The organism is Croceimicrobium hydrocarbonivorans (assembly GCF_014524565.1).
GTDB lineage: Bacteria > Bacteroidota > Bacteroidia > Flavobacteriales > Schleiferiaceae > Croceimicrobium > Croceimicrobium hydrocarbonivorans.
In genome coordinates this window covers 937,501-1,051,532 of sequence record NZ_CP060139.1, presented here as the reverse complement: position 1 = coordinate 1,051,532, position 114,032 = coordinate 937,501, and the positions used below count along the sequence as shown (strand labels likewise).

At 39.9% G+C, this 114,032-nt stretch carries 127 protein-coding genes (1 of these 127 running past the window's edge); 10 read left to right on the top strand and 117 right to left on the bottom strand.

Going from position 1 to position 114,032, the window contains the following annotated elements:
- The 14 genes from H4K34_RS04990 to H4K34_RS04925 all read right to left on the bottom strand — a co-directional run.
- A protein-coding gene (locus H4K34_RS04990) for a sensor histidine kinase (RefSeq protein ID WP_210759725.1) crosses the window boundary here: on the bottom strand, window positions 1-462 show its 5' end (the start). 2,535 nt of this gene lie to the left of the window's left edge; 462 of the gene's 2,997 nt are visible here — the first part of the coding sequence; it begins with the start codon at window positions 460-462; the stop codon falls past the left edge of the window.
- A 90-nt stretch (window positions 463-552) separates the two neighbouring features.
- Window positions 553-1,287: an SDR family oxidoreductase gene (locus H4K34_RS04985; protein WP_210759724.1), complete on the bottom strand. Its 735-nt coding sequence runs from the start codon at window positions 1,285-1,287 to the stop codon at window positions 553-555.
- On the bottom strand, window positions 1,284-1,709 hold the full coding sequence (locus H4K34_RS04980; RefSeq protein WP_210759723.1) for a darcynin family protein: 426 nt from the start codon (window positions 1,707-1,709) through the stop codon (window positions 1,284-1,286). The genes H4K34_RS04985 and H4K34_RS04980 overlap by 4 nt, the downstream gene beginning before the upstream one ends.
- A gap of 68 nt (window positions 1,710-1,777) precedes the next feature.
- Window positions 1,778-2,353 (bottom strand): Crp/Fnr family transcriptional regulator, encoded by a 576-nt coding sequence (locus H4K34_RS04975; RefSeq protein WP_210759722.1) that lies wholly within the window; start codon window positions 2,351-2,353, stop codon window positions 1,778-1,780.
- Between the two features lie 93 nt (window positions 2,354-2,446).
- Entirely contained in the window at window positions 2,447-2,968 is a 522-nt protein-coding gene (locus H4K34_RS04970) for a hypothetical protein (RefSeq protein WP_210759721.1), read from the bottom strand.
- Window positions 2,955-3,503: a hypothetical protein gene (locus H4K34_RS04965; RefSeq protein WP_210759720.1), complete on the bottom strand. Its 549-nt coding sequence runs from the start codon at window positions 3,501-3,503 to the stop codon at window positions 2,955-2,957. Before H4K34_RS04965 ends, H4K34_RS04970 begins: the two co-directional genes overlap by 14 nt.
- 130 nt (window positions 3,504-3,633) lie before the next feature.
- Window positions 3,634-3,966 carry a hypothetical protein gene (locus H4K34_RS04960; RefSeq protein ID WP_210759719.1) on the bottom strand — a complete coding sequence of 111 codons (333 nt, stop codon included), beginning with the start codon at window positions 3,964-3,966 and terminating at the stop codon, window positions 3,634-3,636.
- Window positions 3,967-4,119: 153 nt separating this feature from the next.
- Window positions 4,120-4,521, bottom strand: coding sequence for a hypothetical protein (locus tag H4K34_RS04955; protein WP_210759718.1), 402 nt, complete (start codon window positions 4,519-4,521; stop codon window positions 4,120-4,122).
- Window positions 4,518-5,285 carry a hypothetical protein gene (locus H4K34_RS04950; RefSeq protein WP_210759717.1) on the bottom strand — a complete coding sequence of 256 codons (768 nt, stop codon included), beginning with the start codon at window positions 5,283-5,285 and terminating at the stop codon, window positions 4,518-4,520. The genes H4K34_RS04955 and H4K34_RS04950 overlap by 4 nt, the downstream gene beginning before the upstream one ends.
- Window positions 5,286-5,297: 12 nt before the next feature.
- Entirely contained in the window at window positions 5,298-5,966 is a 669-nt protein-coding gene (locus tag H4K34_RS04945) for a hypothetical protein (RefSeq protein ID WP_210759716.1), read from the bottom strand.
- Window positions 5,967-6,123: 157 nt separating this feature from the next.
- A complete protein-coding gene (locus H4K34_RS04940; RefSeq protein ID WP_210759715.1) occupies window positions 6,124-7,110 on the bottom strand; it encodes a LamG-like jellyroll fold domain-containing protein in 987 nt (328 codons plus the stop codon).
- 103 nt (window positions 7,111-7,213) lie between these two features.
- Window positions 7,214-7,921, bottom strand: coding sequence for a sulfotransferase family 2 domain-containing protein (locus H4K34_RS04935; protein ID WP_210759714.1), 708 nt, complete (start codon window positions 7,919-7,921; stop codon window positions 7,214-7,216).
- Between the two features lie 286 nt (window positions 7,922-8,207).
- Window positions 8,208-8,927, bottom strand: a complete 720-nt coding sequence (locus tag H4K34_RS04930) for an SIMPL domain-containing protein (RefSeq protein WP_210759713.1) — start codon at window positions 8,925-8,927, stop codon at window positions 8,208-8,210.
- A gap of 4 nt (window positions 8,928-8,931) precedes the next feature.
- Window positions 8,932-9,639, bottom strand: coding sequence for a hypothetical protein (locus H4K34_RS04925; RefSeq protein WP_210759712.1), 708 nt, complete (start codon window positions 9,637-9,639; stop codon window positions 8,932-8,934).
- 193 nt (window positions 9,640-9,832) lie between these two features.
- Between H4K34_RS04925 and H4K34_RS04920 the strand changes: the two genes are divergently transcribed.
- Window positions 9,833-10,765, top strand: a complete 933-nt coding sequence (locus tag H4K34_RS04920) for an NAD(P)-dependent alcohol dehydrogenase (protein ID WP_210759711.1) — start codon at window positions 9,833-9,835, stop codon at window positions 10,763-10,765.
- Between the two features lie 26 nt (window positions 10,766-10,791).
- Window positions 10,792-11,466, top strand: coding sequence for a DUF4386 domain-containing protein (locus H4K34_RS04915; protein WP_210759710.1), 675 nt, complete (start codon window positions 10,792-10,794; stop codon window positions 11,464-11,466).
- On the opposite strand, the gene H4K34_RS04910 is transcribed toward H4K34_RS04915, so the two are convergent.
- The 99 genes from H4K34_RS04910 to H4K34_RS04420 form a co-directional block, all read right to left on the bottom strand.
- A complete protein-coding gene (locus H4K34_RS04910) occupies window positions 11,463-12,044 on the bottom strand; it encodes a Crp/Fnr family transcriptional regulator (protein WP_210759709.1) in 582 nt (193 codons plus the stop codon). The two genes, H4K34_RS04915 and H4K34_RS04910, sit on opposite strands and share 4 nt — an antisense overlap.
- A gap of 38 nt (window positions 12,045-12,082) precedes the next feature.
- Window positions 12,083-12,727 (bottom strand): hypothetical protein, encoded by a 645-nt coding sequence (locus tag H4K34_RS04905; protein ID WP_210759708.1) that lies wholly within the window; start codon window positions 12,725-12,727, stop codon window positions 12,083-12,085.
- Between the two features lie 115 nt (window positions 12,728-12,842).
- Window positions 12,843-13,328 carry a hypothetical protein gene (locus H4K34_RS04900; RefSeq protein ID WP_210759707.1) on the bottom strand — a complete coding sequence of 162 codons (486 nt, stop codon included), beginning with the start codon at window positions 13,326-13,328 and terminating at the stop codon, window positions 12,843-12,845.
- Window positions 13,329-13,350: 22 nt separating this feature from the next.
- Window positions 13,351-13,995 (bottom strand): hypothetical protein, encoded by a 645-nt coding sequence (locus H4K34_RS04895; RefSeq protein WP_210759706.1) that lies wholly within the window; start codon window positions 13,993-13,995, stop codon window positions 13,351-13,353.
- Between the two features lie 72 nt (window positions 13,996-14,067).
- Window positions 14,068-14,541 carry a hypothetical protein gene (locus tag H4K34_RS04890; RefSeq protein WP_210759705.1) on the bottom strand — a complete coding sequence of 158 codons (474 nt, stop codon included), beginning with the start codon at window positions 14,539-14,541 and terminating at the stop codon, window positions 14,068-14,070.
- A gap of 11 nt (window positions 14,542-14,552) precedes the next feature.
- Window positions 14,553-15,608, bottom strand: coding sequence for an alginate O-acetyltransferase AlgX-related protein (locus tag H4K34_RS04885; RefSeq protein WP_210759704.1), 1,056 nt, complete (start codon window positions 15,606-15,608; stop codon window positions 14,553-14,555).
- Window positions 15,609-15,610: 2 nt separating this feature from the next.
- Window positions 15,611-17,047: an MBOAT family O-acyltransferase gene (locus H4K34_RS04880; protein ID WP_210759703.1), complete on the bottom strand. Its 1,437-nt coding sequence runs from the start codon at window positions 17,045-17,047 to the stop codon at window positions 15,611-15,613.
- A 2,475-nt stretch (window positions 17,048-19,522) separates the two neighbouring features.
- Complete coding sequence (locus H4K34_RS04875) at window positions 19,523-20,509, bottom strand: hypothetical protein (RefSeq protein WP_210759702.1); 987 nt, start codon at window positions 20,507-20,509, stop codon at window positions 19,523-19,525.
- 327 nt (window positions 20,510-20,836) lie between these two features.
- A complete protein-coding gene (locus H4K34_RS04870; RefSeq protein ID WP_210759701.1) occupies window positions 20,837-21,472 on the bottom strand; it encodes a hypothetical protein in 636 nt (211 codons plus the stop codon).
- 33 nt (window positions 21,473-21,505) lie between these two features.
- Window positions 21,506-21,889, bottom strand: a complete 384-nt coding sequence (locus H4K34_RS04865) for a hypothetical protein (protein ID WP_210759700.1) — start codon at window positions 21,887-21,889, stop codon at window positions 21,506-21,508.
- A gap of 159 nt (window positions 21,890-22,048) precedes the next feature.
- On the bottom strand, window positions 22,049-22,900 hold the full coding sequence (locus H4K34_RS04860; protein ID WP_210759699.1) for a hypothetical protein: 852 nt from the start codon (window positions 22,898-22,900) through the stop codon (window positions 22,049-22,051).
- 415 nt (window positions 22,901-23,315) lie between these two features.
- Window positions 23,316-23,813 (bottom strand): hypothetical protein, encoded by a 498-nt coding sequence (locus H4K34_RS04855; protein ID WP_210759698.1) that lies wholly within the window; start codon window positions 23,811-23,813, stop codon window positions 23,316-23,318.
- 31 nt (window positions 23,814-23,844) lie between these two features.
- Window positions 23,845-24,363 (bottom strand): hypothetical protein, encoded by a 519-nt coding sequence (locus H4K34_RS04850; protein ID WP_210759697.1) that lies wholly within the window; start codon window positions 24,361-24,363, stop codon window positions 23,845-23,847.
- A gap of 1,145 nt (window positions 24,364-25,508) precedes the next feature.
- On the bottom strand, window positions 25,509-26,303 hold the full coding sequence (locus H4K34_RS04845) for a hypothetical protein (protein ID WP_210759696.1): 795 nt from the start codon (window positions 26,301-26,303) through the stop codon (window positions 25,509-25,511).
- A gap of 75 nt (window positions 26,304-26,378) precedes the next feature.
- Window positions 26,379-27,920, bottom strand: coding sequence for a HEAT repeat domain-containing protein (locus tag H4K34_RS04840; RefSeq protein ID WP_210759695.1), 1,542 nt, complete (start codon window positions 27,918-27,920; stop codon window positions 26,379-26,381).
- A gap of 67 nt (window positions 27,921-27,987) precedes the next feature.
- Entirely contained in the window at window positions 27,988-28,728 is a 741-nt protein-coding gene (locus tag H4K34_RS04835; RefSeq protein ID WP_210759694.1) for a leucine-rich repeat domain-containing protein, read from the bottom strand.
- A 23-nt stretch (window positions 28,729-28,751) separates the two neighbouring features.
- Entirely contained in the window at window positions 28,752-29,279 is a 528-nt protein-coding gene (locus tag H4K34_RS04830; protein ID WP_210759693.1) for a YcxB family protein, read from the bottom strand.
- 35 nt (window positions 29,280-29,314) lie between these two features.
- Complete coding sequence (locus tag H4K34_RS04825; RefSeq protein WP_210759692.1) at window positions 29,315-30,184, bottom strand: hypothetical protein; 870 nt, start codon at window positions 30,182-30,184, stop codon at window positions 29,315-29,317.
- A gap of 82 nt (window positions 30,185-30,266) precedes the next feature.
- Window positions 30,267-30,956 (bottom strand): DUF1963 domain-containing protein, encoded by a 690-nt coding sequence (locus H4K34_RS04820; RefSeq protein WP_210759691.1) that lies wholly within the window; start codon window positions 30,954-30,956, stop codon window positions 30,267-30,269.
- Between the two features lie 90 nt (window positions 30,957-31,046).
- Window positions 31,047-31,538 (bottom strand): hypothetical protein, encoded by a 492-nt coding sequence (locus H4K34_RS04815; protein ID WP_210759690.1) that lies wholly within the window; start codon window positions 31,536-31,538, stop codon window positions 31,047-31,049.
- 85 nt (window positions 31,539-31,623) lie between these two features.
- Window positions 31,624-32,220 carry an MCP four helix bundle domain-containing protein gene (locus H4K34_RS04810; protein WP_210759689.1) on the bottom strand — a complete coding sequence of 199 codons (597 nt, stop codon included), beginning with the start codon at window positions 32,218-32,220 and terminating at the stop codon, window positions 31,624-31,626.
- 1,705 nt (window positions 32,221-33,925) lie between these two features.
- Window positions 33,926-34,645, bottom strand: coding sequence for an SIMPL domain-containing protein (locus H4K34_RS04805; RefSeq protein ID WP_210759688.1), 720 nt, complete (start codon window positions 34,643-34,645; stop codon window positions 33,926-33,928).
- Between the two features lie 163 nt (window positions 34,646-34,808).
- On the bottom strand, window positions 34,809-35,291 hold the full coding sequence (locus H4K34_RS04800) for an ankyrin repeat domain-containing protein (protein ID WP_210759687.1): 483 nt from the start codon (window positions 35,289-35,291) through the stop codon (window positions 34,809-34,811).
- A complete protein-coding gene (locus tag H4K34_RS04795; protein ID WP_210759686.1) occupies window positions 35,281-36,162 on the bottom strand; it encodes a hypothetical protein in 882 nt (293 codons plus the stop codon). The genes H4K34_RS04800 and H4K34_RS04795 overlap by 11 nt, the downstream gene beginning before the upstream one ends.
- Before the next feature lie 1,907 nt (window positions 36,163-38,069).
- Complete coding sequence (locus tag H4K34_RS04790; RefSeq protein ID WP_210759685.1) at window positions 38,070-38,981, bottom strand: alpha/beta fold hydrolase; 912 nt, start codon at window positions 38,979-38,981, stop codon at window positions 38,070-38,072.
- Window positions 38,982-39,046: 65 nt separating this feature from the next.
- Complete coding sequence (locus H4K34_RS04785; RefSeq protein ID WP_210759684.1) at window positions 39,047-39,607, bottom strand: Crp/Fnr family transcriptional regulator; 561 nt, start codon at window positions 39,605-39,607, stop codon at window positions 39,047-39,049.
- Window positions 39,608-40,962: 1,355 nt separating this feature from the next.
- Window positions 40,963-41,340, bottom strand: a complete 378-nt coding sequence (locus tag H4K34_RS04780; protein WP_210759683.1) for a hypothetical protein — start codon at window positions 41,338-41,340, stop codon at window positions 40,963-40,965.
- Window positions 41,341-41,405: 65 nt separating this feature from the next.
- Complete coding sequence (locus H4K34_RS04775) at window positions 41,406-42,152, bottom strand: hypothetical protein (protein WP_210759682.1); 747 nt, start codon at window positions 42,150-42,152, stop codon at window positions 41,406-41,408.
- 16 nt (window positions 42,153-42,168) lie between these two features.
- Window positions 42,169-42,597 carry a hypothetical protein gene (locus tag H4K34_RS04770; protein WP_210759681.1) on the bottom strand — a complete coding sequence of 143 codons (429 nt, stop codon included), beginning with the start codon at window positions 42,595-42,597 and terminating at the stop codon, window positions 42,169-42,171.
- A 7-nt stretch (window positions 42,598-42,604) separates the two neighbouring features.
- A complete protein-coding gene (locus H4K34_RS04765; protein WP_210759680.1) occupies window positions 42,605-43,321 on the bottom strand; it encodes a MafI family immunity protein in 717 nt (238 codons plus the stop codon).
- A 28-nt stretch (window positions 43,322-43,349) separates the two neighbouring features.
- Complete coding sequence (locus tag H4K34_RS04760; protein WP_210759679.1) at window positions 43,350-43,916, bottom strand: LURP-one-related/scramblase family protein; 567 nt, start codon at window positions 43,914-43,916, stop codon at window positions 43,350-43,352.
- 58 nt (window positions 43,917-43,974) lie between these two features.
- A complete protein-coding gene (locus H4K34_RS04755; RefSeq protein ID WP_210759678.1) occupies window positions 43,975-44,868 on the bottom strand; it encodes a hypothetical protein in 894 nt (297 codons plus the stop codon).
- 121 nt (window positions 44,869-44,989) lie between these two features.
- Window positions 44,990-45,652 (bottom strand): hypothetical protein, encoded by a 663-nt coding sequence (locus tag H4K34_RS04750; RefSeq protein ID WP_210759677.1) that lies wholly within the window; start codon window positions 45,650-45,652, stop codon window positions 44,990-44,992.
- Window positions 45,653-45,725: 73 nt separating this feature from the next.
- Window positions 45,726-46,040: a hypothetical protein gene (locus H4K34_RS04745; RefSeq protein WP_210759676.1), complete on the bottom strand. Its 315-nt coding sequence runs from the start codon at window positions 46,038-46,040 to the stop codon at window positions 45,726-45,728.
- A 113-nt stretch (window positions 46,041-46,153) separates the two neighbouring features.
- Window positions 46,154-46,636 (bottom strand): hypothetical protein, encoded by a 483-nt coding sequence (locus H4K34_RS04740; RefSeq protein ID WP_210759675.1) that lies wholly within the window; start codon window positions 46,634-46,636, stop codon window positions 46,154-46,156.
- 47 nt (window positions 46,637-46,683) lie between these two features.
- Complete coding sequence (locus H4K34_RS04735; protein WP_210759674.1) at window positions 46,684-47,154, bottom strand: hypothetical protein; 471 nt, start codon at window positions 47,152-47,154, stop codon at window positions 46,684-46,686.
- A gap of 85 nt (window positions 47,155-47,239) precedes the next feature.
- Window positions 47,240-47,785 (bottom strand): GNAT family N-acetyltransferase, encoded by a 546-nt coding sequence (locus H4K34_RS04730; protein ID WP_210759673.1) that lies wholly within the window; start codon window positions 47,783-47,785, stop codon window positions 47,240-47,242.
- 234 nt (window positions 47,786-48,019) lie between these two features.
- Window positions 48,020-48,349 (bottom strand): HNH endonuclease, encoded by a 330-nt coding sequence (locus H4K34_RS04725; protein WP_210759672.1) that lies wholly within the window; start codon window positions 48,347-48,349, stop codon window positions 48,020-48,022.
- 131 nt (window positions 48,350-48,480) lie between these two features.
- Window positions 48,481-49,461 (bottom strand): hypothetical protein, encoded by a 981-nt coding sequence (locus tag H4K34_RS04720; protein WP_210759671.1) that lies wholly within the window; start codon window positions 49,459-49,461, stop codon window positions 48,481-48,483.
- Between the two features lie 370 nt (window positions 49,462-49,831).
- On the bottom strand, window positions 49,832-50,368 hold the full coding sequence (locus H4K34_RS04715) for a hypothetical protein (protein WP_210759670.1): 537 nt from the start codon (window positions 50,366-50,368) through the stop codon (window positions 49,832-49,834).
- Between the two features lie 159 nt (window positions 50,369-50,527).
- A complete protein-coding gene (locus H4K34_RS04710) occupies window positions 50,528-50,938 on the bottom strand; it encodes a hypothetical protein (protein ID WP_210759669.1) in 411 nt (136 codons plus the stop codon).
- A gap of 91 nt (window positions 50,939-51,029) precedes the next feature.
- Window positions 51,030-51,893 carry a hypothetical protein gene (locus H4K34_RS04705; protein WP_210759668.1) on the bottom strand — a complete coding sequence of 288 codons (864 nt, stop codon included), beginning with the start codon at window positions 51,891-51,893 and terminating at the stop codon, window positions 51,030-51,032.
- Between the two features lie 31 nt (window positions 51,894-51,924).
- Window positions 51,925-52,620, bottom strand: coding sequence for a hypothetical protein (locus H4K34_RS04700; RefSeq protein ID WP_210759667.1), 696 nt, complete (start codon window positions 52,618-52,620; stop codon window positions 51,925-51,927).
- Window positions 52,621-52,707: 87 nt separating this feature from the next.
- On the bottom strand, window positions 52,708-52,881 hold the full coding sequence (locus tag H4K34_RS04695) for a hypothetical protein (RefSeq protein ID WP_210759666.1): 174 nt from the start codon (window positions 52,879-52,881) through the stop codon (window positions 52,708-52,710).
- A gap of 60 nt (window positions 52,882-52,941) precedes the next feature.
- On the bottom strand, window positions 52,942-53,550 hold the full coding sequence (locus H4K34_RS04690) for a hypothetical protein (RefSeq protein WP_210759665.1): 609 nt from the start codon (window positions 53,548-53,550) through the stop codon (window positions 52,942-52,944).
- A gap of 3 nt (window positions 53,551-53,553) precedes the next feature.
- Window positions 53,554-54,120 (bottom strand): hypothetical protein, encoded by a 567-nt coding sequence (locus H4K34_RS04685; protein ID WP_210759664.1) that lies wholly within the window; start codon window positions 54,118-54,120, stop codon window positions 53,554-53,556.
- 147 nt (window positions 54,121-54,267) lie between these two features.
- The gene (locus H4K34_RS04680; RefSeq protein WP_210759663.1) at window positions 54,268-54,993 is read right to left on the bottom strand and encodes a hypothetical protein; all 726 of its coding nucleotides are present in this window, start codon (window positions 54,991-54,993) and stop codon (window positions 54,268-54,270) included.
- Window positions 54,994-55,035: 42 nt separating this feature from the next.
- Entirely contained in the window at window positions 55,036-55,506 is a 471-nt protein-coding gene (locus H4K34_RS04675) for a hypothetical protein (RefSeq protein WP_210759662.1), read from the bottom strand.
- Between the two features lie 194 nt (window positions 55,507-55,700).
- A complete protein-coding gene (locus H4K34_RS04670; RefSeq protein WP_210759661.1) occupies window positions 55,701-56,213 on the bottom strand; it encodes a hypothetical protein in 513 nt (170 codons plus the stop codon).
- A 74-nt stretch (window positions 56,214-56,287) separates the two neighbouring features.
- Window positions 56,288-56,947, bottom strand: coding sequence for a DMP19 family protein (locus tag H4K34_RS04665; protein WP_210759660.1), 660 nt, complete (start codon window positions 56,945-56,947; stop codon window positions 56,288-56,290).
- A gap of 538 nt (window positions 56,948-57,485) precedes the next feature.
- Window positions 57,486-57,899 carry a hypothetical protein gene (locus tag H4K34_RS04660; RefSeq protein ID WP_210759659.1) on the bottom strand — a complete coding sequence of 138 codons (414 nt, stop codon included), beginning with the start codon at window positions 57,897-57,899 and terminating at the stop codon, window positions 57,486-57,488.
- A gap of 36 nt (window positions 57,900-57,935) precedes the next feature.
- Entirely contained in the window at window positions 57,936-58,520 is a 585-nt protein-coding gene (locus tag H4K34_RS04655) for a hypothetical protein (protein ID WP_210759658.1), read from the bottom strand.
- Window positions 58,521-58,661: 141 nt separating this feature from the next.
- Entirely contained in the window at window positions 58,662-59,642 is a 981-nt protein-coding gene (locus H4K34_RS04650; protein WP_210759657.1) for a hypothetical protein, read from the bottom strand.
- Window positions 59,643-59,796: 154 nt separating this feature from the next.
- Window positions 59,797-60,570 (bottom strand): YARHG domain-containing protein, encoded by a 774-nt coding sequence (locus tag H4K34_RS04645; protein ID WP_210759656.1) that lies wholly within the window; start codon window positions 60,568-60,570, stop codon window positions 59,797-59,799.
- A 117-nt stretch (window positions 60,571-60,687) separates the two neighbouring features.
- On the bottom strand, window positions 60,688-61,185 hold the full coding sequence (locus tag H4K34_RS04640) for a hypothetical protein (protein ID WP_210759655.1): 498 nt from the start codon (window positions 61,183-61,185) through the stop codon (window positions 60,688-60,690).
- Between the two features lie 114 nt (window positions 61,186-61,299).
- Complete coding sequence (locus tag H4K34_RS04635) at window positions 61,300-61,719, bottom strand: hypothetical protein (RefSeq protein WP_210759654.1); 420 nt, start codon at window positions 61,717-61,719, stop codon at window positions 61,300-61,302.
- A 42-nt stretch (window positions 61,720-61,761) separates the two neighbouring features.
- Window positions 61,762-62,394 carry a hypothetical protein gene (locus H4K34_RS04630; protein ID WP_210759653.1) on the bottom strand — a complete coding sequence of 211 codons (633 nt, stop codon included), beginning with the start codon at window positions 62,392-62,394 and terminating at the stop codon, window positions 61,762-61,764.
- A gap of 142 nt (window positions 62,395-62,536) precedes the next feature.
- Window positions 62,537-63,097: a hypothetical protein gene (locus H4K34_RS04625; RefSeq protein WP_210759652.1), complete on the bottom strand. Its 561-nt coding sequence runs from the start codon at window positions 63,095-63,097 to the stop codon at window positions 62,537-62,539.
- 15 nt (window positions 63,098-63,112) lie between these two features.
- Entirely contained in the window at window positions 63,113-63,724 is a 612-nt protein-coding gene (locus tag H4K34_RS04620) for a hypothetical protein (protein ID WP_210759651.1), read from the bottom strand.
- Window positions 63,725-63,869: 145 nt separating this feature from the next.
- Window positions 63,870-64,685, bottom strand: coding sequence for a tetratricopeptide repeat protein (locus H4K34_RS04615; RefSeq protein WP_210759650.1), 816 nt, complete (start codon window positions 64,683-64,685; stop codon window positions 63,870-63,872).
- 95 nt (window positions 64,686-64,780) lie between these two features.
- Window positions 64,781-65,419, bottom strand: a complete 639-nt coding sequence (locus tag H4K34_RS04610; RefSeq protein WP_210759649.1) for a HEAT repeat domain-containing protein — start codon at window positions 65,417-65,419, stop codon at window positions 64,781-64,783.
- Window positions 65,420-65,502: 83 nt separating this feature from the next.
- On the bottom strand, window positions 65,503-66,021 hold the full coding sequence (locus H4K34_RS04605) for a DUF4279 domain-containing protein (protein WP_210759648.1): 519 nt from the start codon (window positions 66,019-66,021) through the stop codon (window positions 65,503-65,505).
- Between the two features lie 70 nt (window positions 66,022-66,091).
- Window positions 66,092-66,763 carry a DUF1990 family protein gene (locus H4K34_RS04600; RefSeq protein WP_246452201.1) on the bottom strand — a complete coding sequence of 224 codons (672 nt, stop codon included), beginning with the start codon at window positions 66,761-66,763 and terminating at the stop codon, window positions 66,092-66,094.
- 114 nt (window positions 66,764-66,877) lie between these two features.
- Complete coding sequence (locus tag H4K34_RS04595; protein ID WP_210759647.1) at window positions 66,878-67,402, bottom strand: DUF7738 domain-containing protein; 525 nt, start codon at window positions 67,400-67,402, stop codon at window positions 66,878-66,880.
- Between the two features lie 154 nt (window positions 67,403-67,556).
- Window positions 67,557-68,078: a PsbP-related protein gene (locus H4K34_RS04590; RefSeq protein WP_210759646.1), complete on the bottom strand. Its 522-nt coding sequence runs from the start codon at window positions 68,076-68,078 to the stop codon at window positions 67,557-67,559.
- A gap of 164 nt (window positions 68,079-68,242) precedes the next feature.
- Entirely contained in the window at window positions 68,243-68,701 is a 459-nt protein-coding gene (locus H4K34_RS04585) for a hypothetical protein (RefSeq protein ID WP_210759645.1), read from the bottom strand.
- Window positions 68,702-68,774: 73 nt separating this feature from the next.
- Window positions 68,775-69,851, bottom strand: coding sequence for a YARHG domain-containing protein (locus H4K34_RS04580; RefSeq protein WP_210759644.1), 1,077 nt, complete (start codon window positions 69,849-69,851; stop codon window positions 68,775-68,777).
- Between the two features lie 83 nt (window positions 69,852-69,934).
- Entirely contained in the window at window positions 69,935-70,657 is a 723-nt protein-coding gene (locus H4K34_RS04575) for a signal peptidase II (protein ID WP_210759643.1), read from the bottom strand.
- Window positions 70,658-70,799: 142 nt separating this feature from the next.
- Window positions 70,800-71,174 (bottom strand): hypothetical protein, encoded by a 375-nt coding sequence (locus H4K34_RS04570; protein WP_210759642.1) that lies wholly within the window; start codon window positions 71,172-71,174, stop codon window positions 70,800-70,802.
- 322 nt (window positions 71,175-71,496) lie between these two features.
- Complete coding sequence (locus tag H4K34_RS04565) at window positions 71,497-71,952, bottom strand: hypothetical protein (RefSeq protein ID WP_210759641.1); 456 nt, start codon at window positions 71,950-71,952, stop codon at window positions 71,497-71,499.
- 676 nt (window positions 71,953-72,628) lie between these two features.
- Entirely contained in the window at window positions 72,629-73,489 is an 861-nt protein-coding gene (locus tag H4K34_RS04560; protein WP_210759640.1) for a hypothetical protein, read from the bottom strand.
- Window positions 73,490-73,518: 29 nt separating this feature from the next.
- A complete protein-coding gene (locus H4K34_RS04555; protein WP_210759639.1) occupies window positions 73,519-73,974 on the bottom strand; it encodes a hypothetical protein in 456 nt (151 codons plus the stop codon).
- Between the two features lie 181 nt (window positions 73,975-74,155).
- Window positions 74,156-74,857, bottom strand: coding sequence for a hypothetical protein (locus H4K34_RS04550; protein WP_210759638.1), 702 nt, complete (start codon window positions 74,855-74,857; stop codon window positions 74,156-74,158).
- A 36-nt stretch (window positions 74,858-74,893) separates the two neighbouring features.
- On the bottom strand, window positions 74,894-75,391 hold the full coding sequence (locus tag H4K34_RS04545; protein ID WP_210759637.1) for a DKNYY domain-containing protein: 498 nt from the start codon (window positions 75,389-75,391) through the stop codon (window positions 74,894-74,896).
- A 137-nt stretch (window positions 75,392-75,528) separates the two neighbouring features.
- Window positions 75,529-75,999, bottom strand: a complete 471-nt coding sequence (locus H4K34_RS04540) for a hypothetical protein (protein WP_210759636.1) — start codon at window positions 75,997-75,999, stop codon at window positions 75,529-75,531.
- 49 nt (window positions 76,000-76,048) lie between these two features.
- Window positions 76,049-76,498, bottom strand: a complete 450-nt coding sequence (locus tag H4K34_RS04535; RefSeq protein WP_281384744.1) for an RCC1 domain-containing protein — start codon at window positions 76,496-76,498, stop codon at window positions 76,049-76,051.
- Between the two features lie 32 nt (window positions 76,499-76,530).
- A complete protein-coding gene (locus H4K34_RS04530; protein WP_210759634.1) occupies window positions 76,531-77,322 on the bottom strand; it encodes an RCC1 domain-containing protein in 792 nt (263 codons plus the stop codon).
- Between the two features lie 226 nt (window positions 77,323-77,548).
- A complete protein-coding gene (locus tag H4K34_RS04525; RefSeq protein ID WP_210759633.1) occupies window positions 77,549-78,166 on the bottom strand; it encodes a hypothetical protein in 618 nt (205 codons plus the stop codon).
- Window positions 78,147-78,758, bottom strand: coding sequence for a hypothetical protein (locus H4K34_RS04520; protein WP_210759632.1), 612 nt, complete (start codon window positions 78,756-78,758; stop codon window positions 78,147-78,149). The genes H4K34_RS04525 and H4K34_RS04520 overlap by 20 nt, the downstream gene beginning before the upstream one ends.
- Before the next feature lie 205 nt (window positions 78,759-78,963).
- Window positions 78,964-79,497 carry a hypothetical protein gene (locus tag H4K34_RS04515; protein ID WP_210759631.1) on the bottom strand — a complete coding sequence of 178 codons (534 nt, stop codon included), beginning with the start codon at window positions 79,495-79,497 and terminating at the stop codon, window positions 78,964-78,966.
- A 148-nt stretch (window positions 79,498-79,645) separates the two neighbouring features.
- Complete coding sequence (locus H4K34_RS04510) at window positions 79,646-80,368, bottom strand: SMI1/KNR4 family protein (RefSeq protein WP_210759630.1); 723 nt, start codon at window positions 80,366-80,368, stop codon at window positions 79,646-79,648.
- A gap of 169 nt (window positions 80,369-80,537) precedes the next feature.
- Window positions 80,538-81,125 carry a hypothetical protein gene (locus tag H4K34_RS04505; RefSeq protein ID WP_210759629.1) on the bottom strand — a complete coding sequence of 196 codons (588 nt, stop codon included), beginning with the start codon at window positions 81,123-81,125 and terminating at the stop codon, window positions 80,538-80,540.
- Window positions 81,126-81,349: 224 nt separating this feature from the next.
- Entirely contained in the window at window positions 81,350-81,979 is a 630-nt protein-coding gene (locus tag H4K34_RS04500; RefSeq protein ID WP_210759628.1) for a hypothetical protein, read from the bottom strand.
- 470 nt (window positions 81,980-82,449) lie between these two features.
- Window positions 82,450-82,902 (bottom strand): hypothetical protein, encoded by a 453-nt coding sequence (locus tag H4K34_RS04495; protein WP_210759627.1) that lies wholly within the window; start codon window positions 82,900-82,902, stop codon window positions 82,450-82,452.
- A 78-nt stretch (window positions 82,903-82,980) separates the two neighbouring features.
- Window positions 82,981-83,907 (bottom strand): tetratricopeptide repeat protein, encoded by a 927-nt coding sequence (locus H4K34_RS04490; protein WP_210759626.1) that lies wholly within the window; start codon window positions 83,905-83,907, stop codon window positions 82,981-82,983.
- 491 nt (window positions 83,908-84,398) lie between these two features.
- Window positions 84,399-85,067, bottom strand: a complete 669-nt coding sequence (locus H4K34_RS04485; protein WP_210759625.1) for a hypothetical protein — start codon at window positions 85,065-85,067, stop codon at window positions 84,399-84,401.
- A 51-nt stretch (window positions 85,068-85,118) separates the two neighbouring features.
- Window positions 85,119-85,682 (bottom strand): hypothetical protein, encoded by a 564-nt coding sequence (locus H4K34_RS04480; RefSeq protein WP_210759624.1) that lies wholly within the window; start codon window positions 85,680-85,682, stop codon window positions 85,119-85,121.
- Between the two features lie 173 nt (window positions 85,683-85,855).
- Window positions 85,856-86,278: a hypothetical protein gene (locus tag H4K34_RS04475; protein ID WP_210759623.1), complete on the bottom strand. Its 423-nt coding sequence runs from the start codon at window positions 86,276-86,278 to the stop codon at window positions 85,856-85,858.
- A 69-nt stretch (window positions 86,279-86,347) separates the two neighbouring features.
- Window positions 86,348-86,806: a hypothetical protein gene (locus H4K34_RS04470; RefSeq protein WP_210759622.1), complete on the bottom strand. Its 459-nt coding sequence runs from the start codon at window positions 86,804-86,806 to the stop codon at window positions 86,348-86,350.
- Window positions 86,807-86,956: 150 nt separating this feature from the next.
- Window positions 86,957-88,120, bottom strand: coding sequence for an AAA family ATPase (locus H4K34_RS04465; RefSeq protein ID WP_210759621.1), 1,164 nt, complete (start codon window positions 88,118-88,120; stop codon window positions 86,957-86,959).
- On the bottom strand, window positions 88,113-88,979 hold the full coding sequence (locus H4K34_RS04460) for a hypothetical protein (protein WP_246452199.1): 867 nt from the start codon (window positions 88,977-88,979) through the stop codon (window positions 88,113-88,115). The genes H4K34_RS04465 and H4K34_RS04460 overlap by 8 nt, the downstream gene beginning before the upstream one ends.
- Window positions 88,980-89,954: 975 nt before the next feature.
- Window positions 89,955-90,353 (bottom strand): HU family DNA-binding protein, encoded by a 399-nt coding sequence (locus H4K34_RS04455; RefSeq protein WP_210759620.1) that lies wholly within the window; start codon window positions 90,351-90,353, stop codon window positions 89,955-89,957.
- A gap of 233 nt (window positions 90,354-90,586) precedes the next feature.
- Window positions 90,587-91,825: a bifunctional folylpolyglutamate synthase/dihydrofolate synthase gene (locus tag H4K34_RS04450; RefSeq protein ID WP_246452198.1), complete on the bottom strand. Its 1,239-nt coding sequence runs from the start codon at window positions 91,823-91,825 to the stop codon at window positions 90,587-90,589.
- Window positions 91,822-92,643 (bottom strand): energy transducer TonB, encoded by an 822-nt coding sequence (locus H4K34_RS04445; protein ID WP_210759619.1) that lies wholly within the window; start codon window positions 92,641-92,643, stop codon window positions 91,822-91,824. The genes H4K34_RS04450 and H4K34_RS04445 overlap by 4 nt, the downstream gene beginning before the upstream one ends.
- Window positions 92,644-93,036, bottom strand: a complete 393-nt coding sequence (locus tag H4K34_RS04440) for an ExbD/TolR family protein (RefSeq protein WP_210759618.1) — start codon at window positions 93,034-93,036, stop codon at window positions 92,644-92,646. It abuts the gene before it with no gap.
- Window position 93,037: 1 nt separating this feature from the next.
- Entirely contained in the window at window positions 93,038-93,736 is a 699-nt protein-coding gene (locus H4K34_RS04435) for a MotA/TolQ/ExbB proton channel family protein (protein ID WP_210759617.1), read from the bottom strand.
- Between the two features lie 153 nt (window positions 93,737-93,889).
- Window positions 93,890-95,299 (bottom strand): sodium:proton antiporter NhaD, encoded by a 1,410-nt coding sequence (nhaD, locus tag H4K34_RS04430; protein WP_246452196.1) that lies wholly within the window; start codon window positions 95,297-95,299, stop codon window positions 93,890-93,892.
- 6 nt (window positions 95,300-95,305) lie between these two features.
- The gene (locus H4K34_RS04425; RefSeq protein ID WP_210759616.1) at window positions 95,306-96,532 is read right to left on the bottom strand and encodes a Glu/Leu/Phe/Val dehydrogenase; all 1,227 of its coding nucleotides are present in this window, start codon (window positions 96,530-96,532) and stop codon (window positions 95,306-95,308) included.
- Between the two features lie 68 nt (window positions 96,533-96,600).
- On the bottom strand, window positions 96,601-97,683 hold the full coding sequence (locus H4K34_RS04420; RefSeq protein WP_210759615.1) for an anhydro-N-acetylmuramic acid kinase: 1,083 nt from the start codon (window positions 97,681-97,683) through the stop codon (window positions 96,601-96,603).
- 55 nt (window positions 97,684-97,738) lie between these two features.
- Here H4K34_RS04420 and H4K34_RS04415 point away from each other — a divergent pair, with 55 nt between their 5' ends.
- The gene (locus H4K34_RS04415) at window positions 97,739-98,881 is read left to right on the top strand and encodes an acyl-CoA dehydrogenase (RefSeq protein ID WP_210759614.1); all 1,143 of its coding nucleotides are present in this window, start codon (window positions 97,739-97,741) and stop codon (window positions 98,879-98,881) included.
- 284 nt (window positions 98,882-99,165) lie between these two features.
- Window positions 99,166-99,696, top strand: coding sequence for a hypothetical protein (locus H4K34_RS04410; protein ID WP_210759613.1), 531 nt, complete (start codon window positions 99,166-99,168; stop codon window positions 99,694-99,696).
- 168 nt (window positions 99,697-99,864) lie between these two features.
- On the opposite strand, the gene H4K34_RS04405 is transcribed toward H4K34_RS04410, so the two are convergent.
- From H4K34_RS04405 to H4K34_RS04390, 4 genes are all read right to left on the bottom strand, one after another.
- Complete coding sequence (locus H4K34_RS04405) at window positions 99,865-100,983, bottom strand: hypothetical protein (protein ID WP_210759612.1); 1,119 nt, start codon at window positions 100,981-100,983, stop codon at window positions 99,865-99,867.
- 153 nt (window positions 100,984-101,136) lie between these two features.
- Window positions 101,137-102,417, bottom strand: coding sequence for a UDP-N-acetylmuramoyl-tripeptide--D-alanyl-D-alanine ligase (locus H4K34_RS04400; protein WP_210759611.1), 1,281 nt, complete (start codon window positions 102,415-102,417; stop codon window positions 101,137-101,139).
- A 33-nt stretch (window positions 102,418-102,450) separates the two neighbouring features.
- On the bottom strand, window positions 102,451-104,037 hold the full coding sequence (locus H4K34_RS04395; protein WP_210759610.1) for an SUMF1/EgtB/PvdO family nonheme iron enzyme: 1,587 nt from the start codon (window positions 104,035-104,037) through the stop codon (window positions 102,451-102,453).
- Between the two features lie 30 nt (window positions 104,038-104,067).
- Window positions 104,068-105,051, bottom strand: coding sequence for a PorP/SprF family type IX secretion system membrane protein (locus H4K34_RS04390; RefSeq protein ID WP_210759609.1), 984 nt, complete (start codon window positions 105,049-105,051; stop codon window positions 104,068-104,070).
- Window positions 105,052-105,259: 208 nt separating this feature from the next.
- Here H4K34_RS04390 and porU point away from each other — a divergent pair, with 208 nt between their 5' ends.
- From porU to H4K34_RS04360, 6 genes are all read left to right on the top strand, one after another.
- Window positions 105,260-109,105: a type IX secretion system sortase PorU gene (porU, locus tag H4K34_RS04385; RefSeq protein ID WP_210759608.1), complete on the top strand. Its 3,846-nt coding sequence runs from the start codon at window positions 105,260-105,262 to the stop codon at window positions 109,103-109,105.
- 49 nt (window positions 109,106-109,154) lie between these two features.
- Window positions 109,155-110,336: a type IX secretion system outer membrane channel protein PorV gene (gene porV, locus H4K34_RS04380; RefSeq protein ID WP_210759607.1), complete on the top strand. Its 1,182-nt coding sequence runs from the start codon at window positions 109,155-109,157 to the stop codon at window positions 110,334-110,336.
- 4 nt (window positions 110,337-110,340) lie between these two features.
- Complete coding sequence (locus H4K34_RS04375) at window positions 110,341-110,829, top strand: cytidine deaminase (protein WP_210759606.1); 489 nt, start codon at window positions 110,341-110,343, stop codon at window positions 110,827-110,829.
- 51 nt (window positions 110,830-110,880) lie between these two features.
- Complete coding sequence (pdhA, locus tag H4K34_RS04370) at window positions 110,881-111,879, top strand: pyruvate dehydrogenase (acetyl-transferring) E1 component subunit alpha (RefSeq protein ID WP_210759605.1); 999 nt, start codon at window positions 110,881-110,883, stop codon at window positions 111,877-111,879.
- A gap of 11 nt (window positions 111,880-111,890) precedes the next feature.
- A complete protein-coding gene (locus H4K34_RS04365; protein WP_210759604.1) occupies window positions 111,891-113,132 on the top strand; it encodes a pyruvate dehydrogenase complex dihydrolipoamide acetyltransferase in 1,242 nt (413 codons plus the stop codon).
- 64 nt (window positions 113,133-113,196) lie between these two features.
- Entirely contained in the window at window positions 113,197-113,871 is a 675-nt protein-coding gene (locus tag H4K34_RS04360; RefSeq protein ID WP_210759603.1) for an SDR family NAD(P)-dependent oxidoreductase, read from the top strand.
- Window positions 113,872-114,032 lie beyond the last annotated feature (161 nt).

Here is a 114,032-nt window from a genome sequence, read left to right as displayed (position 1 = left end):
ATAATGCTCCAGAATGGGCTTACGAAAATCAAGAAAGGCCATTCCGAAATGATGGGTTTGTGCCCAGATCCCCGTATCATTAACTTCGTATATCATCCCAACTCGCTGGTCTGGAAGGGGAGGGTAGCCTTTATCTTCACTAAAGGGAAAGCTTAAACTCTTTTCCTTAAAATGATAGAAACCCAAGCCATGAGTATAAAAGCCTATCCATAAGCCGGAGTCTACCGAGCTTAAGGACATCACTTCGTAATTACTTAAAAGACTATCCGGCTCTAAAGGGGAAAAGTCGAAACCATTGTGCAGGTAGATTTGCCCATCGGCGATAAGCCACAGGCTATCCCCATGAGCCGAAATATGGCTGATAGATCCAATGGACTTATCGGGTTTCGGAAAGCTAATTAGTTCAGGAACTAATTGTCCGCTGAGGCTAAAGCTGCATAAAAGTAAAAGCCATTTTAGCATTAGGCTAAATTAATCAGCCAGTTCATTGCTCTATCAGCTTCTTACTGTTTGGTAGCCTTTATCGAGTAAATCGTAATCTGATACCTGGAATTAAGCCTCCTTAAGCAGAGACTGAGCTTTGCGTGGTGCTATTCGCTTCAGGATTCGCAATAATTTGGTTTTACCGATATAACTTTCCTTTCGGCCTGCCTTAAAATTGTCTAAGAACTCATCCACCAATTGATCCGGGCTCAATTTGGATTTTCCACGTCCGGCCGTCATGGCTGTGTCAATTAAAGCTGGTATGATTTCATAAACTTCAATTTTGCTTTCTTCCAATTGATAGCGCAGGCTTTGGGTAAAGTTGTGCAGGGCAGCCTTACTGGCACAATAGACCGGTGCCGATTTTTTAGGGGCCATAAACAAGGCACTACTCACATTTACAATGGCGCTAAGGTCTTGTTTTTCAAGGGTAGGAAGTAGTAAGGCGGTGAGCTTAATAGGCGCATTTAAGTTGCAAGCCAGTTCATAGTCAATTTTGCTCAGTACATCAGATTCTGCGCTTAAGTGGTAATTGTATTGAATGCCGGCATTGTTGATCAGCATATTCAATTGAGGGAACTCCTCATGAATGAATTTTTGTAATTGAAGCAGGTTCTCCTGTTCACTTAAATCTCCACAGAAAGTGGAAATTCCCGGGAGTTCATTTTTAATTTGATTCAGTTTTTCTTCCGAACGACCGCTTATGATTACCTGATTTCCCAAATCTATAAAGCGCTTTGCCAGGGCTAATCCGATACCCGATGAGCCGCCGGTAATGAGAATGGTATTGCCACTTAAATTCATTGCTTTTCCTTTTTAAAATGGGCATTGAATTCCTCAAAGAGTTCTTCCTGACCAACAATAATATCCTTCACTTCAAAATAGGGTACTCCATAAACCTTGCTGTCGCGCAGCATTTCGATCAGGACTTTATATTGATCTAGATCCTGGCTGGTGATAATCATGAAGTCTGAAACTTCAGCATGGAAATATTCGCTGTCGAATAGGCGAATTTCTACCGCTGGACTTACTTTCTTAAAGATGGGCTGCAGTTCTTCTTCAACAAATTGACTGCGTTCATCACGATTGAGGCTTAACCATTGAGGACTGGCATTAAGTAATACCAAAATGGTATAGGGCTTTTTACTATGCATGGCATTCGGATTGGAGGAGCTAAAGGCAGAAAGCAGGAAGAGTGCTGCTAAAAGGAGACTTAGCTTTTTCATTTTTGATTTCATTTGAAAATCAAAAGTCAGCCAGTCCGAAGGGATTTCCATTTACATAGGTAAAGAAATCATTTGCCAGCCAATTTGCGACGAATCCGACTTAATTGGGTGGGGCTAATTCCTAAATAGGAAGCAATATGATATTGGGCAATTTGTTGTTCTAATTGCGGAAATTCCTTTTGAAATTTCAGGTAGCGTTCTTCCGCATCTAAAAGCACAATCTCTACTTCGCGCTGTTCTTTCTGAACGAAGAATTGCTCCGCTAAAATTCGAGCGCCTCTTTCAATGTCTGGTGCTTTTTCGTAGAGTTCAAGAATCTCAATATAATTAGCAACCAAAAGCCGGCAATCGCTTAATGCTTCCTGATTAATGTAGTTTGTCTGTTTGGTGATAAGAGAGGTGTAGCCTCCAATAAAGCAGGGGTTTAAGAAGAAATGTTTGTTGTATTCCTGAGCTTTTTCATTGCGGTAGAAAGCCCGAATAATACCCTCTTCCAAAAAAGCAATATCCCTAGCTTGCTCTCCAGCCTCAATAAAGTATTCGCCCTTTTTAAGTTGCTTGGGTTTAAAGAGCTTTTCGAAAGCTCTCCAATTATCCTCTTCGATTGGGCATAATTGGGTGAAGAAACTTTTGAAGTCGGTCATTAGAAATGCAGACAAGTAAATGGATGGCTAAAAATATCAATTTACCTCTTTTGAAGGAATGAGCTGAAAGTTGGTAGCGCAATAGTGAAGGGCTTAATTGCGGGTTTCGATATGCCAGATTTCTTCCAAAATTCGTTTAGCTTTTGATACTTCGTACTGAAATGCAATCGTACTAAGCAAATAGGCAAAAATGAGCATTGCTATAGGACCAAGTTGTAAAATGATTAGCTGTTCGGTTTCGGGTGGTGAAACCAGGTTTGGGATTAAAAAGAAAAGGATCATGGCGAACCAAACTCCAAGGAAAAGCAATCGGCCTTTGGGGAGGCGCATTTTAAGATGTATTTCGGTATTAGGACCGCTTGAGCGGATCGTCCCAATAATTTTTGGAAGAAAGGAATTTTGATAGTTTATCGTTCTTCGAATTTCAAAGTTCTTCCCTTTGAGCTCACCTTCAAAGGCCCTTCGATACGTGCCTTTTGAGTTAAATCGCAAGGCTTTTTTAGCTTCCAGGTTTTCTTCAAGATACTGGCAAACCTCACTTTCAGAAAGAGGGCTTTTTAATTGAAGATCAGAATGAGGTAAGAGTTTATTGCTTAGGTTTTTATTCAATATCATTGTAGCATCTTGAGTTGTACAGGGCCTGACTAATACATCTGGAAATGGTTCTTTCATCCGATTCAAGCTGCTCAAGGAACCGTCCGGACTTATCATAGACTTTATGGGTGGTTTTTTCCCGAAATTGACTTTCTGAAAAAACTTCAAAGCCCGAATCTAGTAGCTGGATTGCTTTAAGTTGCAGGATCATTGTAGCATCGCCTTTGCATCGAAATAAGCTGGTTTTTCGGCAGAGCAGTTTGCCATTGGAATCGTAAACTTCAAATATAGTTTTAGACCAATAAGCTTCATAATTTTTAGCTGCTAATAAGCTAGCAGGTGTACTGTGAGTAATAAGCTTCAGGCTTCGATCAGAGTTCCAATGAAAGCAGAAAATTTCATTTTCCAATATAAAACATGATTCGCATGAGGAGGAGGGAAGACTGTGCAGGGAGTCAATTTGAGCCTTGGCATTAATGCTTGTTATTCCAAGCATAACTGAAAGTACCAGCCATCTAGATAGGACTTGAGCTAGCTTTCGACTGAACTGAGTCATTTCAAAATTTTGCAGTTGTAGAAATTATTGATCTTAAATCATAGGATCTACTTCCCTTTTAGCAATTATAGGGCCTAAAAAAATCCCCACACATGGCGGGGATTTACTTCTATACTATGAATCTAAAAAACTAGCTCAAAGGGCTAATCGTTAGATTGTCATTTACATAGCCAGTGTCGGTAGGGGTCATGGGGCTTGCATTTCCAAAGGCCGACATTCCCTTGCCACCGGCCATGGTCATTTCGATACCCCAAATGTGGATACAATCGCGTTGCATGGATTCTTGGAATAAAACCCAGAGTGCACAGGTATCACCATTCCAGGCTTCGCCCCATACAATATTCTTGATAGCACCGCCATTGGCTTTGTATGTGCCAGTGGTATTGTCACTTAAACTTAGGGTTCCATTCGAACCAGTGTTGGCATGGTTAATATTCCATGAGCTGTTTTTCAATGTTGACATAAGAGGGTTTTTAAATGTTCAATACTCTAAAGTAGAATTATTTTACATTGCTAAGATGTTGATTTAAAGCCGGCTAGCTATTTTGGCCGAAATAGGGGGAATACCCTTTTATTCAAGAAAGGTTTTTCCCTTTAAATTTTTTAAGAGGCTTTGCTATTGGTTTTGACCTTGGCAGGCCTTTCCTTGAATGTCAATTCTCCTGAGCCATGCCGTCTCTTTAGAGTCTAATTGAATGATCTCAACCAAATCTTTATCCATGTCATTTTTAAGGAGGCCTACTTTGCTGCCAATTGAAATTAGAATGCCTTCAAATCTGGCTCGATCTGATACGCCAGACATAAGTCTTTGAAAGTCATAAAGTGCGACACTATCTTCTGGGTTTGTTATCGCGGGTACAACATTTTTGAAATCTGGGTTTTGCGGGCATAGGTAGCCATAGTCTTTAATGACAGGCTCCTCTTCGAATGCTGTAATTAATAAGGAGGCAATCGCGCCTAGAATAGAAAATATAAGAATGGTGATCCAAAAGCCTTTGGATAGAAATAGGTCTTTCATTTGATCTCTTCCATCTTGGAATTTAATACAAGCTCATCATTTCGGTATAGCCTTAAAAATAGTCCCAGGTTTTCAATGGACTCTGCCACCTGAACCTGGTCCAGGCTATAGGTCCATTCCCCATTGCTGAAAACATAGTTTACGCCTCCCATGGTACCCTGAAAATCTTCCTCGCCTTGGAAGAGAATTAAGTCCGGCGGATCAGATATAGTCTTGCTTTTGGACCAGGAGCAATAACGAAGTTCATTGTTTTCCAAGCGATCGATTCGAATTAGGAACTTCTTATTTTGGCAAACTAAAATGTTCTCTTTCCAAGTGGAAACCGAGGAATGAATCTTGGCTTTGATGGCCTTGTTGAGTTTTATCTGTAAGGCCAGTTCTTGGGGAGAATGGTGATTAAAACTGATGATCCAACCTTCCTCATCTAGCCAAATCTCCCCATTGAGCAGTCCAATGGAAACATATCTTTCAATGGTGTTTTCCTGGGTATAGGTCTGCTTAATTAGGCTGCTTCGAAAGTTAGAATCCATTAAAGTAGGATAATAGCGAATGAATTCTGAAGCATTTTGGATATCAGGTACCGGGTTGGGACGCTTTAGCGGATAGCGCACCCTTTGGGCCAGTTCAGCGATCTGATTGTTTTGGATGAAGCTAATCAGGCTGTCGATCTGACCTTGTCTTGTTACACTAAGTTCCGTTGAACTTTGGGCTTGGTTTTTTCCACTTAAAAGGAGTAGGAGTATTAAAGCAAAGGATTTGGTCATGGTACATTAGTTTTAGAGATATAAAGGTCCTATGAGCAATTTGTAAAGCGTAACGATACTAAGCATGGCTAAACCAAGCCAAAACATTTTTCGTCCCTGTTTACGATCGTATTCCCTGTAGGTATATACCTTTTGGCCATTAGGCAAGGTTTTTTGCTGATGCCAAATAAGGTAACCGATAAATACCCCTAATAAGCCGCCGAGAAAGCACATAAGGTAGCCGATCACTATCCACATAAAGGGGATTTTCTCGGGCTTAGCCAATTCTTCTAATCTCTGCATTTTCCATTCCTCCATCCGTGCATCGCTGGTATCTTCACCTTTGGATGCAAGGATTTTACGAGCAAGTAGTACATCGTACTCTCCCCATTCATCACATTTAAGTAAGAGGTCCCTTAATTCTTCAGTGGAAAAATCCAGAAGATAATAGTCGGGATCAATTTCTTCAATTTTGATATCCAGTTCGGAGAATAGCAGGTCCTTGGCTTTTCTGAAATCTTCGGCCGGAATCTTCAGCTCAATTTGATTGTCGAGGGTATTCCCGCTAAAGGTGATATCCAGGGCCGGCGAGTTATCAGCCAATTGAACCTCGATGCCCTTTTCAGCTAAAATGAAAGCTACTTCCTTGGCTTCATTCAAATCGGCAAATTTCTTAAAGACAGATAACTTTGTTTCGGCCATAAAATCTAGTCTCTCGAAATTAGGTGTAAATGTCCTGATCTTTTTTAGAGCCCTAAACTTCGTATAAAAAAAGCAGCTATTCATTTGGTTGTGTAATGAATAGCTGCTTCGGTAAATTTGATCTATTGGATAGAATCTATCGGCTTTGGTTTATAGCCTATTGTACCAAGATTCTTTCGGTTTTAAGAAGGCTTTGATCCGGATTATGGATACTTAAGATGTAAACTCCTTTTAATCCTAATTCTTGAATCGACAAAACTGGCCTCGATGATTCGATGGTATTTTTGTAAATAATGCGACCTAAGGCGTCTGTTAGTCTTAAACTGCAATTTGTGTAATCAGTGCCTCCCATATCAATATTCAGGACGCTTTCGGTGGGATTAGGGTAAATTCTAATTCCTTGACTTAGATATTCTTGTGCTGAAACATAGGGATCTTCGGTGCACAATGCATTGAGGTCTGATGAATCTAATGCAATATTATACAGTCGAATATCATCAATTAGGCCATCGTGGTAGGAAGTGACGGTGGAATGGCCAATAGATCGGCCAATGGCACTGTTGTAATTTCCGCTAGTCATAGTGTCTGCCCCTCCATTATATGTGCCATTGTCGAGCTGACAATCGATATAGACATCAATATCATTTAGGTTATTAAAAACTGCAACTACATGATGCCAAGAAGTGTCAATTATAGTGGAGGAAACCTTTGTTAAGCGATTACCGGGATTGTTATTCAGTCCATCACCATAGGCCGCAGTAACGGCGCCGCTAGAATGATAACCTACCCAAAATCCGCTGTAAGTACCTGGTTTTTCGTCGCTGGCATATAGTACAACCGAAGGAGCAGAAAAGGAGTTTACTTTAAACCAAAGGGATAAGCTAAATGGAAAGTTTGGTTTCAGGGCACTGTCGTAAGGAATGGTGATATGATTATTGATACCATTAAAGCTATAGGCGCGATTGGGTCGTGAATACCGATCTGAGCTCAGGCTCGCACCGAATACATTACCATCATGGTTATTGCCACTTTGGTCCAAGGCATTGGTGGTGAAGGGGTAGTAAGAAACCAATCCGGCGCTTGGCATCTGGCTGAATGCGCTAAGCCCAATTAAGCAGAGTAATAAAGTAAGGTTCTTTTTCATAAGGGAAATTTTTAGCCTCTCTAATTAATATAGAGGCAGATTTTGCGAAGAATTGAATTGTGTATAAATGTCAAAGGTCTAAAAAGCCTAAGTTTTAGACCAGCTAATGGCTAATAAGTTGCTCAGCGCGATGTTTTTGGACTTGCTCATTTTTAGGTTTTAATCCCAGGCTATTTTTGTGATTGGGATAAAACAATTGGAAGTCTTTATAGTATATTTTATAGATCCGACGGCGCTGTTCCTCAGTAGGGGTGAAGCTTACCTTAAGGCCTTTGTTTCGATGCTCAATATCGCTGTCTAATTTGATATTGAGCTTATTCATTACAAATGCAAAATCTTCTGAGAAGTTCTCAAAGCGGCCCAAGAAATCGATATTGTTTAAGTCAATCAAGGAATTTTGACTTTTTAAATGTTCATCGCAATTGTCGATGTCCATTTTCTCCACCCAAGATAAAAAGTAGTTTAGATCCTTCATTTTTTCATGTTCCGCAGCATCAAACTTGAAATAGTTCTGCTTGAGAACTTTATCCTTCCAAGCGCTGATAAAACGACCCTCCGGATTACGAACAAAGGAAAACTTGAAGAAGTCTTTAAACATACCCGGACTGTAACTCATCAATGAGCCGTAGATGTATTTGGGATTATTGCTTTTAAGCTTATTGTCGATTGTTCGGGATCCAACCTTATAGGTTCTGTACCAAAGAGCCTTATGCTTGTAGTCATAAGACATGTAATATTTCTTTTCCTTGAATAAAGAAAGGAGGTATTTATTAAGGTAGAAATGCCTTAATTTAAGTCGATTGAACTTCATTTTTAATGAATTCGGCTTAAGCTAACTGCTGCAAAATATGAGAACTGCTTAGCTTGCCTACTAAGTTTTAGGGTAGTCAAAGGGGCTCAATATCGGTAAGAATGAGAAGAGAATCAAACTAATAATCCTTAATTGCTGTTAATCAAGGCTTTTGGTTTTATCGCCCGAAGATGATTTGAGCATTTAGGGTGAAATTTGATGAGTGTCGTCAGATCTCAGCTTATCATAGAGATCATACTATTTTCGAAATTGTTCAGGCTCAGCTTATGGCTTTCTTTTAAGCTGCTTATTCGATAGCAAACTTCACCTTAATGCTAGCTTCAATTTCAATTTTCTGAATCTCGATATAAGGGTCTCTATCTAGAACCGATCCTGTTTTAGCACTCCTCGTTTTGACATAAGCTCTTTGGCTGGTGAGACCTGGAAGGGTAGAAATTGTACCTTCAATGTCTGAGTACTCACTTATGATTAAGGGCTCGCCTAATTTTCCGCCAAGGGCTTCAATTAGTTTTTGGGCTTTTGACTTAGCTTTTAATATGGCGTCGATTTCATTGCTTTCCATGAGGGAGTCTAGTTCAGTGTGACTAGTGCGAACAATGCTTGCAAATTCCGCTTTAAGTTGAAATAATAGTCCAAAGACTTTTGAAACCTCCTCTGGACTTTTTAGTTCAAGAATATAATTGGCTCTCTCAATTTGCTCATCAATAAGCCAGTTTACCTTCACAAAGCCTGAATTGAAGTCTTCTTTTGATAGCCTATCAGCGGGGATCTCAATTTCTTTTAAGCCTGCCAGCAGGTTTTTCTCTTGGACTGCAATGCTCTCCTCCACTTTACCTCTGCCATCTTGAGCGAGGGTGATTTCTATAAAAATTTGATTGGGTACTATACTTTTGGTTGCGGTGCCCTCTACCAAGATATAGGCTTGATTCTGGATGTCTGTTGATTGAGCATTTAGACTAAAAAAGCTGCAAAAGAAGAGGATACTCAGGCTGAGGATTTTATTCATGGCTTTAGCGTTTAAGGATTTCTCCCACTTCGTTTATGTAGTAATGGGTGGTTTCAGTGGATTTAAAAAACAGTAAATCTTCTTCCTTATTGTAGTCGATCTTTTTAGTGATTACTTCAATGTCTTCTAGCGACTCTATTTTACCAAATAGCGATTCATAATCACCGGCCTCACTTCCCAGCCTAAGCTTGTCAATCATTTCACCGGATTCAGAAATGGTCACTAAGATGTAGTCCTTTCCAATACTGAAGGATTCCAAAACTATTAGCGCTGTATAAGCCGCTGGACTGGGAATCTTGACCCCTAAAAAATAGCTGTACTGGCGTTCTTCCTCCACAAAGTAATTGGTGTCTTGCAAGGCTTCTGAAATAAAAAGACTGTCTTCTAGAGGTACTAAGGAGTAGTAATCAAAATAAGGAATGGGGCCAAAGTGCATAGGCAAAGGCCTGCTTGGTATTTGGGAGAGGATACAATTAATAGGATCAGACAGAGAATCTTTCGGGCATTCCCTAAGGGTGAAATTAATATCGACCAATGGGTTAAGGTTGGTGTCGATACTGCTTACGGTAGCATTTAGATCATCCGGATACTTTGTTTCCGGTTCCTTAATTTCTGGGCTTTCGGTTTGGCTGGCTTCGACTTTGGCTTCGGGCCTATTGGTGCAGGCTTGGGCCATAAATAGAAAGGCTAGAATCAGGAAGTAGTTTTTCATGGGAGGGCTTAGGTATAAAGAGAACCAGGGTTCATATTCGCGGTATAGTCAAGGATAGGTGGAAGGTCGAAATTTTAGACTTCTGCGCCAAATAATTCTAAATCTAAGCTTTGTTCTTTCTTAACCCAGGTCAATGGATTTGATTTTGGGCTGCTGCAGTTTTGCCTTGTTGAATTTTTAAATCAAAAAAGCAATGAGAGCAATAGAATGTACGCAGTACGGCGCAGCTGAGCATTTGGTTTTAAGTGAGGTAGCTAAGCCAGAGCCGAAGGCCAATGAAGTGTTGATTAAAATCCGTGCTACCTCAGTTACCACTAGCGATGTTTTAATAAGGGGCTTAAAAGCTTCGCCCCTTGCGAAGTTTATGGTTCAACTAATCTTTGGATTTGGCAAACCTCGCAATCCCATTTTAGGAATGGTAAGCGCCGGGGTGGTGGAAGCCAAAGGGGCAAAGGTGACTCAGTTTAAGGTGGGGGATGAGGTATTTGCCTACGGATCCATGTCGCCCACCAAAAGACATTTTGGTTCTTATGCGGATTATATCTGCTTGCCGGAGGATTGGAATATAGCTCTGAAACCTAAGAATAGAAGCTTTGAGGAAGCGGCAGCCATTCCCTATGGAGGTTTATTGGCGTCTCATTTATTAACCAAAGCCTCTATCAAGAAAGGAAATAAGGTTTTGATTTATGGGGCTTCGGGAAGTATCGGTACCATGGCCATTCAATTGGCGAAGTATGCTGGAGCCGAAGTAACCAGTGTTTGCAGCAGCGGAAACTTCGAGCTGGTGAAATCCTTGGGTAGTGATAAGCATATTGACTATAAGAAGGAGGATGCGGAGCTTGATTTGGAGCGCTATCATTATGTTTTTGATGCTGTCGGGAATAGCAAAACATCCAAGCTTAAGGAGCTGAGCAAAAAGGCCTTGTTGCCTGGTGGAAAGTATATTTCCATCGATCATGGAACTCCCTTAAGTCCGAAAGTCGCTTTCCTCAAATTAAAATCTCTCACCGAGCAAAATTGGATTAAGCCGGTAATTGACCGGGTTTATCCCTTGGAGCAAATGGTTGAGGCGCATCAATACGTTGAAGCCGGCCATAAAAGAGGCAATGTGATCATCAGTCTTTAAAAATCTACAACCCTAAAATTTACAGTATGAAGTCACCAAAAACAGTGGCCCGAATCTTCGGACTCTTTTTTATCCTAGCCTTTTTATCCTATGGTATGGGCAATGGGATTATAGCGGATTTGTTAAGTAAAGACCAAGCTTTGATGCTTATTCGGGAAAATGAAGCCCTTTACGTGCTCTGCTATATTCTGATGGCATTAGTCCACAGCCTAGTGAATATTGGATTGCCGGTACTGATGTTGCCGATCTTAAAACCATTTGGGAAAACCTTGACCTATGGCTATCTAAGTGCAGGCATTGTAGCCACTGTGATCCTAATTTTTGGGGCTATTTTCCTTTTACTGAATATTCCCTTAAGCTCTATGGCCCTTGCTGCGGAGACAGGAATGCAAGGCAATTTTGAACTAGTAAGTCAATTGCTGGTCAAAGGAAACTTTTATGCCTATCAAACAGGCATGACCATTTGGGGAATTGGCGGTATCCTCTTTTGCAGCTTGCTATATCGTTCCCAAATTGTGCCAAGATTCTTTGCTATTTGGGGGCTGATGGGCTATTTGATATTCGGTATCGGAACCCTTGCAGAGCTTTTCGGATATGAGATTGGACTTCTTTTATCCTTGCCCGGTGGCTTGTTTGAAATTACACTAAGTATTTGGTTAATTCTTAAAGGATTCAAGCCTCAAGCACTGCAGCTTTCTTAGTCCAGGCCTTTAGCGATACGTTTACGGATTCTACTTAAGGATTCGGGTTTAACCCCGATATAACTGGCAATTTGGTATTGGGGAATCCTTTGTAAAAGGCTGGGCCTCGATTTAAGCAATTTGAGATAACGTTCTTCCGGACTGTCGGTATAATAGGAATTTAGGGCTTCTCTCTGTTCTGCGAAGGCCGCTTCCATAATGGTTCTTGAAAGGGTTTCGAAGCGCGGGAATTTTTTAAAAATAGCTTGAGCCTGCTCTTCGTCTCCTTGAACCACCTCGCAATCTTCAGCGCATATCCAATTATGCTTGGCGGGTATTTGTTGATCAAAACTATTGAGAGAAATAGCCCACTGCTCCTCGGTATAAAAGTTGGTGGTTTTCTCTTCTCCATCAGTAAGGATATACTCGCGGATGCATCCTTCAAGAATAAAATAGGTGCTACCCGAAATTTGACCCTCTTTCAATAGAAAATCGCCCTTTTTAAAACTGCGGGTTTGCATGCTCCCGGCGATAGCTTGGGCCTCGTCAGGAGATAGAGGAGATATACTGCTGAAATAGGATACAAATTTATTTTCCATCTTATTGATAAGTGATTGGCTGCTTGACTTCTAATGACTTAAAAGTGCAGATCGTCATTTATTTGAGCCCATTTCCTGTTGAGGTGAAATCTAAAGGAAATTTGACCTGAGGATGGGGTGAGCTCAAAATTACCCATGAAATCCCCGTCCTTTATTCTGCAATTACTGAATTCTCCACGATAAGAATGGGTTTGCCCCTGGAAGATTCGAGCCCTAATTCTATTAATACGCGAGGTATAAACCTTTTCAAGCATTTGAGATCTGCCAATAATCTTCTGGTTTTCTTTTTCGAATCGAACTTTATAAGTCGCAATAAAGGGAGGTTCACCCTTAAGTTTTTTGGATTTGTCCCAGAATCCTCGTTTATCGTATACACTATGGCACATTATGCCATGCCATATTTCTTTGTTTCTTTCTCGATAATGGATGGCCAATCCTCCTGAAATCATTTTGCCTTTTACAGAAGTGCTTTTTGGTGGAATTTCCCAATGAGCTAAATCCCAATAACCGACTAATGGGTCATTTACCTCTTCAAGACTAGCTAATAGAATACGCAATTGAGATGCTCCTTCTTTAAAAGGTGCCATTCTCCTTTGCTTAGGTGATTGTTTTATAACATCCTTTAGAGTGAAGCCGCTGATACCGGCCATAGATGCTGTGAGGCTTAAAATATCAAAGGGCATAGGGTTTATAGGCTTTTATTCTTAAATAAAATAGGATGCAGTGAATCTTCAATAGACGAAGTCTCTAAATTTCAAAAGAATAAAAGGAAAAGCAAATTATATTTTAGTCCTATTCCTAGTTTTTTAGAATAAGCTCCTGATAAACTTTTAGTTGGAAAAGCTTCTCTTCCGATGGCTGCTCCTCATTTTGATCCTTCAAGTCCGACCAAGGAATGCCATCTAAGTACGGAGATTGAAGGAAGTCACTTAGAATTGAGCTCATATCGTCCGTATAAAGTACTTGAGCTTTAAAGGGTAATTGCGGATGATTGGCATTGATGAAATTGAAACAGAGCTTCGCTGCTTGTTCATCAAACCATAAATAAAAAAGCAGGTTCATATTTTTATCCGACTGTTGGACTTGCTGACTTCTAGCCGCTATGACTTTCTTAAGGAAAACTGCCAGATCCTCCCATTGAATCTGACGGGCAGTTTCAAAGTCAATTCCAATGCCCCAAAGGTTGTTGCGGATTTCAAGATCCAAAGCATCCAACTTTTCAGTTAGAAAGGCTTCATCATCGATGATTTCCTCCAAATCAGCTAAGAATTCTGCTTTAGTCATAAATAGGATGTCAACTAGCTTTTTATTCTCCGAATTCGGAATTAATCATAGTGAAAGAAGTTACCTCTTCTTGATCACGAAGTAAATCGAAATCGGACTCATCTATAAATTGGTACCAAACAGAAATTTGAATTTGACCTTCTTTTTGCTTGATCTGTAGAACTGGGCAGAGGTACTGACTTTCGTCCTTAAAGTCAAATCTGCTTATGTAGGCATAGGAAGGCGAGTAGAAGGTGCTGTCATTATGGTAGCGCCAGGAGTAGCTATTGTTTTTAAACAGAATAAAGTCATTGATAAATTCCAGATTGCAAGCATTGCCTTTCATTTTAATACTCACACTATCGCACCAATCTTCGGTCATTAGGAAAGGGTCATTTAGAATCCCGAAGTAGTATTCAAAACTGAAGAAATCTTCATGCCAGGTTCTCCACATGGCGATGCTATCATTGTGCGATTTAGCATATAAGGTAATGCCCAGGAATTCTAGAACAGTAGTGGAAGGGATTACATCAATAATAGAATCTTTGGCAGACCAAGAATAGGAATTGTCTCGGAAGTCCTGGAATTTTTCCTTGACCTTATCTCTATCTTTATGCAAGTAAATTTGGGCTGAAAGCGGAGCACTGCCAAGTAAAACAAGAACTAAGACTACTTTTTTAAGGTTCATTCCAATTAAAATCTATTGCAGGTGATCAAAGGAACGTTTTTTTGCCGTTAAATATTGGGTTGGGGGAGCTTATCAATTAGCCTCATCATCTAAATGAAATCGCTCAGTTAAGGCATTTTCAATTGCTCCTAATCGAGAGGCACTGGAAGCCTTGAAAAGTCCCCAGGACAGCAAGCCAACCATACAAAATGGAATGAGAAGGGGCTCCAATTGTTTCACTTTAACCATGAGCTCGCTTTCGCTATCCTGAATCCAAATCAAAATCGAAAAAAGAAAAAGAAATAAAAAAAGAAGCATTGGAATCAATTGGTTTGAAATTTCCATCCTAATTGAAAAGTGATCGCCTTTATTCTGGACTTGGATGGTCCCTTCAGCACCTTGATTCACACCAAAATGAAAAATGGGAATGCTAAAATGGATCCCTCTGCGATTTATCTGATGATGTGCATAGCTGTGCTTTACCTCCTTAATGAGGAAAGCTCGGATTTCCCGGATATCTAGTTCAGGCTTTTTGGGGATTTCCAATAGTCGATAGTATCGGTACATAATTGGGCTCCCTAATGATTAGCTTTAGAAATGATGCTCAAAATCTCATCCGCTACCAACTGAGCACCTTTGGGAGACCAATGCGTATCATCATAATAGTAGATATCCTTTTCACTTGCAATCTGCTTTTGGAGAATCTCAAATGCTTTAACACTGGTGAAAGGCTTAGGGTAGGCATTATAGTGACTGAAAAATAAAGGCATTTCCAATTGCTCCTTTCCGCTTAGATAAGGATAGTATAGGTCGTATTTATCGGGGCTTATGAGTGAGAGCAATTTGATTCCTTGCTGCTTCAACAGCTTGTCTATTTTTCCTAGAGCTTCGATGCTGTATTTGGTTTGATCGGCATTGTTTTTTGTATCCAACTTTTGGATGTCCTCCTCATAGATTAGGATATTCTTCGGTTCATGGGAAAAAAGCTCCGGACGGCTGGAAGGGAAGATATAGGTTTGGGAGTAAGGTGGCTTGGCACTATACAGGTACTGCAGATTGTTAAGCGGTATTTTAAAAAGGGCATCGGAGAAGAATTCTACTTCCAGTTTGGGAGGAATATTTTGATATTCTTCGATTCGTTTTTGGAGACTGTCTAGATTCAGGCTGGCATTAAAATCTAAATCTTGAGTGATTTGATTAAAACTTCGCTCCACCGATTGCAATACCACATAATCTACTTTTACCCGCTCAAAAAATCGAGAATTACTTAATTCAATCAGGCTTTGAATAGGGTTGATCCCTGAAATATAGCGATCCACATGCAGCACGCTCAAACCTTGATGGGCAAGGAAGTTTTTGTAGCCCAATTTCCCCTGTTCTGAAAAGGAATCACCAATAATGAGAACATCAAAATGAGTGTCCTCTTCCAGATTAATTTCCGAAAGCAAATGGTATTTCTTTTCTAGTTGAAATTGATTCCGAATTTCAGTTCGTGGACAGGGATTATTATAGAGATAGGCCAGGCGCGCTAAGTCTCCTTCTGTCGGATCGTACATCAAACGGTTAATGAGGTACAGACCAATGAAGGGGAGGCAGAAGGCAGCTATTTTAAGGACAAACTTCTTCATCATCATCTTTAAAATTGAAAATAGATGAATTGTTGTTCCTTTCCTCCAAACCAAAAGAGCGCTGCAATCAGGCTTAGGTATAGTGCATAACGGAGGGATTTATTCCACTTCAATCCGAATTGTTGTAAAGCGAATTGATCTTCTCTGCCTAGCCATTCAATTACTAAAAAGAGGGCTAGCAAAAGCAAGATTGTTTTAGGTAAGATTTCCGGTAAGGAGAATAGAGAAGCTGAAAATATTCCCAAGATATAGTGGAAGGCATGCTCTAGATTTTCGGCTCTGAAAAATACCCAGGCCAAGACCGTTAAGCCAAAGGTTAAAAGGATTTTAAATAGTTCCTTAAGCTTGATGGGATTTCCATTAGAACCTACAATGTCCAGGTGCTTGCGATTCCTTTGACCTAGTAATAAAGGGAGGAAATACAAGGCGTTTAAGGCTCCCCAAATAATGAAAGTCCAATTGGCACCATGCCAAAACCCACTCACGAGGAAAATTAAAAAGGTATTGCGCAGCTTTAGGGCAATACTGCCACGACTGCCACCTAAAGGGATATAGAGGTAATCTCTAAACCAGGTGGAAAGAGAGATGTGCCAACGCCGCCAAAACTCGGCGATATCGCGAGAGAAATAGGGGAAGGCAAAGTTTCGACTCAAATTGAACCCGAAGAGGCGCGCTGTACCAATGGCGATATCCGAATAACCGGAGAAGTCGCCATAGATCTGAAAGCTAAAAAATAGTGCTCCCAGCACTAAGGTGCTACCCGAATAATGATCGGAATTGTTGAAAATCAAGTTGGCGTATTCCGCGCAATTATCGGCAATCACAATCTTCTTAAACAAGCCCCAGAGGATTTGGCGCAGTCCATCCACCGCTTTTGAATAATCGAAGCTACGGCTTTGGTAAAATTGCGGTAATAGCTGAGTGGCTCTTTCAATCGGGCCTGCAACCAACTGGGGGAAAAAGCTCACAAAGGCACTAAAAGCTATAAAATCACGGGTGGGATCTAGCTTTCCTTTGTAAACATCGATCGTATAACTTAGGGTTTGAAAGGTGTAAAAGCTAATCCCTACCGGAAGTATCAGGTTCAGGGAGCTAGCATTCAATTCGGCGCCGAAGAAGGAAAATGAGGCTATGAAATTCTCCAGAAAGAAATTATAATACTTAAAGAAGCCCAAAAGTCCGAGATTCACCAGCAGGCTAACCCAAAGCAATGCTTTTCGCGAAGAGCGGGACTTTGTACTTGCTAGTCTGACTCCTACAGCATAATCAACGAAAGTGCTCAGTAGAATGAGTCCTAAATAGCGCCAATCCCACCAAGCATAAAAGAAATAGCTGGCTCCTACAATCAGGAGGTTTTGAAGCTTGATTTTTTCTTTCGGGATTAGCCAATAGAGAATAAAAACTATTGGCAGGAAAACCACAAAGTCGATGGAGTTGAAAAGCATTTAGTTTAAATCTCTAGAGCGGTTATTTCCAAAAGGCTGCTTTTCCTGAGCATTGCTTAGTGCTTTGGGCTAAAATAAGGATTTGCGCTTCGAAAATAACTAGACCTTCGGTCGCTTGTGTTTTTCATTTTGGTTTTTCTTAGACCAAAGAGAAGCTGTTGCTCTCAAGATTCTTTTTGTCGATACTTTTTTCTTTTTACAACCGAAGGCTTTTAGCCTGAGCTCTTAAATCCCTTTGTGAATAAAGAGATGTTTGAAGGGGTTCTTCAATACTTTTTTCTTGATAAAAAAGTATCCAAAAAATCAAGGCCCCTGAAAGGCGATACCCTTGGACCGCCGCTTCTTGGGTTGGGCCAGCCTGATTGATGATTTCCCTAATAGTAGTCATTCTCTTTAAAGCGAATTTGAGTCCTAAGTACTACCCTGCGAACGGCTATCGCTGCTCAGGTGCCACTAGCTCCGAAACAATGATTTAAGTAGAGGTAGTGTTTGGTGCAGGATTCGACTGAACTCTATCTGAAGCAACTACCAATAATTGGAAGATCCGGCCTTTCCTCAGTGATAGTTCTGTGCTTCGCGGAATTGCGTCCGCCGCTGGCGGAAAGAGCATGGAGCGAAAAGCGAAGAACGGTTTTGATGACTAAAAGGAATCAAAATTCACCTAGGGAAAGGCCTAGGGTTTTTGGATACTTTTTGGCCAATGCAAAAAGTATCAAAGAGCATTTTTTTGGAAATGAAGTATTGCTTTTTAGTTTGGAGATACTTTTTTCTTGATACAACCGTAAGCTAAGCTGTAGCTCTCAAATTCCATCGGAAGTTTAAGAGGCATTTGAAAAAGTATCCAAAAGATCAAGCAAGCTTGAAGGCGCTTCGAAATTACCTGGACCTTCGGTCGGTTCTTTCGATCACAGAGGCTTAGGTTGTATGTGGTTCTAACCTTTAGTGGATGTGTATTGCGCTTCATTTTTTCTTGATAAAAAACGAAGCAAAAAATCAAGGCCCCTGAAAGGCGATTCCTTTGGACCGCCGCTTCTTGGGTCGGGCCAGCCTGATTGATGTTTTTCTGTAGGATAGCAATTCTCCTTCAAGCGAATTTGAGTTCTGAGTACTACCCTGCGAACGGCTATCGCTGCTCAGGTGCCACTAGCTCCGAAACAATGATTTAAGTAGAGGTAGTGTTTGGTGCAGGATTCGACTGAACTCCTTCTGAAGCAACTACCAATAATTGGAAGATCCGGCCTTTCCTCAGTGATAGTTCTGTGCTTCGCGGAATTGCGTCTGCCGCAGGCGGAAGGAGCATGAAGCGAAAAGCGAAGAACGGTTTTGATGACTGGAAGGAATCAAAAATCACCTAGGGAAAGGCCTAGGGTTTTTGGATACTTTTTGGCCAATGCAAAAAGTATTACCCAAAACAATAAAAGGTCAAGGCTTTTGAATGGCGATTCCTTTGGACTGCCGCTTCTTGGGTCGGGCCAGCTTTTTAATGCCATAGCTTATAATTGAAAGTTCTGAGTAGGCAGTTTTCTTTGATACTTTTCTCTTGATACAACCGAAGGCTTTTAGCCTGAGCTCTCAAATTCCATCGGAAGTTTAAGAGGCATTTGAAAAAGTATCCAAAAGATCAAGGAAGCTTGAAGGCGCTTCGAAATTACCTAGACCTTCGGTCGGTTCTTTCGATCACAGAGGCTTAGGTTGTATGTGGTTCTAACCTTTAGTGGATGTGTATTGCGCTTCATTTTTTCTTGATAAAAAACGAAGCAAAAAATCAAGGCCCCTGAAAGGCGATTCCTTCGGACCGCCGCTTCTTGGGTTGGGCCAGCCTGATTGATGTTTTTCTTTTGGTCGTGAATTCTCTTTCAAGCGAATTTGAGTCCTAAGTACTACCCTTCGAAGGGCTATAGCTGCTCAGGTGCCACATGCTCCGAAAAATGTTTTGGAATAGAGGCAATGTTTTGTGCAGGATTCGACTGAACTCTATCTGAAGCAACTACCAATAATTGGAAGATCCGGCCTTTCCTCAGTGATAGTTCGGCGCTTCGCGGAATTGCGTGCGCCGCAGGCGGAAGGAGCATGAAGCGAAAAGCGAAGAACGGTTTTGATGACTGGAAGGAATCAAAAATCACCTAGGGAAAGGCCTAGGGTTTTTGGATACTTTTTGGCCAATGCAAAAAGTATTAACCAAAACAAAAAAAGGTCAAGGCTTTTGAATGGCGATTCCTTTGGACTGTCGTTTCTTGGGTTGGGCCAGCCTGATTGATGTTTCTCTGTAGGATAGCAATTCTCCTTCAAGCGAATTTGAGTTCTGAGTACTACCCTGCGAACGGCTATCGCTGGTTAGGTGCCAAAGGCTCCGAAATTATATTTTTGGAAGGGGATGATGGTTAGTGAAGGTTACGACTGTCACATGATGCCTACACTAGCGACTTTATTGCGAAATTCATCATGAGAATGTCTATAAGCCGCTTCTCGTCAACGTCAGCCCGATATCGCAATGCCATTTTGGGAAAGACTCTTTTTTAATTCATGCCATTTCTCCTCATTTAGTAGGCTTGCAATAAATCGACCTTCGCGATTATCCTTTGTGATAACTCTAATAAGTTTGTTTTCGGGGTACAAGGTTGGAATTCTTACTATTTCAAGGATAACTAGCTTAATGTCATTTTTGCGATAAATATGAAACCTCCAAGGGTAATTGTGATTTTTAATAATTAAAAAATTTTCAGAAATACCGACATAGTGTAGGGGAATGGAAAAAAGAAAATACCAAATCGCTTTTAGCAGGAAGAAAAACGAAGCTTGTTGAAAGTTTCCATCCATAAGCGAAAAACAAAATATAAGAGTGAAGGTGGAAATTGGAATCCAAAAAAATAGGCCGAAAAAATTTAACATCGGGATTCCTTTGAAATAGGTAAACACTTCTGTTTCAATCATTGCCTTGGTAGTTCTGTCGATATGGATGGGTCTTGGGATTTTGCCTTTTTTTCTTGCAATGAGATGCGTTTTTAGTTCCCAAGGCTTGTGGTAGTGGCTTGGGTAAATGATTTTTTCGCTGCCATCTCTTAATAGAATCGTTATGCCATCAACATATTGATTGAAGATATACCTGAAAGGTACCTTATAGTCTACGTAGATTTTTTTAATATCACGATATTTTAGAACATCCTTACCTATAATTATACTCTCAGCGCTGATAGATATTTCGGGGGATTTTTTTTTGAAAAAAAGAAAATGGTAAAGTAAACTAGCGATGAAAAGGACTAAAGAAGTGCTGAGTGTTAGTGGGTACACGCTTGAGGACTTAAACACATCATCTTCCTCTGAGAGGTAACTGAAAAGTACAAAGCAAATTAGTGAACCAAGAGCTGTGGAAAGGATGCCTAGTGCTAAAATACCTAGGCTTATAGCGAGATATTTTATTTTGACATCGAGGGGCTTGTCAATGTCCTCTTGTAATTCTTTCATTGAGCTATTTGGCTTTCAAGGTGATTAAACCAATTTCTACAACTTTCAGATATTCTTTCAAATAGGTTTCCGTCTAAAAGATTATCAGGTAATCTGGAAAGTATATAGTATTCCGGATTAATGGTGTCCTCAATCTTGGGCTTATAAACAATTAGGGTGTCCCATTTAGTTTCACTTAGCCTTATCGTATCATGAATGACTTTTAGTGTTACTTCAGTCTCTGGTTTCTCATTTGATGTACAAGAGCCAAGGAAGCATAAGGATAGCAAGGGGAGAAACAATCTGTTCATGGCAAGATCAAATTCTAAATAAGGGGTGCTTTGTGTTTTATAAGTTGTAAAGCAAGCCTGTATTGAATTGAAATACACTATGACTAAGGTAATCCAGGTCTTCTCGAATTTGATAGCTGTATTCGGGGGCGAAGATGCAACTGAAGCTTTCGTTTATATGATATTCAAAACGAAGGGCTAACTCTGGAGCTAAGTAAAAGTTATAGTTTAAATAATCTCCAGGATCCCAGATGCTACTCACATTGCGAGGGTTCCCTCCATCTAATCTGAAGCGACGCCAGCTATCGGCATAGGCGTGCCCTAAGTTTAAACCCAAACCGGCATGAATCTCAAACTTTGCACTAGCAAAGAGCTTTCGAAGCGCATTTAATGAAGAGTTTATATGGTAATAGGTGCTTTCAGTAACGAAAAACTTAGGGACAGAACTTCCAAGCGTATAGCCTATGCTCCAGGTCTTTGCTCCGAGTTGCAAGTGTTCAAGACTCAGTGAATAGAGCCAATGCTCTGTTTTAAAGTCATAGCGAATGCCAAGATTATGATAATAAACAGGCTCATGGATATCAAAGGATCTGAATTGCGCTCGATTAGATACAGTGCCCTGATAGTAAAGACCGATCTGCGATTGGGCGCCTAATTGCATTCCAATTAGAAGGAAAATAATCGTTAATCTCATGCTGGAAATTGCTTGGATATTTGGTTAAGGAACTTAAAACTTTCTCGAGAATTTGGTGGTCTCACCTGGAAATATCTGGAAGCTATGACTCAAGGGTCCGATGCTAGTAGTGCTGCCATCATTATCCTTGTATTGCAGGTAATATTCGAAGCTGTAGCTGCCATAAAGTAACTTATTGCTAGTCCATCTTTTTACTCCAATGTCAGAATCAACCGATTCCCAGCGAAAATCAAGATCAGGACTGTTTCCTTCAAGGATTACAATATCACAGGATGGGATGCTAAGGCGATTGGGGTTATTGCTGGTTCTAACTTCAAATTCGAAATAGCCTCCAAGTTCAACCGCATTATCCTTTTCACAGGAAGGATTTAAGAGGACTACTGAAAGTAGGAGCAAATAAAAGCGTAATGGTCTCATGATGTGCGAAGTGATTTTACAGTACAGCGGTGGTCAAGAATTAAAGCAAAATTCTGTTATTCTTTGTTTTAGCCAAGCTATGAAAATTTGAGACTTTGATTTTAATTCCTTGCGGAGGTATTCTCTTAAACCATTAAGTGTCGCATGCAAAGCATTGAATTAATTTTTTTCTTGTTTCCGATTAGCTTCATAAAGCTCCTTCCCGAAACCAAATTGCCTCAGAATCTTTTTCCGAAATGGATACAGTGTAATCACCTTGTCATTTTTAATAAATCCTTGGATGGGAATCTTTTCTGTATTGCTGTTTTGATCCAGGAGTATTTCGAATACTTCTTTTAGATCATCTCGGTCGTAGCTGCTAAAGCTATGGTCTCCTGAAGCTAGGTAAATGAAAGTATTGCTATTGCTTTTCTTCTGGGCGCAATAGGCATCAATTAGAAATTCATAGGGAATTACCTTGTCTTTGTAGGTGCTGAAGAACAGGATCTTTTTGTTCTCAATGGATTGATAGTTAACCGTTTTATTAAAGTTCTTATGCTGCGGATAGCCATTAAAAACAATTAGTCCCGCAAAATAATCTGGATCACTATAAAACATTTTGAAACTACCCGTGCCGCCATCTGAAAATCCGGCGATATATATTTCGCGATTCTCTTTTCCAGATTGATTTAGGATCTCTTTCAGGATTTTCAAGCTGGTCTTTGGATTTTGGAGCCAGTTTAAGCTGTCCTTTGAAATCGCTACAATTAAGTCGAATCCATTTATTACCGATTGATTTACAAACTCAGTATTAGCTTCAATTAGATAATCGAAATCAATGCTGTCAGCACTTCGCCTGAAGTAAGGATTGTTTAGGCCTCCATGAAGGAAAACTAGCAACTTGCTATTGCTGTCATTCGAGATTTCGAAGAATGAATTATTGCCAATCGTCTTTAATTCGGGCTTAAGCTGATTTTGCCCGAATGAATTATAAGATAAAAGGAAGGATAGGATTAATAGGCTAGTTCTCATCTCAATTTTTAAGCTTGATTGAAATGTTTTAAAGGCTTAATATAGTATAATTGGCTCAGCCCTCGATTTGATACCTATTTAGATTAACCGCTTATTATCCTTACTATTTACCAAAAGAGGTCTTTTTCTTAATTGGATTGCCGTAGTTTTTTTAAACTAAAACGGATACCTCGAATTAGAATCAAGCCCATAAGGATGAAGCCGAGATAAGTCGCCAAATTTCCTTTGAAAGGCGAGGATTGATTGGGATCGACATCCAGGTATCCTAATACTAAACTTATCATCGTGACTGAGAGGATTAATAGAAGAATTGAGCAAATGAGTATAAGAATCCAAAGTGAGATTTTAAGCATGCTTTATTGAGTTTAGGAATTATGGTGTCTTCTTGCAGTTTTATATTTGATCGAGAAGCTAATTAAATGAGTTGCTTGCTAATCCTTCCTATAGCCAGTTTAAGCCCCATTCCATTGGTTTGGTAAATCCTATAAGTTTTCATTCCTCTAAACTCGGCCTCTTTCTGACTCAAAGGTATATCCAATTGATAAGCTCTTAACTGATTGGCTGGGATGTAAAAACTAATGAGTTCTAAATTTCCGGCTTGTTCGGTGATTTTTAGGTCAAAGCTGATGTCTATGTAAATTTCATAGCGACCGAATTCCCATTTTGCCACCGAATCAGTTAGTGCTATGGCTCCGAAGAGACGAACAATTTTCCGCATCAATTTTTTCCTGCGATAGGGGATGTATTTCAATTCTAAGAATGAAAACAAGAGCGCCAGGAGGCTAGATCCACCGAGAATAATGAGAAAGGTTTCTAGGGGTCCTGATTTTAAATCCCCACTGAGGAAAACCACCAGAATTATGCTTACTAAGAGGAGGCCTGCTTTGATCAGCCATCTAAAGAATGTTTTCACTTCTTAATTTGGTTTTTTAATGGTAGGCTCTCTATAGATATTCGTCTATTCCTTCCTCAATTTGACTCAGGAAGAATTCTCCTCGTATTTGGATGCTTTTGTCGGCGTTTTGAAGCTTTAGTTCAAACCATTTTCTAAAATCATCCATTTCCTTTTGTACATCTGTGCTCATTCCAATTTCAAACTGAACATGCTCAGAAATATTAATTAACTCTGTGCAGTTCAAACTCTCTGTGCAGTGGGGATATCTTCCCAGAAATTCAAGGGGATATTTTTTAATGTATTGCAGAGAGTAAAGACCTATTACTTCTCCTAATGCCCCATCTGAATTCTGAACTATCCGCTGGAAAACCGGGAAGTAAAAATCCCGGACCGGAGCTTGCTCATGGGTTATGCTGTCTAGAATGGCAAAGGTGAATTGGTCGTCAGCGGCTTGGATGGAATCCGAAAGGATGCCCTGCGCATAGGCTCTTATATTTTGTTTTGTGATTGAGAGGCTTGCGGCAGGTTCCTTGATGGCTTCCTTAGCATCTGATTTTGCTTCTTCCACTACTGAAGGCAATTGCTTTTCGCTGGCCGACTTCTTAACGGGTTCTGAGCAAGAAAGTATTAGGCTTGAAGCTGATAGCGTAAGGCTTATCCATACTCTTGATTTCAGCTTAGCTTCTTTTTTTAGCATCATTGATCTAGCTATAATTCACAATTCTCGATTAAGGCGTTACAGGTCCAAAGTGTCACTGTAAAGGGAAGGGTATAGGAAAGCATTGCTATCTGTTCTCTTATAGTTGAGCTTCTCCTAGGCTATCTTATGAGATAATCGGTGTCCACAGTTTGTTGATGAATATATATAAAACCAATGGTGCATTTATAGCGCTGTTTTTTATTATAAATAAAGGCGTTTTTGATCTTATTCCAAAGATCAAGGCCCCTGAAAGGCGATTCCCTTGGACCGCCGCTTCTTGGGTTGGGCCAGCCTGATTGATGTTTTTCCTTGGATTGGAAATTCTCCCACTATCGATTTTGAGTCTTAAGTACTACCCATCGAACGACTATCGCTGCTCAGGTGCCACTAGCTCCGAAACAATGATTTAAGTAGGGGTAGTATTTGGTGCAGGATTCGACTGAACTCTATCTGAAGCAACTACCAATAATTGGTAGATCCGGCCTTTTCTCAGTGATAGTTCGGCGCTTCGCGGAATTGCGTGCGCCGCAGGCGGAAGGAGCATGAAGCGAAAAGCGTAGAACGGTTTTGATGACTAAAAGGAATCAAAAATCACCTAGGGAAAGGCCTAGGGTTTCCCGCCTACCGGAGCTGGAACAGCGGCGGGCAGGTTTGATACTTTTTGGCCAATGCAAAAAGTATCAAAGAGCATTTTTTTGGAAATGAAGTATTGCTTTTTGGTTTGGGAGATACTTTTTTCTTGATACAACCAAAGACTTTTAGACTGAGTTCTCAAATTCCATTGAAAATTAAAAAGGCATTTGAAAAAGTATCCAAAAAATCAAGGCCCCTGAGAGGCGATTCCCTTGGACCGCCGCTTCTTGGGTCGGGCCAGCCTGATTAATGATTTACCTAGGAGTAGCAATTCTCTTTAAATCGAATTTGAGTCTTAAGTACTACCCTGCGAAGGGCTATCGCTGCTCAGGTGCCACAAGCTCCGAAAATTGTTTTTGAGAAGGGATAATGCTTGGGGTCTAATCCTCGTATTCCTTCAAATGTGCTCCGTAGAAATACCAATTAGATGGGTCTTTATTCCAGTGCTCACGCGTTCTCAGTAGATAGGAACTATCCGGTAATGAAAACTGACTTTTGAATATTGATCCCTCATAAGGTTTGCTAACAAATATGTTTTCGCCGATTTTAAACCTTGATCGTATTTCGGTCTCATAATCGCCTTGGTATTTTTGCATGAGAACAACTACAAATTCCTGTGGATGTATGATCATCGCCCAACGTCCATTTCCGCAGAAATCATATCCTTTAACTTCAATGGGGTGCCATTGATTTCGTTTTTCTTTTGCTTCTTGGATTCCAAACACATGACCATCTTTTCCATAGAAGACCTTGTCTTTGTTTGTTGAGTTTACGAAGTAGACCGGAAAGTAGTCTCGAGGAGATCCGCCAAAATTGTAGGATTTACTAAAGGGGACACTTGTATTAGGGTCTATTAATAATTCAAGTCCATTTATATCCAGACTGTCGAGCCAGTCATTTTGTAAATCGTTCTGGATGAAGTTGTTAATTTGTGTTGAGTCGATATTGAGGGGGTTGACGTCAATGCTGTCCTGATATTTGAACTTGCCAATAAATATTGGGAAAACCTCAGATATACGCTTAGCCTCAAATGGAGTAGATTGAATGGAATCCAGGATTTGAGAATTGAAAAGTTTTGGATATTTAAACTCTTTAGGAGGAAATGTACTCTGATTTCTTTGGCAGCTGGTTAATACTAATATTGAGAGTAGTAGAATGGTTTTATTAGATTTCATAGGTGGTCAAACGCAAAAAGCTTCAGTATTATGATTTCTTTGTTTTTCAAGCCTATTCCAAAAGCTGAACTCCACTTATCTCCTTTTAAAAATAAAGGGGATTTCCTGAACAATTCGCTGTATGTGCATGGGGAGCTTCTTTTGCTCAATTTCTAAGCCATTTAAAATGTTCAGTACATAGTCAATGTCCGATTCCTTTTGCCTGCTTCCCAGCTGAAGGGAATAGCGATGCCAGGCCTGCAATAATGAAAAAGCTGTTTGTTGCAATTTTTGATCTTTTTCACTGATCCCTTTTAGGAAGTCCCCTGCAACTTCCCAAGTGCCAATATCGAACAAAGCCTTGAGTGCGAATCTTTTGGTCTCTGTGTTTCCCTGGTCATAGATTGCTCTTAGCTTGGGGATATCGCTATAAGATTTGTCTTGGATAATCAGGTTAAGAGCGGTCTTTTTAACCTTATTTGAAGGATCATTTAAGCGGTCAAAGGCAATTGTTTTAGCCTCCTCTCGATTCAGTTTGGAGCTAGCATATAAGGATGCCGCCCTTAGTTGAGCAGACGGTGAACTTAGGAAGCTCTGAATTAGGGGCAGGTCTGTAATGGTGCCAAGCTCGCTGAGTCCAATGATGGCACTAGGACTAGGCTCATGCTTTAATTTGCTGCGATACAAGTCTGCGAAATCAGGATTTGTATGCTTGGAAATGAGCCTCCTCGCCAGATCTCGGGTATCAGCAGAATGATCGAAAAGCAAATGTTTAATCTCCTCTTGAAAGTCGGCTATTTGGTTTTCGGTGATTTTGTGCAGGCTGTGATTTCGGATCTTTTGACTAGGGTCATTCAAAAGCTTTTGCAAGTAGTGGGGATTTTTAATTAGTTCCAGCTTGCGCACGGCCATCAGCCGAATTACATAATCTTTATCAGAGAGAATTTTGTCAATAAATTCCAGGTCTTGGCTATTTCGAGCCAATAGGTTTTTAATGATGAAATAGCGGTTTTGTCCTTGATATTGATCTAAGTTTTGAAGGATTAGCGTCCTATTGGTCTCGGAGAAAATAAAATCTATAAGTTCTTGATGGAGGCTCTTGAGGTCTGCTCTTTTAATATTCAAGAGCCAATTAATAAGGTAATGATGTTGAATGAAATACTGGAAATCAACTTCTTTACTTGCTTGCAGGAAAGCCTTTTGTGCCTTAAGTCGAATATCTGGTACCCAGTCTGCTAAACGGAAAAAGATAAAGGGAAGGGTCTTTTGGCTTGGGCTTTTAATTAGAAAGTTCAGCGCCTCTTCACGGACATATCCACTTCTGTTCATTGAAGCGACGCAGTATAAGCTGATTTGTACTTCGGGTTCAAATTTCTCGAAGTAGGTTAAGTCCTTGGAACGCAAATTACTTTCCTTTAGGGCTTGATACATGGCCCTGTTTTGGAAATTCGAGGTGGACTCAATAATGCGGTGAATTGCTTGGGCGGCAACTAAGGCAATTTCGGGATGTGGATTGAAGGTGTATCTAAGCAAACGTGGAATCTGATTCAATTCAGATAAAGAATCAAAGTCGGGGATTTGGGGTTTAATGATGGGGGAGGCATCTGCTTTGCCAAATAGTTTTTTGAAGAATCCCATTTCGATTAATCGGATGAAGGTTATGATTTCTGGTATTGCCCGTTACAAGGGCATTTATTTCAATTCATTAAGACCAAATTTCTTTCCCGGAGGTCTGGATATTTCCGTACCGGAGATTTGCCATTGTTTTGAGTTTGTCAAATTCTGATTCTGGATAATTCCAGGAACTATCGAATCGCACTAATTGCTGCAGACCTAATATAGGATCAAAAGATTTGTCTTTGATTTGGGAGTTCCTTAGGCTGAGGTATTTCAGCTCTTTTAAATTTCTAATCGGCTCTAGGCTGTCTATTTTTTGAGCGGTCCACATACTGCCATTTATGCCTAAACCTTGTAGTTGCTGCAGTTTAGCTATGGCTGAGAAGTCGGAAATTAATTTGAGATTCTCCGTTTCCAAGCTTTCCAAATTCGAAAGTTCGGTAAAAACTTCAATGCTTTGAACTTGAGATGAACTGCCCAGGTAAAAGTGTTTAAGCTTCTTCAGGTTTACCAGTGAATCGAGCTTTTTAATCCCGCTCCATTTAATGTGAAGACCTTCCAAATTGGGCATTTGACAGACTGCATCAAATATTTTTTGATTCACTTTTGAGGGTAAATACAGTGTTTTTACCTCACTTAAGCTGGGCAGAATTTCACACCAATGCTCATAATTCTTTTTTTGTTGATAGGGGCTAAGATGAGTTTGAGTGATAAGCAGTCTTAGCCTTTCGGCAGGAAGGTAGTCGTCAACTAGGCTAATGACTTGATTAGGCAGCTTGGATTCTTTGTCTACATGCCAATAGCCCTTTTTAAGCTGTTGTTCCGTCATCCTTTTCGATCTTAACATGGCTATCAGGCCCAATCTAAATCCGTTTCGATTTTTAAGCCCACTGCCTTCAGTTTCTCGCGCAGCGCATCGATATTAGTCAATTCACTTTTAGGGATGATAATGGCAGTGGCCTTTGATATTTTTAAGAAGAAGTGCCGGGCCGTTTCGTCCACTTTCTCAAATTCGCTTAGCTTCAAGGTGCTTTCTGTGCTGCCGTCCATTATGGAGATACGGTCTTCTTGGATCTCCAGCTCAAGAACTCGCCCCAAGTATTTTGAATAATTATCACGGATATGCGATAAATAGTGTTTTTTATACCTCCATTTGAAAAAGCTGGGATAAAACAGTCCGGAGGCAAGGCTCAGCAGGCCGAAAGAGAAGGCCAAACTCATTTCTTCATGATTATAGAAAACTAGGGCCAGTAGCAGGAAAGATAGCGTCACCAATATCCAATCCTTTCGTTTCCGCTTTTTAGTCTTTTCTGATTTGGAAGCGGCAAACACATGATAGTTGAGATAGTCTTCTTCGCTTAAGCTGTATTCGATGGTCATGCTTAAAGGTGGGTGGTTTTTTTTTGTCTAAGATATTAAGCTTCGAACCAATCGATACTTTCAATTTGGAGATACTCTTCGGGAATTTCCTTTAAAATTTCACCTTCGCTTGCTGTGGGTTTATATTTTGCTTTGCTGGTCTTGATAAATTGATCTTTACGAGATGTATTTCGATAGATGAATTCAAGGCTGTCCACGGCAAGTCCATTCCATTTAAATTTATAAAGTCCTGCTTCCCCTGGATGTCCATAGCTTATTCCTCGAATAATATGCTCCTCCGGCGAAAAGGTGGGATTAATAAACCGATAGGCGGAGCTAAAGCTGCGATCCTCTTTTTTGAGGTAGACCGAATAGATGTTCCTACGGCAACATCCGGAAACAGGATGCCAATGCACCACAAAGTCATTTATTTGATCTCCATTCACATCAAAAATAGTATCGCTCCGATAGCTCATTTCACTCTGCTTTCGCTCTAATATTTTAAAAGCCTTTCCGTTTCTGATTTGATATAAATTGAGATACGTTGCCCAAGGAACATGCCTTCTCAGAAGAAAGTACTTTTCCGAATCCGTAAATAAATTCCCGATCAGAATTTCAATTTTAATGGCATAGGAGCTGTCATCGGGATAGAAGTAATATTCCTTAGAAAAGTGTGGTGAATCAAAGTTGAGCTCGGCTTTTTTCCAGGCATCTTGGAAAGCTCTATTAAAGCGCAAAGTATCCTTACTGATCCTTTCTTCAGTTTGTTTTGAACTATTATCCTCGGTTGAATTGATTTTCGCGGGTTCAGCTTCTTCTGCGCTCGGCTTGGAAGGAGAGTCAGAATCGGGCGTATTTATTTCGCAACTGGAGAGAATGCAAATGCCTAGGGCGAATAAGATGACTTTAAATCCTCTATTATCCATAAGTAGAAGGTAATTTCTTTGCTTTATCTAAACAGGATTTTGCCTGAGATCTTGTTTTTATAGCAGGACTAATCTTTATAAATTACATGCCCTGCCAGGAGAAGGTCCATACATCTTTATACCCGGGTTTCGTGCCACGACCGATATAGGCTACTCCGCTGTCTCCCCATCCTAGGTGGGCTTTTTCACTAGAGTCAATTTGAAATACATATTCTGGTTCTGCGGGGTGTTCATTAAATGGGCCCCAGCTGATTTCCGATTGAATTAAGGTGGGCCATCCGCCAATTTTAAAACCTTCTTGATTGGGGAAGTGCTGGTAATACTCGTCTTTGTATTCTTCGGGGATTTCCGTTGGACAGTCTTCCCAGCAGGGAAAGTCATTTTCAACTTCCGTGACTTTTAATGGGAAAGCTTTAATAGGGAACTCATGCTCTGGACTGTCGATTTCAACAAGGTCTTCAATATTTGCATAGCTTCGGATTAACCACAGATCACCATTTGCCTGATCATTCGGCAGTTCTTCCGAGTCAATAAACAGGCTTATGAATTCAATGTCTTTTAAATTATCTGGCCTGCTCGGAAGTTCTTTTAAATTGAGTTGGCAAATGGGAATCATCGGCTTTCCATTCGATTCAGGCCAGGATTCTCCTGCTTCGCCGACCATTACTTTACCAATCCACGAGGCAGTTTTGGAATCGGTAGGTCTAAAGCCTCCCACTTGAAATAGAATTGCGGGCTTTTTGATTTTAGTTTCGAATTCTTCTCGGGTCATTTTAGGTTTTTTAAGGTATGTAGCTGTTTCCTTGCTTAGCAGATAGGATTTAAAAATAATCCTTTGATTGATCCTTCATGCCGCATAATCCTAAAAACTATAACCTGCAGCTACTCCCGCCCAGGGGAGGAATAACATGCCTAAGGAATTACTACCTGGGAAATAAATAGGTGTAAAGGCCGCTTTGAAAAAGAATCCTCCTTCGCTTTTTTGAAAACGGTAGCCTATCCTCAGTGGGAAAACGATATCATTTGGGCCAAATGGAAGGGCAGCGCCAATTCCAATCTCTAAATTATGCTTCTTGCCATAGAGCAAATTAACTTGAGGACTGATGGAGAAGTCAGACTTAAGGGCACCATCAATCTCAGTGTCAAAGATGTATTGCAGTCCGATTGCAGTCGAAAACCTCAATTTACCTTCGCTGGTCCACAGTCGGTCATAGCTTAAATTATAAAGGAGGGGAGCACTTCCTAAAAACTCCAGATAAATGGAGTTCTTTTTTAGCTTTTCACGGGGTGCTGTCTGAGCAGGTAGCAATTGGGATAGAAAAAAGAAGAGGATTAAGGAGCAGTATTTTATCATGCTTTGATTTAGGGACGGAGGCAGCTTACTCGCTAAGGTTTTTTTTACTGATATTGAGTTTTAATGCTGTAGGCTTTTGGTTTGATTAATTCTCTTTCGCTCTGCTGGGTTTATAGAGGATGATAACCTGCACTAATATTGCCATAAGTACCAGGAAAATAATTTCCCCTTGGGTAAAAAGATTAATGCTGTTTTTTACTTTTTCACTGGCAAAGACCTGGCGTTTACCTTCTTGCAATTGAATTTTAGATAATTCAACTAAATGATGGTCGACAGTTTCAATACTCTTTAAGGTTTTTTCCTTAGTTGATTTGGAAGCCTTGCTCTCCAGTTTTTGCAATGTTTTAAGCTCTTCTTCAACTTGTTGGAAAATGAAATTCTCCTTTGGCGTCAATTTGGTTTGTCTGTATTTATCAAGAAGAACATCGATTTGGTCATCCAGCTTTGCTTTATGCTCCATGGGATAGAGGCTGTCCGAAGTGTAAATGGCAATTTCTTTCTCCTGAATTATTCGGGATAGTTCGAATAGAACATCGCTAGCAACAATTCTGTCTTCGTACATGGTGGTAACAGAATAGCTGAGTCGATTGAAGTTTTCGCGGTCAATTAAGTTGGTTAGAAGTACAACGATGAATACGAGTAGAATACTTGCTATCCAGCGGATTTTAGTGAGAATTTTCATGCGCCCCAATTTTTAATTACGAAACAGAATGGACTTCTAGATTTTCTTTGATCTGGGATTTATCAGGTTTGAATTTCGGATAATTTTAGCACCACCGCAAACTTTTCTGAATTGGCGGGAAGGCATAAATTCTTTATCCTTTTTTATGGTCTTGGTTGTTTTAGACCAGAGCAAGTAGTTTCCACAAGACTAAAGTCCCTGAATGGCGATTCCTTCGATATTTTCTTTTAGATACAATCGGAAGCGAATCTGTAGCTCTTAAATTCCATTGAAAATTAAAAAGGCATTTGAAAAAGTATCCAAAAAAATCAAGGAAGCTTGAAGGCGATTCGAAATTACTTGGACCTTCGGTCGGTTCTTTCGATCACAGAAGCTAGGGTTGCGTGTGGTTTAAACTTTGGTGGATGCGCATTGTGCTTCATTTTTTCTTGATAAAAAACGAAGCAAAAAATCAAGGCCCCTGAAAGGCGATTCCCTTGGACCGCCGCTTCTTGGGTTGGGCCAGCCTGATTGATGTTTTTCCTTGGATTGGAAATTCTCCCACTATCGATTTTGAGTCTTAAGTACTACCCATCGAACGACTATCGCTGCTCAGGTGCCACTAGCTCCGAAACAATGATTTAAGTAGGGGTAGTATTTGGTGCAGGATTCGACTGAACTCTATCTGAAGCAACTACCAATAATTGGAAGATCCGGCCTTTTCTCAGTGATAGTTCGGCGCTTCGCGGAATTGCGTGCGCCGCAGGCGGAAGGAGCATGAAGCGAAAAGCGAAGAACGGTTTTGATGACTAAAAGGAATCAAAAATCACCTAGGGAAAGGCCTAGGGTTTTTCGATACTTTTTGGCCGATGCAAAAAGTATCACCCAAATCAAAAGGTCAAGGCCGCTGGGAGACGATTCCTTTGGACCACCGCTTCTTGGGTCGGGCCAGCTTTATGATGTCATAGCCTGTAATTGAAAGTTTTGATAGGGAGATTTCTTTAATACTTTTCTCTTGATAGAAAAGTATCCAAAAGATCAAGGAAGCTTGAAGGCGATTCGAAATTACCTAGACCTTCGGTCGGTTCTTTCGATCACAGAAGCTAGGGTTGGGCCAGGCATTTAGACTGTTTTTAGCTGAAAAGGAAGTGAATCTATAACATTCATTTTTTTCTTGGAAACTACCCTTCGCTCTGTTATCGCTGCCAAGCTTCCGAAGGCTCCGAAATTAAAATTTGCACTTTGGTATATTGTTAGGTGCTGGAGTCCTCCAAACACTATCTGAAGCAACTACCAATATTTGGAAGTTCCGGCCTTTCCTCAGTGATAGTTCAGAGCTTCGCGGAATTGCGTCTGCCGCAGGCGGAGAGAGCATGAAGCGAAAAGCGAAGAACGGTTTTGATGACTAAAAGGAATCAAAAATCACCTAGGGAAAGGCCTAGGGTTTTTGGGTACTTTTTGGCCAATGCAAAAAGTATCAAAGAGCATTTTTTTGGAAATGAAGTATTGCTTTTTGGGTCGGGATTTTTCTTTTAAGCGAATTTGCATCCTAAGTACTACCCTACGAACGACTATCGCTGCTCAGGTGCCATATGCTCCGAAAAATGTTTTAGAGTAGAGGCAATGTTTAGTGAAGGATTCGACTGAACTCTATCTGTAGCGACTATAATCATTTGGAAGATCTGGTCTTTCCTCAGTGATAGTTTAGCGCATCGCAAGCCATACCTCACTTTATCTCAAATCGAACCAAAATGGAAGCTTCAATTTTTAGTTTCTGAATTTCGATATACGGTTCTTGCTCGATGAAAGGGGCATCATAGGCAATATTGGGGATTTGAACCGAGCCTCGCACTTTTATCCCATCAATAAAGTAGACTCCATTTCCTCTGGGTTCATTTTGCGTGATTAGGATTGGTTCCCCTAGGTCTGAGCCCAGAGCTTGGACCAATCTTTTTGCCTTATTCTTTGCTGCGATAATAGCCTTTACTTCCACTTCTTCCTGTATGGAGTCGAGCTGAGTATGGGTGCTTTCATATAGAATGGCATGTTCCACTTTTAGTTTTTGGAACAAAGTGAAAGCAGTGGAAATTTCTTGGGAGTTTTTTAGTTCCAGGATATACACTGCTTGACTAATCTGTTTCTCATTGAACCAATTTATCTTGACAAAGTTGGTTCTCGCTCCTTCCTTCGATAATCTGCTAGAGGGGATGTTTAAGCTATCCAGACCTTTGATTAATTGTTTTTCTTGGCTTGAAATAGGCTCCTTGGCACCGCTTTTTCCATTTTCCTTTAAGGTAACTTCGATAAGTATTTTATCTGGAAGAACAGTTTCTGTCGCAGTAGCCACTACTTCTATATAGGAGCCTGTTGCTTTTGCCTGTTCAGTAATTTGTCCTAATGCCCCATTTGCAATCAGGGCTAACACTACTAATAGTACCTTCTTCATAATTGTATTTGCTTGTATTGATTTGACGCCAATCCTGTTCTCCCGTTGTATTGACGGAGAAATTTGGGGTCTAAAGAGAATTTCATTAAAGGGTGCAGTCGGACTATTCTTTAATTGGAAAGATGTGAAGAGAGTTGGGCCCTGCACTTTTCCTTGGCTTTAATCACTGTTCTTTTAAGAGCTCATCAATATTTGGAATTAAGGCTCTGAAAATCGACTTGAGCTTGTTTAGGTTTTCGGGGCTTCCGGCATAGACAGGAATAATATCGATGGGTCTTTCTCCATTTTCATCTTTTATTTCTGGATCGGCGCCATTAGCTAGCAATATTTCTAGCATTTCCAAGGACTCGGGATAAGGTACATTTCTATTTTTCTGAATCATTCCGTCTATGCAGTTGTCAAAGCTTTCACGTAGGGGGGCTCCAAAGTCAATGTTAATATCGGCCCCCTGTTCAATAAGGGATTTCAAGTTTTTAGGATTATCCGAATTGAGGGCCGAATATATGGGCCTTATTCCACGGTCATTCTTTCCATTGATATCTGCGCCAGCCTGGATCAAAATCAAGGCACCGCTCAAGTCTGATCTAAAAATACAGGAATTGAGATCTTTCCTGTTTTCCTGTGAAGTGAAGAGTTTAAATTTCAAGATTAAGTTTTTCGAAATCGAGGTCCATCAACAATTGAGTGAATTCATCACGGTTCAGGCTTTTGCTTGGCCTGTAATGCCAATGATGGTAGCCGTATTCTATATTGTACAAGTCCCTGGTTTGTTTAAATCCTAAGTTAATTACTGCTCGGATGAAACTATTAAAGACCTCCAGCGATTCGGTGTGTAATTGAATTTTTTTGTGTTCACATAACCTTAAGTTGGTTAATCCAATTGGGGAGTGAACTATTAATTCAACAAATCCATTTTCAAGGGTGTCGGATTGATGTTCTTTTAGGAAATCTAGGACCTCTTTCTTAGAGCAGAGAGCTTTGCCAGCCCATAATTCTGGAGTTCTCATTTCCCAATGCTCCATCATCTCAATCAATAATGAATCTACCGGTTCAATAAAATTGGCACATTTAAAAAATACTTCGATCAATCGACTATTGTCGACCACCATTTGGAATTCATAGACCCCATTTTCATCTTTAGTATAGGCCACAAATCCTTCCTTTATAAGCTCCGATTCAAAATCACCTTCCTCAGTACTAAAAGCAATGCCCTTTGGCGGGGTGAAGACTTGGGAGGGTGAATTCAAGCTGAAGGTATCGGTCCCTGGAAGTCTGAAGCTGTTTTCGGAAACTTTTATCGCTGCTTCTGGAATTTTGTAATCATCCCAATCATCAAGTCGCATCATCTCGATGACGGTAGGTTTTGAAATACCTTCTTTTTTGGCAGCGGCATAGATGTTTTCCAAAGCTACTCCGCATCTATGACCGTAGGAAAAATAGCTGCAAAAGCCTCCTGTAGAATCGTCTAGTTTTCCTTTGATTAAAAAATACCAGAATTGTAATTCGGTTTGATCCATGAAAGCAGCTTATAGGCTGGCTAATATTAAGACATTTTTCGGTCTATGCTGGGTGTCATACAATCAAGGTCCTTGAAAGGCGGTACGAAATCATCTGGACCTTTGGTCGATTGTTCTTTTCATTTTGGCTTGACCCAAAACGAAACAAAAGGTTAAGGCCCCTGAAAGGCGATTCCAATGGACCGCCGCTTCTTGGGGTGGGCCAGCTTATTGGTGTCTTTATTGTAATTGAAAGTTCTTTGCAGGGAGATTTCTTTGATACTTTTCTCTTGATAAAACCGAAGGCTTTTAGCCTGAGCTCTCAAATTCCATTGAAAATTAAAAAGACATTTGAAAAAGTATCCAAAAGATCAAGGAAGCTTGAAGGCGATTCGAAATTACCTGGACCTTCGGTCGGTTCTTTCGACCACAGAAGCTAGGGTTGCGTGTGGTTTAAACTTTGGTGGATGCGCATTGTGCTTCATTTTTTCTTGATAAAACCGAAGGCGCAGCCAGAGCTCACAAATCCCTTTGAATTTAATATAGATCATTTGTAAAACGAAGCAAAAAATCAAGGCCCCTGAAAGGCGATTCCCTTGGACCGCCGCTTCTTGGGGTGGGCCAGCCTGATTGATGTTTTTCTGTAGGATAGCAATTCTCCTTCAAGCGAATTTGAGTTCTGAGTACTACCCTGCGAACGCCTATCGCTGCTCAGGTGCCGTAAGCTCCGAAAAATGTTATGGAGTAGGGGCAATGTTTAGTGAAGGATTCGACTGAACTCTATCTGTATCGACTATAATCATTTGGAAGATCCGGCCTTTCCTCAGTGATAGTTCGGAGCTTCGCGGAATTGCGTCCGCCGCAGGCGGAAAGAGCATGAAGCGATAAGCGAAGAACGGTTTTGATGACTAAAAGGAATCAAAAATCACCTAGGGAAAGGCCTAGGGTTTTTCGATACTTTTTGGCCGATGCAAAAAGTATCACCCAAAACAAAAGGTCAAGGCCGCTGGGAGACGATTCCTATGGACCGCCGCTTCTTGGGTTGGGCCAGCTTATTGGTGACTTTATTGTAATTGAAAGTTCTTTGCAGGGAGATTTCTTTGATACTTTTCTCTTGATACAACCGAAGGCTTTTAGCCTGAGCTCTCAAATTCCATTGGAAGTTTAAGAGGCATTTGAAAAAGTATCCAAAAGATCAAGGAAGCTTGAAGGCGATTCGAAATTACCTGGACCTTCGGTCGGTTCTTTCGACCACAGAAGCTAGGGTTGGGCCAGGCATTTAGACAGTTATTAGCTCAAAGGGAAGTGAATCTATAACATTCATTTTTTTCTTGGAAACAACCCTTCGCTCTGTTATCGCTGCCAAGCTTCCGAAGGCTCCGAAATTAAAATTTGCACTTTGGAATATTGTTAAGTGCTGGAATCTTCCAGACACTATCTGAAGCAACTACCATTGCTTGGAAGATCCGGCCTTTCCTCAGTGATAGTTCGGAGCTTCGCGGAATTGCGTCCGCCGCAGGCGGAAAGAGCATGAAGCGATAAGCGAAGAACGGTTTTGATGACTAAAAGGAATCAAAAATCACCTTGGGAAAGGCCTAGGGTTTTTCGATACTTTTTGGCCGATGCAAAAAGTATCACCCAAAACAAAAGGTTAAGGCCGCTGGGAGACGATTCCTTTGGACCACCGCTTCTTGGGTCGGGCCAGCCTGATTGATATTTTTCTTTAGGGTGGCAATTCTCTTTAAAGCGAATTTGAGTTCTAAGTACTACCCTGCGAAGGGCTATCGCTGCTCAGGTGCCGGGAGCTCCGAATTATGGTTTTTAGAAGGAGTAATGTTTAGTGAAGGATTCTGCCGAATTCTGTAGCTTGTGGCTGCCATCATTTGGAAGATCCGGCTTTTCCTCAGTGATTCACCAATGTAGTGGCATTATTCCTTCATGAAACTCTGGATCTCCTTAATCGCCTCATTTGTTTTTTCTTCCTGAACGAAATGACCACAATCCAATTCTACCGTTTTGGTCTTTGGCAATCGTTCTTGCCATTTCTGTAGGTTTTCGAGGGTGATGAATTCATCTTTCCTTCCCCAGAGAATTAAAAATTCTTTGTTCGCTAAGGAATCAAACTGCTCCCATTGTTTTTGATACCACTCGGAGGAGCCCACCAAGGCTTTGGCTAGATTGAGTAAAGGGATTCTTGAGGTTTTATTTGGAAAGGGTTTGATGTAATGCTGGTGAACATCTTTCGAAAGATTGGATTTATCGGCAAATCCCTTTTTCAAAAGTACTTTCGGAGAGAAATTTAGATTGAGATAAAGGAATTTTCCTAGCCCACTGTTTATGGTCTTGTCAATTTTCTGGGCTTCCTCTTTATGGGCAGTAGCCCAAAGCCAAGTGTTGAATAGAACCACTTTTTTAATTCTTTCCGAATTGGCTATTCCAGCGGCTAAGCCAATAGGGCCACCAAAATCATGGACAACCAATGTGATGTTTTGAAGGTCTAATTTTTGGATAAACTCACTAAGGTTCTGCGCATGCCATTCGGGGGTTCCGGGTACCGAGTCGGGTTTTTCTGAAAGGCCAAAGCCTAAATGGTCTATAGCGATGCAGCGGTAGTCTTGAGAAAGTTCTTGGATGAAGTCTCGGTATAGGAAAGACCAGGTTGGAGTACCATGAACAAAAAGTATGATTTCCCCGCTGCCTTCATCTACATAATGCATAGTTCCCGCTTCTAATCGCAGAAATTTGTTTTCAAAAGGATAAAGAGTACTGTCTACCCAAGACTGGGAAAAAGCGTTGGTGTGCATACCGATTAAGATTAAAATGTTAAATACCTGTTTCATTGCTGATTAATTTGCAGCAAAGGTCAAGCGCATTTTAAATCTGATTTTTGGTATATACCAAGATTCTAAATCTTCACCGAATTGAAGAGTTTACTGAAGTTACTGGAGTCGATTCGGAGGTAGGAAGCCAGGTCTTTATGTGCCACTAAATTAAAGAGCTGTGGACTTCTTTGGGCAAAGGAGCTGAAGCGTTGATTTATATCAAATGCCATTAATTCATAATGACGCTGTACCATCCCGATTAATAGGAGTTCGGTGGCCTTTCTAAAGAGCGTTTCTATTTCCCTATGTTCTTGCATCAGCTCTTGGTGCTTTGCATAAGAAAGTCGGAGGAATGAACTTTCTGTAACCGTTTCCAAATAATACTTGGATGGGCTTTGGGTTAGGAAGGACTCCGGAATTCCACTTAAAGAAGGAGGGTAGGTAAAGGCGATTACATGCTTTTTATCTTCGTTGAGGTAATAAGATTGCTGAACTCCTTCCTGAACAAAATAGATATAGCGCTCTGTTTCCCCGGGAGCGGTTAGTATGGTTTTTTTAGGAGCTTGGTATGCCGTCCACTCCGATAGATAAGTTTCAAGAATAGCTTGATCTATGTGATGGATTTTATTGAAGAAGTCTTTCATGGTTTTCGATTGGATTGGCTCTCGCTGTTCCACTATCAGAAGCCAAGCTTTTCTTTGGGTTTTAGGTTTTTAAAGCTAAGTAATTATTTCAGCTTGGAGTTTTGGGGTATTGCTATTCTTTGAGATCATCTACTAGCTTTCAAGTTCATTTAATCTGCCGATAATTTTTCTTGATACAACCGAAGGCTTCTAGTCTGAGCTCTTAAATTCCTTAAATACTGTCGATACTTTTTTCTTGATACAACCGGAAGCGAAGCTGTAGCTCTCAAATTCCATTGAAAATTAAAAAGGCATTTGAAAAAGTATCCAAAAAATCAAGGAAGCTTGAAGGCGATTCGAAATTACCTGGACCTTCGGTCGGTTCTTTCGACCACAGAAGCTTGGGTTGTATGTGGTTCTAACCTTTAGTGGATGTGTATTGCGTTTCATTTTTTCTTGATAAAACCGAAGGCGCAGCCAGAGCTCACAAATTCCTTTGAATTTAATAGAGATCATTTGTAAAACGAAGCAAAAAATCAAGGCCCCTGAAAGGCGATTCCTTCGGACCGCCGCTTCTTGGGTCGGGCCAGCCTGATTGATGTTTTTCTGTAGGATAGCAATTCTCTTTAAAGCGAATTTGAGTCCTGAGTACTACCCTGCGAACGGCTATCGCTGCTCAGGTGCCACAAGCTCCGAGAGTTGTTTTGGAGTAGGGGCAATGTTTTGTGAAGGATTCTGCCGAATTATGGAGCTTGTAGCTGCCATCATTTGGAAGATACGGCCTTTCCTCAGTGATAGTTCGGAGCTTCGCGGAATTGCGTCTGCCGCAGGCGGAGAGAGCATGAAGCGAAAAGCGAAGAACGGTTTTGATGACTAAAAGGAATCAAAAATCGCCTTGGGAAAGGCCTAGGGTTTCCCGCCTACCGGAGCTGGAACAGCGGCGGGCAGGTTGGGTACTTTTTGGCCAATGCAAAAAGTATCAAAGAGCATTTTTTTGGAAATGAAGTATTGCTTTTTGGTTTGGGAGATACTTTTCTTGATACAACCGGAAGCGAAGCTGTAGCTCTCAAATTCCATTGAAAATTAAAAAGGCATTTGAAAAAGTATTCAAAAAATCAAGGCCCCTGAGAGGCGATTCCCTTGGACCGCCGCTTCTGGGGTCGGGCCAGCCTGATTGATGTTTTTCTGTAGGATAGCAATTCTCCTTAAAGCGAATTTGAGTCTTGAGTACAACCCTGCGAACGGCTATCGCTGCTCAGGTGCCACGAGCTCCGAAACAATGATTTAAGTAGGAGCAGTCAACAATGGCAGAGTTGACTCAAAAGATCGAGGTTCATCCCAATCAAATCAGTCAATGGAAACAGGAGTTAATGTATTTAACTCTTTTTAATTTTCATTTCGGACTCGGATAGTGCAGTTAGTTCGAAGTTCCTAATCATTTTACCATCAGATGAGAATATGGATAGCGTCCTGCTGGACTCATCAAATTTCCAAGTTCCTGGTACCATACTATGCGCGTCATTCGGAGATAAATACAACCATTGGCATTCTTGATTTTCCTCTAAAACCATCATAAACCTGTAGCGCGAGATTGGAAACTCCTTGTAGTCGCAGGGACGGAAAATATTGAAATCAATCGTGCTTTCTTCCCTAGAGTCTGTCCAGCAACCCAAAAGAATTTCAGTACTTAATTTTTCCTGAGCAATGGCCGTAGTCATGAAGAAGAGAAATAGAACTGAAAGTATTGGTCTCATAATTAAATAGGGCTTATGGGTCTTGTCAATTGAATTGTTTTAAATCAATCTTTATCGCTCATTTTTTATTGTGCATGATAGTCATCGGGGAATTTTAAAGCAAATGACTTCATTTTATCGCGACTGATTTTATTGGTTATTTCATAATTAGGATGTTTCAGAAACTGAATTAGTATGGGGTAATTATGTTGGTTGTTCACACTCTCCAATCCAGCGTCCTGGTTATTGAAAAGATTGAATAACCAATAGCTGTGACCCTCGTATCCAATTAGGTTTAGCGTAATGATTTCAAAATTTTTATCTCCATCAAAATCTCTCTCTTTTCGGTTGGAGCTCATTTTGTCTGCAAAAGAAATTTTTTGGAAACCAGTATCACTTTGCTGAAATAAGTAAATAACTCTAACATTCATTGCTGCTGTCCCACTACCCATATAGGCTGAAATTATTTTTATGTCCTGAAGTCCATCACCATTGATGTCGGCAACCCTTAAAGTGTCTAATCCATGGGGGACAAATGCCATGTTTTCAATCAACTTTTGAGTTTCTATGCCATTGCGGAAAATTCGAATGATTGAATTTTCCAACCAGTGATCGGTGAAGGAAGTTAATTGCAGGCTTAGAGTATCCCCATTTGTAAAGAACTGTGGAATGGTTAGAGTACTGTGAACTTTTCTTTCCTTTTCACTTTTGTCGAAAGTTTTCCAGTCGTTATAGTGCTCATATTTAGGAGTGGGGTATTTCTCAAAGGGATACTGCCCTTTGGCTGTCCATGATACTAAGGCTATCGCAGGGATTAATAAGAAATTCTTCATTTTATATCCAAATTTATTAGTTCGCCAATGAGTTAATATGCGCGCCGGAAAACCAATTTCCCTCAATATTTTTTAGCTGTCCAATATTTCGCTTCCTTTCAATATGGATTTTGCCTTGAGGAGAATAGGCAACGAAGTAGACAAGATCCCTAAAGCCATTTTCTTTGTTGCAATTTGGAGCCTGAAAAATGATAGTTCCATCTTCGTGGCATTCTATAAAATCAATTTGCTTAAAGATCGCAGTGTCGATAGAGCTGGTTTCTTTTGAGAAAGTTTTGACAATTCGGAAATGGGGATTTTTGCTATCCGATTTTAGATTTAAAGCGTTTATTGTATGGACCGCTTCATTGAAGGAGTCTACATTATTTTGAAAATCTATTTTACAATATTCTGATTGACAGCTGGATATAAAGAAGACAAGGAGAGCTATATGTATTGATTTCATAGATCCTTTATCTTTTATAATAATTGATGTAACCACTGAATTCTAATGCTCCGGAGGTCGTTTCAAAGTCAATTACTTTCTTGATTTGGTTTTTGTTCGTAAAAACTGTTTTCATTTTATTCGATTCAAGGAAAAGCCAGAGGCGATAAAGGTCGAAGCCCTTGTATTCTCCTTGTTCCCCAAAGTCAAAATCAATATAAACTTCATCATCCTGATAGCTAAGTCCAAAGCCATGGGGGAAGATTCTTAGGTTTTGGTCATTTTTAAATTTGTCTATCTCATATTGATTTCGACTCCAAAGCACCCAAAGAGTGCATGGCATTGGGGTCTTCATGCCCCAGAGACTTTTTAGATTAAGGACTACTTTTTCCTGAGCCTTATTAAAAGACTCTAAAAGATCGTAAAATGCTTCTGTTTCGATTTCAGATGGCTTTGATAAGGCGCTTATTGAAAGCCCGAACTTTTTTGCTAACTGAGAAATTTCATCAATTTCTTCTTCCCTTAAATAGATCCCAGATTCAGAGATCATATAGATCAGGTGCTCGCAGGCAAGACCTGGCTCATTATGTTCTATGAATTCTTTGATTATCCTCGGCCCCTCGATAATACCAGCTGAATCTATTTGAGTCTTTAGTGCCTCATTTTTGTTTATCAGGCTAATTAGTCTTTCAGACCATTCTTGAATTTTTTGGTTTGGATTATTTCGTCTAAAGAGTTTTAGCATTTTGAATTTAATCAGCTTAAAGGCTTTGTTAGTTCTTTATTTTTTTAGGTATCCAATTCTCGTCAAACTTCCTGGCTTCTAGCCCGATGTTTCCAAAGTCAAAAGTTACCGTGTTTCCTTCCGATTTAGAACTGAAGAAATTGTCCCAAATAAGTACAAAGCATATTAACAAGCCGGGGTCGCAGTCATCATTGGCTACTATTTTATAGTTGTCACCATTAAACCATGATACCGCCGCCTTGTCAAAATAGGCAACTTGCTGCTCATTTAGAAAAACGGATACTCGGCGTCCTTTGTGTCCATAAATCTCGTAGCGGTCTGGACCAAGCTGGCATGCAAAATGCATTTTCCAGATTTGCCGAGTTCTGAAAGTTAAAACATTGGGGTGCAATCCCGTGATACTATATTTAGCATTGAGCCAATTGAACTTCCTTTCAATTTTAGCTACCAGTGCACCTTCGGTATTGCTAAGTATAATTTCAGCTAGAAAAAGTCGAAAGAGGCTAACTCGAGCTTTATAAGAGAATTCCTGGTCAACATAGATGTTGTATCTATCGCCTATGGCAATCTGATGTTGGTTGATATCTATCGTCATATAATTAAACCCAGTGAGCTTTTAGAGGATTAGTTTAAATGGTCTTTCTAAAAGGGATTTACCACATTCTATATTCCTCAGTGATGTCAAGTCCTTCGGGGATCCTAAAGCCAGTTGATTGCACCACCTTTTCGATAAAAGCACATAAGTCTGCTCTTTCTGTAGACTCAATAAAGCCAGTGTTGCGGTTAAGCTTATTTATGGATTTCACCAATTTGGAAGTCTCCGTGTATATTTTACTTGCAGATTTTTTAGCCGTGTGTTCAGAAATTAAAGCGAGGTAGTTTTTCAAAAACTCGGTTAGTTCGTTTTTCTTAAGCTCATCTTTGCTGTCAATACTCCAACGATTCAGAAAACTAAGGTCTCCCGCTGCTTCAATCTTCTTTAGGTTTTCAGGACTTAGGTTTTTCTTTTGCTCCTTTATCGTTGCATTTAGCTTTATTTTCAGCTTCTCACTTTTTTCAAATTCACGTACGCGAATGAAATCAAGCTTGAAATCATCAAGAAAGGAAGTTTGAACTTTGTAGTCATCCATCCAGAATATCCAGTTATGTCTTTTAACACTACCGGGCATTGAGCTTGGTTCGGAAGTACTTTTTTCTTTAGGCTTGGTATTTAGTTTCCGTAGTACATCCTCTTGAGAATCCCCAATTTTCAAACCATGGACTCCTTCCAAGATATTAGACATTATCGTTATTTCCATCAGAATAATTTCCTCTTCCCTAAGCGGGCTAATGGATTTTGGTTCTCCAAATCCAGCGGGGTAAGCATAATTAGCACCTTTAAAGCCTAAGTAAAGCTCCTTTGATCGATTTGAAGCAGTGGCTGTCATGATCTCTCCTTTATGGTTTAAAAAGGGCTTCTCAGGGTATTTTACTTCAAAGTGTTTGATTAGCTGGATAAGATCCTTAGAGTGGTAGGAATGCCCAAAAAGGCTAATGAATCTTTTCATTTTCTAGGTGCTTGCAGGTTTTTGTGCTGGCTTTAGCTAATCTAGCTTGGTAGATGATTAATCCCAAGTAATTTTCGGTGATTCCAATGTATGGTAGTTTACATGGCGGGAATCCAGCTTGTTAGCAATCGTTCCTTATTCCGAATTTTTCTAGGGTTTCAAAATAGGTTTTAAGGGCTTTGGGATCATCATTGTAAAAGTCCTCCCAAAATGAATATTGAGTGGCTTCATATTTTGTATACGAAAAAGCTTCTAATTCAATGGTAGTCTCATTTTCTTCATTAAGCACTCTGCTATAGGAGTCTGGAATGTTAGTGAGATCAAGCTCAAACAATTCCATGGGGACAAATCCCGACGGTTGAAAGAAGTTGCTGCTATCAATATATTTCAGCAAAGCGGAATGATTTCCCCTTTTTATCCCTAATTGAATAGTCAAGAAATTATAGTTCTTTCCGATTTCGACCTTCCAATCCCTGTTTTCTTTAGCGTAATAGTCAAGAGCGGTCTGTTTTACACAGATTCCTCTGATAAGGCCGGATTTTCGCTTTTCAAACTCTTGCTCGAATTCCTGAATTAAGCCATCACTTAGAAGAGTTTTAATAAACTTCTTTAGCTGCTCCGGAGAAATCTTAGTGTAGTTGAAGCTTATTAACTCAGTGTAGGATTCGTTGCCAAGAAGTTTTGTGCATTCAACCGGATCCTGTTGATATAACCATTGCTCAAATTCGGAGACATCTTTTGCAGACCAGATAAATTCCAATAGGTAAGATTTGATTTCTTCCATCTTAATTGATTGCTAGGGAAGGCTTATTTAGCTTGCTAATCCTGCAGGCCCTGCCTTGCATGGATTGCTGTGACTAATTAGTATCTTTTTTTCCTTTTAAAATTCCCTTGTAGTCTTCAGATTCAGGCTTGTAAAATTCATATCGATTTGTCTGACCAATTTGCACTGCAATTCTACCGCAGTTTACACACTCATATAAGTGCTGAGTGGTATTAAAAACTTTGAGTAGGTCTAGAATCATGGAGGAATCCTTAATATCGGTCGGATACCCGGCTAGAAAATGGTCCTTTATCCACTGATGTCTTGTGCCGTTCTTAATTGCATCAATAAGAGAGTCGATATTATCTGTTAAGCTCTCTAAAAGCTCATCAACTTTGGTGTCCGGCATTAGGTGAGCTTTGTATTCAAGATCGTCTGTCTGGTCTACAATAATATGTCCGCACGTACATCTTAGTTTGCTCATTTCTATACTAATGATTGTGAAAATCTGGCTACAAGGTCTTAAAAAGTATGGGCTGTGGGATACGATTCCAGGTTATCACCTTTTAAGGGTGAGGAATAATAGGTTCCGGTGGAACCACAGCCTTTTTGATGATATTTACTTGCATCGGGAATTCCTCCTTCATCAAGCTCCCAGCTGGTATTGAATTTAAACTGGGTAGTATCTAGCTTATTCTCAAGTATTCTTGATCCATGATTCACTAATTCCCAGCGATACCTGCCATTATTCCAGCAAACTCCAATCTCATCACTGATCGGATCAATTTCACTAATGTCAACCTTCACATAGTTGCTGTCCGGAAGGGTGGTATGAATTCCATTTACTATATACCGTATATCGTCTTTAGTTAGGATGCTTACTGATTGGGATTTGTCGCTTGGCTGCAACACAAAATGCTCAATAGTTTCAAGATTGTCAGGGCCTATCATGCAGGAGTTCAATAAAATGAATACTGAAACTGTGTTAATCTTTGTCCATTTCATTTGCAATAGGCGCAATAAGTTAAGTTGGAGCTGAGCATTAATGTTAATTACAGTTTTTCTATTTCTGCCTTCAAATCTTTAATTGCCGTTCTTTTCTGTTCTCTGTAGCCGAGAACAATTGCCATGAAAGGCAGGGTTAAAATAATGGATCCAATTATAAATCTCTTCCAAAGAAATGACCAATCATTATTTTCTTGAATGACTATCTGGTCAATAATGCCAAAAGCCCACAAGCCCATAATTACAATGAGCATTGTTAAACCGAAAGAATTCATTTTCGTACGAAGGGTCACTTTTAGCTTATCATCTGTTTGATCAATGGTTCCCTGAATAACAGGGTAGAAGGCCATAATCCAGGGAGAAAGTTTCCAAATTCGAAATTGTCCCGTTGAGACATTACCATGATAGCTATGAAAGTCGAGCTGAAAAAAGGTTTTCAAATGACCTAAAAACCAATCCCTTTTGTTGAAGCGAATTAAGCTTTTAAGCCCCTCGCTTATTTTGGCTGAAGATGGCATTTTTGAGTTATTCAGTATTAGGGCAGTGAGTCGCAGCGTAGCACAAGATATAGGCTAGGGGATAAGCATACTAATTCTTGTATACTCAACTCCTTTTTTTAGTGTTCCAATCCCTTTGGAGCATTGCATATATAATGTCATCCACCCACTTACCCTTAAAAAATAAGCTCTCAATAAAATGGGCTTCTTTCCTGAAGCCTATCCGCTCTACCAAGCGAATAGAGTTTGTATTAGCAGGATCAATTGAGGTGCTTATTCGGTGTTTATCTAATTCAGTAAATAAGTAGTCCATCACTTTTTCTACTGATTCAGTGGCAAATCCTCGGTTTTGATACTCTTTGTTTAATGTGCAGCCAATTTCGACTTGCTTGTTTTCAGGGTCCATGAAGTGAATCCCTATATCACCCACAATTGCCTCTGTTTTTTTGTCGATGATTACCAGTTGAAACCAGGTTTCAGGGACATTAATTTCTTTTGGGTTCTTGGCAATGAAGGATTCAACCTCTTCAATGGTCTCTGGAATCCACCCTTGATATTTATTAATTTCCTTGTTCCGGCGGTATTCGAATATTTCGTTTTTATCCTCAATCGAGATAGGTCTAATTAGTAATCGATCGGTTTCTAATAGCATGGGTTTTTCTTTTGAATCAGTTTAAAATTCCAGCAAATTTTAGGGTGCAAATTAGGCATTCGACTTTGGAAGTATTTATTAGCTCTTTGCACCCCTAAGCGCGTAACCTTCTTAAGAAAAAGGGAATGAAAGCAGCTCTTTTTTTACTTTTTTTAGCCTAGGGTTTTTCTCGGAAAATTTTCTTGTTCCTTGGCTTAGTATGCGATAAGTGAGATACCATACTGTGGTTTTTACTTAGTTTTTATTCGTTTTTTGAGCTTTTTTCAAAACAAGGTTAACAACGGCACTAACAGTGTGGCTATTTATTCCTTTTTTCCGGCAATAGTCACTTCTAAGCCAATCTTGAATTGATTTTGAGCCCTTGCTTGAGTTACATGAGATGCAACAACGAGCGATATTATCGGTATCATTAATTCTTATGTCATTAATAATGTGCTCCCAAGATGGACTGTCTTTTCGAGAGTTGTTTTCACTTGAGAATAATACACCACAGTAGATGCATTTAGTGTCCCGTTTCTTTACAAGTTCTTCTACATCCTTTGGGATCTTCCAGCGATTTGCCATATAATTTCAATTCAAAGGTTTACTGTTTAATTAATGTATAGACTTGCAGCTTGCTTTAGGTGCAAAGAAACTTGTTGACTACTGGCCGGTAGGTTTTCTCGTTTTGGTCTAAGCGCCTGCCGGGGAGCGTGTTAATTCAATTTTTCAATTAGTTCTTTTAGTTCGGCTTTGGAGCTTGGACTAAAGTCAATGTGAACCTTATTCTTTGTTTGGGTATTGATGGTGGTTTCAAAGACATAAGGTGATTCGTCCATCACAGACACGGCGATAATTTTTAAACTCTTTCCAATGGGGATGTTTTTAAAAGCTATCTTATCCTTCTTCTCCGACCAATAATACTCTTCCATAATGCTATTAATGTCCGTGAAGACGGCGTAGATAATGGCAGCATTCACAGAGTCGTTCTTGATACTAATTTCCACATCTCTTTTAGGTCTAGGGTCCTGATACCACCGGTCACAATTTATCCAGCCAAAGTTTAAAAGAGATATAGATTGGTATGTTTCTTTGAAAACCTCTAATCCAAACTCTTTACTTGTAGAGGTGGTATCATAAATTGTAAGGTCCATTTGTAGATCCTCATCATAATACCTAAAAGGAAGCGATGTTGGATTAGTTCCTACCGAGGCAGGGGTGTCGATAGCATTGCTTATAAATTTGCGGTTCGTTGGTTTCCAGTTCATTTGACCTAAGCTGTCTCTTGCTCCGGTGAAGAATTCCATTTCTTCATCTGTCTGTTTTGGAAATTCTACTTCAAGGCTTTCGCCTGACTTTATTTTGAGTTGATTTCCGTCAGAAGTCATATTCAAATAATAGGCACCTCCTGAAACAAGGATTTGCCCATCCGAAACAGTTTGAGTGTTATGCAAGAGCATGCTCGAATTGTTGTTAAGTTCCAATAGTTCTATCTGGATCTTTTCACCAAGAGGAGAGCCGTTAATGGTTTGAAGCTGAGTGGGGTCAAGATGAATAATTGTCCCTTTAGCCCCTTTTATTATTGCTGTGCTGTCAGAGGGGGCAAATAGAATTTGTGGCTTATCTGCAATTTCATCAAACAGTTGATTGACTTGCTTCAATTCCTGAAGAGGATCTACTTGTGCAGTTTTATCCAATTCATTAGTGCAGCTGATCAATAGGGCGGCCAAAAGGGAAAGGATGCCAGTTTTTTGTATCATGTTCGTTCTTTATTCGTAAATACATTCATTTCTCACATGGATCCCCTTCGATTCTAATTTGCTTTTCATTTCCAACCAAGTTCTGTTTCTCAAGGTTCCTGCTCGATGTAATTTGTGTTTCAATTACATCCATTTAGAATTTTATTAAGAGGTACAATAGTTTGGCTAATGGAATGTCCCAGTCAAACAATTAGAACTGCGAGAGTTAAAGGGGTTGTAAGGAAACGAAAGCTTTCTCTTGCAATCGCCACTGCTATATCGGGGTGGGAGTAAATCCGCCTTGCGTTTTGTTTGTTGGTGGCCCCTCTTATTTTACTTTCAATGAGTTCATGATTTGCTTCGCGGTTGGAGTCCATTCTTCAATACTCTTTTTGGTACAGTTAAAAGTGCAAAGGAGCAATTTGCCACCTTGGTCGGTGAAAAAGATGAGGTTATAAATTTCGGTATCCATCGCGGGCGTTACTAATTCAATGTAGCCAACTTTTCTGCCATTAATGGTCTTAAGGCCACTGTCTTTCCATTTAGCCGTTGGATACAGGTTTTTAAAGGTCTTAACGAAATTGTCTTTATAAGCGGGAATTAGCTCTTGACTAGCTTGGTTTTGGGTGTGGTTTAGAGCTACATTTATTTCGCCGCTTTCGTTAGAGTACACTAAAGTTGGTCTCCTGTCTGAGGGATATTTCAACTTCATTAATTCATCAGACATGATTTCAAAGTCCTTGGGCATTTTGATCTCTACTTTGCCGTTTAGCAGTGACTTTGTTTCTAAAACAACTGTTGAAGTAAAGGCACTTGTAATTGCGATTGTCAAAATGGCCAGTGCGATGGTTTTGATTCTACTCATGGTTTTTGTTTAATTGATATCGAGGCTCAGGCAATAGAGTTCAAGGAATTGCGAAGCCAAGAAGCATGGGTTTTAGATTAATTAAGGGTTGTCAATATCGGGAAGAATAAGCCAAGAGCCAAGCATTTATATGCTGAAGCTTAGCAAATGTCCTGGGATTTATTCTTTTTCCCAGTTTTCAATTTGCTCATAGTTGATTTCATACTCAACTATCTTTCCTTTAGCCAAATACTCCTTCTCAAAGACTATTAGCTCCTTCTCAAATTTCAGTGGCCTGATATAACCTTTATCAGCTTTTGAAATTTTGGCGAACTTTCTTGTTTTCAAGTCTATTAATGTCAAAGCCGTGATCGGTCCTTTTTGATAGTCAGTGGTTAGCCACTCTTGCAGTGCTAAGTACCTTGATTCAGGGTGCCATTTAAATTCAAATCCAAAAATTCTATTGTTAATCAAGTCCCCGTCCAAAATCAATTTATAGTAATTCGGTCCGAATCTGATTTCTCCTTCAAAAACGAAGTCAAAACTGTGAACTTTTCCAGGTGATTTATAGGCTCCTATTTTTTTATCCATTTTAAGGCACTACAGCCGTTTTAGCTTTGAGAGCTAGGGTATTTATTAGTACTTAATTTGGCCCTATCAATTATTCTCATTAAGGGTGTTTTTATTCCCACCATTGAATTTTCAGTCTGGGCTTAGCTGCTGTGAAATCGTATTCTGAGCCATCCCCAAATGTTGTCCAACCATTTTCAAGGTATTTTTCATTTCCTATCATTTCACCATCACCTTGGTCAAAGTCGAATGTGAATGGAAGTCGATAATCACCCCAAATGCATTTTTTTAGGTTTCCCGAATTATAAGACTTCCACGTGCCCACATAGGTGCGGTTATAGTAACCGTCTGAATATTCGGAACTTTCGTCAAGTTTGATTTCTTTTCTTTGGTGATCAATAACAATCGAGCATTCAAATGTGCCCTTGAATATTCCTGCATGATTTTGTGTGCTGTCTTCATAGAGCTCGTACTCTGCAAAAAGTGTAGCCTGGTCGGGGAATCCATGTTCCCCTTTAATTTCAAGTATTTTGAGAATATTCACACTGCCCTTGAAGTCACAGATATTTCCTGAAACATTGGATTTACCACGGATACTAAACTCTAATTTGCCTTCTTTTCGTTTTGTGTCAGAAATATGAAACCTTATTCTTTTGTAATCCAATCCGATAATTCCATTTTGTTGAGAATTGCCAGTGTTGAATAATGAGTCGGTGTCAAATTTATACTGGACTAATTGGTCAGTTATATCGACAGATATTTTCGAAAGCCTTTCTGTTTGAAGTCTGAAATACTCATTACTAAAATCAGCTTGATTAGCATCGAAGTTCTCACAAAGGTGTCCATTGTAATAGGGGTCAAAATGTGCTTCGTGATTTTTTGCTAGTCTGCACTTTTCTGCATTGCAAAATTTGGATTCCTGAGCAAAGGAATTTGCAGAGCACAGAATCATTAAAAGGACTAGTATTCTTGTCATAATTTAAGTATTAACAAGGCTGTCGAGTGTTTCATTTTATTATTTCAATCCATTCTTTAGCTAGATCCTCAACATAGTCTTCGAATATCACCACCTTTTTAAAGGTGTGAAAGGTATATTCAGGTTGATTTTCCATGAATTCCACATTTTCAAAGCAATGGTCATGAGAGAAAAGAAATACTTTTTTGGTCTTAGGGTCGTACATCGTTAAAGCCCCATTTGCTTCATTAGCAAATGCAAGAAGGGTAGAATAGTCAATCTGATGTTTCCCTTCTTCCTCGCACATTGTTGGATAATAATTAACATAATCTCCAATTCCTCTGGAACATTCGGAAGCGATAAACATGAAGTTCTGATTATTGGAACAGGAATTCTCAGGTGGATTAAATGACTCTCGGATCCCACCAATATTTTGTAGCAGGAGATGATGTTCTTGGATTAGCTCACATTTAAATTCCTGTTCCGCTTCTTGCTGATTCAGCCAGCCGCAAACCTTTCCATCAAGCGTATCCCAAGCGAATAAGATGTAGTTTATAGTATCAATACTTAAGAAAGTTGCTCTTGACTTTAAAATCAACTTAGTGAGATTAGGGAAAGTGCCCTTGAATTCCTCGCTCAATCGTATTTCTTTTTGTTTTTGAAATTCGATTTTAGAATCAGGACTCAGGAACCAATTGACTTCAGACTTAAATACTTTAAAGTCTTTATTTATTTTGAATATACCCATTCAATTGAAGGTTTGCTCGCGGATAAGATTTCCTAAGTGATGGCAGGAGCTCATGCATTTTAAGCATTGTTGACAAGGCTTAAAAATTCATGCTTTATTCTTATCACTTTCTTTCTTCCATTCAATGTATGCAAATGCAAATGAGGTTAGACCTGCTGCAACTGCAATTCCGTGGTAGGATAGCATGAAATTATCATCGCTCAGTCCTAAATAAAGCAGGACTAAGCCGGAAATCAAATAGGTTCTAAGCTTTTTATTCATAGTTCTTTTTAGTTGGATTTTAGTTTGGAGTTCGATTAAAGGCACCTAGTCCTATATTTATTAGCCGGCTTCTTGTCGCCAAAAGTCAATGATTTTGTCATTTTCGATTTTGAAACCGTAAACAACCATAGATTCTGTACACCAATTGGGTTCTACAAGAAAGGTGTTGTAAACATTCAGTCTAAATGCGCATTTCTCAGCGTCAAAACTCACAGCAATTTTGTCTTTACAAATCTCGGGGTCCGTGTAATCCTTAGGGGCTATATTAAAATGATACTCTTGTTCGAACTGCTTGTTTGCGCTTAGTGAATCTAAGCTGATGTCGGCTAGAAACTCACTTAAATATTCGGGTGTTAAGTCGACCGATATTGAAGTTTCTTGAACCTTATTAGGATAAGGCACATTTCGCATTGAATCTAGTTGGGAAAAGAAATCAGCATGAAGGTCTTCGTCTTTGAGTTTCAAGAAATCTTCAATTTTCACTGTACAAGTCGTGGAAGGAATAAGCTCTGAATCTTTTCCGATTGACTCTTCATATTTTCCTCTCAGATCTTGATCAGGTTCAGGAACAAGCTCCATTCTGTCGGAGCTAAGGGGCCTTTCTTCTACCTCTGTATTAGCACATCCTAAAATGGTCAGAACAGTCAGTAGGGAAATCAGGTTCTTCATTTTTTAATTCGGTTCTATACCAAGGCCTTTTTTAAAAAGTACACAATAGTTCTCCTCAGCACTACCGTAAAATTTCTCGTAATCAGTAAGCTTTTTTAGATAGGCGTCAAGATCTTGGTTTGTAAAGGTGCTTTCCTGTTTTAGGCTGTTGTATTTAATTGGAAAGTTGTCTTTGTTTGGGTTTCTTGTGTGAAAGTACAGGGCATCGTACTCACTTTTGTAATCCTGTAGAACGGCAAAAAGTTGAAAGTCCTTTTTAAGCTTTTTAGTTTCTTCTTCCAGAAGTTGAAAGTGCCGGAATAGTTTGTCGAGATGAGGTTTTCGTTTCTTGAAACTATTGTTCCCAAGCCCATTCCAGTCAAAGTGTAAATGCCAGTAGTCAAACCACGCGTTTGGATCTTCTAGATCAAACCAAGTTAACTTTTTGAGGTCGTTCTCGGTTTCAAGTCTTTGGTAATACTTTTTAAGTCCTCGTGGTTTCTTCATTTTAAGATGGGCCTTAACAATTTGGCAATGCTTAATGTACCAAGAAAGCATTGCGTACGGGTTTTGTACAATTAAAGAATTCATAATTAATGTCTTCGTAAAGATCATTTGAAGAAATTCCTGTGCCCCAAGTTCCCATAAGTGTTTTTCAATATTGATTAGCAGGCATAGTATAGGAAGTCTTGCCTGTAGAGATGTGGATATGATTTGATATTCAGTGTTAGCTGTATTTTAGTCTAACTCCATTTCTTGTACTCCCATAAGCTTTGCCCATTCGCTCACTGCAAGTGGTTTCCATTGGGGATCAGTAAAGGTTTCGTAGAAGTATTTATAAAGACCATCATTCAGGAAAATCAGGGCCCCATCATTACCACCATTAATCAAATAAATTCTTTCGTCTTTTTTTTGTTTCGCCAATTCAGAGTTTACTATCTCAGCTAATCTTTGAACGGCCTCTCCCCATCCATAGCCTCTAGTAAAGTTTTTGAAAATCACATATTCAGTGCCGTTTAGGGTAATTCTATGATTGAGCCATTGATTATCACTGTCCCATTCCTCGTAGTGGTTTTCAATACTTAGTTTGAATCCTATTTTCTTGAAGGTCAAATCCATTTCTTCCAAGATGCCTGTAAAACCACCTTGTTCAAAAACGTACTCTCCATCACAGAAGTAATATCTATAATCAAGAGGCAAATTAGTTTCATCATCCCAAATTCCTCCCCAGGCACCTTCAGGGTCAAAACTTTCTAAATGACTTTTCTTCAGCCTTTCAATATTCTCTGGATCGGCGTATTTGAAATAACCCAATGATTCTATAGTTTCTACGAAATCCTTTGCTCTTACTTCCGAAGATACTTTCGATACATCCTTGGCATTGGCGGATGTACTTATGGGCTTGGAGGAATTTAAAATTGCGCCGAGTCCAATTATCAAAATACTAAGTACTGCTGTTTTCATCTTCTCTAATTATAAGTTGGGCTTTATGTAAGGTGCTTGTTGCTAATGGTATGTGGGTGTAATTTGATCTGCATAGTTATTTTTTAATTCAAGATGTATTTGTCTTATTAGCCGAAGGGTATCAATGTCTAAGTCAATAAGCTTGGTTCTAAAAGTCAAATCGAAGGGGTCGGTCTGAATCGTAAATTGATCCAACTTATCTGTCAAGCTTCTAAGTAGATCAGAAAGAATCCTACTTGGATTAGGGCTCGCTTTTATCCTTGGCCCTAAGAAAAGCCATTTTCTAGCCTTTATGTCAATGTCTTTTTCCGGACGTTCGGATCTAATGGAAAAACTACTGCCAAGCTCTATCCTGGGTTTTGTTATTTGAAAACGATAATAAAGGTCTGCGGAGTCCTTAAATTCATAGCATTCTGCTTTATATCCAATGGAGCTAATTACTCTTTTTTCAACTTTAGCGTCAATCTCAGTCGCGAATTGATGTATTGTATTTTCAAGTCTTTTCCAGTCCACGAGTCTTTATTAGGTCCAAGGCTTTGCATAGGGCTTGTTGCTGTTTAGCTACGCTGATTTTCAATTCGAAGCAATCCGGTTTCCCGGAAACAAAATAGCTAGGGAGCGATAACCTTGCTTGTTGGTAGCTAGGAATGCTGGGAGCCTTTCACCTGCTTAAAGCTATATGCTGTGTTGGGCACCGTATTTATTTTTCATTTACCTTCTTGAAATTCTCTATTCCTTACTTCCCATTTCAGTTTGTCAATCTCAAAGTGTTTCTTGAATTCGCCAAGCATTTGTTCGTATTCGGCTAACTCAAATTCAAGGGGTTCCATTTTATCAAACCATTCAACTGTGGAACCTATTTTCTGCGGTTCAAACTCTTCAGTTCGATCAAGCCCAATTTTATTCCATCTAACTGTCGTACCAGTGTTTTCAATTTCAGCGTCAATCAGCATGCAAGAAAAATCAGAATCGTCAGGACACATTAAAATGGGGCAGATTACTTTTTGTCCCTTGTCAGGTAATATTCTGTTCCAAACGACTTCACGCTCCTTTTCAATTTCCATCCAAAACAAAAGGGTCGGGACTGTTCCCTTGTACATATTACCTGGATAGAGTTCTTCAAGGTTTTCGTCAAGCCAATAAGCGTCCACTTGAAAATTCAAGTAGTCATCATAGATTTCATAGTCACTTTTGTCCAGTATGCCTTTTATCGAATTCATTTTCGCTTTTTAATAAGGAGTCCCAAGGGTTTGGCTATACGCAGTATCCTGCAGGGTATTGCGTAGAGTTGTTGTTAGCTGCATTTTTGCTTTATGAATTCTTCTTTGTTTTCCCGAATGAACACGATTTGTAAACTGTCCAAATTTTCAGCTTTTTCCAATTCATAAAATTTGTGGTCAAAATCGTTCAGAGGGTTGTCTTCATAAGATTCACTAAAGCTTTCAATTGTTCCATCATCCTTTGAATCAAGTTCAGCCTTAATATCTGAATAAGTCTTATTTGCTTTTTCGACTAATTCAGCCAATTTTTCAGCACCAATATACTCCAGCCCGTCTTTTGCCATTTCTGAAAACTGTCCACTAGAGTTATAATAGAATTGATTAAATCCCCCGTTATTGACTTCCGCTTGTAGCATCCATATTGAAAAGATTGCTTGTTGCCCTTTCGTCAGTTTTGAGATTTTGTCTTTGGTGTATTGTTCACCTTCTTCAAAAATGGTTTCTATGTTATCAAAAATGGTTTGTAGCAATTTATAATCTTCCGTGGTATCAATAATTTCAGAGGTTAAAGTCGTATAGATTCTTCTGCTGTTGAACTCTTCAAACGATTTGTCGATTGAATCCTGCATTTCTTGGTCTATTGCAGATTTCGAATCAGTTTTTTTGTCCGATTTACACCCCAAAAAGCTAAAAAGGCCCATAATTATCATTCCGATTAGGTTTGTTCGTTTCATTTAATCCAATACAGCTAAGGTTTAGTACTGGTTTCCGTGGCTGAATTGAGGTAGTAGAATTTCGTTTTTTTCCACGGGGTTCATCTTGCTTAATGATGGGGTTTTTACGAAGAACCTAAGCCTTGAAAACCACAAAGCAGGTCCACCGCAACCAAAGCTGGCTTTGAAGCGAAATCCCTGCTTGTCCGCAGGTAGGCTTGTTGGTAGCGGTTTCTATTTTTCCCATTTCATTTTGACTTTGATGTCAATCGGACAAGTCAGAACATGAGATATATCGGAACTCAGTAGTTCAGGTTTTTTAGACTTTACTATGTCTGTCGCTAGGGGATTCAGTTCTTCCTTATTTGTCGGGTGTTCAATTTCAGTCGAGTAGAATTCGTTAGGATTGTAATTCAATTTCCCTACTGACACGGTTCCATCTTGGACTAGAAGAATTTCTGTGCCAGAGTCGACATATGGTTTGGTCTCACCATTTGCGTTTATTTTGATTTCTGTAAGGTCGTCAAGTTTCATTTCTAAATAGGTGCTTATTTTCTGGTTAAACTGCGTGCCAGTGCAGTTTAGCATTTGAAAGCAAATGTTTTATTCTTTGGTTGTACATTATTGGTTCGATACAAAGGACAATTGGAAGATACTCTATAAGTGATTCTGCACCACTATTTTGTATAGCAATTAGATAGCTAATACCAATTATCAGCCAAATGATGGAAGGCAAATCAAAAGCTATTTTAGTCTTATTATTTTTTAGCAGAACAAAATTTGTTGAATTGATTACCATGCTCAAGATCCCAAATACAAGTGCAGTACTAATCGTTAATTCAATTCCTGATTTTCCCAATTCTGTCCAGGTTTTTAAATAGGGCAGAGACCTTAAGGTTTCAAATACCGCAAAAGCAATTAGAATTAGCAGGCCCGCTTGTAGGAAATAATATGTTCTGAGTTTTGACTTCATTAATATTTGCTAGCCACCGTTTTTATTTAGGCTTTTTCAACTTACCCAGACTGAAACTATTTCTTTCTCAAGCCATTTCCCATTAATCCATTCATATATCGTCATCTCACCACCACCACAAAATCCTCCACAGATGACACCAGTCTGGACAACAGCTAAATCGAAGGTTTCGTTAAATATGGGTTTACTTATCGAGAAATATCCGTTCACGCATAGAGAGTCGAGGATTTCAAAAAAATCCGTTCCCTTAGTTTTACTCTGATTCTCAAATTTTTCAAAGTCGTACTCGGTAATTATTTGAAGCTTACCAGCTAATTCTGGACTTATTTTGAAGTCCTTAAATTTTTCTTTTTGAATTTTGAGGTGAATGGAATCTCTAATGTCCAGATAGGTGTTTAAGATTTGGTCAAATTGCTTATACCTACGGAGTTCAATTGCTCTAGGCTTTTCTGAAATGCAACTTGGAAACCTAGGGAATTTCTGTTCCCTTTCTAAAATCTGGTTGATTAGCTCCCTGGTTTTTAAAGAGTCAGTTTCACGAAGTTGTACTTCATGATTGTCGAGTTCTGATTTGCAGCTAAATGTCGAGATCAGAACTATAATTGGAATCAGAAATTTCATTTTTTCAAATGGCGGCTAAGGGTTTGCACAGGGCTTCTGGCGTTCTAGTTAGGCTTATTTTCAATTCAAAGCTTTTTTCTTTCCACTGAAGCCTAATGGCCTTTTAACCGGAATAAGCTTTAAATAGGTTCTCAATTCTAATTATTGCTTCAATCTTATTTTCCAGGCAAAATCTATACTAATCAGATGTTCATATTGGAATTTGTCGGTCATTTCAGGGCGAAAGAAAGTGGGTCGATAAATTAGTCCGAGATTAAAGTGTTTACCGAGCTGAAAATAGGCAGGGAAAATGAATCCTAGTGCAATGCTGCTTTTCTTAACTGCTTCTCTGGTTGGCGGCGGCGGGTCAAATCGATCAAAATATTTGAAATCCCATATGTTTTTTGTGTAGGCGAAGCCATAGCCTAGTGAAAAACGGCCAAGTTTATGGTTGTTCGAAAAGCTAGCATAACTTGAGCTCATCAGTTCAAGTTCACCACTTAGGTCCACTGCCGCAGGTAAGGGGACAAAAAAGTCTGATACCCAGGATATTCCGATAGTGAAAAATTGCCTTTGGGAATGGTAATAGTCGAGGCCCAAGTTTAAGCCCCAAAAACCGGTATTTGTTTTAGCTCCTTCATTTTCAGGCTTAAGAAGGAATGAGTTAAGATGAGGCAGGGAAAGTGTTAGGTCTATTTCCCCTTTAGATTTACCTTGAATGTAGTTGCTGTAGCTGATCAATGTATCGGTGACGTTTATATAGATTCTATGCGCATAAGTATAGCGCTTGGGCGTGTTTTTGTCGACGAGCATTCCAATGCCTCCATTAGCGATTAGGTTGCTCCAATATCTATAGGAGTGCTTGGCTTCAATTTCTATGGTTTTGCTTAAGCTATCTGTGGAGACAGTAAGCTGCAAGGGCTCATTTTTTCTTTCAACCTGCAAAATAGCCTTATTGTCAATCGTGTTGAGGGTATCCTGCTTGCACACAATCTGAATCGCTTCGGTGCTGTAAAAAGTGATGTTCGTATGCGATTCGTTGAAAATTGTAGCACAAGAAGTCAGTAAAAGTAATGCAGTAACTAGGGATAGAGCCTTTTTCATTTTGGAGTAAATAAGGGTCTGAATAGGTCGGCTTTTCATAGGCTTTCGCTTTACTTGGTCCCCGTTTTTAGTTCAGCGTAAACATCAATGCCGTATCCATGAAAAAAATTCTATTGCAATGCTAAGTTTCAAAAGTTTCATTTTGAACTGAGCGAAATCAAGGATTTGGCTGGGCTACATTGAAATGCGAACCTTAATGCTTCTCGTGTTTCTGAATCAATTTAATATTTTCTTTCTCTATCAAAGTCAAGTCGTTATTGACATTGTCAAACCTGGGTGCGTACCAACTTTGTGTTTTAAAATAATTTCGCCATTTGTCGGTTTTAAAAATGTAGCCATGAGCTGCATAAATCTCATTTCTCATGGTGGCTAAATCAATTTTAGATTTATCCTTAAGGTCTGAGTCCGAAAGTAATTTAATGGAAGTAAAAAAATACTCACGTCTTGTGTCAATTTGCTTTCTATCCAATTTAATTACCTCGCCGTTATTTTTAATTCTGTAGGTTTCTATGGATATTTCCAATTTTACTAAGGAGTCAGTATCGCAGTCTTTTTGTGCCTTGACCTTATCGACGACTATTAAAATCGAATCAGAAATGTATTCGCAATATTTTTCATTTTGATCACTACAGTCTGCGAAAAAATGCTCGAAATCCTTAAGCTTTCCTAAAACATTACCCTCATAATCAAAAATCCGTAGTTTGCTGGATTCACATCCGCCTCCTGCTGTGCATATAACTTTACAGGTCAAACCAATCATGTTTGGTTTGCGAAGGATGATTTTATCAGCATATCCGGACGGTGCGATATCAGGATGCAGGTCAACGTCAAAATATTTTCTTAATTGAACACTGTCTATCTCAGTTCCTTCTTTACCGTATTTTGAAATTAGCTTGTCAAAATCATTGCTTTGGCCTTGCACGATTCCCCAGGAAATTAGAATCGTAAAAATCAGTATTACTTTCATAAGGTTTTAATTGCGGAGGCTGTGGTTGCTAAGGTTTTGTATTTGGCGCGTAGGGCAGTATAAAGTGATTAACTTTCAAGTTTGCCCTAAGTCATTGCTTTATATTTTGACTGTAATTTATTCTTTCTTTACAAGAATGAAACTCTCGCACTGTTCAAACAGCTCTAGAGTGTCCTTATATAGGTTTATTTCAAAGTCAACCCTTGGACTATGTGCGTCCTTTATTCTAGTCATTATCCATGTTGAATCACCGCTAAAAGCTGAATAGTCATATTTCCAATTAGTTTTAAACTTGAATAAAGTTTGTCCGTCAGCTAGAACAATTAATGAGTCTCCATTGGAGAAATCCCAAAGCTCTCTTTGAGGAGGGACTTCAGGTGCTTGCTCCCAAGCTCTGTTTATCTTTAACAGTTGCCATTTGTTTTTGACTGGCAATAAGTTAGCGTCTTTACTAACTTGATTACAACTATCCGGTTTCAATTCTTCAGTATGGTTCACTTTTTCCTTTCCAATGTTTTCAGAACAACTGAAAACAGCTGCAGTGAAGAAGCTAATTGATATGATTTTCCACAGGTTCATTTTATGTGCGGCAAGGGCCCTGGCTATGGTAAGCACGGGATTTTGAAACCGAACCTTTGTCCGCTGGGCTGAATGTTGTTAGTTGTAATATCATCATTTCTAGTCAGTCAGCCGGCATTTGCTATAGCCAATGTGGTAGCCCGCTTTTTTTTAGCTTAGCCCTGCGGCAATTATTGAAATCAAAATTACCGTCACGATGGAAGTTCCGATTACATTGAAAATTGAGATTTGCCACTCAATTTCAGTTCTTTTAGTCCAAATGTAAAAGCCTATTCCAGTGCAAATTAAGGCTAGTATTACTCCGCCCCATTCAAAGAAAAATGGTAGGGAATAGGAGAGGGCTAGCAAAAGAACCGTTCCGGTCCAAATTCCTCCTTTTATTGTTTTTTTATATGCTTCAAGGTCCAAAAGAGAAAGGGTCGAAACAATGATAAATGGTGAAAAAAGAAGTCCTGCAAACAGAATGTAGAATGGCATCATGCCCCCTACTTTAAAAGCCCAAATTGAAATTATGGTCATCGATACAATGATTCCGATAATTTGATAGTAGCTTAAATATCTGTTTGTCATTTCTTAATGTACTACTGCGGTTTGCATGGGGATTGTGGCGGTTTAGCCGTGCTGTTTTTTAAAAGTTGAGTTTTTCCATGCTTCTAGCATTATTTCTTTGTCTTCGTCATTGTTGTAGTTCAAGTTTACACCAAAGTCAAAGCCATTAATTAGTCTGCTGTACATAGTTTGTTTCATTATTACTTCACCCTTTGGGCTGTAAATGGTAAAACTAAACCTTTGGAATTCTAAACCATCGATTTCTTCAGTAGTAGTAGCGGATGAGTCTGCTCTCATACCTTGATTCAAATATGTTGTATAAATAACCTCTTTTAGAGCGGCATTATTTTCTTCCCACTCACCATCATATTCAAGTTCAAATGGCTCGGAAGAAGACTGAAATATGTTGAATTGATTTTTTTGAAACCCAATTAGGTTTTTCAGTCCGCTTAAATCTATTTCATTCTCTAGAGTTTCTTCCAGGGCATTTAATCCTCTCTCATTATTGGCTTGAGTTTGTTCTTGATTGATTACCGTCCAACCGTCTGGTATTTTTATTGTCCAACCAATTTCTTCACTTGTATAGGTATTATCTTTTACAGTGCCTTCATCAATCTGTTTGTTTGGGTCCGGTTGTCCGCACGAAATGAAGGTCAATGTTGTCAGAATTGAAACTAATGTCAAAAGTTTGTTCATGTCTTGGTTTTTTGTGCCACAAAGGTTTGAATAAGAGCAGGGCGGCTTCTTCCGCGATTTGGTAAAAAAACGAAAGGTCTGTCAGTCCATCCTAAAGCCAATAGCGAAGCAGGATTAAAACCGAATTTATTTTTCGGTTGTTTCAAAGAAAGGTACCGGACATAATTCGGTTATAGTATTGAGTATCCCTTATTTTCCAGTCTCCATTCCTTTTGATTTTGATTTTTCGGCGTATAGAAATTACCTTTCTACTGAAGCAACCATGATTTTTTCCATGGCCTTCCAGGTGTTCACATGATAGTGGTATTGAAATAATATAGCTCACCGATATTTCGTAGCGTGACTTTGATTTTTGAAGAAAAGAAATCTGAAATGGAAAACACTTTGTTGAATCGCTATAATAATGTTCATGCAGAGATGCTCCATTAAAAGTTAAATCAAGTTCTAAGTCAGCTGTATAGTTGGCTGCTCCATATGGGATCGAATAAGTAGGCTTGTCGATACATTTATGATCAGGCTCATTAAGCACGGTGTATTTGAAGGTTGAATCTGAAAGGCAGCCTTGTATCATTTGTTGCAATAGTTCTTGATCCTGACCAAATGAGTTTAGGCTAAAGAAGATCATCAAAATGAATAGTGGTTTCATGGTGTCTTTTAAATTGGCAACAAGGGTTTGGCTATGAGGCGTGGCGCGGAGCGACATGATTTATAGTCGTTGTTAGCCACAGTTTTTTTCTTTTAGTTTCTCAATCAATTCTGAAGTTTGATAAACCGAATTATCCATATGCCATAGTGATTCAATTACTTTCGGATATTCATCAATAAACTCAAGGTTGGGTATTTCATTTAAACCGAAAGTCTCAATAATTTCAAGGAATGCTTGTAGGTTGTCACCCCAACATTGAAGGTACTTTGGTCCTTTAACGAAAATCTCGACTAGTCTATTCTCGTCATGATAAATAAGTCCCCATTCCATGAACCCATCTTGGACCAGTTCTCTTTTAAACGGCTCTATTTCAGTCAATATTGAATGTTTTTCCCTGTAGTTCCCATAAAAAAGATGGTCACTGTCATAACCAAAGATTAAGGAAAGGTTTTCGGGAAACAAGGAAGCAAGATTCGAAACCAAATTCCAAAGACGAGAGTTGTTGACGTTAATTTCTGCATAGAAATCGAAAAGAGGCGAATCACTTGTTTTAAGATTTTTAGAGAGTGAATATCCCTCAACAATGTTCGCGGTAGTGTATTTTTTAAGGCGTTCACGAACAGACTTATCAGGCGGAGTTTCATCTTCTCTTGGGATCCGAACTGTAGGTGGTAGTTCTAGCATTTTTTAATTGTGGTCAACGGTGAGTACATGCAAAGTAGGCGATTGATGACTTCATTTTATCAAAGCGAAACAATTTTAAAGCGCTCAAGAAGTCTTGAATTTACTACTTTATCGCTTATTTGATTTTCCATTGTGGCATTAGTCATTATTCTTCAATCAACTTTTTCCAAAATTCTGAGTCAATAATTTCTTTTTTCAGTCCGTCAATTGAGTCATCATCTAACCAATATGGAAAGAGCTTTATCTTTTTATTCCGTATTGTGATAGAATAGGAACCTTCCTTTTCGTTTTTCTCTAATGTTTCAAGAGCAGTACTAAGTTCTTGCTGTATTTTTTCTTTGTCAAAATGGTCAGTAATTATTTCGATGGAGCGCTTTACAACTGATTCATAGTTTGAGCTTCTCTTGGAGTCCAGTGCTTCAGGAACAATCGTAAGAAGTGCTTCTTCATATTTTTCAAGCTTCTCTAAGCAATCGCTTACGTAAATGGTCAGTTGATTTTTGTTTGTTCTTAAGTCAGTTCCTGATTCATTATAGTAAGGGTACTTTTCTAAGGATTGTCGATAGTACTCAAGTGCCTTCTCATAATTTTCTCGATTGTACTCAATTGTGGCAATATTGAAAGTAGAGTAGTGCTTGTAATTAGCATAAGGTTCCAAAATTCCCCTTCCACCAACTCTATTGTCATCTTTCAAATTTGAAGCTCTTATTTTCTCATACCAGGTAATTGCTAAAGTGAGACTGTCAGCTTGATGATATGAATATGCTGTGTTATAAAAGCACTGGTCATGGTATTTAAACCTTTTATGGTTCTCTGCAATTTCCTGAAAGTCCGTCGCAGCATCATAATAATTTCCGCTCTCATAGTTGGAAATGGCTTTCTGGAAAAGCTTTTCCGCCTTCTTTTGTCCTTGTGCTGCAAAAGCGAAAAGGATTATTAGTAGGGTTATCGAGTGTTTCATATTAATTACCGCCAAAGGCTCGGGTATGAATAGGGCATTTCGGAGCCACGTATTTGCCCACTGAGATAATGCTTGCTCTTTGCTGCAAACTTGCATTAAGCACAGTCCGACCTATTTTTTATACCCAAGGTTGAACCCAGTTTTTTTTCTTTCAATCTTTTCAATGCAGTGTTCCTAGCTTTGAACTCATACTTCTCTTTGTCTGGGGTCAAATTTTCTAAAAGGGGAATTGCCTTAGGATCCCCAAACCTACCGAGCGCTTCAATAACATCTCCTCTCACTTCTTGATCGGACAGATTTTTAACCAGAATATCGAATGCCTCCTCTGTTCTGATTCTCGAGAGAACTCCAAAAAGCTTTGCTCTGCCAATTCCAAGTGACTTGTCACGACAGAGGTTCATAATTTCTGAGTAGGTGTTCTTATTGTCAATCGTGTATAAAGCATTTCCTACAGCCCATAGATTATGTTTTGAAAGTCCATTTCTACGTTGGATGATTTTCAATAAGTAAGGCGCAGCTTTCTTGTTTTTCTTTTCTGTCAAGGCACGCACTACCATTTCTAAGTTGCTACCTGACAATTTATATAGGTATTCAATCAAAATATCTTCATAAGGATGAGACGATGTTTTTGTATTAACCAGAGTATCAATAGGCTTTCCTTTCTGTTCCATGAAAACATGATCCGGAACACCAGCCTCACTAAGTTCTCTGTTTAAATTTTCGTACTCGTTCATTTTTAAATGGTAGCCAAGGTCTTGGCTATGCGTAGTGTCCCTTAGGGCATTGCGAATAGGTTTTGTTGTAGGTATGGAGTTTTTTAATCAGCATCATTTTCTTCTTCTCCATCGTAATAAATGTCAAATACGACTTCAAGGTTTCTGTCACTTAGCATTCGCATTAGCTCGGGTTTAAGACTAAAGCCTCTATTCCAATTCTCCATGTAACCTGCAACGTCAATCCAAGCATGGTATTTAGAAGTTAATTTTTTCCATGTTTCTAAATCAGAGGTCAGTGAGTTTAACAAGTCCTCTAATTTCTGATTCAATTCAGTATTATCTCTTTTTGAAGTTAAATACCATTTACCCCAATCTGTAATTCTTGTCTTATTTGAGTTACCAATAGGGTGTCTTTCATTAGGATTCCAAGATTTTGTTGGTTCTACGCCAATTAATCTAGTAATCTCGTGCCTGTCCAAGTCCTCAGAATAAAAGTTCACCCCAACGCTAAATGCTTCAAAGGTTCCACCGATTTCTGCAATGTGTTCAGTCTCGTCAAGATTAACAGGCTCTCTTATTATTTCGTCCCCATTTTCGTCAAACCATCTAGTTGAACTCATATAGATTCTATTTTATTCTCTTAGCCATAACGCTCTGGCTAAACGGCGTTTTAATGCAGTTTAGGTTTTGTTATATGCTTTTTTTTATTTGTTGTTTTACATTTTTCAAGGCTTGTTGGGTCGAGTACTTCTGATAGGGTCTCGAAAAAATCGGTCCTAAAGCTCGGGTCAAAATATTTCCTGGGGCTGAATAAGTCAGGATTTTGAAAATGGTCTTTTCATCTGTCTGTTCTAATGTGAAAGTCGAAATTCCTTTTTCAACGTGACCATCTAATGTCTCGTAGCTAAAACCTTTTTTTGTCGGTTCCTCAATGATTTCATTTATTCTAACTCCAAAAACGACTTTTTGCGAGAAAGTCTTTGTCGGTGGAATGAAAACTTGTTGAACTATTATGTCTCCTGCTTTCATTTCTCGGTTATTCAATTTCCATTCTGTCAAATGGGTCATGATATTGTCAGGAAAGATTTTGTAGTCAAATAGAACCTTAAAGTCAACCTTGTCCGTTGTGATGTCAATTGTCGAAACCTTTTCTGTCAACCGATTTTTATCGTAGCCCATGACAGACTTTTTTCTAAAGCTCTTGAGATGTTTTTCAAAGTTCTTTTTTTGGTCTGTCAGAAATATTTTCATTTTAATTAACGCCAAGGGTTTGGGTATGGCTTGTGGCAGTTTAAGTCCATTTCTCTTATGCTGCCCAAGGTTTAGTATATGGCAAATTGGGCTGTAGAAAGCGATAAACATTCAATTTTAAACTGAGCCAAATCAACGATTTGGCGCAATTGGTAAATAGCACTGAACTTCCCTAAACCACTGCTTGCCCTAATTGCTTTATACCTTGTGAGCTACGGTTATTTTCTAGTTTATGATAAATGCTACTTGAGTCAATTTTTCGTCTTTAAAAGCAACTGCACAATTTATTTTCGCTTCTCTGTCCTTAGATGCACACATTATCGGAATAGGGCAAATGAACTCAATTGATTTTATTGCAGCTATTGATTCACTCTTAGTTTCTTTTTCAATTTCTGAATCGCCAAGGTTTAAGGTGCCTGTGAATGTTTTCTCTGGAAATTTTTCGTCTCCATCCCAATTGAAATTTATGCCAAGTCCTTTTACTATACCATCTTTAGTGAAAAACACAATTCCAATTTCTTCATAAAAGTAGCTTGTCTCACCGTTTGGGTAGTCCACTTTTTTACTTGGTTCTCCTAGGTTCGCTATCAATTCCTTAAGCTTGGTCTGACCATCAAGAGGCGTGTCATTTATAAAAAGCTCCGCAGATGCAGTATAACGAATCTTAGTGTCAGACTGTGCCATCACAAAATTTGATGTTAATGCGATCAAAGCAATTAATCCTAAAAGTCTAGTTTTTACGGTTTTCATTTCTAATAAATTTAATTGTTGCTAAGGGTTTGTATAAGGTATGGTAATTTACAAGTACCTAAGTATCGGCCGAGTTCGAAGTTATCGAAAGAGTGTGAACTAAGCGGAAGCTGTGATCTAAGCTATTTCTTAGATTTTGTTGCCAGCAGTCTTTTTATTTTATTTCAAATGATTTACCTATCGTTTCAAAAAGCATTTCAAGTTCTTGGAAATCTTGTGAGTCCGATTCTGCTGTAATTATGTAGATTTTACCATTTATGTAATAGGCAAATACAGATGATTTAAAATGCATGTCACCAAATGATGAAGTGAATACAAAATTTTCACCTTTTAAGGAGCCGTTTTTGAATTCATTTTGACTTATAAGTTCAAAGTTTTCAAAATAGTCTTTTGCATTATTAATAGTCTGTTTAACAAAGTCTTTAAGTTGATCATGTTTAGTCTCTTCGATTACAATGTCGATATGAGCTAAAATAGAAGTGTCATTATTTTCTGCAACTTGTTGAAAGCCTACCGCGTCAAGTTTTAAGGAATCTGGTGGTATCGATATAGCCCAGCTTTTTGGCTTGTCAATGGTGAAGCCATATTTTTCTGAATGATAGATTTCTAATTCGGTTGAATTTTGTTGAGAACAAGCTTGTAATCCCAGAAAAAGAAATAGGATTATTAAGGGCATCTGTTGTTTCATTTTAAAATTGCGGGCAATGTGTTTTAATAAATCCAGGGTGTCTTCTTTTGTGGCCTTGTGAAGAAAAGGAATGTTTCTCTGTCTATCTCGGCCAAGCCTAGCAGTGCAATTAAAACTGCCTGGTGTTTATTTGTTGTTGGGTACAGTATTTTTTATTCGATTTTCGTGATCAGAAGATTCGTTTCTTTCTTGTTGTGGTAGTAGTACGATAGATTCAATTCTATTTCTTCTTTTTTCCAAAGGTTCTTTTTGACCTTCCAGGTGTAGCTTATCTGATCATACTGGTCGTAGTCTGGATCGCTAGAGACAGTTCCGACGAGTGCTATATAAACTAGTTTTGAGTCTATGTCCAAGATTAAGCTATCAATAGGTTCAGCGGAAATTTTTCTTGTTTTTCCAGTCAATTCCTTGAGAGGGCTTTCAATTACAGATTTCGGAATTACTGACCGGAAAGTGTCAAGCGAGGTCAGAACAGTTATTGAATAATGAGAGGAACAGAGAGCAATCGAGTCGATTCTCAGGATTTCACATTCTCCCAAATTGATGTTTTTTTGTGCAGAAACGGTAAAGCTGAAAATAAGACTGATTAGAAGAGCTGTTATTTCTTTCATATTGTGTCAAAGGGTTTAACTAGGCATGGTTTCCGGAAGGGCATGCACTATACCCTTTGTTGCCACACGATTTTTATTTTTCTTTCGTCAATATTTTGTCTATAAAAGCCTTTTCTTTTTCGGTCAGTTTTATGTCTTCCATTTTCAAATTCGGATCGGGCATATACCAAGCAAATTGAGAAAAGTACTCCTTAAGGTCAGGACTATTGAAGTCGTATCCGTATTGAGCATAAATCGTATTTCTTAGAAGTCTAAGTTCATCTTTTGAGTAATCAGCTTCTAAAGTCATGTTACCAATAGAAACAATTTTCCCTGTTCTAATTTTATCATAGTCAACTGGGTAACTTGTAAAAGAGTATCTGCTTACTATACCAAATTCAATATTCTTAGTTGGACTGAAGTCTTTTACGCTTATTTGAAGCTGACCTTCAAGAGTTCTGACCATTCTGCAAGAGTCATTGTCGATATAGTCGAACTTTTCATTTGTTAGTTTTCCTGTTCCAACAATTGACCAATTTGCTGTCTGACCGAAAATGTCGTTTACATAGAAATATTGGTTTCTTCCCATGTCAATATTAACAGTCAAGTCTTTGATTTTTCCGCCTGCCCATTTTGAGCCTGTTGTCAAAATGTAATTGTAGAATTGGTCAAATGAAACGTTGTTGCTTGCTGGAAAGCTATAACTGTGGTTTATCTGATTTAGGCCTGGCTTAAAAGTAATTTCAAAAAGGAAGACAAAAACTCCTGGCTCAAATTGGGAGAAATTGAAATCCCTAGGGTCTTTCAATTCACAATCTTCACATTTGGCAGCTTTCAGTCTGTAAGGAAGAATCTGCCCGTCTTGGATAATTGTGAAGTTGCTTATTTGATTTGCCTTACTTAGAGAGTCCGAAACGTCACCTGCCGCTGTTGGAGCTTGAAAGCCAATTAATAGTTTTCTGTCCGTATTCTCAGGATTATTGAACTGGAATTGAATGTCAACGTAAGCAAGTCTGTCTTTGACTGAGAATGAAAGGATTTCCTTTTCCAAAGAGATTTTTGTCTCTTGAGTCGGATAAATTACACTTCCACGAGTCAGGTAAACACCATCGTTTCCAAAGGCGGAGAAAGTCAAAATTAGAATCAATATAGTCGGAAGTGTCGTTTTCATTTTAATGTGTGGCAACGACCAGCTAAAATGAGTATGCGCCACCATTCCTAATTGCAGATGGGTTTTCTGTTAGCAATGTCCTTTCAGTCAGCTCTGTTCGCATATTCATTTTTAGCGTTTGTTGTGAGTCGTTTAGATTTTATTTTGTTAACAGTCAATACAATTAGGGTTACAAATATCCCTATTATACCAAGGTCAAAAGCCAAGTCTGCCAGATTGAATACGCCTATTCTCAGAAGTTCGTAACTACCATCGATGTTAATAAAGTCAACAATCCTATATGGGTAATAGAAATGACTTAATAAGTTGCCTAATCCTGCAGAAATTACCATCCAGAAAAATAATTTCAGTTGAGAATTATTGATGAAAGTCAGTATTGTTAAGTAAATGGATATTCCTGCAATTTTAGAAACTAGAGATGCTGTCCAAGTACTTACTTCGATATTTAGGCTAGGTTTGATCAGCTCAAGTATTATACTAGTCAAAATGTATATGCCAATGATTATAAGCCATTTGAATAGCTTTTTGATATTCTGTTTCTTGATCATGAAAACGAAACCTATCAGAATAAATGCTGCTATTGCGTTAAGTACTAAAGTTTGGTTTTTATTAAATTCTTGTTCCAATAAATAACCAGCTTGACCACCAGTTGCTTCCTCATTGAAAGTCAAATAGAAGCTTATTTTATCACCAATTAAAAAGATTTTCTGCTGGAAAGGCAGAGTGTTAAGGGCTAATAGTTTGGTTGCCAAGTCGACAACAACTATTACGAGCATTAGTGTTATAAATCTTCTTTCAAGTTTCATCTTATGACTCACAACGGTTTGGCTAAAGCTAGTGCGGCTTTCCGCAAGTTCCTAAAGAACTGAGACCGTCATCGTCAACCGTGTCTGCGTCTGCCGAAGACGAAAAGGCCGCATGAGCTTTAGGTTTTGTTGGGGTACCTTTTTATTTTTTAATTTTTATCTCGTAACTCATTCGAGAGTATCCATATTCTTCTTCAGCTAAATCCAATATCAGTTCTTCTTCAAAATTCTCGGTTTCACGATAATATCTTGAGGTTTCCAGGATAGCTTGTCGTACTTCGGTCTGATTTAGAAGGTCATAAGGGTTTAAACTATCCATTACGGCAATTATCGTTTCCCTGTCATGCTTGGCTAGTGTGAAAATTGTCGCTGCGTAGAACTCAATGATTTTATTCTTGTCGGTGATAATTGAAAGGGCAGGTAAGGTTACCTGGTCGTCAAACTTGAAATATGGCTGGTCACGGTTCTCGAAATATTCTATGCCAGTTGTGTCGGGGTAGCCGTTTCTGGAATTCATATGATCCCATTTCCAGTCGATACGTGACTTTGTTTCGGTTACAGTCGAGTTCAAAAACAATCTAAGGTTTTCAAAGTCGTAGTTGATTTTAATTCGGTCGGAATGAATTGTTGTGCTTACTTCATTATCATTTTGACAATTGGTCGATGTTGTCAAAAGCCCGACAAAAGAATTAGTGCAAGGTGAATTGTCTTCATTTTAATTGCTACCAATGGTTCTGAATAAACGCAGGACGGCTTCGTCCGTGGTATTGTAAAGAAACGAAAGGTGTCTCTGTCAACCGGAAAGTCCCAGCCGGAGCGGGATTAAAGTCGACTCGAGTTTATTTGTTGTTAGTGCCAGTTTTTATTTTTTTCAATTTACTCAAATTTGAACCCCTTATGGTTGTGCAGGTCAATCCTGTTGTCTCGTTCAGTTCTTTGTCATCAGGATTATATGGTTCAATTATTACAGTTACCTGTTGTCCTTTGGTTAAATGGTTAACCTGGTCATTGTCGGGAAGAATAATTTGAAAAATTGAATCTGTAATTGAGGATTTAATCTTAAGAATTCCCAATATGTATCCGAGATGATGAATATGGTATCCTTTGCATAGTTCAACAATTTCTCCTGTTAAAGTTGTGTCTTTAAGAGGCGTAGTAAATTTAGAATCTGGAATCATATTTCGTATGTCTCTAGTTTCTATATTTTTTAAGTCTACGATCAATTCAAGAGTGTCGTTTTGAGCCGAAAGCAAAGTCGTTAAGAATAGTGATATGATTGTGAGAATTGTCTTCATTTCAAATTGGCACTAATGGTTTGACTGTTAGCAGGCGGGCTTTAGAAGCAATTCCCTGTCAGCCGGCCGAAAGTTATTTAATGGTTTAATCGTTTCATTTTTCACTGTCGCCCCGTTTGCTTATAGTTTTTGTTGGCAGCAGTAATTTTTTTCTTTACATAAAGTCCAGTTAGGAATATTAAGGTCCATGTTAAAAGTCCACAGTAGTATAGTGATATCGAAGTCCTTAAAAGTCCAATCCACGATATTATTTCAATAAACGATTCAACATCTCCAGAATAGTCCGTGCAATTCCCTGTTAGGTAATAGCATATTAGATTGCCGAGACCTAAAGCCACGAAATTAAAATAGTGTAAAAGAATCGTCAAGAAGAAGGACATCATTAAAAGACTGCTCACCCTGATTTTTCTGTTTGAGGTAAATGTCCGTTTCCAAAGTATATAGCTTAAAGGAAAGGTTACGATTGGCGCGGATATGAAAAATGGAATGTGTTCAGAAGCGATTGAAATTGTGTAGCCAAAAATTCCAAGGATAAAGGATAGGATTGTCGTTAATGTCGCAAATAGAACATTTTCGTTCGATATGTTTATTGCTTTATATATGCTCCTTTTCAAGAGTCAGGTTTTATAATGTAGCTAAGGTTCCGGCTAAAAGGCGTTGCTGTCCCGCAGGGCAGCTATGATTTTTTAGCCTTTATTAGCCTACGTTTATTTATTAATAATATCACTAGTATAATGCCAGCAATAAGAAGATACCATGCATATTGATTTGAATTATCTAGTTCAATATTTTCTGTTTCGGATTCAATTTCATTTTCGGAAGGTTTTTGATATTCAGGATGTCGTTCTAACCAGTCTTTGTTGATTGTTTCAAATTTATTAGTAACAACTCCATTCGAAATGATGAAATGGAAAGCTACTTTGTCACACGGCAACATTATACATCTGGTGTTCAATGTGTCATTTACCCAGCTAGCAAAAACACCAATAGAAGTAATCGAGTTTTTAAATAATTTTTCAATGGCTAGTGGGTTTTCTTCATTTCTCTTTAATTCACAAGGAGGGACAAGGTTTATAAGAAAGAGGGAATCATTAATTAGAGTCCAAGTACCTATATAACCTCTCCAGCACCCGCTTGATATACACATTGAAAAACTTCCATCTGCATTTTTCTTTTGCCCTCTTGTCAATAGTGTTGTATCCTGATTGATTTTAATATTTAATGGATATTCTTCAATCATTATAGTATCAGTGCCAATAACTAAATACTCTGATGTCTGAATAGTTCCATAGGCATTCGAAACCATAAAACCAATCAGCAATAATATTAGGACTTTACTTCTCTCTTTCATCTCAATGTAGGCGAACGGTTTGCATAAATCTACCTGCGGTTTAGCTTCGCTGATTTTCCATTCGAAGTTATTCTGCCTGCCTGTCCGGAGTGAAATGTAGGCTGGTCTACCGAAACCAAGGCTGGCTACGTAGCGAAAACCCTGCTTGTCGGCAGGCAAGCTTGCTGGCAGCCGTTCACCCGCCATAAGCTATATGCTGTGTTAGCTTGGTTTTTTTATTTTTCATCAATTTTATAAGCCCAAATAATGTCTTTGTCCGCTGGTTGAGTGTGGTAAACAGTCGGATATACATTTTCTGTTTTCAAGCTGTCCCACAAAAACGTGAATCTCGATTCATCAATTGGGTCAATTGTCCAATCAATTCCTTTTCTGTAGCTATTTTTTAATTCGTTCGTTTCAACTAAAGCGGCTCGAGTTAAATATTCATCTTCTTTAACGAGCTTTCCGTCCTTATACAGCTTCAGAAAACCATCACAAGTTGTTCCACCGCAATCACCCAGCGGTGTCACCCATATTCCATTTTTGTTTTGTTTTAGAACCGATTCATCATCAATCATTTCCAAAGTTTCGTCAACATAGTTCACGTTGACAAATAACCAATCTCCTTCGTCAAAATTATTTCCCTGTAATATTTTGTCCGAGTCAGTACAGCTCGTTAACAATACAGTCAATATTATTATTTGTAGAATTTTCGTCATTTTCAAATGCAAGCTAACGGTTTGCATATGGCTTGTGGCGGTTTCGAAGCACTTTCCTGTCCACCGAAACCTAAGCTGGCTACGGAGTAAAAACCCTGCTGGTAGCCGTTCACCCGCTATAAGCTATATGCGTTGTTAGGTGGCGTTTTTTATTTTATTCAATTTGTATTTTTCCATTTATTTCATTCGAATAAACAGCACTATCATCGAGTTCATATTTTACCCTAAACTTAGCTTTGGACGTTCCAAAATTCTGTCTTAGTGCCGTAATCGCAATTTGATTAGGTGGAAGAAAGAACTCTGTTAGTCCGGTACCACAGTCGTAAATAAAAGGTCTCTCAATTTCTGTCCATTGTCCAAGAGAATCTAAAATCTCTGTTGTCATCGGCAAAATATCTCCTAATCCTATACTTAAAGTGTCAGTGCTATTATTTTCAATAATAACTGGGTAAGATTTTTTCCCCACACGATATTCAGGTTTTTTATAGTATTCCCAAATACTCATTGAAAAACCAATTGTTTTAGTTGTGTCGATATAAATTCCTAAATCTTTCGGGTTCGGTCTTCTATATTTATCCCAATCAGGTGTACGGTTTTCAATTTTGGCAGGCTTGTATGTCAACTTTATTGAGTCTCTTAATTCTCCAATATACGTTGGTGAAAATTGAGCTTCGAAATGATTCGATATTGTGTCAAGTAAAAGTTCATTGTCAAAGTGGTCATAAAGAATAAGGTCAGAATATGGCAATTCCTTTTCTTCAGACTGTTCATTCACTCGCTCTACTTTCTTTTCTTCTCGATTTTGGCAAGAATTCAATGCTAATAGGGTTAATATGATTGACACGATTTGTTTCATTTTAAATGTGTGCCTAGGGTTGGACTAAACTGCGTTTTAATGCCGTTTAGGTTTTGTTGGGTGTTCATTTTTTATTTTCAACTTTCTATATTCTTTGGCAAAACCCAAGGTGTCAGTCACGATTTCGTCCCAAAAGAAATAATTGTCTTTGTCCTTGGCGTAAGCAACTCTACCATCAACTTCTATCTTAACGGCTTCAAAAGTTTCTAAATCTGCTTTTTCTATAATTCCGTGCCGAGTATCGTAAACATGGTTTTTGTCTTTGCCATAGATTGAACTGTCTAATACAAGGAATGTCGCCCTGTCGGCAATCTCAAGTTCATTTAGAAGCCTACCATCACTGGTGTTGTACCAGGCGAATACTGTTCTATCATCAATTAACCATTCACCATAGTCATTTGCGGTTTCAATATTCAAATTGTTTGGGACAGGATGGTACACTTTTCCTATGTCCACAGCGAAAGTTTCATATACCAGTGAGCTGTCAATGGTGTTTCTGTAGATGTTCAACTTTACGTGTTCAAGTTTCTTCACTTTATCAGCGCACGATAGAATACACGTAAGTAGAACAAAATATGTTATTAGGTTTCTCATTTTAATGACGCGCAACGGTTTGGCTTTGCGCAGTGTCCCGATGGGCATAGCGTATTGGTGTTGTTGTGAGCAGTTTTTCATTTCATTATATACTCATATTCTAGTCTAAACTCCCCGTTATTTCCAATACTTGTCTCAGTTTTCATAAGTCCGTTGGGATAATATTCAACTTTTGGGATATAGTCAGGAAGTCCTCCAGTAATAATATATTTAAACTCCTTTCTACCCCAGTTCGTTACAGTTGTGTCACTTCCCTTTATGTCAATAGTTCTTCTCACAGAATTATCGTCATAATACTCGATACGTTTTTCCCAACTAATTTTATTCTTTCGGTAAACTTGATTGAGTACTGGAAGTCCATAGCTATTCAGTACTTTAACTTCAATCAAAGTCCTACTCCTTTTTAGTTTTCCACTTCTTTTAAATTCTCTCTTAAAGGTGAGAACTGTGTCCACCTCATTTTCTACAAGGACTGAAACTTCATTGTTCTGACCTGATAACAGAATTGGAAATAGAATTAATAGAGTTATGATGATATTCTGTTTCATTTAATTGCTCAACGGCTCGGCTAAAAAGCGTTGCTGTCCCGTAGGGCAGCTATGATTTTTTAGCCATTGTTAGCTTTAGTTTTTTATATAGGTAAATGTTCAGAAATATACTTGTTATGAAGAGGAGGTATTTCAGTATTCTGGATATCCAAAATTTGTAATTTATCGACTGAATAGTAGTAACTAGTCCATTATTCGGTTCTCCTGCTTTGGCTTCAAATAATACCTTTTTAGGGTAATGCAATCTATCATAATTCCCTTGACCTTGTTGACCGCTTGGGTTATCCCCCATAGTCCAAATGTTTCCAGCGGTATCAACTGCTAAAGACTGAAAACAACCTCCACCAATTGCACAGATGCCAACAGGTAATTTAAGTTTGATAGGAGTAGATGTACTCAAAGTGTCTCCTGTTCCAAGCATGCCGAAATGGTTTTTGCCCCATCCCCAAGTCTCACCATTCGAGTCTATAGCCAAAGTGTGCCAGCTACCACAAGCAATTTCTTTAATCTGTGGTAAACCATTTACTTTTTTTATAGATTGAAAAAATGAGCCTGTAGATTCTCGGTTCTGAGTAGATGGGTCTGATCCCCATATGAAAACTTCGCATTATCATTTAGGGCTACCGAATGATGCCAACCTGTTGCAATTGAGGTAATATTTGAAAGGGATTTAATTTTTTCAGCATAAGGCTGAATTTTATTTTTTGTGTGTCCCAATGAAGCATAAGTGTTCCCTCCCCAGGAATAGACTTCTCCTTTACTATTTAGCGCTAGGGTGTGATAACCAACACTTGCGATTTGAATAATTTCGGTTAAAACGTTCTGGTCATTTGTAATAACTTGAGTCGGGTACTGGCTATGCTCTCTCGTTCCGTTTCCTAATTCACCGTAATAATTATGACCCCAAGTCCAAACAGTTCCGTCTCGTTTTAGAGAAACAGTATGCCAATGACCACCCTCTACAGCAATAAAATCAGAATGGCCTGAAAGTTTTTGAGGTGTATTGTAGTCATACAGAATAGACGTTCCTAATTGTCCATAGTTGTTTCTTCCCCAAGCCCAAATGTATCCAGATGAATCTATTGCCAGAGAATGATCATAACCACGTGATATTCTCATTGCTTTTGGAAGTCGACTTACTTCTATTGGAACACTAGTGTTTATGAAAGTACTGTCACCAATTTGACCAAAGTTATTTCTACCAATTGTATAAACAATTCCATTTGAATCTAAAATTATTGCATGTCCATTTCCTCCATCAACTTGTTGTGATTTTGCGCTGATAGAAGCGATTAAGAATGTTACTGTCAGGAAGTACTTCATTTTTCTAAATTAAAGCTAACGTTTAGTATATGGCAAGTAGGGCAGTAGAAGCGATGAACTTTCGAGTTTGCACTGAGCCAAAGCGTTGTATTTTGTTTTTAATTTATTCATTCTTAAAAGCCAAATCAACGATTTGGCGGGGTTTGTAAATAGTACTGAACTTTCTAAAACCACCGAACGCCCTATTTGCTATATACAGTGTTAGCAAAAGGTTTTCTTATCTTCATCATGGCATTGGTTCAAATCGTAAATACCATTTTCCGTTTTGTTGATAGAATTCTACCTGATTTTTTAAATGTCTTTGATAGTTCAGTATGTATTTCTGAAAATTCTCAAATTTCTTTTCCTCTTCTGAATCATTGAATTCGAAACTATAAATCAGTATTACTGTTTTGTATAATTCGTCCGACACTTCTTCAAATTCATACCCTTTAATCTTAAGTTTTTCAAACCTTTCAGACTTATTGTGATAAACTCCATTTTTCCTATCCGTATACCCAAGCATTAAAGTGTCCCAAATTCCATTTTGTGTTTGAGCAGGGCCAATATATTTGAATCCATCATTTTCAATTTCTTCTATAAGTTGAGTTTTTTCGTCATTTCTTGGATCGTCACTTGAGCCACAAGAAGAGATAAACGAAACAATGAAAAACGCAATGATGAATTTATATACTTTCATTGTTTTAATTTTTGTTAACGGTTTGCATATGGCTTGTGGCGGATTCGAAGCACTTTCCTGTCCACATAAACCAAAGCTGGCTACGGAGCGCGAAAACCCTGCTTGTCGGCGGCAAGCTTGCTGGCAACCGTTAACCCGCCATAAGCTATATGCTTTGTTGGTCACAGTATTTTTTCTTTAATTTTTCAAAGAGTTCATTTTTGTCAACTTCTATGTCGTTAATGTCAAGTCCAACTTTTATTCCTTTAAACTCAATGTAATAGTCCATACACATGAAACAGTCAATTTCTTGGATATGAGCCAGAGCTAATACTAGTTCATTAATTACTTCGTCTTTTCCATATTTCTCTATCGCAATTCGGAAGAATTGGTCTTCTGTCGGAAAATGGTATCGTTCAAAATTGTATAGTGCTGGTTCGAGGCAGGTCATCGCACTATCGAGCATTCCAAGGTTTTCGTAGCAATGTGAGAATTTCAAAAGCTTATCTTGTTTGTATTCCCATAATCCATTTCCGTCCGAGTAAATATTCTCTCTTACTCGCTCGTTGTGGGATCCACGATATTTAATTGCTTTCTCAAAATATTTCCTAGCAGTGGAGTTGTCGCCTTTTTTAATATACGCAATTGCAGTTTCATAATTGTCTCTGAAACCAACTTCGTCAATTGTGAATGGATTAAAGAATAGGATTTCGTCCGAACCTGATTTAATAGTCGTGTATCTAGCAAAGTACAGTATTCCAAGAACTGCGAATGTCAATACGACTAATATTATTTTGAAAACGGTCTTCATTTTATATTGCTGCCAACGGTTTGGATATGGCTTGTGGCGGTTTTGAAGCACTTTCCTGTCCACCGAAACCTAAGCTGGCTATGGAGCGAAAACCCTGCTTGTCGGCAGGTAAGCTTGCTGGCAGCTGTTCACCCGCCATAAGCTATATGCGTTGTTGTGTGGCGTTTTTATTTTAATTCGTCTCTTTTCTTATCAATATTTTGTTCTCTAAATACCAAGATTTACCATTGTTACCTGTTCCAAAAAAGAAGTCAGGATGTCCGTGGTAGTTTAGATTACTATTCAATAATTCTTCTTGTATATCGTTTGGAAGCCAATCAAAATTGAATTGCTCTTTCTTGAAATTTGGAGCGTCATATTCAGCATTTCTGTCAAACTCATAGAATTTCTCCATTGTGACTGTATCAAAGTACAAAAGGGCTTCTAGTGTGTAGTCAGATGGTCCGGGAACTGAAATTCGCTCGTTTTGACCTGAATTGTTAATATAGATATACTTGAATTTTACAGAAGTAGGTCTATAAGCCGAAAGGTCAAGTAATTTTTCAAGTTTGTTAATGTCTGTTGAAATAGTTTCAGTAACGTTTTTGGACTTAACTACTTCTTCATTTTCTGCAGCTTTTTCAGATTTTTTGTCAGTCGATTGATTACACGCTGAAAAAATTAAAGCCGTCAGTAAAAATGTCAATATGTATTTTAAGTTCTTCATTTTTTAATGCCACACAACGGTTTGACTATGAGCAGGCGGGCTTTAGAAGCACTTTCCTGTCAACCGAGCCTAAAGTTAGTTAATAGTTTATCGTTTCGTTTTTCACTGTCGCCCCGCTTGCTTATAGTTTTTGTTAGGCACTGGCATTTTATTTCTTTCCACCAAAAAGTCTTGATAGAAAACCTTGTTTCACTCGTTTCTCAACAATCCAAACCGGTTCGTCAGTCGGTCTTGTAATTTTTGTGTTCGGACCTGATTTTCCCCAAGGAAACCCTGTTTTTATTGGTTTATCAGTCAAGTCTGCTACTAAAAACAATTCAGGCAATTCAACTTGTTCGTTTTCAGAGTCATAGTCCTTTTCATTTTTTTTCATTATCCCGACTTTTTCGCTCCAAATGTCCATTACGGTCTTTTCGTGAATAATGTCTAAGTTGGATTGATTTCCTTTTTGTCCGAATTCGTCAACGTGTTTTATGAATTCCGATAAATTTTCAGAGTGTTTCACTAATACAGCAGGATCGTGACAGACATAGTAAACTGAATTCCAGTTTCCTTTTGAGTCAATATCCAAAATCCAAAAATTTCCAAATCCATCTCCTGCGAGTTGGATTGAGTTTGGGAACATTTCTTCAAATCCGAAATGACCAAATGCATCAAAACGGACTTCTTCAAGTCCATAGAATTCAAAACCTTTACTGAATCTCAGTAATTTTTCGATTTCGTTCGGTAAAAAATTATTAGGAAGTTGATTTTTTAGGTTTTCTATTTCGCTGTCCGTCATACCGTCCAACAATTCAACCCTATACAACTCTCCGTCTTCCGATTCGTATTCATTTGAGAGGATTGATTCTAATTGTTGTTTTGGTGTCATTTCTGTTCCTGTTGTTTTAGCTTGTGCCTAACGGTTTGAATATGGCTTGTGGCTGTTTCGAAGAATTTTCCTGTCCACCGAAACCTGAGCTGGCTATGGAGCGAAAACCCTGCTTGTCGGCAGGCAGGCTTGCTGGCAGCTGTTCACCCGCCATAAGCTATATGCTTTGTTACCACCAGTTATTTTTTTCTTTTTTCTCTTCGATTAAGTATTGTTCATCTGATTCAATATCTCGCTTGAAACTTAATCTGTTAATTCCGCCTACATTTTTGGAAAACCGTAAAGTAGAATGATAGTCTTGAACTTCGAAATCATCGGTTAATCTAATTTCAATGACATAGCTATGAAATGTTCCGAGGCTGTCATCTGTAATTTTATATTGTCCAAATGGCCCGTCTTCAATTCTATAAGATCCAGGTAATGGTCGGATAGATACTTCCTTTTTGCCAAGATGAATGTTAATGTTCGAATTTTTGTGTTGTGGATTATAATCTCTAAAAGGTTGAATGTTTAAAGTGTCACACAGAAAGAAGTAGTTCTGTACGACTGCTGAGTTATTCTCCTTTAAGAATTTATTGATGTTACGAATGATAAGACTGTCTTTCCGAGCTTCTTTTTCGCTTGAAGTAAGTTCAATGTTGGTGATTTCGAATTCAAGTGAATTTCCTTTATCATCTTCAACAGTAACATTCTGTTTACAAGAAGTGAGTACAAGAAAACAGAATATGGAAATGATAATTTGAAATTTGAACTTCATTCTTTTTTAATTGGTGGTAACGGTCTGTGTATGGACAGTAGGGCAGATTGGAAGCGTTTTACTTTCGGTTTACCGCTAAGCCAAAACAAACGTTTTTACTTTTAATTTTCTTTTTGTTAAACGTCAAAACTTTGTTTTGGCGTTGCCTGCTAAAAGAACAGGACTTTCAATTTATTCCAAATTGCCCTATTGGCTATACATCTTGTTAGCACACGTTTTTTATTTTACCAGAACTTCCACCAAGGTTTCTTAATGCCTCTCAGATGTTGGTCGATAAAATCTTTTGTAGTCTTTTGACTTTGAACCCCTTTAAGAATTGTCCAAGTGATATTATCCCAATCAGACTGAATTTCAAGTCCAAAATTTTGAGAATATCTTTCTAGACTATCAAAGTCAAATAGATATGATATCTCATCGTCATATTCTTGCTTTTCACCAGGCTCTTCTTCTTCAAAATCATAGGGAGCTCCAAAATTTATTGGTTCAATATCGTCTCCATAGCAAACTTCAATTTCTCTTTTCTTTTCACCATTTAGAAATTGAGAAAAGTAGTAATAATCTACTGTATTCTGTCCGATTGTGACAATGACAATGCAATTGAGTTCTTCTGAAATTCGTTGAGCCCAACTTTCAATTTTACTGTCAGAATTATAAAGCACTGTAATCCAGTTTTTCTGTATTTCAGAGAATAGGATATAATTAGGGTTGGCTTTTTCATCCATTAAAAACGAATCATGAAAATCTGCAGGTATATTTCCATTAGATGACTCTGTGATTCCTGAAAGTTCTTTTAAAATATTAGTTGTTTTTTCAGAATTTGAAGAGTTAATATAAAATCTTGTCCATGTTGCCATTCTTGTTCTTTTATGTGTGCTAACGTTCGGCCTATACCTTGTAAGGACTAGCGAAGCCGTTAGGTATGCCTTTGGATTTATAGATCAGTTAAATATCGTAATTTCTACCGGGAATGAAAGTAGCCTTATAAGGTATAGGTGTTGTTAGCGAGCGGCTTAATCTTTCCACACCTATTTTTATTATAAAACCAGGAAATCACCTAAAGTCCTGATATTATTGAGCGCTCAAAGTCTTGCTTTAAGGTAAGGACTAGGCTCCGCCCATTTTTTAACCAGAAGGTTCTCCGCAAACCCTCAGCTTCCAGATTTTATTCTTTTAACGACGCTGATTTGTTTTCCACCAAGACAACGGTGAAATGAGCACGCAAGGTTTGCGGTGCTGTGGGCGCTGCGCGCTAACGGTTTGGCTATGCGCAGTGTCCCGAAGGGCATTGCGTATAGGTTTTGTTGTAGAGCGTTTTTTCATTTTTCTAAAAGCTGTATGAATACATAGCTAACGATCCAATTACATAGCTAATGATATTTACAATTAATGTTGTCAGAAGAATTTGGGGCTTCTTATAATCTTTTTTCAACATTAAGTAATTCACTAATCCTTCAATGAGTAAGGTTAATACAAAAGCAATTGCATAAAAAATTGCTAACCATTTGAATCCTTTCGTTCCACTTACTTCATTGTCACTTACCCAAGGAAACCAAACCACTAACCACCATCCACCATTTAGAATCATCGAAGTTACAATACCGAATATTCCGCTAATCAGATTAGAGAAAATTGCAGTCTTGAATGCTTTTCCATCGTACCATTTTTTAGTCAAAAGGTAGCTTAGTCCAAGGCATTCAATTAGAATTATCGTAATCATAAATAACCATCCTTGTGGAAGGAAGGCGTAAATGCCAAAGGATACATTTAGTATTATCATCTCGTTTCTTTAAATGCTCTACAACGGTTTGGCTATGAGCAGTAGTGTCCCGCAGGGCGCTATTGCTTATAGGTTTTGTTAGCTGCTGTTTTTATTTCTTATTAAATCTAATACTTTCTTATTCGCTTGTCTTGAAGAAATCTTGTTTTCAAGGACTTCAGAATTAATTCTTAGTAATGCTCCTGAAATCTGATTGCTTGAGTCAAATGCAAACTGTAAATCGGATTCAGCTTCCTTATGTCTTTTTAGTCTCATTAAGACTCGTCCCCTTGTTAGCTTATATCCTGCATTTTCTGGATTCAATTGAATTGCTTTATTAAAATACTTGACTGCTTTCTTGTGCTTCTTAAATCTCTTGAAACAAAGGCCTGTATTGTATTGCACTTTATCGTTTTCGGGAAATTTGTCGACTATTCGTTTGTGTAGTCGTAGTGCTTTCCTATGGTTCTGAGTTCTTAAATAACTATAGGCAAGGTTTGCGGTAATCTCATTCTTTTTGTAGTCGTCTTTTAAGGCTTTCTTATAATCTGGAATCGCTCTGGAGTGCAATTCTCGTAATGCATAACAAGTTCCCCTTAAGTAGTATGTTACTCCTAATTTGTTGTCAAAGGATATTGCCTTATCGCACTCATCTCGGGCTTTGTCAATATCCCATAAACTGAAATACAAAACCGCCTTAACGAAATGAAACGCGAATGCAGTCGAAGTTTCTTCTCTTTGGGTTTCAGGAATACTATCTAAATAAACAATTGTCTTTTCAGCATCAATTTCTTTAAAGTCAATAGCCAACTCAATCAACTTGCCTATTTGAAAGCCGTCAAAGTTTGAATTAAATGTCGCTATGTGCTCTTTGGCTTTTTCTAACTCTCTCTGGTTCCAATAGTCTAAGGTTCTTTCAAGTAGTTGTCTCAGGTAATCAGGGTAATGCTCCTTAAGTGGATTAAGGAATGGAGAGTCCTTCAAAAAGTCTCTTAGGTTTAGTCGTTTGAATAGTCCTTCGTCCATTTCTTTCTAATAGCAGCTAACGTTCGGCCTATACCTTGTAAGGACTTGCGAAGCCGGTAGGTATGTCGTTGGATTTGTAATCTGTTAAATATCGTTATTTCTACCGGGTAAGATAGAAGCCTTATAGGGTATAGGTGTTGTTAGCGAGCGGCTTAATCTTTCTTGGAATTATTATTTATAAAACCAGGAAACACACAAAGTCCTGATATTCTTGAGCACTCAGAGTTTTGCTTTAAGGTAAGGCGTGGGCTCCGCCCACTTTTTAACCAGAAGGTTCTCCGCAAACTCTCTGCTTTTCAGATTTTTTTCTTTTAATGACACCGATTTGTTATCCACCAAGACTACGGTATAGTGAGCACGCCAAGTTTGCGGCGCTGCGCGCTAACGGCTCGGCTAAAGCTAGTGCCGGTTTGGAACCCAAATTAAAGTCGACCGAGACGGATTTTAGTTAGAATTTGTAATTTACTGTTTACCCGTCAACCGCATTAGCTTTAGCCTTTGTTGGGCAACGTTTTTATTTCTTTTTCATATTCATATTTCAAGTCTACAATCAATTCACCTTGGTCGTTGTAGATTTTTCCATAATCGATAAGTCCATTGTCCAAATAGTGGTATCTAATTCTATGAGTTCCTTTGAATACGATACCACATGGATAGTATAAGTCGGTTAAGGTCTGTTCGATAACTTGACCTATTTCGTTTCGAATGGTTGGATAGTTTTTCAGGTCAACTTCTTTTTCCTTGTCTAAGGTGTCTTCCTTAATCACCATTCCATTTTTGTAAGATCGATAGATCACATATTTAAGGTTATCATTGAACCCATACTCATAATGTGTCGAGGAAAAAATCGTGTCTGAATCACAACAGTGATTCTTGCTGTATTTAGCTTTTATTCTACCGTCTGGGTAATATTCCCATGTCGAATAGGGATTGATGATTGCCGGAGCAAGTTTAGTAATAAGTCCTAGAGAATTAAATTCGTAATTGACCTCCATGCAACTACTCCCAATACAATTCTTTACAGTCAAGGATTTTATGTTGTTCCGAGAAAGTGTACTGTCTTCATTTACCAGATGATATCCAAAATGTAGTTCTTGTCCAAAACCAGGTTCACCAGTCAGGAAAAAGGTTAATGTCAGTATGATGGAGATGTATTTCATTCAAATGTTGCCCAACGTTGAGTATAATAAGCGTAGCCTGCCGATAGGCGGCTATGATTTGTTATACAGTGTTGTACCTAGTTTTTTTTTTTCAAATATTCCCAATGTCAGTATCACAATTACTATACTTTGCAAAAAGAATATTCCAATTCCATACGATATTGATTCGAAAAGTCCAGCGTTTCCATTTTCCTTTTGATAGCCTCTATGGAAGCTTGTTGTAATAATTACAAAACGTTCAAAATACATTCCGCTTTTTATAACGAACGCAACCAATAGGACATACCAAAATCTTGACGCTAATTTTTTAATGAATAAAGTCAGAGGTAAAATTAGAGCCGACAAAAGCATTATCCAATAAGCCCAAGCATAAGATCCAGTTGCTCGATTAATAAAGACGTGTTCATCTGGATTCATAACCATTCCAATCAGATAGAAAGTAAATGTTACTATGGTATAAATAATGATTGTCCTACGAATTAAATTCAGGACTTTTTTCGTTTCAAATCGGTTTTGGAAAATCAGTTCGATAAGCATTAATATCAGAATTATTGGAATCAGACTATGAATCAGATTCGCGTCAACTACTTCAATAATCCTTTTAAATAATTCCATTTTATGTCTTTCTTAGGGCGCTCGTCAAATTGGGTGCAACGGTTTTCATATGGCTTGTGGCGGTTTCGAAGCACTTTGCTGTCCACCGAAACCAAACTTGGTTACGGAATGAAAACTTTGCTGGCAGCCGTTTACCCGCCATAAGCTATATGCTGTGTTGTAAGCCGTTTTTTTTATTCACTTTTGGTTCCAAAATCTTGATATTTCCTGTAGTTGCTTTTTACTACTTCGTATCCTGTGTATCTAAAAACTCTTGCTTTGTCAGGGTTTTCAAAAGATTGATAATTTTTCGGAAATCCTTTTTCATTGTAGAATTGTCCTTCGAATTTAATTACGTCATTACTGTAGCCGAGCGTGTCAGGCAATACCAATGATTTGTTAGCAGGTTCAATGAAAATACTTCGATTGGCTAATGTGTCTCCTAAATTGTCAGCATACTTGTTAAGGTCTTCTTTTGTCGCCCAATTAGCACAGTCGCAAGCCCAGGCTATATAGGTCAATTCCAAAGTTTGAGTTTTGTCGTCAAGCCCGCCCTTATTGTCTGAGCAACTTATTATTGAAAGTCCAAGAATTGTTATTGTCAGAATTCTTTTCATCTGGTTTTTTCAAATGGCTTACGGTTTGGCTATGCGCAGTGTCCCGAAGGGCATTGCGTATAGGTTTTGTTAGCCACCGTTTTTATTTTTTATTTCAAGTATGTAGTAATCTTCAATTGCCTTGTATTCACAAGTACTTTCCTTTGCAATTATTTTTTGTTCTTCAAGAAAATTGGAGCCAAATAAAGTCCCTTCGTCTGTCATTGCACGGTTTGAGCGTATATTAATCAGGTTGTCCGAGCAACCACAACTGTATTGTAGTTTGCGTTGTATTGCTACTTTGTAAGTTCTACCCTGAACAAGAGATTCTGCTACCTCCAGCCTGTTGCCTAATGACAGAATCCTTATGAACTGTAGGTTTTCATTTTCATAATATACTGAGTCAAAAAGAATTGAATAGTATTTGTTACCATTTGTTCCTTCACCAACATCATAAAATCCATTAAATATTATTTCAACAGTGTCAGTTTGAGCCTTTATTGCAAAAGCTGATATTAACAGAATTATTATGGAGATTATCTTTTTCATTTTGCTATGGTGGCTAACGGTCTCGGCTATGAGTAGTTGCGTGGTTTAGCACTTAACTTAGCAAGTACACACCAAACTGAAAATCCGCGAGGATTTTCAGAAGTAGGCGAGAACAAGCAATTACTTATAGCCATTGTTGTGTGCAGTGTTTTATATTAATTTAGTTTTCAGTTCTCTAACGAATATTTGTTTAATACTCTTATTCAAATCTCTCATATTCTTGAATTTAGTCACATTGATTTGTTTGAAAACTTCGTATTTGAAGTTGTCATCCAAAATATTAGCTACATTTTTATTGAATTTTCGAATAATACTATTTAATCTAAATTCAACATATTTACTTTTATCCTCTGATTTAAGAATAGAGAAATACCCTTTGTAATCAAATCTTGACCTTAATTCGGGTGAGATGACCTTTTTAAAATTTTCTTTAGATACATTAGAAGTGAAAATCATTATGAAACCATTTAGGTCGATTTCGTGAGCTAAAGAACTAATCATTTTGCCATTTTCTAATACATCAAGAAAGTAATTGAAAAGCGTTGAGTTCGATTTTTCGAATTCATCGATTAATATTATTCCTGTATCAGATTCCGCAACTCTTATAAAAATTTCTCCGTCTTCACTACCTATATAACCTCGTGGACTTCCGATTAATGAGTTTAGCGAATTATCACTACTGTAATTACCAAAATTAACTTTAGCCATTTTGTTTTCGCCTCCAAGTGCTTTGTGGATTGCTCTCGCTACTTCGGTTTTGCCAACACCAGAATCTCCCATAAGGAAAAGTGATAATATTAGATGTTCTCCAAGTTTATTAAATACTCTAAAATTTTCTACTTGTTTTTTGAAGTCATCTTTAAACTTTTGATGTCCGTAAAGAGATTGGTTAATTTTTTCAAGGAACAGTTGCAATTGGTCTTGGTCAAGGTCAATTATTTTTTTATGCTTTTTGGTAGAATGTTTTTTTCTATCTTCTAAGTCATCTTCATCCTCAATATAGTCATCGAAAACTACAAACTTGTCAAAACAAAATCTTAATTCTTCCTCAAAAAAGCTTTTATGTTTTATGTTTGCGATAAAAGTGAAAGAGTCATCAAAAAGGTTAATTAACCTTTCAGTGTTATACTGATTAATGTTAGTCATAGCAGTTATATCGACTACATATTCGTAGCCTATTGATTCAGTAATTAACGATTCATTCTGAATGAATTCTGTTATACTTAAAATCTCCTTCTCTTGCTCTGAATAATACGACTTAAGTTCCTTGTACTTTGAAAGATTATATAGATAAAGCTCCTCCTTACTAATCATTCTTTTTCGGTGTATTTATAATTTGAATGATTGATAATATATCAATGTAATGATATTCCTTATCATCTTGTAAACTACTCAAAAATGGGTTATAGGTGTTAGTGTTTTTTATATCCTCATATTGACTGTTCTGAATTTCGTCATCTTCGCTTTGAGGACTTACCATATTTTGGATATTACCTATTTCTTGAAAAAATTCTAAAGAGTTTTTTAATTCTCCAAGTTTGATTTTTCCTTTGTAAAGACCGACTAATGATACCTTTCCAATAAATAAATCATCTACACTATATGAGCTTTCAAATTCATTTTCAAATGTCATCGGTATTTTGATAAGGATATTTTGCTCTAAATCTGAAATTGTACCTTTTAACTTATATGCATAATCTTTAAACATTGAATTGAAAAGATTGTTCATATCGAAACCTTTGGCCCCTGGAACGGTCATGCCTTTAAAAGCATCACTGGTAAATAATTTTACAACTCTTAATTCAGGTTCATTTTCTAAAGTTAGAGAGACATTATCAATTCTGATAAGTTCACCTTCAACAACTTTGTCAAATGATTTAATAGGTTTAGAATTTTCTAAAACATCATTTAGAATAACTGATTTTGTGGTTTTAACCTCAAATGTTTCAAGTACTTTTTGAGCTGAACTTCCAGAAATTCTACCTTTACCGTCTCCTTCTATATTAAATAATTTGAAGAATTTATTACCAATGTCAATTTTTGCCCCAAGTTCAGCTCCTCCTTCTATGTTTTTGTTCTTTTCTAATTCTTTATTAAGTAAAATGATATTCCCTAACATCATTTTAATCTCATATACTTTAGGAAAATTTATGTAGTAAATATTGAATATCATTCGTTTCGTTTTCGTTTTGTTGACATTGCACCCTAACGTTCGGCCTATACCTTGTAAGGACTAGTGAAGCCGTTAGGTATGCCTTTGGATTTATAGATCAGTTAAATATCGTAATTTCTACCGGGAATGAAAGTAGCCTTATAAGGTATAGGTGTTGTTAGCGAGCGGCTTAATCTTTCCACACCTATTTTTATTATAAAACCAGGAAATCACCTAAAGTCCTGATATTATTGAGCGCTCAAAGTCTTGCTTTAAGGTAAGGACTAGGCTCCGCCCATTTTTTAACCAGAAGGTTCTCCGCAAACCCTCAGCTTCCAGATTTTATTCTTTTAACGACGCTGATTTGTTTTCCACCAAGACAACGGTGAAATGAGCACGCAAGGTTTGCGGTGCTGTGGGCGCTGCGCGCTAACTTGTTTATATCTCTAGTAATGTTGTGTATATACTACACCGAGCGAGATATATCCCTACTGTAGGTTGTAGATGTAAATTAAGCTTAAAACCCTAAATTAAACATTTAGTCGAGGTCCAATTCATCAAAAGGGCTTTTAATACCCAGCAAGGCCTTGGTGCTTACAAATTGTAGGTCTCGGTGGGGCAATTGCTATTAGGGCCAGATATTTCTTTAACATAGGGTAAGTCTGAGTTAGAATCTAAAAGATGGCTAGTTTAATTCTGTTGAAACAGGTGTGAGTAAATCCAAAGATTATAACCTTTCGTTTGGAAATTACTTTAGGGTAGTCAAGCTAATTCTTTAGGAGGCTTTTACTAGGCCAGACGACGATGTTTAATCCAATTAGCGGTAGAAGGGCTTCGATCAATAGGAAGCTTTTAATCAAGCCAATGGAACTTAATGGAAAAACCTCAAGTGCTTTTACTAAAAGTACTTGAGGTTTTTTACAATGCTCTTGAGCTTTTGGATAAAAGTTGCAGAGCTTTTAGTGAGAGCATCCTGCAATGGTGGGAACTGTTGCCTTAACCTGTCCTTGATTTGGCCGCACGTTTAAAACGAAGCTCCTTTAACCAGGACTTAATGCGTTTATCGGGATGAAAGCGCAAATAGACCTTTTTAATATGCCAGGGCCGCACTTTGCTGGCATCGCTTAAGCCTTCTCCATTTATACCTAAGGAGAAGGTACCCAAATGATCAAGACAAATGGCCTTGCCCTCTGCGCTAGCCCGGCGAATCTCATGGCTCAGGGCAATTAATGCGGCCTGTACATCGGCTTGGTGCAAGCTGCAGCGAGCACTTATATTTCGGCTGAGTTCATCGGTGCTAAGGGTGTCGGTGCGCTTTAAAATCGGATACCATTTAGCTGGCGCCTCTATAGCCCGCGGCGAACGCTTGGGCACTACATGATATTCTACACTCATAATCAAGGTTTTTATCTTTTAATAACCTTGCTTCGAGTGGCTCTATTGTGTGCTCTAAAGCCGCTGATTGAGTGGCTTCTCGCTGCATATTCGCTTAAAGAATAAGGGCTGGCCCTTGGTTGGGGCTCAGGAGTTTTGAATTAAGGGACTTCCGCCTTTTAGCTAGTTCTGGGATTAACTGTCGAAATTCTGTAGAGGAATAAAAAAAAAGACTAAGCCGGCGATCCTCTACTCTATGCTAAATGGGTCAAATAATCCGCCACCACAAAGGTGCTGCCCCCAATAAAGATGAGATCATCGCTTAAGGTATGCGCCTGAGCGGCCTTTACCGCGCTGGGCACATCGGCATAAGCCTTACCCGCCAAGCCAAATTTGAGGGCTTCGCGTTTAAGAGTTTCCGCATCAAGGGCACGGGGGATTTCCGCCTTGGTGAAATAATAAAAAGCGCTTTGGGGTAAGATCCGCAAAATGTCTTTAATCTGCTTATCGCCAACCATGCCCCAAACGATATGCAATTGGCGATAGCTAAGGCCTTTGATTTGCTCCATCAAGGCTTGGATGCCGGTGAAATTATGTCCGGTATCGCAAATGGTAAGGGGCTTGCGACTCAAGATCTCCCAACGGCCACGTAATCCCGTAAGGGCGCAAACCTGGCTCAAGGCACTTTCTACCGAAGCCTGGATATTCCATCCCTTGGCTTGCAATTGATCTACCGCCGCTAAAACTCCGCGTAAATTGTTTTCCTGATAGGCACCTTTCAGGTCGAGCTCCATATACAAGCGGGAAGGTCGGACCTGATCTATGGCAAAGAACAAAGGCGCTTCCATTTCAGCGGCCTTCTTCTTAAATACCGGATCGCATTCGGGCTGCCTTTCACTTATCACAACCGGAACACCGGGCTTGATGATGCCTGCTTTTTCGCCCGCAATAGCGCCTAAGGTATCGCCTAAAAATTGGGTGTGATCTAAGCCGATATGGGTAATTAAACTCAATTCGGGTAGCAGTACATTGGTGCTATCAAAGCGGCCGCCCATGCCAACTTCTACAATGGCTATATCCACTTCTTCCTTACGGAAATAATCGAATGCCAGGCCCACGCTCATCTCAAAAAAGGAGAGACCCAATGAACTGAACTGATCACGGTATTGCTCCACAAAATCAACTACGGCAGCTTCCGAAATCATTTGGCCATTAATGCGGATGCGCTCCCGGAAATCAACTAAATGGGGGGAGGTGTACAAGCCGGTTTTATAGCCTGCCTCTTGAAAGATGGCCGCCAGCATATGCGAACTGGAGCCCTTACCATTGGTGCCGGCCACATGCACACTTTTAAAGCTTTGCTGCGGTTGCTCCAATATCTCCATTAAGGTTAGGGTATTGCTTAGGTCGGCTTTATAGGCCGCCTGACCAATGCGCTGGTACATGGGCAATTGCTGAAAGAGCCAGTCCAGTGTTTCGCTATAGGAACTCAATTCTTGGTGAAATTGTAAATGATATAACCACTTTGCTGTACCGGTGCATCGCGATCGGCTTCAAAGGTGGTTTGCATAGCTGCTTTACGGGCACGCTCAAATAAACAAGAGCTGGTGGTAGTGGTGGCTGCTCCACCGGGAACTTTCTCACCGGCTACCGCACGCACCACATTACCCTTAGGATCTACATAGATTTTTACGACTACCCGTCCCGAAGCTTCGCAGGGTTCGGGTTTGGGTTTGGCCAGGGCTTTACGATTGCCCAAAAGGTAATTGCCATCGCCATTTCCGCCACCGCCGTTTCCGGTATAATTATTCGAATTGGGATCACCATCTTCCCGACCTTGATCGCCACTGCCTTCGGTAATACCTTGACCGCCACTTTGGGAATTGGAGGCATTATTTATTAGGTTCTGTAAGCTTTCCGAAGGTTTGAGATCCGGTTCATCCGGAACCTGCTGATTATCGGTTTCGTTAGGATTATTGGTGGTTTCCTGAGGTTCAGGATCAGGCTCCACCGGAGTGCTGGTATTGCTGCTTTGGTCGATGCTGGGGGCATCTTCCACATCCTGGGTCATTACTTGCTGAGTTTCGACCGGGGTGCTGGCTTGGTTTTGAGGAGAGCCACTGCTGGGGGCTTCATACACTTCACCCTGACCGGTTTCACTATTCCCGAAATTAATAAGGATGCCATCCTCCGGCTTGGGATCATAATAGGTGAGCCCCACAAAGAGGAACAGGATAAACAGCGCTCCATGGATAACCAGGGTGCTGATTAAGGCCCTACGGCGATTATTTTTTTCTTCCTCGATATCCATCTAGCTGGGATCGGTTGCGGCAATCATTTTAAGGCGGTTGCGATAGGCAATGTCCATCACCTTTACCACCATTTCATAAGGTACGCTTTTATCGGCACGTAGTATTACTACCGCCTCTTCTTTTCCGGCTACCTGCTTTAATACTTCACGCTCTAATTCTGACAATGATACAATTACACTACCCACCGAAATTTGTTTATTGGGGTCAATGTTTACCGATACATCTTTACGCTTCACGGTTTGGGCTTCGCTTTTAGGTAAGACCAAATCCAGGGCACTGGTGGTAACCAGGGTTGAAGCCAGCATAAAGAAGATCAGGAGCAGGAAGACGATATCCGTCATACTGCTCATGTTGAATTCGGCGCTTACTTTCGATCTGCGTTGTAAGTCCATATTAGGCAGGTTCGTTCAATAGGTCGAGGAATTCGGTGGCCCGTAATTCCATATTGTAAATGGTCTTATTTACACGGCTTACCAGAATGTTATAACCCAGGTAAGCTAAAATACCAACGGCCAAACCGGCTACGGTAGTACTCATGGCGGTGTAAATTCCTTCGGCCAACATCTCAATATTAATCTGTCCACCGGCTGCAGCCATTTCGTGGAAGGCTAAAATCATCCCGATTACCGTACCCAAGAATCCAATCATTGGGGCGGCTCCCGAAATGGTAGCCAGGGTAGGGAGATTGGTTTCTAAGGAAGATACTTCGAGTTTACCAGTGTTTTCGATGGCGGCATTAATATCCTTTAGGGGTTTGCCAATGCGCGAAATTCCTTTGGAAATCATGCGGGCCGCAGGGGTGTCTTCGCTGGAGCAAAGGTTACGGGCGGCATCTAAATTACCGGCCAATACATTGCTGCGAATACCTTCCATGAAGTTGCCCTCCATTTGGTTGGCTCGCTTAATCGCGCCCCAGCGCTCAACAAATATGTAAACCGCAATTACGGAGAGGATAAACAGCACCGACATAATGGCGATTCCGCCAGGACCACCGCTGCTTACCAGCTCCCAAATGCTTAAAGTTTTCTCTACGGGTTCGGTGGCCAGGCTGTCTCCTTCGGCCATGCTCATTTGCAGAAAGCTTAATTTCATGGAATATTCTTATAGATCGTAAATATAACGGGAGCTTGCCAGCGCCTCGTATGCTTATCCAAATAGAAATTAACAAGGGGAGGTTAAGAGCAAAAAAAATCCTGCTGAGGGATTTTAGCCTTCAGTAGGATTGGTATTAGTCTCAAATCTTCCCTAAAGGTGGAAGATCGATTCTTGAATAATGTAAGTGGCGGCACCTGCGAAATAGCCAATGATCGCCAAAATGGAAATCTTTTTCAGGTACCAACCAAATGAGATACTCTCCAAGCCCATTACCGCTACACCAGCAGCAGAACCAATGATCAAGGCCGAACCTCCGGTACCAGCGCAATAAGCCAGGAATTCCCAGAACAATCCATCCGAAGCGAATAAACCGCCCATAGTTGGATCAATATCATACATACCCATAGAAGCGGCTACCAAAGGCACATTATCTACAATGGCAGATAAGAGACCAATAATAACCCCCACGGAATACACTCCCGTTTCGGTGCCGGTGCCAATATTATTATCGAGGGTATTAGCTAAGGCGCCTAATTGTCCGGCGGATTGTAAGCTGGCTACTGCCAATAAAATTCCCAGGAAGAATAATACACTGGCGGTATCAATCTTACGTAAAACTCCAATCACTGATAGCTTGGATTTGGTCTCACGGTTTTTAGAACGGTGCATAATTTCAGTGATCATCCACAGCACACTTAAACTCAACATCATTCCCATAAAAGGAGGGAGGTGAGTATAGGTCTTAAACAGGGGAACGAAAAGCAAACCACCTACACCTACGCCAAATACAATATTGCGCTCGCGTTCGGTAGTAGGGTTTACAAAATGCTCCTTGCCTTCGGCTTTGCGAGGGCGCGTTACATTGCCTTTCATGCGAGGCGTTAGTACGATTAAAGGAACAATCAGGGCAATTAAACTGGGAAGAATTAATTTAATGATTACAGCCCCGGCGCTAATCTGACCGCCAATCCACAGCATGGTGGTCGTTACATCACCAATTGGAGACCAGGCCCCACCGGCATTAGCGGCAATCACTACCATACCGGCAAATAGCCAACGGTCCTTCTTGTCGTCAATCAACTTCCGTAGCAAGGATACCATTACAATCGAGGTAGTAAGGTTATCCAAAGCAGCAGAGAAGAAGAAGGTTAATATACAGATGATCCAAAGGAGGCTGCGGCGACTGGTGGTTTTAATACGATCGGTAATTACCGAAAAACCTTCATGTGCATCCACCAACTCCACAATGGTCATGGCACCCATCAGGAAGAATAAAATCGAAGCGATTTCCCCCAGGTGTTCCAGGATTTGGAATTCCGTTACATAGTGGGTCACGATTTCATGCTGATCGGTAATGTTCTTTTCTTCAGCGAACATATCCGAAATCCAATGCGGAACAGAATGGAAATCTATGATTCCTTCGGCACCAATAACGTACAGAGCCCAACAGATGGTTCCGGTCATTAAGGCCGAGGCCGCTTTATCGATTTTAATGTTGTGTTCCAGGGCAATGGCTAGGTAACCCAGCACAAAGACCACAACCATTAAGGAGTAAATCATGGTTTATCAAATTAGTTGTTTCAGAGCGATTTCGTAAGCAGTTTTGGTGAGTTCCAATTTATCCGCCTTCAATTTGTGGGTTTCAACCAGGGCTTCGCGGATAATGCTTGAGGTGTCCGTAAAGATCGCTTCATCAGTTAGGGTGGCCGCACCTTGCATCAGGTAACCAAATACCCGGGCCATACCGCAGTTCGAGATAAAGTCGGGAATGCAGTTTACCTTTTGATCGGCATACTCGGCAATCGGACCGTAGAAAATTTCAGTATCGGCAAAGGGCACATTGGCTCCGGAAGAGATTACTTCCAAACCATTGGCGATCATTTGATCTAAATTGTCTTTGCTGATCAAACGTGAAGCGGCAGCCGGAATAAAGATCTCGGCGCCAGTGCTCCAAATCTTTTCATTGGCTTCCTCAAAGCTCAGCATATCATCGGCAACCAAATAATTGCCTTTACGCGCATTGTAGAGTTCTTTAATGCGATCGTAGCTTAAGCCAGCCGGCTCAATAATACCACCTACGCGATCAATAATACCTACAATTTTAGCGCCTTCTTGAGCCAGGTAAAAAGCTGCGGCGGAAGCCACATTTCCCCAACCTTGAATAATTACGCGCTTTCCGGCTAAGTCGCCACCGTAGATATCGTAGAAATGACGCACACTCTCGGCAGTACCATAACCCGTAATTAAATCGGCAACGGTGTACTGACCAGCCTCACCAGGAGTATAGTCGGCTTTATGTACGGGTAGGAGCACGCCTTTTTGCAGCTGTTCAATCTTTTGTTGTTTCTGCTCGCTATTCGGAGCAAAGTGACCCATCAAAACTCCCTCTTGCGGGTGTTCGATACCCATATTGGATGTGATGGGAATAACCTCGTGAATCTCGTCTACATTCAGGTCACCACCGGTGCCATAGTAGTTCTTCAATAAAGGCTTAACCGCGGCATACCAACGTTTTAAAACGCCTTCTTTGCGTGGGTCATTCGGATTAAAGTTGATTCCGCTCTTAGCCCCACCAATAGGAGGACCGGCAACGGTAAATTTGATTTCCATGGTTTTGGCAAGGCTCAGCACTTCGTGCTCATTGAGGCCTTCGCGCATCCGGGTGCCACCACCGGCAGCTCCACCACGTAAGGAATTGATAACTACCCATCCTTCGGCAGTTGTTTCACTATCATGCCAGTGGAAAACGATTTCCGCCGGCTTGTTTTCGTATATCTTTAATAGGTCTTTCATGGACGCTTTTTTGAGCGCCAACAAAAGTATAAAAAGAGCCTGCCCCAATCTTAAATAAAGGTGATGAATTACGGATCAAAACGTATCCCGCTGCAATGATCCCTGCGGGCTCCCGTAACCGAAGCCAAAACATTGTTTTTTCCCTGTACCTGTAAATAGGCGAGATAGGCGAAAATCAGGGCTTCTTTAAATTCCAATAAAGTAGTTTCCGCGATCTCTAAATCGAAGCTACCCCAAATGCCAATGGAATCGATAAGGGTTTGATTATAGGCGCCACCCCCGCTAATAAGCACCTGCTTCAGTTGATAGCGATTTAAGCTTTGCGCAATCTGATAGGCGCAATGTCTGTTTAAGGTAGCGATGATTACTTCCGGGCTCAGGGCCGATTTCGCCAAGAGCGGAAATACTACGGCATCTAACCATTCGCGGCCCAAACTTTTGGGTGCTTCTAATGCATAGTATTCTAGGGCATTGAGTTGGGCAAAGAGCACATCATCATGGGCATAACTGGCGGCGACATGGCCGGATGCGTCATAAGCCAAGCCCAATTGCTGGCAATAATGGTTCATGCCGAGATTGCAGGGGGCGATATCCCAAGCCCTCCTTTGGCCTTTGATGTCGGCCGATATATTAGCAAAGCCCCCCAAGTTCAGACAAGCCTGCTGGTCAGCAAACAAATCTCGATCGCCAATAGGAACCAATGGAGCACCCTGTCCTCCCAAAGCTACATCCTGTAGCCTAAAATCGCAGATTACAGGGAAGCCGGATTCAATGGCCAATATCGGTCGATTTCCAATTTGATAGCTAATACCCTTATCCGGTTCATGAAACCAGGTATGCCCGTGGGAACCGATAAAGTCGATATCCTCCTGGCCTTGCGCATGCTCCTGGCAAAACCGCTGTACTTGACTGGCTAAATAGCGACTGTAGTCCTCATCCAATTGATGCAGGGCCCGGGCTTCTAAGTTTTTGAAGCTGAGGGCTTCTTGCCAATGCTTGGGATAGGCATAGGTTTCGGCGGCCAGAATGCGATAGGTACCGCTGGCCTCGCAGTCGAATTCTACCAGGCAGAGGTCGAGACCATCTAAAGAGGTTCCCGACATTAAACCTAAGACTCTCATTCTAGCTTTAGGATAAAGATTTTGCGCCATTTAACTTACCTTTGCACTCCAATTAACGGACCCTACAAGATTAAAAATAATAGCTATGAATTTTGAACTTACGGAGGAGCATTTAATGATCCAACAAGCAGCGCGCGATTTCGCTCAGAATGAATTACTTCCTGGCGTAATCGAACGTGATGACAAGCAACAATTCCCAGCCGAGCAGGTGAAGAAAATGGGAGAATTGGGCTTCTTGGGTATGATGGTAGATCCTAAGTACAATGGTGCTGGTCTCGATACCATCTCCTATGTTTTAGCCATGGAAGAGATTTCTAAGGTAGATGCTTCTGCTTCCGTAATCATGTCGGTAAACAATAGCTTGGTTTGCTGGGGTCTGGAGAAATTTGGTACCGAAGAGCAAAAAGAAAAATACTTGAAGCGCTTAGCTACCGGTGAAATCATTGGTGCTTTCTGCCTGTCTGAGCCCGAAGCTGGATCAGATGCTACTTCTCAAAAAACCACCGCCATCGATATGGGCGATCACTACCTTTTAAACGGTAACAAAAACTGGATCACCAATGGTGGTTCGGCTAGCGTTTACTTGGTAATGGCCCAAACGGATGTGGAGAAAGGTCACCGCGGAATTAACTGCTTGATCGTTGAGCGCGATATGGAAGGTTTTACCGTAGGTAAGAAAGAAGACAAAATGGGAATTCGTGGTTCTGATACCCATTCTTTAATGTTCCAGGATGTAAAAGTGCCTAAGGAAAACCGCATTGGTGAAGAAGGCTTCGGTTTCAAATTCGCCATGAAGGTATTGAGTGGTGGCCGTATTGGTATCGCTTCTCAAGCTTTGGGTATCGCCAGTGGTGCTTATGAATTAGCCGTGAAGTATGCTAAAGAACGTAAGACCTTCGGTAAAGAGATTGGAAAGCACCAGGGAGTAGGTTTCAAATTAGCTGATATGGCTACTGAGATCGATGCCGCTCGCTTAATGTGTTTACGTGCCGCCTGGTTGAAAGACAATGGTATGAACTTCGACAAGGAAAGTGCTATGGCTAAATTATACGCATCAGACGTGGCCATGAAAACTACCGTAGAGGCTGTGCAAGTACACGGTGGATACGGATTCGTAAAAGAATACCATGTAGAGCGTTTAATGCGCGATGCGAAGATCACTCAGATTTATGAGGGTACTTCCGAAATTCAAAAGATTGTAATCTCTCGTGCGGTATTGGCCGACTAAGTAGCGATTCTACATACACAAAAAGCCCTTTCAGATATGGAAGGGCTTTTTTTTATGGTCCTTTCTTAGGGCCTTTTTAATTTTAGCTATACCTGTTTTTTCTTCTTGGTTTTTTAAGGGAAGTGGATTTGCTTTTCGATTGTGGATTTATTTAGAGTGTTGGCATGTCTGTGAAAACAGCACTCTGATTAATAAAGATCCGCATTGATCTATGTAAAAACAGATTTTGTTTTACAGTTCAGCGCTGGGGAGCGATACAATTTTGAGCAAATTAAACAGGGGCTATGTCTTATCTTACTACTTGGCTAATTTCTTTGGGCCTGGGCTTTACATCGGTACATACAGATGTAGGGAAATACCCGGCTAGTCTACCATTATTTACGATAGATTCGAATGTGAAGGCGCTATTTGGGAGGCAATATTTCTCAGTAGGCTTCAAGCATTATACGGGAGCCATCCATCAAGCTGAATGGGCGCAGCCCGTATTCGGAAGTGAAAGACTTAGTCTCAGAAATTCAATAATCAGCGCCCAAACCGGAGGGCGATTTCTACAGTTAAAGAAGTACGGTGATGTCTTTGCCGGAATTGGCCTATCCTATAATCAAAGTATGGGACTTGGGCTAAATGGTAGCTTCAGTATTGCCTATCCTTCCAGTCTTAGTCGCCCCAATATCCAATATTCTCTTAAAGTGGATTTCAATTACTGGGGCTCCGATCTAATGGATGGCGTGGTGAATGCGCAAGACGTAGTAGGGGACTATGAGAGTTCTCTGATTTTTGGGATTCAGATACCGATCCGTCAACGGAATTCTTGAATAATCTCCGCCAGGCGTCCTACAATAATTCCGCTGCTTTCTCCAAGGTCATGCCTCTGCTCCCTTTTACCAGGATTAATTTGCCTTTCGGCAGATGCGTTTCCAGCCAGGGTAGGAGGGCAGCAGTTTGTTCGAAATTAAAGAAGGCTATAAACTTTGCTCGAACCTTTACTTTAACCAATAAACATTGGAATTTCCCACCGCATTAAACCAAAATAGGCTTCCATTACGCTGTAAATTCATGATTACTTGATTGGAACTTTGGTATTCAGCTTTGATAAATTGAAGTGAAGAATCGTACTTAAGGAGATAAAAGTCCTCTTTATAGAGGAGGTCTCGGCGAGGTTTATAGTCTGTGATGCTATCAGGTGCTCGGTAAATGCGATAGATTGATCCGTCGCTTTCATCTATTTCTAAATCTAGAAATCCAGGCTCTTCAAATTGTTTTTTACTCGATCGGCCATCATTGAACTCCTCGGAAGACAGCACCTCCAGTGGACTTACATTCAGTAGTTTATTGGGCTTTAATATGTGCCTTGTAAATTTCCTTTGCTCGGTATTCCACTCGTAATAGTAGACTCTGTTACTGTATTTGAAGCCGTAATAAATTTTCCCCCTAGCAGCAGACCTGGAAGGGTGAAAATCATTGAGGATGTAAACGGAATTTTGGTAATGAGCGGGATACATTCCAATTAGTTGCTTAAAAACTAAACTATCCTCTTTCAATTTAAAGACAGCGTCAATGCCTAAGGAATAGAGTTCTTTGGTTTGATGGTGCCGTCCAAGATTTGGGAAATTGCAATTGAGTAGTATGAGTGAGTCACCGAGAACAATGGGAGGGTAAAGATCATTGAGCGCAAAGTAGGCTTGGTAGCCATTTATTTTTTGAGGGAGAATATGAGTTCTAAAAGAGGCATCCTCTAAATTGTGAATGGCTAATTTTTGATTACCCAGTTCTGCAGAAAGGCTGTAAATACTATGGTCAGAATAATTATAGATAGGATTTAAATAGATTCCCTTTCGCTCTGATGGGTATGCTCTGATTTTCCTTTTAAAATAGGCTTGCTCTAAGTCTTTCTTTTTAAACTCAAAAAGAGTATCCGCATAAATGTAGTGTCCAATGGTATCTTGATCATTGATCCTCCATTTGAGGTAGGCGCGGCTTGAATTTACTTGCGCTTCCAATCGAACCCTCTGATTAGTATCCAGTTTTAGATAGGGTACCTTGTCCACCATAGTGGTGGAATCCCGACAGCTAATACCAAGGTGAAAAACTAAGAGAGCCAAAAAGGCTCTCTTAAAAGTTTTAATAAGCATACACTTTCAGTTAATTCTCAATTGGTACGACTAAGTAATATTCATTTGAGTCTAAGTAAACCGTATCATATAAGTATTCTATGTAGTCACTTACAGGTCCTAAGGCTAGAAATCTTTTAAAGTTTAGAGCAATTCCGCTGCTTTCTCCAAGGTCATGCCTCTGCTCCCTTTTACCAGGATTAATTTGCCTTTCGGCAGATGCGTTTCCAGCCAGGGTAGGAGGGCAGCAGTTTGTTCGAACTTTACAGCATTTCCTTGCGTCGCGGCAAAGGCCTTTCCTACTAAGATGGTATTTTCATAGCCTTGACTAAGCGCCAAATCTGCTATTTTCTGATGTTCTTCTGCTTCATAATCTCCCAATTCGAACATATCTCCGAGAATAACCCATTTCGAGTCCTGAGGGCGCTCGGTGAGCTCCGCAAAGTTTTTCAAGGCCGCTTCCATACTGCTGGGATTGGCATTGTAATAATCCTTTACCAAAAGGTTATGTTGTCCTTCGCCTAATTGTGAGCGATTGTTTTGGGGTTGGTAGGATTCAATGCCCGCTTGGATCGCATCCGCCGAAAGGCCAAAATGCGCGCCCAAACTTATGGCAATGGCAATATTGCTAAAGTTATAAGCTCCGGTTAAGTGCGATTGGATCTCCCGATCCTGATAATGCACCTTTACAAAGCTCCCTGAATTTTCGATGGGGTAAACCGGGAAGTCAGCATTTTCAGAAGCGCCATAAGTACAACGTTCCATGCCTTCGCTGCGCTCCAATTGAATGGGATCTGTAATCGATACCCAAGCCAATTTATTCCGTTGACGAAGATTTTCGAAGAGTTCGCTTTTGCCTTTAATTACGCCTTCTGGTCCACCGAAACCTTCTAAATGCGCCTTCCCGAAATTGGTAATAAAGCCGATATCCGGTAAGGAAAGACTGGATAGAAATTCAATCTCCTTTTGAGCATTAGCGCCCATTTCTACCACCGCTATTTCATGCTCCTCGGTAATGCTGAGCAGGGTTAAGGGTACGCCAATATGATTATTGAGGTTGCCTACGGTAGCAGCCACCCTGAACTTCTGTTTAAGGACGGAAACCGTTAATTCCTTACTGGTGGTTTTGCCATTACTTCCGGTTAAGCCAATCACGGGGATCTTTAATTGCCGGCGATGGAAAAGGGCTAACTCCTGGAGGGCCTTTAAGCCATCTTCTACCAGAATGCGATTAGGACCTTCGTATTGTGCTTCATCAATAAGGGCTGCGCAGGCGCCTTCATTGAGGGCCTTTTCAGCGAAAGCATTGCCATTAAAATTCTCGCCTTTTAATGCGATATAGAGTTGTCCTTTCTGCAGCTTTCTAGTGTCGGTACAAATGCCGGTGCTGCTAAGGAAGAGATCGTAAAGATTGCTGATGTCCATAAAAAAACCCCGTCGTTAAACGGGGCTAATTTCTTAATTATAATTGTAACGCTTGAACTTGTCGCGCTTTGGTTTCTTGTGTCGTTTTTCACGATCAGGGTCGAGGTTCTGGAATCCTACACGGTCCATAGCACAACGGAATCCGATAAAGTCAGTAGACTGATCTTCTTCCAGGAAGCGACGGGTACCAGGGCTTAACCAATAAGCATTGTCTTTCCAGCTACCACCTTTAAATACACGAGTGGTATTACCTACTAGGGTAGTGGTGGCATAATCATACATTAATGGCTCACCTTCTTCGGTTTCAGCATCGTAATAGATAGAAGATTGCTTATCACCATCGATATGGTCACGATAGTCTGCTTTCTTGTAGTTACGACGGTTTAAGTTTTCTTCTTCAGTAACATCACGACGAGGTAATTCACCAGGTAATGCTACGATGTTAGAATCGCCATCTCTTTGTGGTTCTTGTAATACTTCTAGAGCACCTAAACCTTGATAGTCTTTATCCCAGGTTTTAAACTCATTACCACGGTACGGGTTTAAGCCACGAACATCTTCTAAAGTAAGGGGACGGTAAACATCCATTACCCATTCGGCAACGTTACCAGCCATATCATATAAACCGTAATCATTAGGAGGGTAAAATTTTACCTGCATGGTAGTAGCAGCTTGGTCATTTAACCAACCACCGGTTCCCATATAGTCACCACGGCCACGCTTAAAGTTCGCTAACATATCACCACGCTGATCAGCTTCTGGGTTACGAGAAGCAGAACCATTCCAAGTAAATTTGTTCGCGTCAGTAACTCGGTTGTATACACGGCTTCCAATGTTACCATAAGCCGCATATTCCCACTCGGCTTCGGTTGGGAGACGGTACTTAGGTAATAAGATACCATCCTCAATACGTACAGGACGACCTTCATCACCAAATGGGCTATTAGGGTTGTGATCTTCTAAACCAGCTTTGTTTTGCTGGGTATATTCACCACTCTTGTAAAGGTATACTTCAGTATTAAAGTGGTCTGCATCACTTTGATCTGGGAATTCGTTGAAGATTCCTTGTTCGATCAGAATATTCTCGTTTACACGGTCGGTACGCCAAGAGCAGTACTTCATCGCTTGAATCCAACTCACACCTACTACAGGATAGAAATTATAGGCAGGGTGACGGAAGTAGTTCTCTACATACATTTCATTGTAAGAGAGCTCGTCGCGCCATACCAAGGTATCTGGTAAAGCAGTGGTTAAAATTTCTGGATAGTAGTCAATATCAAATACACGACGAATCCAGTAGAGGTATTCGCGGTAGTCGGTATTGGTAATTTCGTTTTCGTCAATGTAGAAAGACTGTACTGAAACTTGACGGGGAATATTATCCCAATCTTGATACACATCTTGTTCTACGCGACCCATGGTAAAGGTACCGCCTTCAACAAAGACTAAACCGGGACCGGTTTCTTGTCCTTCGTAATCGGTATTTACAGAGAATCCGCCATTATCGGAATCATTATAGGCCCATCCGGTGGTATTTGATGAATCGCCACCACATGAACTGAGCAGAAATGCTGCTGCCAAGGCTGGGCTCAATGATTTTAGAAAATTCAATCGGTTCATATCAACAATTGATTCTTAAGGTCTTTATAACTAAAACTTAGGGCAACTTATTGCTTTGGTCTTTTTGCGAGGGGCACGACAAGGGAACTGATAGCTTAAGGTCAGTTCATGGGCTCCTCCCAAATTGTTAGCAATACTGGAGATGGTATAATCGTAGCTGTAACCAAAGCCCCAGTTTCCTTCGAGAGGCGTATAGCCTACCAAAATCACTAAAGCATCTGGGTTAGTAGTACTGCTACGGAATCCTAAGCCTCCTTTGAAATCGCCACGCGAAAAGGCGAGGCTGGTTGTAATTTGATCGTAAGGTCCTTGTACTTGGTATACAATGTTTGGAATCAAGTAATTCTGTAAGTCGGTAACCAAACGTTTACGACCTAAAGGAATAGTGAAGCCCATGTGGGCAGTGAATTTCATCGGTAAGCGATCTTGTACAAAGAAGCTTACATCGGGTTGAGTAAGGTGAGAGGCAACAAAGCCAAAGTAGAATTTTTCGGTATAGCCAATTAATCCAGCGGTAAGGTCGAATGCACTTACGGTATTGCTACCGGGATTAGGCTCAGAGGTTTCACGAACGAATCCAAAATAGGGATCGATCTCATCCGGGAAGGTGAAGCTGTTCCAGTCGATCGCAATCTGGCGATAGGTACCTTGAAAACCAGCTAGGATGCTAAACTTACGAGATGCTTTTAAGTGGTAGCTGTATACGAGGCTTGCATCGGTTGTTGAGAAGGCACCGTCTCCGGCCTCATCGCGCATTAGCAGAATTCCCACCCCACCGTTCAGTGGCTCTACATATTGATCGTAGCTGGCACTATAGGTTTGGTACACATTCAATACCGGATACTGATTCCGGTAATTTAGGTTAAGGCGCGGGCATTTGGCCACCCCAGCAAATGCGGGGTTCAAATACATGGGGTTTGCATAGAATTGACTGAAATGAGCATCCTGTGCTTGAAGCACTTGGGTGCTGCCCAGAGCCAAAATTGCAAAAAAGGTTAGTAGTCTTTTGTTCATCCTCTCTAAAGAGTTTGGGGCTACAATGATACAAATTATTGACCACAGTTCAGGGCTGTGGAGATTCCAAGAAGGCAAATAAAATGATTTTTTACACATTCTGTCTTTAAGAACTCGAATTTCCTACGTCTATTATGTGAAGTTCTGTGGAATACTAAGTCTATCTTCGCAACGTTTTGAAGCCAACACAGTTTAATTTATGGATTTCATGAAGAGCATTTTAGTTCTCTTTACCCTCTTATTTACCAGTACATGGGCCTTAGCACAGGCTCAAAGTGGCACCGTGCAACTCCAATGGTTGGAGCCGATTCCCACCGGGCCGGAAGGCGAAACTTTCTTACCCTCCTTGAAAGCGGCAGATATGCATCCGGATTACTATGGGCTGCCGCAATTTTGTGCAGCACTGCCAGCTGAGTTCCGGGCTTCGGATTCAGTTCAATTAAGGGTTCTTAGTTCTGAGCTCGTTCCCAATCGTGAAAAATGGGTGCTCCGAAATATTGAGCTTCCCAGCAAGGAGGCACTCCTCTATCAAAATTATGCAGGCTATTCTCGAACTGCTTCCCGAATTTCCTATTGCTTGATTCCTTTCTATAAAGAAGGCAATCAAGTTTATCGCATTACACAATTGCAGTGGCAGGTGTTAAAGGGTCAGCGCAAGCCGGAAGCTCCCTTAATTCGTCGGGCTAAAAATCTGGCGAATAGCCAACTGTCTACCGGGAAATGGCATAAACTGCGCATCAGCGAAAGCGGAATCTATAAGTTGACTCCCGACTTTTTTAATCAGCATAAAATTGGGGATGGTGATGTGAAAATCGCTTCCATTCGATTATTAGCGAATGACCAAGCCATGCTTCCCGAAAGCTTCAATGCTGCCCGCACTATAGATCTGCAAGAGCGTTCATTTAAAGCGGTGGATGCCAATAATGATGGAGACTTCAATAACAATGACTACATCCTCTTTTATGCTTATGGTCCCCATGATTGGACCTATAACAGCAGTGGCGATCGTTTTGATTACCGACATAATATTTACCGCGATCACAACTTCGTATTTGTAAGTGTGGATGCGGGCAATGCTAAGAGCATGGAGACCATGAACTTGCCCTCCAATCCTCAGCAAGTAATAAGCAGTTTTGACGATTTTGACGCGGTGGAGGAAGACCTGGTTAACTTGGTAGGTACCGGTAGAGCCTGGTACGGCGATATCTTTGAGTTTACCCTCAGTTATAATTACAATTTTTCCTTTCCGAATCTTGTTTTAGCTGAAGCCGTGAAAATTCGAGTGGATGCCGTAGGACGTGCTTCTACTGGAGGTACTTCCTTAAATACTCGCTATGCCAACCAAACGGTTATGAGTAACGGGATTAGTGCCTATGAAACTTCGGGTGATTACCCTGCCTTTGTGCAAAGAGCGGATCAACGCGGGACCTTTACCGCTCAAGCCTCCAATCTTACTTTGAACCTCACTTACGATAATTCAGCTAATCCTACCGGAGTAGCCTGGTTAGATAAAATTGAACTGAATGTTCGTCGTGCTCTCAATTTTGCCGGGGCGGGAAATATGATTCAATTCCGCGATAGTCGCAGCTTGGCGGCAGGAGCGGTAGGAACCTTCCGAATTGAGAATCCGCCTAATGACATTACCGTTTGGCAGATCAATCGACTGGGAGAACATCAATATGTACCCGGGGCCTTTAATGGCAGTGGAATTTATGAATTCAATGCCGACCTCAGTGAGCTAAATGAATATGTGGCTTTTACGGGTACCAACTTCGATGCACCTGCTTATATCGGCTTAATCGAAAATCAGGACTTACATGCGATGACCGTTCCTGAAATGGTGATCATCAGTCATCCTAATTTCCTGGAATCGGCACAAGAGCTGGCGGATTTCCATAATGGTTCAGATAATGTTGCAACCGCAGTAGTTAGCACCGAAGAGATTTACAATGAATACGGTTCCGGTGGTCAGGACCTTAGTGCCGTTCGTGATTTTATTAAGGACTTATACGATCGTTCCCAGAATGATCAGTTTAAATACGTTTTGCTTTTTGGTGATGCTTCCTACGATTATAAGGATCGCATTACGGGCAACAATAATTTTGTTCCCACTTGGGAGTCGAGCTATAGCTACTCTTTAGGTCTATCTAGTATTACAGATGACTTCTTTGCCTATATGGATCCCGGTGAAGCCACCAATTTTCAAGGTGCCATTATGGATTTAGGGATCGGTCGTATTACCGTAAGTACTGCCGCCGAAGCCCGAAACTACGTGAACAAGGTGAAGAACTATGTGGAAGGTACCGGTCGCTTTGGAGAGTGGAGAAGCAGGGTTCTATTAATGAGTGATGATGTGGATTTAGGATGGGAACGCACCTATTTCGTGCCTCGATCCGAAAACCTTTACAATCTTACTAAGCGGGCCTCCAATGCCTTTAATGTGCAGAAGATTTACCAGGATGCCTATCAGCAGCAAACCAGTACCGGCAGTCAGTCTTATCCGGAGGCTCAGCGTGATATGTTTCGAGCCGTACAAAGAGGATGTTTGTTGGTGAATTATATCGGTCATGGTGGGGAAATCGGTCTGGCCTCCGAAAAGCTTTTACAGCTATCGGATGTAAATGGTTGGACCAATTACGATGCCTTGCCACTCTTTATTACCATCACCTGTGAGTTTACCCGCTACGATGATCCCAAGCGAGTATCGGCCGGGGAGCAGTTATTGCTTAATCCTCGCGGTGGTGCAGTAGCTCTTTTATCTACTACCCGAGTAGTGGGGGTGCAAGGAGCGGTAGATCTTAATGAGGCTATTTTCGATACCATTTTGGCTCGACCCAATGGGGTGCCTCAAACTTTAGGACAGATTTTCCGTGCGGCTAAGAATGATGATTTTGTGCGCAGCCGAAATACCAAAACCAAATTTTCATTGGTAGGAGATCCTGCCTTACGTTTGGCTATTCCGGAATATGGAGTGGAGCTTACCGATTTTAATGCGGTAGACATCGCTTTGGCGCAAGACACTATTAAGGCTCTTTCTTTGGTGGAATTAGATGGCCAGGTAGTAGACCTCAATGGTCAACTGATGAATGATTTTAATGGCATTTTGAACATTAGCGTATTCGATAAGGAAACCCAGCGTCAAACCTTAGTGAATGATGGGGTAGGTAGCCCGGTGAACTTCCAGGAACGCAATAGTTTGATTTATCGTGGAAAGGTAGAGGTGAATAATGGCCTCTGGACCGTGCAATTTCGCGCACCCTTAGGGATCAATTATCAATTCGGCTTTGGTAAGGTGAGCATGTATGCCTACGATGCTGTAAATGATCGGGATGCCGCCGGTGCTTATGATTCCATTCTTGTGGGTGGATTTAATGAAAATGCTCCGGCCGATGAAGAGGGCCCCGAAATTCAACTCTTTATGAATGATGCCAGCTTTGTGCGTGGCGGCATTACCGGATCGGATCCTTATATCTATGCCGAGCTGCGCGACTCTAGTGGTATTAATACGGTGGGGAATGGCATTGGTCAGGATTTGCGTGCTGTCTTAAATAAAGCTAGTGACCAGCCTTATATCCTAAATGAATATTATGAGGCGGATCTCAATTCCTATAAATCCGGTTCCTTGCGTTACCAGTTATTTGATTTGGAGCCTGGATCTTACCAATTGGATTTGCGGGCCTTCGATATTTATAATAATCCTTCAGAGGCTACAACCGAATTTGTGGTGGCCGAATCGGCAGACCTGGCCTTGGAGCGCGTATTGAACTATCCCAATCCTTTTACCACTTATACCGAATTTCAATTTGAGCACAATCGGGCCAATCAGCCTTTGGAGGTGCAAGTGCAAATATTTACGGTTTCAGGTAAATTGGTAAAGACCATTAATCAAGAAGTATTGAGTGCTGGAAACCGTGTTACCGGCATCAGTTGGAATGGATTAGATGATTATGGAGATAAAATCGGGAAGGGGGTATACGTTTATCGTGTGAAAGTTCGTTCCCTTAGCGATAATAGTTCAGCGGACGTATACGAAAAATTGGTAGTGTTACGTTAACCCCGCGTTTGTATAGAAAACTTATTTTTGCCCCTTCTAAAAAGAAAAGATGAAGCAATTTTTTGCTCTTAGCCTATTTATTTTCAGCGCTTTCGGCTTACATGCCCAATTTGGAAATCTCAAAGGGGATGGTGATTATTTCGCCGAACTCCGCACCATATCAGTTGCTGTTCCCATTATTGCCGTTTCTCCAGACGCCCGTGCCGGGGGTATGGGAGACGTAGGTGCAGCTACTGCGCCTGATGCAAATTCAGTGTATTGGAATACCGGTAAGCTGGCCTTTTTAGAGGATGGAACCAATTCTCTTTCCTTAAGCTATACGCCCTGGTTAAACCGTTTGGTGAATGATATCAATTTAGCTCACGTTTCTTACGCCACTAAATTTGATGATAAGCAAGGTTTGGCCATCGCCATGCGCTACTTCTCTCTAGGAGAAATTAATTTCCGCGATCAAGACAATCAACCCCAAGGAACAGGTCAGCCTTATGAGATGACTTTAAACGCGGGCTATGGATTGAAGTTGAGCAACAACTTTAGTATGGGGGTTGGCCTTCGTTTTATCTACAGCGATTTAACCAATGGTTTGCAAACTGCCGGAATTGAAACTACCCCGGGTTCTTCCTTGGCGGCCGATTTAGGATTCTACTATCAGAGTGATCGCAAGTCGATGGGGAATGGCCAGTACCAAAGTTTTAGTGGGGGTTTGAATATCTCCAATGTAGGAGGTAAGATTAGCTATGGTACTTCTCAAGAGAGTGCCGACTTTATTCCGGCCAACCTGCGATTAGGTGGTGGTTACCATTTGGATATTGATAGATACAACCGTTTTTCGGTGTACGTAGATTTAAATAAACTTTTAGTACCTACTCCTCCGGTATTGGATGACAATGGTGAGATCATTGCTGGGGTAGATGATAATGTATCGGCATTCGCCGGAGTATTCCAATCTTTCAATGATGCTCCTGGAGGAACCAGCGAGGAATTGGAAGAAATCAATATTAATATCGGTGCCGAATATTGGTACGATAATAAGTTTGCCTTCAGAGGTGGATACCAGTATGAGGATCCTAATAAGGGGGGACGTCAATACTATACCATCGGATTGGGTATTCAGTACAATGTATTCGGATTGGATTTCGCTTATTTAATTCCAGCTTCTGCTGTAGTTCGCAGTCCACTCGAAAACACTTTGCGCTTTACCCTGTTATTCAATTTCGAACAAGCAGAGTAATTCATTGAAGAATATCAAGAAACTAGAATTCCATTGCGAGCTCCAAGCTCAATCCTATCAAGATTTAAATCCATCAGAATGGGAGCTGGTGCAAAAAGCACTGGAGGCACGCAACCGAAGTCATTCCCCTTACAGTAAATTTCAAGTTGGAGCGGCCGTACGTTTGGCCAATCAAACTATCATTCAAGGTGCCAATCAGGAAAATGCCGCTTATCCTAGCGGATTATGTGCGGAAAGGGTGGCCTTGTTTGCGGCGGGAGTACAATTTCCAAATATGACCTTCGAAGCTCTGGCAGTTTGTGTACCAGATACGTCAACTAATCTGCCATTTCCTTGCGGAGGATGCTTGCAAGTAATGGCTGAGTATGAATATAAACAACAGAGCGGCCTTGAACTCTTTCTGATTTACCCGGCTGAAGAGCTGGTTTTCAGGGCAGAAAGCACTCGACATTTAATGCCTTTCAGCTTTAACGAAAGTCATCTTCCTGAATAGTGTCCTTGCAGGCTTTTTGTATAAATTTGCCGTTCTCAATCAAATAGAACAATGCCTAAGAAGAAGATCACCAAGAAGGTATATCTACAATGGTATGAAGATATGCTGTTCTGGCGCAAGTTTGAAGATAAGGCAGCCGCCCTCTACATTCAACAGAAGATTCGCGGATTCCTCCACCTTTACAATGGCCAGGAAGCCGTGCTTGCGGGTTCGGCATTTGCAATGGAAGAAAACGATCGCATGATCACGGCTTACCGTAACCATGTTCAGCCTATAGCGCTGGGAGTAGATCCTCGTAAGATTATGGCCGAGCTTTGCGGTAAAACCGGTGGTACCTCCGAAGGAAATGGGGGCTCCATGCACATGTTCTCAAAGGAGCATAACTTCTTTGGAGGTCATGGCATCGTGGGAGGTCAAATTCCTTTAGGTGCAGGATTGGCTTTCGCCGATAAGTATTTAGAGACCGGAGCAGTTACCCTTTGTTATATGGGTGATGGAGCCGTTCGTCAGGGAAGTTTCCATGAAACGATGAACCTGGCGATGCTGTGGAATCTTCCGGTAGTTTTTGTGGTAGAGAATAATGGTTATGCAATGGGTACCTCTGTGGAGCGTACCGCTAACCATACAGATATCTATAAATTAGGATTAGGCTACGATATGCCCTGCGAACCGGTGGATGGTATGGATCCGGTAACTGTTTACCAGGCCATGCAAACTGCAGTAGATCGCGCTCGTAGCGGAAAAGGTCCTAGCTTCTTAGAAATTCGTACCTACCGTTATAAAGGCCACTCTATGTCGGATGCTCAGCATTACCGTACCAAGGAAGAGGTGGCCGAATATCAGAAGCGTGATCCAATCGGAATCGTGCACAAAGTAATTCAAGATAAAAAGTACGCTACCGAAGCCGAGCTTAAGGAGATCGAAGATCGCGTTAAGGATTTGGTGAATGAATGCGTGCAATATGCGGATGAGTCACCTTTCCCGGATGCTTCCAATTTATACAAGAATGTATACATCCAGGAGGACTATCCATTTATTAAAACCCATTAAGAGATTATAGCATGGCAGAAGTAGTAAACATGCCCCGCTTGAGCGACACCATGGAAGAAGGTACCGTGGCTAAGTGGCACAAGCAAATCGGAGATAAAGTAGAAGAAGGAGATCTTTTAGCGGAAATCGAAACTGATAAAGCCACCATGGAATTTGAGGCTTTTCAGGAAGGTGTATTATTACATATTGGCGTAGAGGAAGGAAATACCGCTCCGGTGGATTCTATTCTAGCCATCCTAGGAGAAAAGGGTGAAGATATTTCCGCCTTATTAAATGGTGGTGGATCAGCCCCAGCTCCTAAAGAAGAAAAAGAAAGTGCTCCCGAAGCAGCTCCTGCTCCAGTAGCGGAAGAAAAGATAGAAGCTCCTGCAGCTAATGGCGATCGATTAAAGGCGTCCCCTTTAGCGAAGAAATTAGCAGAAGATAAAGGCATTGATATTAATCAAGTGAAAGGCAGTGGCGAAGGTGGTCGTATCGTTAAGCGCGATATCGACAATTATCAAGCGCCTGCATCTGCTCCTGCTGCAGCACCTCAAGTTAATATGGGTTCTGCTGGCGCAGCTCCTGCGGGAATGGCCTATGATGAGTTGCCCGTTTCACAAATGCGTAAAACCATTGCGCGTCGATTAAGTGAATCGAAATTCTCGGCTCCACATTTTTATCTGACTTTAGATATAGATATGGATCAGGCTATCGAGGCACGTAAGAGTATTAATGCGGTGGCCGAAACCAAAATCAGCTTTAATGATTTTGTGATTAAAGCCGCGGCGGTAGCTCTAAAGCAACATCCAGTTATTAATTCTAGTTGGGATGGTGATGTGATTCGTCGCAATCATGATATTAATATAGGAATGGCTGTGGCCGTAGATGAGGGATTACTGGTACCGGTAATTCGTCATGCTGACCAAAAAGGTTTGGCTACCATTAATAAGGAAGCAAAAGAATTTGCGGGCAAAGCGCGCGATAAGAAATTGCAACCTCAGGAATGGGAAGGAAATACCTTTACTATTTCAAATCTGGGAATGTTCGGGATTGAAGAGTTTACCGCTATTATAAATAGTCCGGATGCTTGTATTTTAGCCGTAGGCGGAATTAAGCAGGTACCGGTGGTTAAAAATGGCGAGGTAGTTCCCGGTAATGTAATGAAGGTAACCTTAAGCTGTGATCACCGTGTGGTTGACGGCGCCTCAGGTGCTGCCTTCTTGCAAACCTTTAAAGGAATATTGGAGAGCCCATTAAATATGTTGCTCTAATCGAAATACACAAATAGAAATGCCCTGGTTTACGCCGGGGCATTTTTGTATATAGCTATATAAGATGAAAGTATTAATTACAGGAGCCAGCCGAGGAATAGGAAAGGAGCTGGCCAAGCAGTTTTCAAAGGCCGGTCATCAAGTACTGGCGGTAGCTCGTTCAGCAGAGGCCTTAGAAGCTCTGGCTAGGGAAGAGGATAATGTTGAGACCATTTGTACCGACATTAATGATTGGGATCAGGCGGCAGCACATATTAAGGAGAAGACACAAAGTATAGACCTATTAATACATAATGCGGCGGCCTTCGTTAATAAGCCCTTTCGGGAGATGTTGCCAGAGGATATGCAATCTTTATATCATACGAATGTAATGGCCCCCTATTTTCTCACCCAAGCACTCTTACCTATGTTAAAGAGGGGGAGTCAGATTTTGGCCATTAGTAGTATAGGTGGTATTGGAGGCAGTATGAAGTTCCCGGGCCTCTCTGTATATAGTAGTTCTAAGGGCGCCATGAATATTTGGATCGAATGTTTGGCTACGGAATTGGCTGAAGAGGGTATAACGGTGAATGCTTTGGCTCTGGGAAGTAGTGCCACGGAGATGTTTCGCAATGCATTTCCGGATTTGGAGGCGGCTTCACAGCCGGATGAGATGGCCAAGTTCATCTTTAATTTCGCTTTGCAAGCACCGGGAATCCTGCATGGCAAGGTGATTCCGGTGAGTTCTTCTAATCCTTAGGGGAATTTATAGTGCAGGCTTTCAGCTCCTTGTGAAATAATTCACAAAAAGACTTTGGAAAGGCTTGCGTAGCGGGGAAGTCGGTGTATATTTGCCGCCCCTTACGAGAGTAGCGGGAAACGTTCATAAGGCACTTGAAAAAAATTACTAAGAAGTAATTG

What these genes read in the sequence shown, in the direction of transcription:
- H4K34_RS04985 (WP_210759724.1), bottom strand. Translation starts at nt 1,287, where the DNA reads ATGAATTTAAGTGGCAATACCATTCTCATTACCGGCGGCTCATCGGGT.
- H4K34_RS04980 (WP_210759723.1), bottom strand. Translation starts at nt 1,709, where the DNA reads ATGAAAAAGCTAAGTCTCCTTTTAGCAGCACTCTTCCTGCTTTCTGCC.
- H4K34_RS04975 (WP_210759722.1), bottom strand. Translation starts at nt 2,353, where the DNA reads ATGACCGACTTCAAAAGTTTCTTCACCCAATTATGCCCAATCGAAGAG.
- H4K34_RS04970 (WP_210759721.1), bottom strand. Translation starts at nt 2,968, where the DNA reads ATGATATTGAATAAAAACCTAAGCAATAAACTCTTACCTCATTCTGAT.
- H4K34_RS04965 (WP_210759720.1), bottom strand. Translation starts at nt 3,503, where the DNA reads ATGACTCAGTTCAGTCGAAAGCTAGCTCAAGTCCTATCTAGATGGCTG.
- H4K34_RS04960 (WP_210759719.1), bottom strand. Translation starts at nt 3,966, where the DNA reads ATGTCAACATTGAAAAACAGCTCATGGAATATTAACCATGCCAACACT.
- H4K34_RS04955 (WP_210759718.1), bottom strand. Translation starts at nt 4,521, where the DNA reads ATGAAAGACCTATTTCTATCCAAAGGCTTTTGGATCACCATTCTTATA.
- H4K34_RS04950 (WP_210759717.1), bottom strand. Translation starts at nt 5,285, where the DNA reads ATGACCAAATCCTTTGCTTTAATACTCCTACTCCTTTTAAGTGGAAAA.
- H4K34_RS04945 (WP_210759716.1), bottom strand. Translation starts at nt 5,966, where the DNA reads ATGGCCGAAACAAAGTTATCTGTCTTTAAGAAATTTGCCGATTTGAAT.
- H4K34_RS04940 (WP_210759715.1), bottom strand. Translation starts at nt 7,110, where the DNA reads ATGAAAAAGAACCTTACTTTATTACTCTGCTTAATTGGGCTTAGCGCA.
- H4K34_RS04935 (WP_210759714.1), bottom strand. Translation starts at nt 7,921, where the DNA reads ATGAAGTTCAATCGACTTAAATTAAGGCATTTCTACCTTAATAAATAC.
- H4K34_RS04930 (WP_210759713.1), bottom strand. Translation starts at nt 8,927, where the DNA reads ATGAATAAAATCCTCAGCCTGAGTATCCTCTTCTTTTGCAGCTTTTTT.
- H4K34_RS04925 (WP_210759712.1), bottom strand. Translation starts at nt 9,639, where the DNA reads ATGAAAAACTACTTCCTGATTCTAGCCTTTCTATTTATGGCCCAAGCC.
- H4K34_RS04920 (WP_210759711.1), top strand. Translation starts at nt 9,833, where the DNA reads ATGAGAGCAATAGAATGTACGCAGTACGGCGCAGCTGAGCATTTGGTT.
- H4K34_RS04915 (WP_210759710.1), top strand. Translation starts at nt 10,792, where the DNA reads ATGAAGTCACCAAAAACAGTGGCCCGAATCTTCGGACTCTTTTTTATC.
- H4K34_RS04910 (WP_210759709.1), bottom strand. Translation starts at nt 12,044, where the DNA reads ATGGAAAATAAATTTGTATCCTATTTCAGCAGTATATCTCCTCTATCT.
- H4K34_RS04905 (WP_210759708.1), bottom strand. Translation starts at nt 12,727, where the DNA reads ATGCCCTTTGATATTTTAAGCCTCACAGCATCTATGGCCGGTATCAGC.
- H4K34_RS04900 (WP_210759707.1), bottom strand. Translation starts at nt 13,328, where the DNA reads ATGACTAAAGCAGAATTCTTAGCTGATTTGGAGGAAATCATCGATGAT.
- H4K34_RS04895 (WP_210759706.1), bottom strand. Translation starts at nt 13,995, where the DNA reads ATGAACCTTAAAAAAGTAGTCTTAGTTCTTGTTTTACTTGGCAGTGCT.
- H4K34_RS04890 (WP_210759705.1), bottom strand. Translation starts at nt 14,541, where the DNA reads ATGTACCGATACTATCGACTATTGGAAATCCCCAAAAAGCCTGAACTA.
- H4K34_RS04885 (WP_210759704.1), bottom strand. Translation starts at nt 15,608, where the DNA reads ATGATGATGAAGAAGTTTGTCCTTAAAATAGCTGCCTTCTGCCTCCCC.
- H4K34_RS04880 (WP_210759703.1), bottom strand. Translation starts at nt 17,047, where the DNA reads ATGCTTTTCAACTCCATCGACTTTGTGGTTTTCCTGCCAATAGTTTTT.
- H4K34_RS04875 (WP_210759702.1), bottom strand. Translation starts at nt 20,509, where the DNA reads ATGAAAGAATTACAAGAGGACATTGACAAGCCCCTCGATGTCAAAATA.
- H4K34_RS04870 (WP_210759701.1), bottom strand. Translation starts at nt 21,472, where the DNA reads ATGAGATTAACGATTATTTTCCTTCTAATTGGAATGCAATTAGGCGCC.
- H4K34_RS04865 (WP_210759700.1), bottom strand. Translation starts at nt 21,889, where the DNA reads ATGAGACCATTACGCTTTTATTTGCTCCTACTTTCAGTAGTCCTCTTA.
- H4K34_RS04860 (WP_210759699.1), bottom strand. Translation starts at nt 22,900, where the DNA reads ATGAGAACTAGCCTATTAATCCTATCCTTCCTTTTATCTTATAATTCA.
- H4K34_RS04845 (WP_210759696.1), bottom strand. Translation starts at nt 26,303, where the DNA reads ATGAAATCTAATAAAACCATTCTACTACTCTCAATATTAGTATTAACC.
- H4K34_RS04840 (WP_210759695.1), bottom strand. Translation starts at nt 27,920, where the DNA reads ATGGGATTCTTCAAAAAACTATTTGGCAAAGCAGATGCCTCCCCCATC.
- H4K34_RS04835 (WP_210759694.1), bottom strand. Translation starts at nt 28,728, where the DNA reads ATGACGGAACAACAGCTTAAAAAGGGCTATTGGCATGTAGACAAAGAA.
- H4K34_RS04830 (WP_210759693.1), bottom strand. Translation starts at nt 29,279, where the DNA reads ATGACCATCGAATACAGCTTAAGCGAAGAAGACTATCTCAACTATCAT.
- H4K34_RS04825 (WP_210759692.1), bottom strand. Translation starts at nt 30,184, where the DNA reads ATGGATAATAGAGGATTTAAAGTCATCTTATTCGCCCTAGGCATTTGC.
- H4K34_RS04820 (WP_210759691.1), bottom strand. Translation starts at nt 30,956, where the DNA reads ATGACCCGAGAAGAATTCGAAACTAAAATCAAAAAGCCCGCAATTCTA.
- H4K34_RS04815 (WP_210759690.1), bottom strand. Translation starts at nt 31,538, where the DNA reads ATGATAAAATACTGCTCCTTAATCCTCTTCTTTTTTCTATCCCAATTG.
- H4K34_RS04810 (WP_210759689.1), bottom strand. Translation starts at nt 32,220, where the DNA reads ATGAAAATTCTCACTAAAATCCGCTGGATAGCAAGTATTCTACTCGTA.
- H4K34_RS04805 (WP_210759688.1), bottom strand. Translation starts at nt 34,645, where the DNA reads ATGAAGAAGGTACTATTAGTAGTGTTAGCCCTGATTGCAAATGGGGCA.
- H4K34_RS04795 (WP_210759686.1), bottom strand. Translation starts at nt 36,162, where the DNA reads ATGGATCAAACCGAATTACAATTCTGGTATTTTTTAATCAAAGGAAAA.
- H4K34_RS04790 (WP_210759685.1), bottom strand. Translation starts at nt 38,981, where the DNA reads ATGAAACAGGTATTTAACATTTTAATCTTAATCGGTATGCACACCAAC.
- H4K34_RS04785 (WP_210759684.1), bottom strand. Translation starts at nt 39,607, where the DNA reads ATGAAAGACTTCTTCAATAAAATCCATCACATAGATCAAGCTATTCTT.
- H4K34_RS04780 (WP_210759683.1), bottom strand. Translation starts at nt 41,340, where the DNA reads ATGAGACCAATACTTTCAGTTCTATTTCTCTTCTTCATGACTACGGCC.
- H4K34_RS04775 (WP_210759682.1), bottom strand. Translation starts at nt 42,152, where the DNA reads ATGAAGAATTTCTTATTAATCCCTGCGATAGCCTTAGTATCATGGACA.
- H4K34_RS04770 (WP_210759681.1), bottom strand. Translation starts at nt 42,597, where the DNA reads ATGAAATCAATACATATAGCTCTCCTTGTCTTCTTTATATCCAGCTGT.
- H4K34_RS04765 (WP_210759680.1), bottom strand. Translation starts at nt 43,321, where the DNA reads ATGCTAAAACTCTTTAGACGAAATAATCCAAACCAAAAAATTCAAGAA.
- H4K34_RS04760 (WP_210759679.1), bottom strand. Translation starts at nt 43,916, where the DNA reads ATGACGATAGATATCAACCAACATCAGATTGCCATAGGCGATAGATAC.
- H4K34_RS04755 (WP_210759678.1), bottom strand. Translation starts at nt 44,868, where the DNA reads ATGAAAAGATTCATTAGCCTTTTTGGGCATTCCTACCACTCTAAGGAT.
- H4K34_RS04750 (WP_210759677.1), bottom strand. Translation starts at nt 45,652, where the DNA reads ATGGAAGAAATCAAATCTTACCTATTGGAATTTATCTGGTCTGCAAAA.
- H4K34_RS04745 (WP_210759676.1), bottom strand. Translation starts at nt 46,040, where the DNA reads ATGCCGGACACCAAAGTTGATGAGCTTTTAGAGAGCTTAACAGATAAT.
- H4K34_RS04740 (WP_210759675.1), bottom strand. Translation starts at nt 46,636, where the DNA reads ATGAAATGGACAAAGATTAACACAGTTTCAGTATTCATTTTATTGAAC.
- H4K34_RS04735 (WP_210759674.1), bottom strand. Translation starts at nt 47,154, where the DNA reads ATGCCATCTTCAGCCAAAATAAGCGAGGGGCTTAAAAGCTTAATTCGC.
- H4K34_RS04730 (WP_210759673.1), bottom strand. Translation starts at nt 47,785, where the DNA reads ATGCTATTAGAAACCGATCGATTACTAATTAGACCTATCTCGATTGAG.
- H4K34_RS04725 (WP_210759672.1), bottom strand. Translation starts at nt 48,349, where the DNA reads ATGGCAAATCGCTGGAAGATCCCAAAGGATGTAGAAGAACTTGTAAAG.
- H4K34_RS04715 (WP_210759670.1), bottom strand. Translation starts at nt 50,368, where the DNA reads ATGAGTAGAATCAAAACCATCGCACTGGCCATTTTGACAATCGCAATT.
- H4K34_RS04710 (WP_210759669.1), bottom strand. Translation starts at nt 50,938, where the DNA reads ATGGATAAAAAAATAGGAGCCTATAAATCACCTGGAAAAGTTCACAGT.
- H4K34_RS04705 (WP_210759668.1), bottom strand. Translation starts at nt 51,893, where the DNA reads ATGACAAGAATACTAGTCCTTTTAATGATTCTGTGCTCTGCAAATTCC.
- H4K34_RS04700 (WP_210759667.1), bottom strand. Translation starts at nt 52,620, where the DNA reads ATGGGTATATTCAAAATAAATAAAGACTTTAAAGTATTTAAGTCTGAA.
- H4K34_RS04695 (WP_210759666.1), bottom strand. Translation starts at nt 52,881, where the DNA reads ATGAATAAAAAGCTTAGAACCTATTTGATTTCCGGCTTAGTCCTGCTT.
- H4K34_RS04690 (WP_210759665.1), bottom strand. Translation starts at nt 53,550, where the DNA reads ATGAAGAACCTGATTTCCCTACTGACTGTTCTGACCATTTTAGGATGT.
- H4K34_RS04685 (WP_210759664.1), bottom strand. Translation starts at nt 54,120, where the DNA reads ATGAATTCTTTAATTGTACAAAACCCGTACGCAATGCTTTCTTGGTAC.
- H4K34_RS04680 (WP_210759663.1), bottom strand. Translation starts at nt 54,993, where the DNA reads ATGAAAACAGCAGTACTTAGTATTTTGATAATTGGACTCGGCGCAATT.
- H4K34_RS04670 (WP_210759661.1), bottom strand. Translation starts at nt 56,213, where the DNA reads ATGAATTCGATAAAAGGCATACTGGACAAAAGTGACTATGAAATCTAT.
- H4K34_RS04665 (WP_210759660.1), bottom strand. Translation starts at nt 56,947, where the DNA reads ATGAAACGAACAAACCTAATCGGAATGATAATTATGGGCCTTTTTAGC.
- H4K34_RS04660 (WP_210759659.1), bottom strand. Translation starts at nt 57,899, where the DNA reads ATGAAGTCAAAACTCAGAACATATTATTTCCTACAAGCGGGCCTGCTA.
- H4K34_RS04655 (WP_210759658.1), bottom strand. Translation starts at nt 58,520, where the DNA reads ATGAAATTTCTGATTCCAATTATAGTTCTGATCTCGACATTTAGCTGC.
- H4K34_RS04650 (WP_210759657.1), bottom strand. Translation starts at nt 59,642, where the DNA reads ATGAAAAGCCGACCTATTCAGACCCTTATTTACTCCAAAATGAAAAAG.
- H4K34_RS04645 (WP_210759656.1), bottom strand. Translation starts at nt 60,570, where the DNA reads ATGAAAGTAATACTGATTTTTACGATTCTAATTTCCTGGGGAATCGTG.
- H4K34_RS04635 (WP_210759654.1), bottom strand. Translation starts at nt 61,719, where the DNA reads ATGACAAACAGATATTTAAGCTACTATCAAATTATCGGAATCATTGTA.
- H4K34_RS04630 (WP_210759653.1), bottom strand. Translation starts at nt 62,394, where the DNA reads ATGAACAAACTTTTGACATTAGTTTCAATTCTGACAACATTGACCTTC.
- H4K34_RS04625 (WP_210759652.1), bottom strand. Translation starts at nt 63,097, where the DNA reads ATGTCGCTCCGCGCCACGCCTCATAGCCAAACCCTTGTTGCCAATTTA.
- H4K34_RS04620 (WP_210759651.1), bottom strand. Translation starts at nt 63,724, where the DNA reads ATGCTAGAACTACCACCTACAGTTCGGATCCCAAGAGAAGATGAAACT.
- H4K34_RS04615 (WP_210759650.1), bottom strand. Translation starts at nt 64,685, where the DNA reads ATGAAACACTCGATAACCCTACTAATAATCCTTTTCGCTTTTGCAGCA.
- H4K34_RS04610 (WP_210759649.1), bottom strand. Translation starts at nt 65,419, where the DNA reads ATGAACGAGTACGAAAATTTAAACAGAGAACTTAGTGAGGCTGGTGTT.
- H4K34_RS04605 (WP_210759648.1), bottom strand. Translation starts at nt 66,021, where the DNA reads ATGAGTTCAACTAGATGGTTTGACGAAAATGGGGACGAAATAATAAGA.
- H4K34_RS04600 (WP_246452201.1), bottom strand. Translation starts at nt 66,763, where the DNA reads ATGTTTATCGCTTTCTACAGCCCAATTTGCCATATACTAAACCTTGGG.
- H4K34_RS04595 (WP_210759647.1), bottom strand. Translation starts at nt 67,402, where the DNA reads ATGAAAACCGTAAAAACTAGACTTTTAGGATTAATTGCTTTGATCGCA.
- H4K34_RS04590 (WP_210759646.1), bottom strand. Translation starts at nt 68,078, where the DNA reads ATGCCCTTAATAATCCTATTTCTTTTTCTGGGATTACAAGCTTGTTCT.
- H4K34_RS04585 (WP_210759645.1), bottom strand. Translation starts at nt 68,701, where the DNA reads ATGAAAGAAATAACAGCTCTTCTAATCAGTCTTATTTTCAGCTTTACC.
- H4K34_RS04580 (WP_210759644.1), bottom strand. Translation starts at nt 69,851, where the DNA reads ATGAAAACGACACTTCCGACTATATTGATTCTAATTTTGACTTTCTCC.
- H4K34_RS04575 (WP_210759643.1), bottom strand. Translation starts at nt 70,657, where the DNA reads ATGAAACTTGAAAGAAGATTTATAACACTAATGCTCGTAATAGTTGTT.
- H4K34_RS04570 (WP_210759642.1), bottom strand. Translation starts at nt 71,174, where the DNA reads ATGAATTCCAGAAACGGCTACCCCGACACAACTGGCATAGAATATTTC.
- H4K34_RS04565 (WP_210759641.1), bottom strand. Translation starts at nt 71,952, where the DNA reads ATGAAGACAATTCTCACAATCATATCACTATTCTTAACGACTTTGCTT.
- H4K34_RS04560 (WP_210759640.1), bottom strand. Translation starts at nt 73,489, where the DNA reads ATGGCGGGTGAACGGCTGCCAGCAAGCTTGCCTGCCGACAAGCAGGGT.
- H4K34_RS04550 (WP_210759638.1), bottom strand. Translation starts at nt 74,857, where the DNA reads ATGAAACAAATCGTGTCAATCATATTAACCCTATTAGCATTGAATTCT.
- H4K34_RS04540 (WP_210759636.1), bottom strand. Translation starts at nt 75,999, where the DNA reads ATGAAACAGAATATCATCATAACTCTATTAATTCTATTTCCAATTCTG.
- H4K34_RS04530 (WP_210759634.1), bottom strand. Translation starts at nt 77,322, where the DNA reads ATGAAGTACTTCCTGACAGTAACATTCTTAATCGCTTCTATCAGCGCA.
- H4K34_RS04515 (WP_210759631.1), bottom strand. Translation starts at nt 79,497, where the DNA reads ATGAAGAACTTAAAATACATATTGACATTTTTACTGACGGCTTTAATT.
- H4K34_RS04510 (WP_210759630.1), bottom strand. Translation starts at nt 80,368, where the DNA reads ATGACACCAAAACAACAATTAGAATCAATCCTCTCAAATGAATACGAA.
- H4K34_RS04505 (WP_210759629.1), bottom strand. Translation starts at nt 81,125, where the DNA reads ATGAAGTTCAAATTTCAAATTATCATTTCCATATTCTGTTTTCTTGTA.
- H4K34_RS04500 (WP_210759628.1), bottom strand. Translation starts at nt 81,979, where the DNA reads ATGGCAACATGGACAAGATTTTATATTAACTCTTCAAATTCTGAAAAA.
- H4K34_RS04495 (WP_210759627.1), bottom strand. Translation starts at nt 82,902, where the DNA reads ATGATAATACTAAATGTATCCTTTGGCATTTACGCCTTCCTTCCACAA.
- H4K34_RS04490 (WP_210759626.1), bottom strand. Translation starts at nt 83,907, where the DNA reads ATGGACGAAGGACTATTCAAACGACTAAACCTAAGAGACTTTTTGAAG.
- H4K34_RS04485 (WP_210759625.1), bottom strand. Translation starts at nt 85,067, where the DNA reads ATGAAATACATCTCCATCATACTGACATTAACCTTTTTCCTGACTGGT.
- H4K34_RS04480 (WP_210759624.1), bottom strand. Translation starts at nt 85,682, where the DNA reads ATGGAATTATTTAAAAGGATTATTGAAGTAGTTGACGCGAATCTGATT.
- H4K34_RS04475 (WP_210759623.1), bottom strand. Translation starts at nt 86,278, where the DNA reads ATGAAAAGAATTCTGACAATAACAATTCTTGGACTTTCAATAATAAGT.
- H4K34_RS04470 (WP_210759622.1), bottom strand. Translation starts at nt 86,806, where the DNA reads ATGAAAAAGATAATCTCCATAATAATTCTGTTAATATCAGCTTTTGCA.
- H4K34_RS04465 (WP_210759621.1), bottom strand. Translation starts at nt 88,120, where the DNA reads ATGATTAGTAAGGAGGAGCTTTATCTATATAATCTTTCAAAGTACAAG.
- H4K34_RS04460 (WP_246452199.1), bottom strand. Translation starts at nt 88,979, where the DNA reads ATGATATTCAATATTTACTACATAAATTTTCCTAAAGTATATGAGATT.
- H4K34_RS04455 (WP_210759620.1), bottom strand. Translation starts at nt 90,353, where the DNA reads ATGAGTGTAGAATATCATGTAGTGCCCAAGCGTTCGCCGCGGGCTATA.
- H4K34_RS04445 (WP_210759619.1), bottom strand. Translation starts at nt 92,643, where the DNA reads ATGGATATCGAGGAAGAAAAAAATAATCGCCGTAGGGCCTTAATCAGC.
- H4K34_RS04440 (WP_210759618.1), bottom strand. Translation starts at nt 93,036, where the DNA reads ATGGACTTACAACGCAGATCGAAAGTAAGCGCCGAATTCAACATGAGC.
- H4K34_RS04435 (WP_210759617.1), bottom strand. Translation starts at nt 93,736, where the DNA reads ATGAAATTAAGCTTTCTGCAAATGAGCATGGCCGAAGGAGACAGCCTG.
- nhaD (WP_246452196.1), bottom strand. Translation starts at nt 95,299, where the DNA reads ATGATTTACTCCTTAATGGTTGTGGTCTTTGTGCTGGGTTACCTAGCC.
- H4K34_RS04425 (WP_210759616.1), bottom strand. Translation starts at nt 96,532, where the DNA reads ATGAAAGACCTATTAAAGATATACGAAAACAAGCCGGCGGAAATCGTT.
- H4K34_RS04420 (WP_210759615.1), bottom strand. Translation starts at nt 97,683, where the DNA reads ATGGCGCAAAATCTTTATCCTAAAGCTAGAATGAGAGTCTTAGGTTTA.
- H4K34_RS04415 (WP_210759614.1), top strand. Translation starts at nt 97,739, where the DNA reads ATGAATTTTGAACTTACGGAGGAGCATTTAATGATCCAACAAGCAGCG.
- H4K34_RS04410 (WP_210759613.1), top strand. Translation starts at nt 99,166, where the DNA reads ATGTCTTATCTTACTACTTGGCTAATTTCTTTGGGCCTGGGCTTTACA.
- H4K34_RS04400 (WP_210759611.1), bottom strand. Translation starts at nt 102,417, where the DNA reads ATGGACATCAGCAATCTTTACGATCTCTTCCTTAGCAGCACCGGCATT.
- H4K34_RS04395 (WP_210759610.1), bottom strand. Translation starts at nt 104,037, where the DNA reads ATGAACCGATTGAATTTTCTAAAATCATTGAGCCCAGCCTTGGCAGCA.
- H4K34_RS04390 (WP_210759609.1), bottom strand. Translation starts at nt 105,051, where the DNA reads ATGAACAAAAGACTACTAACCTTTTTTGCAATTTTGGCTCTGGGCAGC.
- porU (WP_210759608.1), top strand. Translation starts at nt 105,260, where the DNA reads ATGAAGAGCATTTTAGTTCTCTTTACCCTCTTATTTACCAGTACATGG.
- porV (WP_210759607.1), top strand. Translation starts at nt 109,155, where the DNA reads ATGAAGCAATTTTTTGCTCTTAGCCTATTTATTTTCAGCGCTTTCGGC.
- pdhA (WP_210759605.1), top strand. Translation starts at nt 110,881, where the DNA reads ATGCCTAAGAAGAAGATCACCAAGAAGGTATATCTACAATGGTATGAA.
- H4K34_RS04365 (WP_210759604.1), top strand. Translation starts at nt 111,891, where the DNA reads ATGGCAGAAGTAGTAAACATGCCCCGCTTGAGCGACACCATGGAAGAA.
- H4K34_RS04360 (WP_210759603.1), top strand. Translation starts at nt 113,197, where the DNA reads ATGAAAGTATTAATTACAGGAGCCAGCCGAGGAATAGGAAAGGAGCTG.